This window comes from Leucobacter massiliensis (assembly GCF_002982315.1).
In the GTDB taxonomy this organism is placed as follows: domain Bacteria; phylum Actinomycetota; class Actinomycetes; order Actinomycetales; family Microbacteriaceae; genus Leucobacter; species Leucobacter massiliensis.
Genome location: NZ_MWZD01000012.1, coordinates 1 through 110,799, shown reverse-complemented (window position 1 = coordinate 110,799; position 110,799 = coordinate 1). Strand labels below are relative to the sequence as shown.

At 70.7% G+C, this 110,799-nt stretch carries 111 protein-coding genes and 3 tRNA genes (1 of these 114 only partly in view); 63 read left to right on the top strand and 51 right to left on the bottom strand.

Going from position 1 to position 110,799, the window contains the following annotated elements; genetic code table 11:
* The 3 genes in view from B4915_RS01580 to B4915_RS01570 are tightly spaced (at most 44 nt apart) and all read left to right on the top strand, a layout consistent with a single transcriptional unit that may run on beyond the window.
* Nucleotides 1-74, top strand: the final stretch of a protein-coding gene (locus B4915_RS01580) for an amidase (RefSeq protein ID WP_105804193.1). 1,489 nt of this gene lie to the left of the window's left edge; 74 of the gene's 1,563 nt are visible here — the last part of the coding sequence; its start codon lies beyond the left edge, outside the window; its stop codon occupies nt 72-74.
* A 44-nt stretch (nt 75-118) separates the two neighbouring features.
* Nucleotides 119-517, top strand: coding sequence for a glycerol-3-phosphate cytidylyltransferase (gene tagD / locus B4915_RS01575; RefSeq protein ID WP_105804091.1), 399 nt, complete (start codon nt 119-121; stop codon nt 515-517).
* 43 nt (nt 518-560) lie between these two features.
* Nucleotides 561-1,328, top strand: a complete 768-nt coding sequence (locus tag B4915_RS01570) for an NADPH-dependent oxidoreductase (protein WP_105804090.1) — start codon at nt 561-563, stop codon at nt 1,326-1,328.
* Between the two features lie 92 nt (nt 1,329-1,420).
* Here the strand turns inward: B4915_RS01570 and B4915_RS01565 are convergent, their stop codons facing one another.
* The 3 genes from B4915_RS01565 to B4915_RS01555 are packed head-to-tail and all read right to left on the bottom strand — an operon-like array spanning nt 1,421 to nt 4,210.
* Nucleotides 1,421-2,233, bottom strand: a complete 813-nt coding sequence (locus tag B4915_RS01565; RefSeq protein WP_105804089.1) for an amino acid ABC transporter ATP-binding protein — start codon at nt 2,231-2,233, stop codon at nt 1,421-1,423.
* Entirely contained in the window at nt 2,230-3,297 is a 1,068-nt protein-coding gene (locus B4915_RS01560) for an amino acid ABC transporter permease (protein ID WP_105804088.1), read from the bottom strand. The genes B4915_RS01565 and B4915_RS01560 overlap by 4 nt, the downstream gene beginning before the upstream one ends.
* 10 nt (nt 3,298-3,307) lie before the next feature.
* Complete coding sequence (locus tag B4915_RS01555; RefSeq protein WP_105804087.1) at nt 3,308-4,210, bottom strand: ABC transporter substrate-binding protein; 903 nt, start codon at nt 4,208-4,210, stop codon at nt 3,308-3,310.
* Nucleotides 4,211-4,596: 386 nt separating this feature from the next.
* Here B4915_RS01555 and B4915_RS01550 point away from each other — a divergent pair, with 386 nt between their 5' ends.
* The 3 genes from B4915_RS01550 to B4915_RS01540 are packed head-to-tail and all read left to right on the top strand — an operon-like array spanning nt 4,597 to nt 7,219.
* A complete protein-coding gene (locus B4915_RS01550) occupies nt 4,597-5,541 on the top strand; it encodes a metal ABC transporter substrate-binding protein (protein ID WP_105804086.1) in 945 nt (314 codons plus the stop codon).
* Entirely contained in the window at nt 5,538-6,332 is a 795-nt protein-coding gene (locus B4915_RS01545; protein ID WP_105804085.1) for a metal ABC transporter ATP-binding protein, read from the top strand. The genes B4915_RS01550 and B4915_RS01545 overlap by 4 nt, the downstream gene beginning before the upstream one ends.
* Nucleotides 6,329-7,219 (top strand): metal ABC transporter permease, encoded by an 891-nt coding sequence (locus B4915_RS01540; protein WP_105804084.1) that lies wholly within the window; start codon nt 6,329-6,331, stop codon nt 7,217-7,219. The genes B4915_RS01545 and B4915_RS01540 overlap by 4 nt, the downstream gene beginning before the upstream one ends.
* A 50-nt stretch (nt 7,220-7,269) precedes the next feature.
* Here B4915_RS01540 and B4915_RS01535 read toward each other — a convergent pair whose 3' ends face one another.
* Complete coding sequence (locus B4915_RS01535; protein WP_105804083.1) at nt 7,270-8,646, bottom strand: NAD-dependent succinate-semialdehyde dehydrogenase; 1,377 nt, start codon at nt 8,644-8,646, stop codon at nt 7,270-7,272.
* A gap of 232 nt (nt 8,647-8,878) precedes the next feature.
* Here B4915_RS01535 and B4915_RS01530 point away from each other — a divergent pair, with 232 nt between their 5' ends.
* From B4915_RS01530 to B4915_RS01520, 3 genes are read left to right on the top strand one after another with little or no spacing between them, the layout of a single operon-like run.
* Nucleotides 8,879-9,739: a tryptophan 2,3-dioxygenase gene (locus B4915_RS01530; protein ID WP_105804082.1), complete on the top strand. Its 861-nt coding sequence runs from the start codon at nt 8,879-8,881 to the stop codon at nt 9,737-9,739.
* Nucleotides 9,732-10,703, top strand: a complete 972-nt coding sequence (locus B4915_RS01525; RefSeq protein WP_245907288.1) for an amidohydrolase family protein — start codon at nt 9,732-9,734, stop codon at nt 10,701-10,703. The genes B4915_RS01530 and B4915_RS01525 overlap by 8 nt, the downstream gene beginning before the upstream one ends.
* Entirely contained in the window at nt 10,700-11,593 is an 894-nt protein-coding gene (locus B4915_RS01520) for a PaaX family transcriptional regulator (protein ID WP_219845068.1), read from the top strand. The genes B4915_RS01525 and B4915_RS01520 overlap by 4 nt, the downstream gene beginning before the upstream one ends.
* 7 nt (nt 11,594-11,600) lie before the next feature.
* On the opposite strand, the gene B4915_RS01515 is transcribed toward B4915_RS01520, so the two are convergent.
* Entirely contained in the window at nt 11,601-12,272 is a 672-nt protein-coding gene (locus B4915_RS01515) for a TetR/AcrR family transcriptional regulator (protein ID WP_181158420.1), read from the bottom strand.
* A gap of 152 nt (nt 12,273-12,424) precedes the next feature.
* Between B4915_RS01515 and B4915_RS01510 the strand changes: the two genes are divergently transcribed.
* The 5 genes from B4915_RS01510 (at nt 12,425) to B4915_RS01490 (ending at nt 17,823) form a co-directional block, all read left to right on the top strand.
* Complete coding sequence (locus B4915_RS01510; RefSeq protein WP_219845067.1) at nt 12,425-13,636, top strand: ABC transporter ATP-binding protein; 1,212 nt, start codon at nt 12,425-12,427, stop codon at nt 13,634-13,636.
* Nucleotides 13,633-14,589, top strand: coding sequence for an ABC transporter permease (locus B4915_RS01505; protein WP_105804080.1), 957 nt, complete (start codon nt 13,633-13,635; stop codon nt 14,587-14,589). Before B4915_RS01510 ends, B4915_RS01505 begins: the two co-directional genes overlap by 4 nt.
* Complete coding sequence (locus tag B4915_RS01500; RefSeq protein WP_245907287.1) at nt 14,586-15,476, top strand: ABC transporter permease; 891 nt, start codon at nt 14,586-14,588, stop codon at nt 15,474-15,476. The genes B4915_RS01505 and B4915_RS01500 overlap by 4 nt, the downstream gene beginning before the upstream one ends.
* Nucleotides 15,469-16,584, top strand: coding sequence for an extracellular solute-binding protein (locus B4915_RS01495; protein ID WP_105804079.1), 1,116 nt, complete (start codon nt 15,469-15,471; stop codon nt 16,582-16,584). Before B4915_RS01500 ends, B4915_RS01495 begins: the two co-directional genes overlap by 8 nt.
* Nucleotides 16,585-16,803: 219 nt before the next feature.
* Nucleotides 16,804-17,823 carry a peptidase C39 family protein gene (locus B4915_RS01490; protein WP_105804078.1) on the top strand — a complete coding sequence of 340 codons (1,020 nt, stop codon included), beginning with the start codon at nt 16,804-16,806 and terminating at the stop codon, nt 17,821-17,823.
* 5 nt (nt 17,824-17,828) lie between these two features.
* Here B4915_RS01490 and B4915_RS01485 read toward each other — a convergent pair whose 3' ends face one another.
* Nucleotides 17,829-18,713 carry a LysR family transcriptional regulator gene (locus tag B4915_RS01485; RefSeq protein WP_105804077.1) on the bottom strand — a complete coding sequence of 295 codons (885 nt, stop codon included), beginning with the start codon at nt 18,711-18,713 and terminating at the stop codon, nt 17,829-17,831.
* 92 nt (nt 18,714-18,805) lie between these two features.
* Between B4915_RS01485 and B4915_RS01480 the strand changes: the two genes are divergently transcribed.
* Nucleotides 18,806-19,912, top strand: a complete 1,107-nt coding sequence (locus B4915_RS01480) for a diaminopropionate ammonia-lyase (RefSeq protein ID WP_105804076.1) — start codon at nt 18,806-18,808, stop codon at nt 19,910-19,912.
* A 53-nt stretch (nt 19,913-19,965) separates the two neighbouring features.
* Here B4915_RS01480 and B4915_RS01475 read toward each other — a convergent pair whose 3' ends face one another.
* The 9 genes from B4915_RS01475 to B4915_RS01435 are packed head-to-tail and all read right to left on the bottom strand — an operon-like array spanning nt 19,966 to nt 28,987.
* Nucleotides 19,966-20,652, bottom strand: a complete 687-nt coding sequence (locus B4915_RS01475) for an RraA family protein (RefSeq protein ID WP_105804075.1) — start codon at nt 20,650-20,652, stop codon at nt 19,966-19,968.
* Nucleotides 20,652-21,617: a MurR/RpiR family transcriptional regulator gene (locus B4915_RS01470; RefSeq protein ID WP_105804074.1), complete on the bottom strand. Its 966-nt coding sequence runs from the start codon at nt 21,615-21,617 to the stop codon at nt 20,652-20,654. Before B4915_RS01470 ends, B4915_RS01475 begins: the two co-directional genes overlap by 1 nt.
* The gene (locus B4915_RS01465; RefSeq protein WP_181158419.1) at nt 21,614-22,483 is read right to left on the bottom strand and encodes an alpha/beta hydrolase family protein; all 870 of its coding nucleotides are present in this window, start codon (nt 22,481-22,483) and stop codon (nt 21,614-21,616) included. Before B4915_RS01465 ends, B4915_RS01470 begins: the two co-directional genes overlap by 4 nt.
* A 29-nt stretch (nt 22,484-22,512) precedes the next feature.
* Nucleotides 22,513-23,643, bottom strand: coding sequence for a C45 family autoproteolytic acyltransferase/hydrolase (locus B4915_RS01460; RefSeq protein ID WP_105804073.1), 1,131 nt, complete (start codon nt 23,641-23,643; stop codon nt 22,513-22,515).
* On the bottom strand, nt 23,640-24,545 hold the full coding sequence (locus B4915_RS01455) for an ABC transporter ATP-binding protein (RefSeq protein WP_105804072.1): 906 nt from the start codon (nt 24,543-24,545) through the stop codon (nt 23,640-23,642). Before B4915_RS01455 ends, B4915_RS01460 begins: the two co-directional genes overlap by 4 nt.
* A gap of 3 nt (nt 24,546-24,548) precedes the next feature.
* Entirely contained in the window at nt 24,549-25,406 is an 858-nt protein-coding gene (locus tag B4915_RS01450) for an ABC transporter ATP-binding protein (RefSeq protein WP_105804071.1), read from the bottom strand.
* Nucleotides 25,403-26,308, bottom strand: coding sequence for an ABC transporter permease (locus B4915_RS01445; RefSeq protein ID WP_105804070.1), 906 nt, complete (start codon nt 26,306-26,308; stop codon nt 25,403-25,405). The genes B4915_RS01450 and B4915_RS01445 overlap by 4 nt, the downstream gene beginning before the upstream one ends.
* Entirely contained in the window at nt 26,301-27,269 is a 969-nt protein-coding gene (locus B4915_RS01440; RefSeq protein WP_105804069.1) for an ABC transporter permease, read from the bottom strand. The genes B4915_RS01445 and B4915_RS01440 overlap by 8 nt, the downstream gene beginning before the upstream one ends.
* Before the next feature lie 5 nt (nt 27,270-27,274).
* Nucleotides 27,275-28,987, bottom strand: coding sequence for a peptide ABC transporter substrate-binding protein (locus tag B4915_RS01435; RefSeq protein ID WP_105804068.1), 1,713 nt, complete (start codon nt 28,985-28,987; stop codon nt 27,275-27,277).
* Nucleotides 28,988-29,312: 325 nt separating this feature from the next.
* Here B4915_RS01435 and B4915_RS14820 point away from each other — a divergent pair, with 325 nt between their 5' ends.
* Nucleotides 29,313-30,854 (top strand): nitrilase-related carbon-nitrogen hydrolase, encoded by a 1,542-nt coding sequence (locus B4915_RS14820; protein WP_245907286.1) that lies wholly within the window; start codon nt 29,313-29,315, stop codon nt 30,852-30,854.
* A gap of 62 nt (nt 30,855-30,916) precedes the next feature.
* Nucleotides 30,917-31,432 carry an Lrp/AsnC family transcriptional regulator gene (locus B4915_RS01420; protein ID WP_105804067.1) on the top strand — a complete coding sequence of 172 codons (516 nt, stop codon included), beginning with the start codon at nt 30,917-30,919 and terminating at the stop codon, nt 31,430-31,432.
* On the opposite strand, the gene B4915_RS01415 is transcribed toward B4915_RS01420, so the two are convergent.
* Complete coding sequence (locus tag B4915_RS01415; protein WP_181158418.1) at nt 31,412-31,867, bottom strand: Lrp/AsnC family transcriptional regulator; 456 nt, start codon at nt 31,865-31,867, stop codon at nt 31,412-31,414. The genes B4915_RS01420 and B4915_RS01415 overlap by 21 nt on opposite strands.
* Before the next feature lie 108 nt (nt 31,868-31,975).
* Between B4915_RS01415 and B4915_RS01410 the strand changes: the two genes are divergently transcribed.
* Together B4915_RS01410 and B4915_RS01405 are read left to right on the top strand one after the other, a co-directional pair.
* On the top strand, nt 31,976-33,274 hold the full coding sequence (locus B4915_RS01410; RefSeq protein WP_105804065.1) for an MFS transporter: 1,299 nt from the start codon (nt 31,976-31,978) through the stop codon (nt 33,272-33,274).
* A complete protein-coding gene (locus B4915_RS01405) occupies nt 33,267-34,049 on the top strand; it encodes a MerR family transcriptional regulator (RefSeq protein WP_105804187.1) in 783 nt (260 codons plus the stop codon). Before B4915_RS01410 ends, B4915_RS01405 begins: the two co-directional genes overlap by 8 nt.
* 29 nt (nt 34,050-34,078) lie before the next feature.
* On the opposite strand, the gene B4915_RS01400 is transcribed toward B4915_RS01405, so the two are convergent.
* The 3 genes from B4915_RS01400 to B4915_RS01390 are packed head-to-tail and all read right to left on the bottom strand — an operon-like array spanning nt 34,079 to nt 35,987.
* Entirely contained in the window at nt 34,079-34,744 is a 666-nt protein-coding gene (locus tag B4915_RS01400) for an ABC-2 transporter permease (RefSeq protein WP_105804064.1), read from the bottom strand.
* The gene (locus B4915_RS01395) at nt 34,741-35,595 is read right to left on the bottom strand and encodes an ATP-binding cassette domain-containing protein (RefSeq protein WP_105804063.1); all 855 of its coding nucleotides are present in this window, start codon (nt 35,593-35,595) and stop codon (nt 34,741-34,743) included. The genes B4915_RS01400 and B4915_RS01395 overlap by 4 nt, the downstream gene beginning before the upstream one ends.
* Nucleotides 35,592-35,987: a GntR family transcriptional regulator gene (locus B4915_RS01390; RefSeq protein WP_219845066.1), complete on the bottom strand. Its 396-nt coding sequence runs from the start codon at nt 35,985-35,987 to the stop codon at nt 35,592-35,594. Before B4915_RS01390 ends, B4915_RS01395 begins: the two co-directional genes overlap by 4 nt.
* 264 nt (nt 35,988-36,251) lie before the next feature.
* On the opposite strand from B4915_RS01390, the gene B4915_RS01385 reads away from it, so the two are divergent.
* Entirely contained in the window at nt 36,252-37,007 is a 756-nt protein-coding gene (locus B4915_RS01385; RefSeq protein ID WP_105804061.1) for an SDR family NAD(P)-dependent oxidoreductase, read from the top strand.
* Between the two features lie 160 nt (nt 37,008-37,167).
* Nucleotides 37,168-38,361: a thiolase family protein gene (locus B4915_RS01380; protein ID WP_105804060.1), complete on the top strand. Its 1,194-nt coding sequence runs from the start codon at nt 37,168-37,170 to the stop codon at nt 38,359-38,361.
* Between the two features lie 123 nt (nt 38,362-38,484).
* Here B4915_RS01380 and B4915_RS01375 read toward each other — a convergent pair.
* Nucleotides 38,485-38,568: transfer RNA gene (locus B4915_RS01375), tRNA-Leu, on the bottom strand.
* A 168-nt stretch (nt 38,569-38,736) separates the two neighbouring features.
* Here B4915_RS01375 and B4915_RS01370 point away from each other — a divergent pair.
* From B4915_RS01370 to pknB, 7 genes are all read left to right on the top strand, one after another.
* A complete protein-coding gene (locus tag B4915_RS01370; protein WP_105804059.1) occupies nt 38,737-39,528 on the top strand; it encodes an FHA domain-containing protein in 792 nt (263 codons plus the stop codon).
* Complete coding sequence (locus B4915_RS01365; protein WP_105804058.1) at nt 39,525-40,118, top strand: FHA domain-containing protein FhaB/FipA; 594 nt, start codon at nt 39,525-39,527, stop codon at nt 40,116-40,118. The genes B4915_RS01370 and B4915_RS01365 overlap by 4 nt, the downstream gene beginning before the upstream one ends.
* A 2-nt stretch (nt 40,119-40,120) precedes the next feature.
* Nucleotides 40,121-41,392, top strand: coding sequence for a Stp1/IreP family PP2C-type Ser/Thr phosphatase (locus B4915_RS01360; protein ID WP_105804057.1), 1,272 nt, complete (start codon nt 40,121-40,123; stop codon nt 41,390-41,392).
* The gene (locus tag B4915_RS01355) at nt 41,385-42,776 is read left to right on the top strand and encodes an FtsW/RodA/SpoVE family cell cycle protein (protein ID WP_105804056.1); all 1,392 of its coding nucleotides are present in this window, start codon (nt 41,385-41,387) and stop codon (nt 42,774-42,776) included. The genes B4915_RS01360 and B4915_RS01355 overlap by 8 nt, the downstream gene beginning before the upstream one ends.
* Nucleotides 42,773-44,260: a peptidoglycan D,D-transpeptidase FtsI family protein gene (locus B4915_RS01350; RefSeq protein ID WP_105804055.1), complete on the top strand. Its 1,488-nt coding sequence runs from the start codon at nt 42,773-42,775 to the stop codon at nt 44,258-44,260. Before B4915_RS01355 ends, B4915_RS01350 begins: the two co-directional genes overlap by 4 nt.
* Complete coding sequence (locus B4915_RS01345; protein WP_105804054.1) at nt 44,257-46,089, top strand: protein kinase domain-containing protein; 1,833 nt, start codon at nt 44,257-44,259, stop codon at nt 46,087-46,089. Before B4915_RS01350 ends, B4915_RS01345 begins: the two co-directional genes overlap by 4 nt.
* Before the next feature lie 70 nt (nt 46,090-46,159).
* The gene (pknB, locus tag B4915_RS01340; RefSeq protein WP_181158417.1) at nt 46,160-47,857 is read left to right on the top strand and encodes a Stk1 family PASTA domain-containing Ser/Thr kinase; all 1,698 of its coding nucleotides are present in this window, start codon (nt 46,160-46,162) and stop codon (nt 47,855-47,857) included.
* Between the two features lie 15 nt (nt 47,858-47,872).
* On the opposite strand, the gene B4915_RS01335 is transcribed toward pknB, so the two are convergent.
* The 3 genes from B4915_RS01335 to B4915_RS01330 are packed head-to-tail and all read right to left on the bottom strand — an operon-like array spanning nt 47,873 to nt 49,442.
* Nucleotides 47,873-48,508 (bottom strand): anthranilate synthase component II, encoded by a 636-nt coding sequence (locus tag B4915_RS01335; RefSeq protein ID WP_105804052.1) that lies wholly within the window; start codon nt 48,506-48,508, stop codon nt 47,873-47,875.
* Nucleotides 48,505-48,663: a hypothetical protein gene (locus tag B4915_RS14595; protein WP_181158416.1), complete on the bottom strand. Its 159-nt coding sequence runs from the start codon at nt 48,661-48,663 to the stop codon at nt 48,505-48,507. The genes B4915_RS01335 and B4915_RS14595 overlap by 4 nt, the downstream gene beginning before the upstream one ends.
* Nucleotides 48,663-49,442, bottom strand: coding sequence for a class E sortase (locus B4915_RS01330; protein WP_245907284.1), 780 nt, complete (start codon nt 49,440-49,442; stop codon nt 48,663-48,665). The genes B4915_RS14595 and B4915_RS01330 overlap by 1 nt, the downstream gene beginning before the upstream one ends.
* Nucleotides 49,443-49,618: 176 nt before the next feature.
* On the opposite strand from B4915_RS01330, the gene B4915_RS01325 reads away from it, so the two are divergent.
* Nucleotides 49,619-49,897 carry a cell division protein CrgA gene (locus tag B4915_RS01325; RefSeq protein ID WP_105804050.1) on the top strand — a complete coding sequence of 93 codons (279 nt, stop codon included), beginning with the start codon at nt 49,619-49,621 and terminating at the stop codon, nt 49,895-49,897.
* 169 nt (nt 49,898-50,066) lie between these two features.
* On the opposite strand, the gene B4915_RS01320 is transcribed toward B4915_RS01325, so the two are convergent.
* Nucleotides 50,067-51,005 carry a rhomboid family intramembrane serine protease gene (locus tag B4915_RS01320; RefSeq protein ID WP_105804049.1) on the bottom strand — a complete coding sequence of 313 codons (939 nt, stop codon included), beginning with the start codon at nt 51,003-51,005 and terminating at the stop codon, nt 50,067-50,069.
* A 7-nt stretch (nt 51,006-51,012) separates the two neighbouring features.
* On the bottom strand, nt 51,013-51,522 hold the full coding sequence (locus B4915_RS01315) for a peptidylprolyl isomerase (protein WP_105804048.1): 510 nt from the start codon (nt 51,520-51,522) through the stop codon (nt 51,013-51,015).
* 176 nt (nt 51,523-51,698) lie between these two features.
* On the opposite strand from B4915_RS01315, the gene B4915_RS01310 reads away from it, so the two are divergent.
* Entirely contained in the window at nt 51,699-52,190 is a 492-nt protein-coding gene (locus B4915_RS01310; RefSeq protein WP_105804047.1) for a DNA/RNA helicase, read from the top strand.
* Nucleotides 52,191-52,260: 70 nt separating this feature from the next.
* On the opposite strand, the gene B4915_RS01305 is transcribed toward B4915_RS01310, so the two are convergent.
* From B4915_RS01305 to B4915_RS01285, 5 genes are all read right to left on the bottom strand, one after another.
* Nucleotides 52,261-52,764, bottom strand: a complete 504-nt coding sequence (locus tag B4915_RS01305; RefSeq protein ID WP_105804186.1) for an NUDIX hydrolase — start codon at nt 52,762-52,764, stop codon at nt 52,261-52,263.
* A gap of 95 nt (nt 52,765-52,859) precedes the next feature.
* Nucleotides 52,860-53,894: an alpha/beta hydrolase gene (locus B4915_RS01300; protein WP_105804046.1), complete on the bottom strand. Its 1,035-nt coding sequence runs from the start codon at nt 53,892-53,894 to the stop codon at nt 52,860-52,862.
* Nucleotides 53,895-53,955: 61 nt separating this feature from the next.
* The gene (locus B4915_RS01295; RefSeq protein WP_105804045.1) at nt 53,956-54,852 is read right to left on the bottom strand and encodes a DUF4097 family beta strand repeat-containing protein; all 897 of its coding nucleotides are present in this window, start codon (nt 54,850-54,852) and stop codon (nt 53,956-53,958) included.
* Nucleotides 54,849-55,559: a response regulator transcription factor gene (locus tag B4915_RS01290; RefSeq protein WP_105804044.1), complete on the bottom strand. Its 711-nt coding sequence runs from the start codon at nt 55,557-55,559 to the stop codon at nt 54,849-54,851. The genes B4915_RS01295 and B4915_RS01290 overlap by 4 nt, the downstream gene beginning before the upstream one ends.
* A complete protein-coding gene (locus B4915_RS01285) occupies nt 55,547-56,785 on the bottom strand; it encodes a sensor histidine kinase (protein ID WP_105804185.1) in 1,239 nt (412 codons plus the stop codon). Before B4915_RS01285 ends, B4915_RS01290 begins: the two co-directional genes overlap by 13 nt.
* Before the next feature lie 523 nt (nt 56,786-57,308).
* Between B4915_RS01285 and B4915_RS01275 the strand changes: the two genes are divergently transcribed.
* The gene (locus tag B4915_RS01275; protein ID WP_105804042.1) at nt 57,309-57,863 is read left to right on the top strand and encodes a CGNR zinc finger domain-containing protein; all 555 of its coding nucleotides are present in this window, start codon (nt 57,309-57,311) and stop codon (nt 57,861-57,863) included.
* A 22-nt stretch (nt 57,864-57,885) separates the two neighbouring features.
* Here the strand turns inward: B4915_RS01275 and B4915_RS01270 are convergent, their stop codons facing one another.
* The 13 genes from B4915_RS01270 to dnaA form a co-directional block, all read right to left on the bottom strand.
* Nucleotides 57,886-58,650 (bottom strand): SDR family NAD(P)-dependent oxidoreductase, encoded by a 765-nt coding sequence (locus B4915_RS01270; protein WP_105804041.1) that lies wholly within the window; start codon nt 58,648-58,650, stop codon nt 57,886-57,888.
* Between the two features lie 61 nt (nt 58,651-58,711).
* Nucleotides 58,712-59,002, bottom strand: a complete 291-nt coding sequence (locus tag B4915_RS01265) for a cupin domain-containing protein (RefSeq protein ID WP_105804040.1) — start codon at nt 59,000-59,002, stop codon at nt 58,712-58,714.
* Nucleotides 59,003-59,086: 84 nt separating this feature from the next.
* Entirely contained in the window at nt 59,087-59,683 is a 597-nt protein-coding gene (locus B4915_RS01260; RefSeq protein ID WP_105804039.1) for a GNAT family N-acetyltransferase, read from the bottom strand.
* A gap of 118 nt (nt 59,684-59,801) precedes the next feature.
* Complete coding sequence (locus tag B4915_RS01255; protein ID WP_105804184.1) at nt 59,802-60,683, bottom strand: AraC family transcriptional regulator; 882 nt, start codon at nt 60,681-60,683, stop codon at nt 59,802-59,804.
* A gap of 219 nt (nt 60,684-60,902) precedes the next feature.
* Nucleotides 60,903-60,978: transfer RNA gene (locus B4915_RS01250), tRNA-Ala, on the bottom strand.
* Between the two features lie 26 nt (nt 60,979-61,004).
* A tRNA-Ile gene (locus B4915_RS01245) sits at nt 61,005-61,078 on the bottom strand.
* A gap of 107 nt (nt 61,079-61,185) precedes the next feature.
* A complete protein-coding gene (locus B4915_RS01240; protein WP_105804038.1) occupies nt 61,186-61,593 on the bottom strand; it encodes a DUF3566 domain-containing protein in 408 nt (135 codons plus the stop codon).
* Nucleotides 61,586-64,159 (bottom strand): DNA gyrase subunit A, encoded by a 2,574-nt coding sequence (gyrA, locus tag B4915_RS01235; RefSeq protein WP_245907282.1) that lies wholly within the window; start codon nt 64,157-64,159, stop codon nt 61,586-61,588. The genes B4915_RS01240 and gyrA overlap by 8 nt, the downstream gene beginning before the upstream one ends.
* Complete coding sequence (gene gyrB, locus B4915_RS01230) at nt 64,149-66,146, bottom strand: DNA topoisomerase (ATP-hydrolyzing) subunit B (protein ID WP_105804037.1); 1,998 nt, start codon at nt 66,144-66,146, stop codon at nt 64,149-64,151. Before gyrB ends, gyrA begins: the two co-directional genes overlap by 11 nt.
* Nucleotides 66,147-66,351: 205 nt before the next feature.
* Nucleotides 66,352-66,681, bottom strand: coding sequence for a DciA family protein (locus B4915_RS01225; RefSeq protein WP_245907281.1), 330 nt, complete (start codon nt 66,679-66,681; stop codon nt 66,352-66,354).
* A gap of 161 nt (nt 66,682-66,842) precedes the next feature.
* A complete protein-coding gene (gene recF, locus B4915_RS01220; protein WP_105804036.1) occupies nt 66,843-68,180 on the bottom strand; it encodes a DNA replication/repair protein RecF in 1,338 nt (445 codons plus the stop codon).
* Between the two features lie 12 nt (nt 68,181-68,192).
* Entirely contained in the window at nt 68,193-69,335 is a 1,143-nt protein-coding gene (gene dnaN / locus B4915_RS01215) for a DNA polymerase III subunit beta (RefSeq protein WP_105804035.1), read from the bottom strand.
* A 403-nt stretch (nt 69,336-69,738) separates the two neighbouring features.
* On the bottom strand, nt 69,739-71,217 hold the full coding sequence (gene dnaA, locus B4915_RS01210; RefSeq protein WP_105804034.1) for a chromosomal replication initiator protein DnaA: 1,479 nt from the start codon (nt 71,215-71,217) through the stop codon (nt 69,739-69,741).
* A 403-nt stretch (nt 71,218-71,620) separates the two neighbouring features.
* Between dnaA and rpmH the strand changes: the two genes are divergently transcribed.
* From rpmH to B4915_RS01165, 9 genes are all read left to right on the top strand, one after another.
* On the top strand, nt 71,621-71,758 hold the full coding sequence (rpmH, locus tag B4915_RS01205; RefSeq protein WP_010155609.1) for a 50S ribosomal protein L34: 138 nt from the start codon (nt 71,621-71,623) through the stop codon (nt 71,756-71,758).
* A 23-nt stretch (nt 71,759-71,781) separates the two neighbouring features.
* Complete coding sequence (gene rnpA, locus B4915_RS01200) at nt 71,782-72,144, top strand: ribonuclease P protein component (RefSeq protein ID WP_105804033.1); 363 nt, start codon at nt 71,782-71,784, stop codon at nt 72,142-72,144.
* The gene (yidD, locus tag B4915_RS01195; RefSeq protein WP_105804032.1) at nt 72,141-72,446 is read left to right on the top strand and encodes a membrane protein insertion efficiency factor YidD; all 306 of its coding nucleotides are present in this window, start codon (nt 72,141-72,143) and stop codon (nt 72,444-72,446) included. The genes rnpA and yidD overlap by 4 nt, the downstream gene beginning before the upstream one ends.
* Before the next feature lie 4 nt (nt 72,447-72,450).
* Nucleotides 72,451-73,416 (top strand): membrane protein insertase YidC, encoded by a 966-nt coding sequence (gene yidC, locus B4915_RS01190; RefSeq protein ID WP_105804031.1) that lies wholly within the window; start codon nt 72,451-72,453, stop codon nt 73,414-73,416.
* Nucleotides 73,417-73,423: 7 nt separating this feature from the next.
* On the top strand, nt 73,424-73,927 hold the full coding sequence (locus B4915_RS01185; RefSeq protein ID WP_181158415.1) for a Jag family protein: 504 nt from the start codon (nt 73,424-73,426) through the stop codon (nt 73,925-73,927).
* A 68-nt stretch (nt 73,928-73,995) separates the two neighbouring features.
* Nucleotides 73,996-74,637: a 16S rRNA (guanine(527)-N(7))-methyltransferase RsmG gene (gene rsmG, locus B4915_RS01180; protein WP_105804029.1), complete on the top strand. Its 642-nt coding sequence runs from the start codon at nt 73,996-73,998 to the stop codon at nt 74,635-74,637.
* Nucleotides 74,630-75,547 carry a ParA family protein gene (locus tag B4915_RS01175; RefSeq protein ID WP_105804028.1) on the top strand — a complete coding sequence of 306 codons (918 nt, stop codon included), beginning with the start codon at nt 74,630-74,632 and terminating at the stop codon, nt 75,545-75,547. Before rsmG ends, B4915_RS01175 begins: the two co-directional genes overlap by 8 nt.
* A 3-nt stretch (nt 75,548-75,550) precedes the next feature.
* Nucleotides 75,551-76,546 (top strand): ParB/RepB/Spo0J family partition protein, encoded by a 996-nt coding sequence (locus tag B4915_RS01170; protein ID WP_105804027.1) that lies wholly within the window; start codon nt 75,551-75,553, stop codon nt 76,544-76,546.
* Between the two features lie 54 nt (nt 76,547-76,600).
* Nucleotides 76,601-77,050 (top strand): SRPBCC family protein, encoded by a 450-nt coding sequence (locus tag B4915_RS01165; RefSeq protein WP_245907280.1) that lies wholly within the window; start codon nt 76,601-76,603, stop codon nt 77,048-77,050.
* Nucleotides 77,051-77,127: 77 nt separating this feature from the next.
* Here B4915_RS01165 and trxA read toward each other — a convergent pair whose 3' ends face one another.
* From trxA to B4915_RS01150, 3 genes are all read right to left on the bottom strand, one after another.
* Entirely contained in the window at nt 77,128-77,451 is a 324-nt protein-coding gene (trxA, locus tag B4915_RS01160) for a thioredoxin (protein ID WP_105804025.1), read from the bottom strand.
* A 55-nt stretch (nt 77,452-77,506) separates the two neighbouring features.
* The gene (gene trxB, locus B4915_RS01155) at nt 77,507-78,454 is read right to left on the bottom strand and encodes a thioredoxin-disulfide reductase (protein WP_105804024.1); all 948 of its coding nucleotides are present in this window, start codon (nt 78,452-78,454) and stop codon (nt 77,507-77,509) included.
* A gap of 99 nt (nt 78,455-78,553) precedes the next feature.
* Entirely contained in the window at nt 78,554-80,806 is a 2,253-nt protein-coding gene (locus B4915_RS01150) for a DUF6049 family protein (RefSeq protein WP_146119994.1), read from the bottom strand.
* A gap of 112 nt (nt 80,807-80,918) precedes the next feature.
* On the opposite strand from B4915_RS01150, the gene B4915_RS01145 reads away from it, so the two are divergent.
* The 20 genes from B4915_RS01145 (at nt 80,919) to B4915_RS01055 (ending at nt 102,036) form a co-directional block, all read left to right on the top strand.
* A complete protein-coding gene (locus B4915_RS01145; RefSeq protein WP_105804022.1) occupies nt 80,919-82,367 on the top strand; it encodes a CCA tRNA nucleotidyltransferase in 1,449 nt (482 codons plus the stop codon).
* Complete coding sequence (locus tag B4915_RS01140; protein WP_105804181.1) at nt 82,364-83,155, top strand: PIG-L family deacetylase; 792 nt, start codon at nt 82,364-82,366, stop codon at nt 83,153-83,155. The genes B4915_RS01145 and B4915_RS01140 overlap by 4 nt, the downstream gene beginning before the upstream one ends.
* Before the next feature lie 124 nt (nt 83,156-83,279).
* Nucleotides 83,280-83,642 carry a 30S ribosomal protein S6 gene (gene rpsF, locus B4915_RS01135; protein ID WP_105804021.1) on the top strand — a complete coding sequence of 121 codons (363 nt, stop codon included), beginning with the start codon at nt 83,280-83,282 and terminating at the stop codon, nt 83,640-83,642.
* 3 nt (nt 83,643-83,645) lie between these two features.
* The gene (gene ssb, locus B4915_RS01130; protein ID WP_105804020.1) at nt 83,646-84,173 is read left to right on the top strand and encodes a single-stranded DNA-binding protein; all 528 of its coding nucleotides are present in this window, start codon (nt 83,646-83,648) and stop codon (nt 84,171-84,173) included.
* A 56-nt stretch (nt 84,174-84,229) separates the two neighbouring features.
* Nucleotides 84,230-84,490, top strand: a complete 261-nt coding sequence (gene rpsR, locus B4915_RS01125; RefSeq protein WP_017884085.1) for a 30S ribosomal protein S18 — start codon at nt 84,230-84,232, stop codon at nt 84,488-84,490.
* 13 nt (nt 84,491-84,503) lie between these two features.
* On the top strand, nt 84,504-84,953 hold the full coding sequence (rplI, locus tag B4915_RS01120; RefSeq protein ID WP_105804019.1) for a 50S ribosomal protein L9: 450 nt from the start codon (nt 84,504-84,506) through the stop codon (nt 84,951-84,953).
* A gap of 518 nt (nt 84,954-85,471) precedes the next feature.
* On the top strand, nt 85,472-86,848 hold the full coding sequence (gene dnaB / locus B4915_RS01115; RefSeq protein WP_105804018.1) for a replicative DNA helicase: 1,377 nt from the start codon (nt 85,472-85,474) through the stop codon (nt 86,846-86,848).
* A gap of 148 nt (nt 86,849-86,996) precedes the next feature.
* On the top strand, nt 86,997-87,569 hold the full coding sequence (locus tag B4915_RS01110) for a DUF308 domain-containing protein (RefSeq protein WP_105804017.1): 573 nt from the start codon (nt 86,997-86,999) through the stop codon (nt 87,567-87,569).
* Between the two features lie 20 nt (nt 87,570-87,589).
* On the top strand, nt 87,590-87,877 hold the full coding sequence (locus B4915_RS01105; RefSeq protein WP_105804016.1) for an ABC transporter ATP-binding protein: 288 nt from the start codon (nt 87,590-87,592) through the stop codon (nt 87,875-87,877).
* Nucleotides 87,878-88,108: 231 nt separating this feature from the next.
* A complete protein-coding gene (locus B4915_RS01100) occupies nt 88,109-89,143 on the top strand; it encodes a LacI family DNA-binding transcriptional regulator (RefSeq protein ID WP_105804015.1) in 1,035 nt (344 codons plus the stop codon).
* Nucleotides 89,144-89,314: 171 nt separating this feature from the next.
* Nucleotides 89,315-90,319, top strand: coding sequence for an ABC transporter substrate-binding protein (locus B4915_RS01095; RefSeq protein ID WP_105804014.1), 1,005 nt, complete (start codon nt 89,315-89,317; stop codon nt 90,317-90,319).
* Between the two features lie 72 nt (nt 90,320-90,391).
* Nucleotides 90,392-91,924, top strand: coding sequence for a sugar ABC transporter ATP-binding protein (locus tag B4915_RS01090; RefSeq protein ID WP_105804013.1), 1,533 nt, complete (start codon nt 90,392-90,394; stop codon nt 91,922-91,924).
* Nucleotides 91,921-93,027: an ABC transporter permease gene (locus B4915_RS01085; protein ID WP_105804012.1), complete on the top strand. Its 1,107-nt coding sequence runs from the start codon at nt 91,921-91,923 to the stop codon at nt 93,025-93,027. The genes B4915_RS01090 and B4915_RS01085 overlap by 4 nt, the downstream gene beginning before the upstream one ends.
* Complete coding sequence (locus tag B4915_RS01080) at nt 93,024-94,076, top strand: ABC transporter permease (RefSeq protein WP_105804011.1); 1,053 nt, start codon at nt 93,024-93,026, stop codon at nt 94,074-94,076. The genes B4915_RS01085 and B4915_RS01080 overlap by 4 nt, the downstream gene beginning before the upstream one ends.
* 12 nt (nt 94,077-94,088) lie before the next feature.
* Entirely contained in the window at nt 94,089-94,802 is a 714-nt protein-coding gene (locus B4915_RS01075; protein ID WP_105804010.1) for an L-ribulose-5-phosphate 4-epimerase, read from the top strand.
* Nucleotides 94,799-96,424, top strand: a complete 1,626-nt coding sequence (locus B4915_RS01070) for a xylulokinase (protein WP_105804009.1) — start codon at nt 94,799-94,801, stop codon at nt 96,422-96,424. The genes B4915_RS01075 and B4915_RS01070 overlap by 4 nt, the downstream gene beginning before the upstream one ends.
* Nucleotides 96,425-96,477: 53 nt before the next feature.
* Nucleotides 96,478-97,971 carry an L-arabinose isomerase gene (araA, locus tag B4915_RS01065; RefSeq protein WP_105804180.1) on the top strand — a complete coding sequence of 498 codons (1,494 nt, stop codon included), beginning with the start codon at nt 96,478-96,480 and terminating at the stop codon, nt 97,969-97,971.
* Between the two features lie 32 nt (nt 97,972-98,003).
* The gene (locus tag B4915_RS01060) at nt 98,004-100,937 is read left to right on the top strand and encodes an immunoglobulin-like domain-containing protein (protein ID WP_105804008.1); all 2,934 of its coding nucleotides are present in this window, start codon (nt 98,004-98,006) and stop codon (nt 100,935-100,937) included.
* Nucleotides 100,931-101,086 carry a hypothetical protein gene (locus tag B4915_RS14590; protein ID WP_181158414.1) on the top strand — a complete coding sequence of 52 codons (156 nt, stop codon included), beginning with the start codon at nt 100,931-100,933 and terminating at the stop codon, nt 101,084-101,086. Before B4915_RS01060 ends, B4915_RS14590 begins: the two co-directional genes overlap by 7 nt.
* Nucleotides 101,083-102,036, top strand: a complete 954-nt coding sequence (locus B4915_RS01055) for an aldose 1-epimerase family protein (protein ID WP_181158413.1) — start codon at nt 101,083-101,085, stop codon at nt 102,034-102,036. The genes B4915_RS14590 and B4915_RS01055 overlap by 4 nt, the downstream gene beginning before the upstream one ends.
* Nucleotides 102,037-102,060: 24 nt before the next feature.
* Here B4915_RS01055 and B4915_RS01050 read toward each other — a convergent pair whose 3' ends face one another.
* The 5 genes from B4915_RS01050 to B4915_RS01030 all read right to left on the bottom strand — a co-directional run bounded on the left by B4915_RS01050 (nt 102,061) and on the right by B4915_RS01030 (nt 107,163).
* The gene (locus B4915_RS01050; RefSeq protein ID WP_105804007.1) at nt 102,061-102,924 is read right to left on the bottom strand and encodes a siderophore-interacting protein; all 864 of its coding nucleotides are present in this window, start codon (nt 102,922-102,924) and stop codon (nt 102,061-102,063) included.
* 117 nt (nt 102,925-103,041) lie between these two features.
* Nucleotides 103,042-104,427 (bottom strand): adenylosuccinate lyase, encoded by a 1,386-nt coding sequence (gene purB, locus B4915_RS01045; RefSeq protein ID WP_105804006.1) that lies wholly within the window; start codon nt 104,425-104,427, stop codon nt 103,042-103,044.
* Between the two features lie 71 nt (nt 104,428-104,498).
* Nucleotides 104,499-105,848 (bottom strand): FtsX-like permease family protein, encoded by a 1,350-nt coding sequence (locus tag B4915_RS01040; protein ID WP_105804005.1) that lies wholly within the window; start codon nt 105,846-105,848, stop codon nt 104,499-104,501.
* A complete protein-coding gene (locus tag B4915_RS01035; RefSeq protein WP_105804004.1) occupies nt 105,845-106,615 on the bottom strand; it encodes an ABC transporter ATP-binding protein in 771 nt (256 codons plus the stop codon). Before B4915_RS01035 ends, B4915_RS01040 begins: the two co-directional genes overlap by 4 nt.
* A 140-nt stretch (nt 106,616-106,755) precedes the next feature.
* Nucleotides 106,756-107,163, bottom strand: coding sequence for a phage holin family protein (locus B4915_RS01030; RefSeq protein WP_105804003.1), 408 nt, complete (start codon nt 107,161-107,163; stop codon nt 106,756-106,758).
* A 118-nt stretch (nt 107,164-107,281) separates the two neighbouring features.
* On the opposite strand from B4915_RS01030, the gene B4915_RS01025 reads away from it, so the two are divergent.
* The 3 genes from B4915_RS01025 (at nt 107,282) to B4915_RS01015 (ending at nt 110,708) form a co-directional block, all read left to right on the top strand.
* Nucleotides 107,282-108,385 carry a histidinol-phosphate transaminase gene (locus tag B4915_RS01025; protein WP_105804002.1) on the top strand — a complete coding sequence of 368 codons (1,104 nt, stop codon included), beginning with the start codon at nt 107,282-107,284 and terminating at the stop codon, nt 108,383-108,385.
* 137 nt (nt 108,386-108,522) lie between these two features.
* Nucleotides 108,523-109,710, top strand: a complete 1,188-nt coding sequence (locus tag B4915_RS01020) for a thiamine pyrophosphate-dependent enzyme (RefSeq protein WP_105804001.1) — start codon at nt 108,523-108,525, stop codon at nt 109,708-109,710.
* On the top strand, nt 109,707-110,708 hold the full coding sequence (locus B4915_RS01015; protein WP_105804000.1) for an alpha-ketoacid dehydrogenase subunit beta: 1,002 nt from the start codon (nt 109,707-109,709) through the stop codon (nt 110,706-110,708). The genes B4915_RS01020 and B4915_RS01015 overlap by 4 nt, the downstream gene beginning before the upstream one ends.
* The last annotated feature ends 91 nt before the right edge of the window (nt 110,709-110,799 follow it).

The following is a 110,799-nucleotide window of genomic DNA, read 5'->3' as shown; positions in this document are numbered from 1 at the left end:
TCAGGATCGGCAGCGCCGTGGAGGCACTGACCGAGATGCCGCCCTTCCCGGAGCTCGCGCGGCTGAGGGGCTGAGAGTTCCCGGGGGCCGCGGGCGGCGGTGCTCATACGATAGAGGCATGAAGCGGATCCTCACCTACGGCACCTTCGACCTCCTGCACTGGGGACACATCCGCCTGCTGCGGCGCGCCCGCTCCCTCGGCGACTATCTCGTCGTGGCCGCGTCCACCGAGGAGTTCAACGCCGGGAAGGGCAAGAAGACCTACCACGACTTCGAGACGCGCAAGAACATGCTCGAGGCGGTGCGCTACGTCGACCTGGTGATCCCCGAGGAACGGTGGGACCAGAAGATCGACGACGTGCGGAAGTACGAGATCGACGCCGTGGTGATGGGCGGCGACTGGGAGGGCGACGAGCGATTCGAGATCCTGCGCCCCTACTGCGAGGTCATCTACCTCGACCGCACCGAGGGCGTCTCCACGACGAAGATCAAGCAGGATCTCGGCGAGGGCGCCTGAGCGGCGTCCGCGAGCGCCGTCGAATCCCACCCGGAGGAGCACCGTGACTGATCCGGCCGAGAGCCCCGTCATCCAGCAGCAGCACCGGCACCGCTCGGTGCGGCGATTCCTGCCCGAGCCGGTCGGCGATGCCCAGCTCGAGGCGATCGTGGGCGCCGCCCAGCGCGCCTCGAGCTCCTCGAATCTGCAGGCCTGGTCGGTGGTGGCGGTGCGGGACGCGGATCGCCGCTTGCGGCTCTCGCGGGCGCTCGGCGGGCACCCCTACATCGAGCAGGCACCGGTGTTCCTGGTCTGGCTCGCCGACCTCGCCCGCAACGCGCAGCTGCTCCGCTCGCGCGGGGTCGAGCCGGAGACGCTGCGCTACATCGAGACGACGCTGCTCGGCGCCATCGACGTGGGGATCGCCGCGCAGAACGCCCTCCTCGCCGCGGAGTCGCTGGGCCTCGGCGGCGTGTTCGTCGGCGGGATCCGCAACGACCCCGAGGCGGTGAGCGAGGAGCTCGGGCTGCCGGAGCACACCTTCGCGATCGTCGGCATGGCCCTCGGCGTGCCCGATCCTGCCGAGGGCACGGGGATCAAGCCCCGTCTGCCACTGCACGGCGTGCTGCACCACGAGCGCTACGACCCCGAGGCCTGGCGCGATGCGACCGTCGAGTACGAGACGCGCTATCGCGCCTATTTCGAGACCCAGGGCGCGCCGGATCGCAGCTGGGCGGAGACCACGAGCCGCCGTCTCGGCCCCGTCACGGGCCTGCACGGGCGCGACACCATGCGCGCCTCCCTGCGCACCCAGGGCTTCCCCTCCGAGTAGCCGCGCCCCGTCCCCGCGCCGAGTCCGCACGCTTCCCTCGCACCGCAATGGGTGCTCTCGGCGGAACGGTGCGGACTCGGCGGTGCGCGGGGCTACAGGACCTTGGAGAGGAAGGCCTTGGTGCGTTCCCGCTGGGGGTTCGTCAGGACCTGCACGGGATCCCCGGCCTCGACGACCACGCCGCCGTCCATGAACACCAGCTCGTCGGCCACCTCGCGGGCGAAACCCATCTCGTGGGTGACCACGATCATGGTCATGCCGCTCTCGGCAAGCCCCTGCATGACGTCGAGCACCTCGCCCACGAGCTCGGGATCGAGCGCGCTGGTGGGCTCGTCGAACAGCATCAGCTTGGGTTCCATCGCCAGCGCACGGGCGATCGCGACGCGCTGCTGCTGCCCGCCCGAGAGGTGCGCGGGGTAGTAGTCGTGCCGGTCGGCGAGCCCCACGCGGGCGAGGAGCTCCATGGCGCGCGCCTTCAGCTGCGCCTTTCCGCCCTTGCCCAGCAGGGTCGGTGCGAGCATCACGTTCTCCAGCGCCGTCATGTGCGGGAACAGGTTGAAGCGCTGGAACACCATGCCGATGTCGCGCCGCTGCTTCGCGGCCTCCTTCGGGTGCATCTCGTAGAGCTTGTCGCCCTTCTGGCGATAGCCGACGAGCTGCCCGTCGACCGAGAGGCGTCCCGCGTTCACGGTCTCGAGGTGATTGATGCAGCGCAGGAACGTCGACTTGCCCGAGCCGGAGGGGCCGACGAGGCAGAGCACCTCGCCGCGCTGCACCTCCAGCGAGATCGACTTGAGCACCATGTTCGAGCCGTAGGACTTCGACACGGCCTCGGCCTTCACCATCGGGGTGCTCGGCGGGACGGCCCCGGGAGCTGCGGACTGGGTGTGCGTGTTCGGGTTCATGCTCCGCCTCCGGGTCGCTGATGCGGGGGAACGATCTCATCCTCGCCCCCCGGTTCCCGGTATGTGGGGTGCGCGCCGCGCCGGCTCGCCACGTCGCCGCCCTCGGCGGGTTCCCCCACCACGTCCACGGCAGCGGTCTCCACGCTGGGCTTCATCACGTCGGGCCGCCGGGTGACGCCCTTCGAGAAGTGCCGTTCCAGGTAGTACTGGCCCACCATCAGGATCGAGGTCGCCGCCAGGTACCAGATCGAGGCGACGATCAGCATCGGCACCGGCTGATACGTCACCGCCGAGATGTCCTTCGCCCGCCCGTAGAGATCCAGCGTGAAGGGCACCGCCGTGACCAGCGAGGTGGTCTTCAGCATCGAGATCACCTCGTTGCCCGTGGGCGGGATGATCACGCGCATCGCCTGCGGGAGGATCACCCGGCTCATCGTGTGCCACCATCCGAGCCCGAGCGCGGTGGAGGCCTCGTGCTGGCCCTGGTCGACGGAGAGCAGGCCGGCGCGCACGATCTCCGCCATGTACGCCGCCTCGTTCAGCGCCAGGCCGATCACGGCCAGGGTGAAGTAGCTCAGCAGCTCCTTCGTCGTGAGGCTCAGCACGGCTTCCGTGAACGGAATGCCGAGCTCGATGGACTTGTAGATGACCGGCACGAGGCCCCAGAAGGTCAGCTGCACATAGACCGGGGTGCCTCGGAACAGCCAGAGATACACCCACGCGACCGAGCGCACCACGGGGTTCGGGGACTGCCGCATCACGGCGAGGGCGACGCCGAGCAGGATCGCGATGACCATCGAGTAGACCGTCAGCTGCAGCGTGTACCAGGCGCCGGTCACGATCCGCACGTCGAAGAGGTACTTGCCGACTTCCGGCCAGCCGTAGACGGGCCGGTTGAAGGCGGTGTCGTACAGGAACAGCGCCGCGATGATCACGAGCACCGCGGCGAACACGGTGCGCCAGGGGTGCCGCAGCCGGATCGCCTGGATCTGCTCCGGGGTCGCGTGAGCAGCGGGCCCCGAGGGGGTCTCCCCCGACGGGGCCCGCGATGCCGTATCCGTCATGCCGCAGCGCCTACTCGGTGCCGGCGTTGATGGTGGCCTCGGTCAGCGCACCCGACTCGACTCCGGCGCCGGTGAGGATCTCGAGGTAGGTGCCATCGTCGATGAGCGACTGCAGCGCCGCCTGCACGGCCTGGGTGGTGTCGCTGCCCTTCTGCGTCGCGAAGCCGTACGGTGCCGCGTCGAAGACGTCACCGATGGTCTCGAGCTGGCCCTTCAGCTTGGCGACGGCGTCGCCCGTCACCGGCAGATCGGCGGAGAAGGCGTCGGCGCGGCCGTCGACCACGGCCTGGGTGGCCTCGGGCTGGCCGTCGAAGCGCAGGATCTCGATCGCGGGCTTGCCGGCGTCGGTGCACGCCTTGGACTTCGCGGGGAGCTCCTCGGTGTCCTGCACGGTGGTCGCCTGCACGGCGATGGTGAGGCCGCAGGCGTCGTCGGGGTCGACGTCGCTGCCGACGGGGGCGGCCCACTGCGTGCCCGCGTTGAGGAAGTTGACGAAGTCGACGGACTGCTGGCGCTCGACGGTGTCGGTGAAGGAGGAGGAGCCCATGTCGAGCGCACCCTCCTGGATGCGCGGGATGATGCTGTCGAAGCTCAGGATCTCCCACTCGGGCTCGAGGCCGAGCTTCGCGGAGACCGCCTCGGCGAGCTCGACGCCCCAGCCGGTCGGGTTGCCGTCGGCGTCCTTGTACTCGTTCGGCGGGTACTCGGCGTCGGTGCCGATGCGCAGCACGCCCGAGTCCTTCAGCTCCGCGGGCAGCAGATCGACGGCGGCCTGATCGGGCTGGATGCTCGCCGTCGAGCCGCCCTGCTCACCGCCGGATCCGCCGCCCTCGTTCTCGGCGTTGTTGACGCACCCCGTCAGCGCGAGCACGGCTGCGGCGGCGATTGCGGGGATCGCGTATCGAATCTTCATTGACCCTCCAGGTTGCGAAGTCCGGGTCTCGCCCGGATATGGAATCTCGCCCCCGAGTGTAGTGCGCGGATGTCTCGGATGAATTACGGCATCTCTCCCCCGCTCCATACGGCATCTGGAGCTGGGTCAGGCTCCCGCGGGCGCGATGCGCTGCCCCGGCGGCGGGCGGCGGGCGTCCTCCGTGACACCGCTCGCGCGAGCGGGACCTCGCCCGTGATCGCGCGGAAGCGCGCCTCCGGCGAGCCCGGCCGGGAGGGTCCGATGATCCGGACGCCGATCCGCGCCCGAAACGCAAGCGCCTTGATCCCCATGCGACTTCGGCCGTATAGTACCCAGAGTTCGTCCCGTCGAACTTTTAACTTCATCCTGCCGAGAAGGGACCGTCCATGCGCTTCCGCCCCCGCCCGCTCACCGCCATCGCCACCGCCGCGCTCGCCGCGATCGGGCTCACCGCGTGCGCCGGCGGCGGAGCGCCGGGGGCCGGAGGAGCAGCCACCGGCCAGGGCGGCAAGCCCGTCGTGCTCACCACCTTCACGGTGCTGGCCGACATCGGCCAGCAGGTCGCCGGGGAGCATCTTGAAGTGCAGTCGATCACCAAGGCCGGGGCCGAGGTCCACGGCTACGAACCCACCCCGGGCGACATCGCCCGGGCCTCGAAGGCCGAGCTGATCCTCGACAATGGGCTCGGCCTCGAATCGTGGTTCGCGCAGTTCGTCGAACCGCTCGACGTGCCGCACGTGGTCGTCTCCGAGGGCGTCGAGACGATCGACATCACCGAGGACGCCTACGCCGGCAAGCCCAACCCGCACGCCTGGATGAGCCCGCTGAACGCGCAGATCTACGTCGACAACATGGTCGAGGCGTTCAGCGAGCTCGCCCCCGAGCACGCCGACGACTTCGCGGCGAACGGCGAGGCGTACCGCGCCGAGCTCCAGCAGATCCACGACGAGCTCACGAGCGAGCTCGCCGCCCTGCCCGAGCGGCAGCGCGCGCTGGTCAGCTGCGAGGGCGCCTTCTCGTACCTCGCCCGCGACGCCGGACTCGAGGAGCGCTACATCTGGGCCGTCAACGCCGAGCAGCAGGCCACCCCCCAGCAGATCGCCACGACCATCGAGTTCGTGCGCGAGAACGAGGTGCCGGCCGTGTTCTGCGAGTCGACCGTCTCGGACAAGCCCATGCGGCAGGTCGTCGAGGCGAGCGACGCCGTCTTCGGCGGCACCCTCTACGTCGACTCGCTCTCCGAGCCCGACGGGCCAGTGCCCAGCTACCTCGAGCTGATCCGCCACGACACCGAGGTGATCCTCGCCGGCCTCACCGGGGAGACGCGATGAACGCCCGGGCGGAGCGGGTGGGCGATCCGGGCCCGGACAGCGGGAGCGGTGCCGCGGGAGGCGGGATCTCGGTGCGGAACCTCGCGGTGCGCTACGGCGAGCACCTCGCCCTCGACGGCGTCACCGTCGAGGTGCCCGCCGGACGGGTGACCGGCCTGATCGGGATGAACGGCTCGGGTAAGTCGACGCTGTTCAAGGCGATCATGGGCATGGTGCGACCCGATGCGGGGAGCGTGCGGATCGCCGGAGACGGGCAGGCCGCCGCGCGCAGGGGCGGGCTCGTCGGCTACGTGCCGCAGAGCGAGGACGTGGACTGGGCCTTCCCCGTGTCGGTGCGGGACGTGGTGATGATGGGCCGCTACGGGCACCAGGGCCGGACCCGCCGCCCCCGAGCCGCCGACCACGCCGCCGTCGACGCGGCGCTCGCCCGTGTCGAGCTGAGCGAGCTCGCGGACCGGCAGATCGGGCAGCTCTCGGGCGGGCAGAAGAAGCGGGCCTTCGTGGCGCGCGGGATCGCGCAGGAGGCGCGGATCCTCCTCCTCGACGAGCCCTTCGCCGGCGTCGACAAGCGCAGCGAGGCGACCATCGTGCGCCTGCTGCGCGAGCTCGCCGACGACGGACGCACCGTCCTCGTCTCCACCCACGATCTGCACGCGCTGCCGCAGCTCGCCGACGAGGCCGTGCTGCTCCTGCGCCGCGTGCTCTTCCACGGCACGGTGGCGGAGGCGCTGCGCCCGGAGCGGCTCGCGCTCGCCTTCGGCCTCGACGTGCTCGGGGGTGCGTCCTCGTGAACCCCATCGAGCTGATCCTGGAACCCCTGCAGTACGACTTCATGCTGCGCGCCCTGCTCACCACGGTGATCGCGGCGGTCGTGTGCGCGCTGCTCTCGTGCTGGCTCGTGCTCATCGGCTGGTCGCTGATGGGCGACGCCGTCTCGCACGCCGTGCTGCCCGGCGTGGTGATCGCCTACATCTTCGGGGCGCCCTTCGCGCTCGGTGCGCTCGCCTTCGGCTTCCTGTCGGTCGCGCTGATCGGGGCGATCCGCGGCACGAGCCGCGTGAAGGAGGACGCGGCGATCGGCATCGTCTTCACCACGCTCTTCGCGCTCGGCCTCGTGCTCATCTCGGTGACCCCCAGCCAGACCGATCTCAACCACATCATCTTCGGCAACATCCTCGGGGTCTCGAACGGGGACCTGCTGCAGATCGGCGTGCTGGCGGCGATCGCCTTCGTCGTGCTCGTGGCCAAGCGCCGCGATCTCACGCTCTACGCCTTCGATCCCACGCACGCGCACGCGATCGGCCTGTCACCGCGCTTCCTCGGCGCGCTGCTGCTGGGCCTGCTCGCGCTCACCTCGGTGGTCGCGATCCAGCTCGTCGGCGTGATCCTCGTCGTCGCCATGCTCATCATCCCGGGCGCCACGGCCTACCTGCTGACCGATCGCTTCGGGCGCATGCTCGTGATCGCGCCCGCCGTCTCCGCGCTGTGCTCCGTGCTGGGCATCTACCTGAGCTACTGGCTCGACGCCTCCCCGGGCGGGCTCGTCGTCGTGGTGCAGGGCTGCGCCTTCGCGCTCGTCTACCTGCTCAGCCCGCGCCACGGGCTGCTCGGCAAGCGGCTCGCGGCGCGGCGCCGGGGTGCGCGGCAGGCGGGGGGGCGGGATCGCGCCGCGCGCTGATACCGCACCCCCGCCTCCGGCCGAGAGGCCCGATCACGGGCCCGGCCCGCCTACTTCGCGACGAAGTAGAGCCGCTTGTTGGCGAACTCTCCGATGCCCAGCGGCCCCATCTCGCGGCCGAAGCCGGAGCGCTTCACGCCACCGAAGGGCAGCTCGGCCGCCTCGGCGGCGATCGTGTTGACGTGCGCCATGCCCACCTCGAGCCGCGAGGCCACCCGTGCGGCCCGCGCCTCATCCGTGGAGAACACCGAACCGCCCAGGCCGAGCGCGCAGTCGTTGGCAAGCTCCAGCGCCTCCTCGTCGCTGTGCACCCGGTAGACCGTCGCGACCGGGCCGAAGATCTCCTCGCCGTACGACTTCGAGTCGCGGGGCACGTCGACGAGCACGGCCGGCGAGTAGTAGGCGCCCGGCCCCTCGGAGAGCTCGCCGCCGGCGAGCAGCCTCGCCCCCTCCGCGACGGCCTGCTGCACCTGCGCGTGGACCGTCTCGGCGGCGGCGCGGGTCGACAGCGGCACGTACTCGCCCTCGCCGAGGTTCAGCTGGTCGCCGGGCTTCAGGCCTTCGGCGAGCTGCACCAGCTCGGCGACGAACTCGTCATAGATGTCGTCCATCACGATGAGGCGCTTGTTCGAGTTGCAGACCTGACCGCCGTTGTAGGTGCGGAACTCCCACGCCGCCTTCGCCACCGCCGCGACGTCGTCGCTATCGAGCACGACCATCGGGTCGATGCCGCCGAGTTCGAGCACGCACTTCTTCAGGTGGGTGCCGGCCTGCGCGCCGATGATCGCACCCGCCCGCTCCGAGCCGGTCAGCGAGACGCCCTGGACGCGCGGATCCGCGATCATCGTCGCGATCTGGTCGTGCGAGGTGAAGAGTGCCTGGTAGCCGCCGGCGGGCACCCCCGCCTCCTCCATGATCTCCTGGATCGCGAGGTTCGAGCGCGCGCAGATATCGGCGTGCTTGAGGAGGATCGTGTTGCCGAGCACCAGATTGGGGGCGGCGAAGCGCGCCACCTGGTAGTAGGGGAAGTTCCAGGGCATCACGCCGAGCAGCGCGCCCACCGGCAGCTGCTCGATGATGGCCTTGCCCGGGATCGTGCTCGGGATCTCGGCATCGGTGATGAGGCCGGGCCCGTAGACCGCGTAGTACTCGATGATGTCCGTCGCGAAGTCCACCTCGTCGAGGCTCTCCGCGATCGACTTGCCCATCTCGGTCGCGATGATCCGGGCGAGCTCCTCGCGGCGCTCCGCGAAGAGCTCCGCGACGCGCTTCACGATCGCGGCGCGCTCCTGCACGCTCCGCTCCCGCCACTCGCGATAGGCGGCGTCGGCGGCCGCGAGCTGCTGCTCGACCCGCTCGTCGCTGGCTGATTCGAAGGTCTCGACAATCTCCCCCGTCGCGGGGTTCTGAACTCGATACTTCGCCATGATTTATCATTTCCCGTCGTGATGATCGGCGCGCGTGTGCGCACCGTCTCTATCGTTGCATCTGCCGGATGCTCGGCGCATCCACCCGGGCCCGCCCGCACCCGCCACCGCATGCGCTGCCCGCTCCGAAGCGCGCAATTTCATGATTGAGACGGTCGCCACGTTCTTGATACGCTCGGCGCAGCGGCGGAAGGCGCCGCCGAGCGGCACTGCAGCCGGCGAAGGAGCAGCGATGACGATCCAGGACGGCGTACGCGATCTCGAGGGCGGGATCCAGACCGACTTCAGCAGCGACATGGACTACGGCAGCTACCTCGGCCTCGACACCCTGCTCTCCGCGCAGTCGCCGGTGAGCCGGCCCGAGCACCACGACGAGCTGCTGTTCATCATCCAGCACCAGACCACCGAGCTCTGGCTCAAGCTCGTGCTGCACGAGCTGCGCGCCGTGCGCCGTTTCCTCGACGAGGACCGGCTCACCCGCGCACTGAAGGCCCTCTCCCGCGTCAAGCACATCCAGCGCACCCTCGCCGAGCAGTGGTCGGTGCTCGCCACCCTCACACCCGCCGAGTACGCGGAGTTCCGCAGCGTGCTCGGCCCGTCCAGCGGCTTCCAGTCGTACCAGTACCGCGCGATCGAGTTCCTCCTCGGCAACAAGAACGCCGCCATGCTCGCCGTCTTCGAGGGCAGGCCGCAGCACGCCGAACTCGAAGCCCTGCTGCACGAGCCGACGGTCTACGACTGCTTCCTGCGCCTCCTCGCCCGCCGCGGCTACGCCATCCCCGCATCGGTGCTGCAGCGCGATGTCTCCGAGGCCTGGACGGAGCGCCCCGAGCTGATCCCGGTGCTCAAGGCGATCTACGAGGACGTGGACGGGCACTGGGACGTGTACGAGGCCTGCGAGACGCTCGTCGACATCGAGGACGCGTTCCAGTTCTGGCGCTTCCGCCACATGAGCACCGTGCAGCGCACCATCGGCTTCAAGCGCGGCACCGGCGGGTCGAGCGGCGTCGGCTTCCTGAAGCGGGCGCTCGACCTCACCTTCTTCCCCGAACTCATCTCGGTGCGCACCGAGATCGAGGAGCTGCGTGGCTGAGGCCGTGGCTGGCTCGGGAGCCGGCGCGGGTTCGGGATCGCACGGCGATCCGGGATCCGGGTCGCAAATCGGTCCGGGATCCGACGCCCCGGTGATCGCGCCCGGGGTGGTGGACCGCCACGTGCACCTCGGGCTCGTCGCCGCACCGGAGCTGCGCGGCGGGCCCGTCGTGGAGGTGCACGACCTGGGCTGGGATCCCGTCGCGATCCGGCGCATCGCGACGGAGCTGGGCCGCGGTCCCCGGGCCACGCGCGTGCGCTACGCCGGCCCGTTCCACTCGGCGCCGGGCGGGTACCCGAGCGGGCGGGCGTGGGCGCCCACCGGCGCGGTGCGCGGGATCGCCTCGCCCGCCGACGCCGAGGCCGCGGTGCAGGAGGCCCGGGCATCGGGGTCCTCGGCGATCAAGATCACCCTGCACGCGGACTTCCCCCAGCTCTCCGACGAAGCGCTCGCCGCACTCATCGCCGCGGCGCGCGCGGCCGGGCTGCCTGCGCTCGCCCACGCCGAGGGCGCCGGCCAGGCGCAGCGGGCGATCGCGGCGGGAGTCGACGTGCTCGTTCACGTCCCGTGGACCGAGCGCCTGCCGGACGCACTGCTCGAGGACGCGGCCGAGCGGGGCGTCGAGTGGATCTCGACGCTCGCCATCCACTCGGGCGCCGAGCTCGACCGCGCCCTCGGCAACGCCGCCCGCTACGCGGCGATCGGCGGCCGCATCGCCTACGGCACCGACCTCGGCAACGGGCCGGCACCGCCCGGCGTCAACGAGCGCGAGATCGAGTTGCTGGGCCAGATCGGCCTGGACGGCGCACGCCTCCGCGAGGCGGTGATGCCCGCCACGGCTCCGGCGGGCCTGATCGCGGCTCCCGGCCCCCTGCCGCACACCGCGGCCGAACTCGTCGCGTGGCTCGCCTTCGCCGAGCGCTGCGACGAAGCAGCCGCGGCCCCGCCGGGTGCGCGGCAGTGACCGCCTCGGCCCTTCCCGGCTCGGACCCCGCGCCTCCGGCCGCGGCCGGGACCGCGCCGGAGCTGCTCGACGACCTCGACTCCCGCCCCGGCAGCGCCACCTCGCTCGTGCGCACGATCGCGGGCGAGGTGCTGCGCGAGCACGGCGACTGGCTGCCGAGCACCGTCCTCGTCGAACTGCTGCGCGGCGTGGGCGTGAGCCCGGAACGCGGCCGCACGGCCCTCGCCCGCGTGCGCGCGAAGGGGCTGATCGTCGCCGAACGGCGAGGACCGCGCGCGGGGTACGCGCTGAGCCCCGCCGCGAGCGAACTGCTGGCGCGCGGCGACCGGCGCATTCGCGAGCCGCGCGCCATGCGCGACGGCGACCCGTGGTGCCTCGTGTCGTTCAGCGTGCCCGAGAGCCTGCGGCACCAGCGGCATCAACTACGCCGCAGGCTGTCGTGGATCGGCGCCGGCAACGTCTCCCAGGGCCTGTGGATCCTGCCCGCCGTCCTGCTCGCGGAGGCGGAGGGGATCGTGCGGCGTCTGGGCCTCGCGGATCGGGTGACGCTGTTCGTGAGCCACGAGGTGCGCGGCGCGCTCTCACCGCGCGAGCTCGCCGGGCAGTGGTGGGATCTCGCGGCGATCCGCCTGCTGCACGAGCGCTTCCTCGCCGCGCACGCGACCGCCCTCGACGCCTGGGAGGCGGAGCCCTCGGACGCGCACGCGTTCAGGCTGTGGATCGCCGCGCTCGACGCGTGGCGGCCCATCCCCTACCTGGACCCGGGCCTGCCGCCCGCCATGCTGCCGCCCGACTGGCCCGGCGCCCGCAGCGCGGAGTGCTATCTGCGCCTGCGCCGCACGCTCGCGACCCCCGCCGCCGCCCACGCGGCGGCGCTCGCCCGCGGGTGACGCGAGCTCAGCCGGCGCCCCGCTCCTCCGGCCCGAGGAACATCTCGCCGTAGTGCGAGAGCAGGCTCAGGAATGTCGACTCGGCAACCACGCGCTGCTCCCGCTGCCCGCGCGTGACCTCGGCGAGCAGCGGGAGCCGCCGCCCGGCGATGAGCTCGTGATCGAGCAGGACATCCTCGGCATTCCAGTCGTAGGCGAAGCCGAGGGCGAGGTATTCGAGCCCGATCAGTGCCTCAAAGGCGCTCGCGACCTCCCAGCCGTCACGGACGAGCATGCCGAGGAAGGCCTCGTACATGCGTAGTGTCTCCGCGTTGCGGACCGGCGTCGTGCTGAGCACCTGAATCGCGTTCGGGTGCCGCGAGAACGCGCGGTAGTAGGCGACGCCGAAGCTCTGGATGCCTGCGCGCCACGGGAGACTGAGATCCGCGGCATCCGTGATCTCGCGCACGATCAGTCCCCGCACCAGCTCGATGACGCCGCGCTGCCCGTCCACATGGTGGTAGAGCGAGGGCGCGCGCACCCCCAGGCGCTCGGCGAGGCGCGCCATCGTGCACGCCGCCCAGCCGCGCTCATCGATGATCGCGAGCGCCGCCCGTGCGATGTCCTCCTCGGTGAGCGGGGGCCGCGACGGTCGGCCCGTGCGACGCGGCGCCCGCTGCGGGGCGGCCCTGTGCTCCATCGTTCTTCCCTTCACCCGCGCCGACGCCCGCGGGCCCCGGTTTCGGGGCCGAGTCGGAACGGGAACGCTTCGATAACGGCTCTTGCGCTCTAAATCTAATGACATTAGCTTTATGCGACAACACCGTGCATCGACGCAGGAATGGGGACCGCATGTCGCTGTCGAACACCGCCATGACCGCGGCCGGAACCGCGCACCTCCCGGAGCCGCCCACGAGATCCCTCACCATCTCGGGGGCGCGCAAGACCTTCGTCACGCCGGAGAAGACGCACGTCAACGCGATCGACGAGGTCACCTTCACGATCGCGCAGGGCGAGTTCTTCGTGATGCTCGGCCCCTCAGGCTGCGGCAAGACGACGCTCCTGCGCGCCATCGCGGGACTGGAGAGCCTCGACGCCGGCGAGATCCGGATCGGCGACCGGCGCATCGACCAGCTCGCCCCGCACGCGCGGCCGGTGAACACCGTATTCCAGTCCTACGCGCTGTTCCCGCACCTCACCATCGCCGAGAACATCGCCTTCGGACTCGAGATGGAGCGGCGGCCGAAGCCGCAGATCCGCGAACGCGTCGCCGCGATGCTCGAGCTCGTCCGCCTGGAGGGCATGGCCAAGCGCAAGCCCGCGCAGCTCTCGGGCGGGCAGCAGCAGCGCGTAGCCCTCGCCCGCGCCCTCGCGAAAGAGCCCGAGGTGCTGCTGCTCGACGAGCCCCTCGCCGCGCTCGATCTGAAGCTGCGGCGCAGCATGCAGTCGGAGCTGAAACGCCTGCAGCGCACCACGGGGGTCACCTTCGTGTTCGTCACGCATGATCAGGAGGAGGCGCTGAGCATGGGCGACCGCATCGCCGTCTTCAACCAGGGCAAGATCGAGCAGATCGGCTCCCCTGAGGATCTCTACGAGCGGCCCGTCAGCCGCTTCGTCGCCGACTTCATCGGGGAGACCAACTTCGTCGACGCCCCGGTCGTGCGGCAGCCCGGCGACGGGAGCGACGGGAGCGAGGGAAGCGAACGCCTCGTCGCCGCCCTCCCGGGCGGCGACCCCGTCGTGCTGCCGAAGACGGTCCCCGCCCCCGACGGCACCGTCACCCTCACGATCCGGCCCGAGCGCATCCGCTTCAGTCCCGGCGGCGAGCGCTTCGCGAGCGGGCGCATCGTGAAGCTCGTCTACATGGGGACCGACCTGCGCTGCACGGTGCGGCTGGAGGACGGCACCGAACTCGCGGTCCGGATCCCTCCGCCCTTCGACGCGACGATCCGACCCGATGCGACGGTGTCCCTCTACGCGGAGGCGGAGGCGCTGCGCCCACTCGCCCCCGCCTCCACCGCGCCGCTCCCGATCGACCCCGACGCCGCACCGGAGGCCGCATGAGCACCCGGCTCGACGACCGTACGGGCGTCAACATGGTGCCACTGAGCGGGTCGCACCGACGGCGGCGCGCCCCCGGCCGCTTCCCCTGGCCCTGGGTGACGCCAGCGCTCCTGGTCGCCGCGCTGTTCACGGTCGGCCCGCTCATCGTCATCATCGTGTTCTCCGTGATGTCACGTCCCCCACAGGGCGGCGGAGTCGTGTACGAGTTCACGCTCGCCCCCTACGTAGACTTCCTGTTCCAGACGAACTTCCTCGGCGAGACCAGCTTCGACCCGCGCTATCTCTCCGTGTTCGGAGACTCGCTTCTGCAGGGCGGGATCACGACGCTCGTGTGCCTCGTGCTCGCGTTCCCCATCGCCCTGTGGATCGCCACCCGCGCCGAACGGCTGCAGAACGTGCTCGTGCTGCTCATCACGATCCCCTTCTGGACGAACCTGCTCGTGCGCACCTATGCGTGGATGCTGATCCTCAACGACAACGGCATCATCAACAGCGGCCTCGAACTCGTGGGCCTGCCCCCGCTCGAACTGCTGTACACGCCGCTCGCCTCGCAGCTCGGCCTGATCTACACCTTCCTGCCCTTCATGGTGCTGCCGATATACGCCTCGCTCGCGAGCTTCGACTTCCGACTCGCCGAAGCCGCCTACGACCTCGGCGCGCGGAAGGCGACCGTGATGCGGCGCGTGATCCTCCCCCTGGCGACCCCGGGGATCGTTTCCGGGGTGCTGCTCGTGTTCATGCCGGCCTTCGGCTCCTATGTGCAGCCGGTGCTCCTGGGCGGCGGCAAGGTCCTGCTGATCGGCAATCTCATCGCCTCCCAGTTCGGCGACGCCCGCAACTGGCCGTTCGGGGCCGCGCTGTCCGTCGTCATCCTGATCGTGCTGATGCTCGCGCTGATCGCGATCGCGCTCTACTCCCGGCGCTCCGGGAAGAAGGTGGAGATCTCGCTGTGACCATCGCCCGCTCCCGCCCCGTCCGCGACGCATCGCCGGAGGAGGCCGCAGCCCCGTCGCCCGGCCCGCGCCCCCCGGTCCGCAGGCCCGCGCGCGCTCTCCGGCTCCGCGACTTCCCCGGGGTCGCACCAGTCGCCGTCTTCGGGATCGTGTTCCTGTACCTGCCGATCCTCATCACGACCGTCTACGCCTTCAACGACGGCGACTCGGCGCTCGTGTGGAGGGGCTTCAGCCTTCGCTGGTTCGGTGAGGTCGCCCAGAATGCGAACCTCGTGAACTCCCTCGTGGTCTCCCTGCAGATCGCGATCGTCGCGACCCTCGTGTCGACGGTCTTCGCGATCCTGTTCGCGCTCTCCGTCGACCAGCTCCGCGCCCGCGGCAGCGGGATCGCGACCGCCGTGCTGGCCGCGCCGCTCGTCATCCCCGAGATCGTGCTCGCGGTCGCGACGCTCGGGTTCATCCGCATGATCGGGCTTCAGCCGGGTCTCCTCGCGCTCATGCTCGCGCACACCTCGTTCTGCATCCCCTTCGCACTGATGCCGGTCCGGGCCCGCCTGAAGGGCCTCGGCGGGTCCTACTTCGAGGCCGCCACGGATCTCGGAGCGAGCACCTGGCAGATGTTCCGTCGCATCACGCTGCCGCTGCTGGTACCGGGAATCATCTCGGGGGCGGTGCTCGCCTTCGTCATCTCGCTCGACGACTTCATCATCTCGAACTTCCTCTCGGCCTCGGGCGCGACCCCGCTGCCGGTGTTCCTCTTCAGCCTGATCCGGCGCGGGGCCAGCCCGGCGGTCAACGTCATCGCGACGCTGCTGCTGGTGCTCGCGATCGTCGTCACCACCATCACATTCCTGCAATCACAACGAAGGAGCAGACAGCATGCGTAGAACACGAAGGGCGCGCATCGGCACCGCGCTGGCGCTGACCGCCGCCGGGGCGCTCGCGCTCACCGCCTGCGGCGGCGGCGTCAGCGACAGCGGCGGCGAGGCGGGCGGCGGCGCGGCGGCAGGCGAATACGTCGAGGCGAGCAGCGGCGAGCTCAACCTCTACACCTGGAGCGACTACTACCCCGAGGAACTGGTGAAGAAGTTCACCGAGGACACGGGCATCACCCTCAACGTCGACTACTACGACAGCAACGAGAGCCTGGAGGCGAAACTGCGCGCCTCCGACGGAGCGGGTTACGACGTCGTGGTCCCCACGGACTACATGGTGGAGATCCTGAAGAATGACGGCCTGCTGCTCGAGTTCGATGCGAGCAGCCTGCCCAACGGCGGAAACATCGAGGACGACTTCATGGACGTCTACTTCGATGAGGGGCGCAAGTACTCCACTCCGTACCTGTACGGCACCACCTCCTTCGCCTACGACACCGAGGTCATCGACGAAGAGCTGACGTCCTGGGCCGACTACTTCGACCCGCCCGAGTCCGCCGGCAAGGTCGGCACCATGAACGACCAGAGCGAGGTCGTCAACTCCGCGCTGCGCGTCACCGGCGGGGAGTTCTGCACCACCGACGGCGCAGAGCTCCAGGCGGCGCAGGATCTGCTCGTCGACTTCAAGCCACGCGTCGCGACGATCAACAGCGACGGGATCCTGGAGCGTCTCGCAAACGGCGAGCAGGCCATGGCGATGATCTGGAACGGCGCCGCGCACCGCGCCATGCAGGAGCGCCCGTCACTGCGCTACGTCTACCCGGAGGAGGGGATCGCACTCTGGCAGGACAACTTCACCATCCCGGTGGGCGCGCAGAACGTCGACCAGGCGAAGACCTTCCTGAACTGGATGCTCGATCCCGAGAACATGGCAGTGGCGGTGAACTACCAGGCGTACGCCTCAGGAGTGGAGGGCACGCAAGAGCTCATGGATCCGGAGCTCGCGGACAGCGAGGCGATCGTGATCCCGGAGGACTACGAGCTCGCGAAGCCGGTGCGGCCCTGCAACAACGAGGAGATGACGAACTACACGAAGATCTTCGAGACCTTCAAGGGCTGAGGCCCGGCGCCGGGGTGCGCCTCACGGCGGGGCGGACCCCCGCGGCGGCCCCCCCCCCCGCGGGCCACGCAACCGTGCACCACGATCGCTTGTCGGCCGCCCCGCGCTTCAGATAATCTGGCGAAGAGACGGCCTCTCGACGGCGCCCGAACCGCCGCGAGCGATGAGGGGCACCGTCCCCGGAGGCTGAGCAGCGCTCGGCAGATTGGCAGCACACTGATGAGCCCCGTCCGCACCGCCGCGGTCACCGAGAACCCACGCGAGATCGAAGCCCGGCTCGGCCTGCCAGCCGAGAGCCTCGACGCGCGCTACGCGCCAGAGCTGCACTCCCTGGGTGACGAGCCGGGCGCACCGGGCGCCTGGCTGCTCGAATCGGGTCGCCCCGGCACGCTGAGCCGCAAGTTCTCCCGGGTGGAGGGGGACCCGGAGGGCATTGCCGCACTCATCGCTGACCGCGCGCGGATCTGCTTCGAGAACGGAGCCGTGAGCGTGAAGTGGGAGGACCCGGGGTCTGCCTGGGCCGAGCTTGCGGCGGAACTCGGCTTCGAGCGCATGCCCGCTCCGGCCGTCTCCGGCCCGGGCACCGAAGCACCCGCGACGGCATGGGTGCGCTACGCCGAACCGTGGCCACATACCGCGGCTCCCTACTACCGGCAGACGACGGACTTCAGCTGCGGTCCTGCGTCACTCCTCATGGCCGAGGCCCACCGGCGGGGAGGCCCGTCCATGAACCGCGAACGTGAACGCGCCATCTGGCGTCGGGCCACGCGGTTCACGGGCTGCGGCGTCTGGGCACTCGCGCTGCAGGTCGACCGCGACCGCTTCGCCATGCGCGCCTACGACACCGAGTTCCTGGCGCCGCAGCTGAACCCGATGGAACCCCGCGACGCCCGGGCCTTTGCCAACGAGGAGGACGTCCGTCTCGTCGCGGAGGCAGGGATCGAGATCGAGCAACGGGTGTTCGGGATCGCCGAGATCATCGCCGCCATCGACCGGGGCAGCCGCGTGCTCGTGCTCGTCGACGAGGCGCGCTTCCACGGCGAGCCGGTTCCGCACTGGGTCATGGCGCACGCGCACCGCGATGGCGTCCTGCTCGTCAACGACCCGTGGGCCGAGACGGCGCACGGCGAGAGCTGGGTGGACGCGAGCGACATCCCGATGGCTGCCGCCGAGCTCGACGCGATGGCATGGTGGGGGGATCCGCGATACCGCTCGGTCCTGGTGCTCTCAGAGCCTTGAGCCCCTCATCCGCGCACCACGGATTCGAGCGCTGCGAGCGTCGCGCGCACCGCCGGTCGTTCCGCCGCACTGCGGCGCGTCAGTGCGACGAGCGTCCGGGCGTGGCCGCGTGGCAGAGGCACGCAGTGCACTCCCCCGCGCAATGACTCGGGGGTGAGGGCAGGAATCAGCGCCGCCGCAGCTCCGGAGGCCGCGAGCGCGCACTGCACGACGACGTCGGAGGTCTCGTGCGCAATCCGCGGCGCGAACCCCGCCTCGTGGCAGAGCGACTCCGCCCACGCACGAGCCGGGCTGCCCTGCGGCTCGAACACCCACGGGCGCTCCGAAAGCCCGGCAAGCCCCTCCGATGGCCTCCACGCCTCTGGGGCCGCGAGCAGCATGCCGTCTTCGCCGAGCGGCGTCTCGGCGAGCTCCGGATGCGGCTCCACTGGGCGTCCCGGGTAGCGCTCGACGACGGCGATGTCGATCTCGCGCGCTCGCAGCGCCGGCAACGATCGCTCCGGTTCCGCCTGCACGCAGCCGAGCTCGATCCCCGGCGCCCGCTGGCGCAGCGCGGCGATGAGCGCGGGGAAGAACGCCAGGCATCCCGTCTGGAAGGCGGCCACGGCCACCGTGCCCAGCAGCTCTCCCCGCGTGGCGTCGAGCCGTGCACGCATCAGCTCCCAGTCGCCCAGCAGCCCGGGGGCGAGTTCGGCGAGGACCTCGCCCGCCGGGGTGAGGCGCAGGCCCCGGCCATCGGCTTCGAGCAGCTGCACCCCGAACCCGGCCGCGAGCCGCTCGAGCTGCTGGGACACCGCAGAGGTGCTGTACTGCGAGGCCTCGGCAACGGCCGCCACCGTCCCGAGCCGAACGAACTCGAGGAACGTCTGCAGACGACGGATCTCCGACACGCCCCACCTCCCACTATCATCCGCATTCAGCGGACGGTATCCGCCGATAATATCCGCTGTTGTCGAATGGAGTTCTCCGGCACACTGCAGGCATGGAAACCACCGACACCGTCTATCTCAATCCGCCGGCGCGACAGCACCGGCTCACCGGCCCCGGCGAGCAGGTGCTTGCCTACCACCGCTCACTGCCGGGCTACGCCCCGACGCCGCTGATCGAGCTGCCCGCCATCGCCTCCGCCCTCGGCGTGCGCCGCGTGCTGCTGAAGGACGAATCCTCACGGCTCGGGCTTCCCGCCTTCAAGATCCTCGGCGCCTCCTACGCCATCGCCCGCGCCCTCGCAGCGCGGTGGGGACTCGGTGCCGCAGTGACCGTGGAGCGGCTCCGAGCCGCGGCGGCGGAACACCCTCCCGTGACGCTGATCTGCGCCACCGACGGGAACCACGGCCGCGCGGTGGCACGCACCGCCGCCGCGATCGGCCTCGGCTGCCGCGTGTTCATCCCGGGCACGCTCACCGCGCAGGCGAAGCGGGCGATCGCCGCGGAAGGGGCCGAGGTGCGCGAACTCGACGCCCCCTACGACGATGTCGTCGCCGCCATGCGCGAGCACGCCTCCGAGCAAGCAACGGACGGACTCGTGATCCAGGACACCGCCTGGCCCGGCTACCACGAGATCCCGGGCTGGATCGTCGACGGCTACAGCACCATGCTCGCCGAACTCGAGTGCCAGCTCAGCGAGACGGGCGATGCGCGCGTCGACCTCGCCCTCGCGCCCGCAGGGGTCGGCTCGCTGGCGCAGGCGATCGTCACGCATTTCCGCGGCGTCGAGGAGCCGCCCGTCGTCGCGGTCGTCGAGCCCGTCGCGGCCCCCGCGATCCTGCACGCCCTCACCACCGGGGTGCCCCGGGCCGTGCCCACCGGACGCACGGTGATGCTCGGGCTCAACTGCGGCACCCCGTCCGAACTGGCCTGGCCGGTGCTCCGCGACGGAGTGGACGCGGCGGTGCTCGTCGACGACGATGAGGCGCTGTGCGCCGTGCGCGAGCTGCGTGAGGCAGGGGTCGACAGCGGGCCCTGCGGCGCTGCGACGCTCGCCGGTGCGCGCCGGGTGCTGGACCGCGCCCGTGGACCGCTCGGCCTCGACGGCGACAGCACCGTCGTGCTCTTCAACACGGAGAGCCTCGCGGCGAACCCCGTCTAGCCGGGGACCCGGTTCGGCGGGGCGCCAGCGGGACGCACCGCCGAACCGGGTCCTCAGCGCAGCTCGGAGACGCGGCTCAGCCGCCGCACCAGGGCCGACGCGCCGCTGAGCTCGCCCAGCAGGCCCCCGGCCTCGATCGCCCGCAGCAGTTCGGGCTCCTCCGCATCGTCCTCGCGTGCCGTCCCTGCCACGCCGTCGAGCCTGCCGCGCGAGGCGATGAGCACCCCGTTCTCGTCCGCGAGCACCACATGGCCCGGCTCCACGCTCACCCCGCCGCAGACGAGCGGCCCCCCGATCCCGCCGCCGCCGCTGCCGTGCAGCTTGGTCGTCAGCAGGCTCGTCCCCCGGGCGTAGACGGGCACGCCGATCCGGCGTAGCTCCCGGATATCGGTCACGACGCCGTCGACGACGACCCCAGCCGCACCCCGCACCTTGAGCTGGGTGGCCACGACCTCCCCGAGCGGCGCATGCCTGTGGTCCCCGCCGGTGTCGATGACCATCACCTGACCCGGCAAGATCATGCCGGCCGCGTGGTGCAGGGCCGTCGAGTCGCTCGCCGTCGTGCGCACGGTCATGGCAGTCCCCACCACGGTCGTCTCAGGGCGGACCAGACAGCGGATCGCCGGTTCCACGAATCCGTCTTCCAGGTAGTGGCCGAGGGTGGGCAGGCTCAGGGCGGCGAAGGACTCGGCCTCGGCGCGCGGCAGCGCCGGTGGCACCGGATTGACCACGAGCTCCATCACTTGCGCTCCTCCTGCCCGGAGTCTGCGGCAGCCAGGCCGCCTGACGGGCCGCCCGGCTCGGCCCGCCCGCTTCCGGGCCGGCGCCGCAGCGCGCGGCGCAGCTTGTTCAACCGGCGTGATGTGGCGAGCGCCCCCTCGGGGTCGACGTGCCCGAGCGCGAGCACGAGCGAGTCGACCGCGACCATGGCCGGGAAGTTCTCGCCCGTGAGCCCGCCCGCCGAGCTCGCCGTGCGCAGCACGCAGTCGACGCGGTCGAGGTACGCGTCGCGGTACTTGTCGGTGAACAGCAGCGTCGACACGCCGAGACGCCTCGCCTCTGCGAAGGCGACATCGAGCTCCGTGAACTCCCGGCCGGGGGCGAAGGCGACGAGCAGATCGCCCTCGCGCAGCGCCAGCAGCGCATCTGCGAACGCGAAGCCCATGTTCTTCGCGTGCCTCGCGAGCACGCCCTCCCGCAGCAGCTTCACGGTCAGGTACTCGGCCGAGACCGATGACACGCCGACGCCGAAGACGTGGACGGTCGAGGCCGCGCTGACCATCCGCACCGCCCGCGAGAACTCGCTCGCGTCGAGCGCGGCCCGCGAGGTGGCGAGGCGCTCGCGCGCCTCCTCGAACACGATGTCGAGCAGGCTCGCGTGCGATTCGCGCTTGGTCACCGTGAGCCGCGTCGAGAGGCGCTTAGCCGGGTGCACGGTGAGCGCGAGCTGCGAGCCGAGGGCGCGTCGCAGCTCCGGCCAGCCGGCGTAGCCCAGTGATCGTGCGGTGCGCAGCACGGTCATGTCGCTGGCGCCGAGCGTCTCGCCGATCTGCACGGCGCTCATGAGCAGCGCCTGCTCGGGCTGCTCGGCGATGTACTGCGCGATCCGCGACTCGCCGGCCGTGAGGCGTGGCAGCCGCTCGCGGATGCGCTCGAGCACGTCACCGGGATTGTCGGGCTGCGCCTCGCCGGGCTCATGCTTCATGACTGCACCTGCGTCTCCTGCTCCGTTCCGCGGGCCTCGCGCAGCAGGGTGCGCAGTGCCCGGAAGGTCGGTTTGAGGAGATGGTATCCCTCGTGCGCCACGCCGGGGACGATATCGACAGTAACCGCGTTGCCGTTGCGTCGCAGGGAGTCGGCGAGCGCATCGAGCCGGGTGATGCGCGTCACCCCGGCGGCATTCACCCCGGGGATGTAGGCGGGGCTTCCCGGAGCGACCGAGATCTCCCAGGTCTCCGTGTCCTCGTCGCCGACGACGAGGTTGGTCGGCACGCGGGCGACGGCGTCCGCGTCGAAGGCGCGGCCGAACTCGGATTCGAGGCCGGAGACGCCCGCGGGCCAGGGAAGCTCCGGATCGCAGAGGGTCACCACGCCCGGCGACACGATCGAGACGCCGAACAGCCGCTCCGGGTGGGCGTAGAGGAAGCGGTGCGTGAAGTGCGCTCCGCCGGAGAATCCCGTCAGGAAGAAGGTCTCGAAGCTGAGCCGGTACGTCTCCTCGACCTCCGCCACCATATCGAGCAGTACCAGGTCGTAGCGCACGTCCGGCCCGACCAGGTACTTGTAGGCATTCAGCTCCCCCGGCTCACCGATCCCCGCGGGAAACAGGGGCACGAGCACCACGCACTGCTCGGCTTCGGCGAACTCGATGAACTCGTTGCGCAGCCGTGGCGCGTCGCGCCCCGTGCCGTGGATGGCGACGACCAGCGAGTACCTTCCCGGCCGCTGCTCGTCGTAGCTCTCCGGCACATAGAGGCAGTAGGAGAAGCGCTGGTCCATGCGGCTCGCGAACATCGTCGTCGCACCGAACTGGTAGAAGGAGAGGCGCTCTCCGTGGGTGGTGGGCTTCATCGGTCACTCCAGTGGTCTCGTGCGGCCGCTCAGGCCGCGGTGGGGTCGAGGGCGGTGTCGGCGGCGCGGAGCTCCGCGTCGTCGAAGGCGTAGCGCTGGTAGGCGAAGCGCGACGGGGGGCCGCTCGCGACCCAGATCTGCCCGCGCCCCGGCTCCGCGATCACCGAGGTGACCGTCATGTTCCGGTCCTCGGGGTCGATGTCGCGCCGGTCGTCCTCGGGGTGGATCGAGAGCTCGTCCCCGGCATCGCTCCGGTCGCGCAGCATCGCCGCGATCTCCTCCTCCCCGATCACCGCACCGGCCTCCTCGATCTGCGTGCGCAGCCGACGGTACCGGATCCGCGAGTTCTCGGCCCAGGGATTCGACTCGTTCACGGCGTAGTCCTCGTGCAGGTAGTGATTCGCGTGGACGAGCACGCCGTGCTCGGGGTGCAGCGCGGTCATCGTCTCCGGCGTGTTCTCGAGGTCGACCGAGCGGCCGCCGGAGTCCAGCATGATGATGTTGCGCGAGGAGGCCCGGTGCAGCCCGCGCAGCGCCTCCTCCGCGGCGGCGACCGTGCGCTCCAGCAGGGCGATGCGCGTGTAGAGGTAACGGGGGAAGCCCTCCCGCCAGCGCTGGCAGTGGAGGTAGTTCGCGAAGACGCCGAGCCCGGCGTCGTTGATGCCGATGTAGGAGATCTGCCCGGCGGGGGTGACCATCAGCACCTCCGGCTCACCGTCCACGGCGATGCGGACCACCGTCATCAGATCGTGGTACATGGCCGGCAGATCCGCGTTCTGGCCGACGAATCCGCGCCCCTTGCCGGCACGCTCCGGCAGGATCGCGAAGGTCGTGCACTCCTGCTCTGCGCCGTGGCGGCCGACGAGTTCGACGAAAACCTCGGCGCGCAGCTGCAGCAGGAACGCGGCGCCGAGCGAGATCCCCGCGCCCGCCGAGAGGCCGTTGATCTCCTCGTCGAGGCCGGCCGAGGCGGAACGGATGCCCTCCCGGTAGCCGAGGGCGGCCTGCTCGGCCTGCTCGAGCGTGAAGCCCTGCCGCGCGAAGCGCCGCTCCAGGCGTTCGAGGTGCAGCTGGATCCTCGGCCGCAGCGCCTCCCCGTGCTGACGGCCCACCTCGAAGTGGGAGCCTGCGAAGCGGTGGAATGGGAAGCTGTCGGTCACGGAGCGGTCCTTTCGATGGTGGTGGGGGTGGTGGAGCGTGTGTCCTCCTGCGCGGCGTGTCCCTGGCGTGCGAGGCGCTCCCGCTGCCTGGCGCGAGCCAGCACGGGATCCGCGATGGGCACCGCGTCGATGAGGGCGCGGGTGTAGGCGTCGCGCGGTGCGCGGATCACCGCGTCGGTCGCGCCCTCCTCGACGATGCGCCCGCGGTTGAGCACGATGATCCGGGAGGCGAGCCTGCGCGCCATCGCCAGATCGTGCGTGATGAAGAGCATCGACAGCCCCTCCTCGGCGTTCAGCTCGGCGAAGACCTGGGCGAGCTGCGCCTGGATCGAGACGTCGAGCGAGGCGAGCGCCTCGTCGGCGACGATCAGCTTGGGGCGTGCAGCGAGCGCCCGGGCGATGCCGACGCGTTGCCGCTGCCCGCCCGAGAGCTCAGCGGGCAGGCGCTCGAAGATCTCCGCGTCGAGATGGACACGGCGCAGCAGCGCCTCTGCCTGCTCGCGGCGCGCCGAGGCGTCCAGCTCGCTCGTGATCGCCAGCGCCTCGCTCACCGCGTCGCCGACGCGCATGCGCGGATTGAGCGAGGAGTAGGGGTCCTGGAACACCATCTGGTAGTTGTGGCGGTGGGCACGGCTGGCACGGCGGCCGAGCGCGTGCACGTCCTGGCCCTCGAAGCGGACGCTGCCGCCGTCCGGGCGCAGCATGCCGAGGATGAGCCGCCCGATCGTCGACTTGCCGGAGCCGCTCTCACCCACGAGCGCGACGACCTCGCCGCGCCCGATCGTGAAGCCGACCTCGTCGACGGCGAGCGCGGGCTGCCGCCTGCGGGCGAGCAGCTTGCGGCGCGCGGGGTAGGCGTAGCGGAGGTCTTCCACCTCGACCAGCGTTTCTGCGTCGTTCATGCGCTATGCCTCCGTTCCGGCTTCGACTGGATCCCCGGGCGCGGGCCCCGGCCCGGGGTCGAGCTCCGGATCCGGGTCGAAGAGGGTGGGGGTCGCGGCGAGCAGCTGCCGGGTGTAGGGCTGCGCGGGCCGATAGAAGATCTGCTCCGCCGTGCCCGATTCGACCATGCGCCCGTGACGCAGCACGGCGACCCGGTCCGCCAGGCCGGCCACCACGCCGAGGTCGTGCGTGATCCACAGCACCGTCATGTCGATCTCCTCCCGCAGACGCGCGACGAGGTCGAGGATCTGCTGCTGGATCGTGACGTCGAGCGCGGTGGTCGGCTCATCGGCGATCAGCAGTTCCGGCCCGCAGCTGAGTGCGAGCGCGATCATGACGCGCTGACGCTGGCCGCCCGAGAACTCGTGCGGGTAGCTGCGCAGTCGCGACGCCGCGGAGGGGATCCCGACCTGGTCGAGCAGCTCGATCGTGCGCGCCCGGGCGGCCGAGCCGCCGATGCGCTGGTGCGCGCGGAGCACGAGCTCGAACTGGCTCTGGATGTCGAGGGTCGGGTTCAGCGCGGCCATGGCGTCCTGCGGGATCAGCGCGACCCGGCTGCCGTTCATGCGGCGCCTGGCGCGCGGCGGGAGCGAGAGCAGATCGACCCCGCCGAGCCGGGCGGCGCCGCCGAGCACGCTGATCCCCGGCGGGAGCAGCCCCATGACGGCGAGCATGCTCAGGGTCTTGCCGGATCCGCTCTCGCCCACGAGCGCGGTCGCCGATCCCGCGTCCACTGAGAGCGACACCTCGTCGACGAGCACGCGTCGCGGCTCGGCGAAGCCGACGGTGAGACGGTCGATTTCGAGCAGCGGCGTGTTCATGAGCGGTGCTCCTTCCGGCCGAGGATCGCCTTGTTCAGCCCCTCGCCGATGAAGTTCACGGAGAGGATGACGAGGAAGATCATGACCCCGGGGAAGAAGCCGCGCCACCACTGGCCGCCGCTGATGACCGCCCGCTGGGCCTCTTCGAGCAGGCCGCCCCAGGTCGCCTGCGGGGCTTGGAAGCCGAGCCCGAGGAACGACAGCGCGGACTCGGTGAGCACGGCCGAGGCGATGCCGAGGGTTGCCGCGACGAAGATCGGCGCGAGCGCATTGGGCAGGATGTGCGCGACGATGAGGCGCAGATCGCTCGCGCCGAGCCCCCGGGCGGCCTGCACGAAGTCGGACTTCTTGAGGCTCAGGATGCTCGCCCGCAGCAGCCGCGCGGTGGTCATCCAGCTGAAGGCGGAGATCGCGAGGATGATCGAGGCGAATCCGGGACCGATCAGCGCGACGAGCAGGATCACCACGAACAACGCCGGCATCGAGTAGAAGACGTCCGCGATCCGCATGAGCACGTTGTCGACCCAGCCGCCGAAGTAGCCGGCGATCGCGCCGACGACCACGCCGACCACGATGGCCACCGCCACCGCGATCAGCGCGACGAGGATGGTCAGGCGCCCGCCGTCGAGCACCCGTGCGAGCACGTCGCGTCCGAGCTCGTCGGTGCCCATGAGATGCACGAGCGAGGGGGCCTGCCCCTTCGCCGAGAGGTCGATCTGCTCCGGCGTGAAGGGCACGAAGACCGGCCCGAGGGCGACGAGCAGGAGGATGGCGGCGAAGGTGACGAGGCCGAATCGCGCCGGTCCGCTCGCCCAGTAGAGCGAGAAGAACCCGGGCTGCGCGGCGCGTGCGGGTCGGGCGATCCGCACGACGCGGGTTTTCGGGGCACTGATCCTATTCATAACTGATCCTTGGATCGAGCCGACTGTAGACGAGGTCGGCGAGCAGATTGGCGAGGAGCACGAGCAGGGCCGCGATCATGAGGATCCCCAGCAGCACCGGGTAGTCGCGCAGATCGGCCGACTCCACGAAGAGGCGGCCCATGCCGGGCAGGCCGAAGATGGTCTCGGTGATGACGGCGCCGAGGAACAGCTCGGGCAGCATCAGCACGGCGATCGTGACGACCGGCAGGGAGGCGTTCTTCAGGACGTGCTTGCGGATGACGACGCCCTCCGGCAGCCCGCTCGCGCGAGCGGAGCGGATGTAGTCCTTGTCGAGCACCTCGATGACGGAGGAGCGGACGTGCCGGGCCAGGCCCGCGATCGAGACGAGCAAGAGTGAGAGCACCGGCAGCACGAGGTGGCGGACGAGATCGAGGAACGCCCCGGCGCCGTGGTGCGAGGCGCGCAGATCGCGCAGACCCGAGCTCGGCAGCCAGCCGAGACTGTAGGAGAAGATGAAGATCAGCATGAGCGCCAGCCAGAAACCGGGCACGGCGAGACCGCCGTAGGTGAGGGCCGTGGCGATGTGATCGAACCAGCCGTCCTTGCGGATTCCCGATCGCACGCCGATCAGCAGGGCGAAGACGAGGGAGAGGACGAAGGCGGTCAGGGTCAGCATCAGCGTGGTCGGCACCCGCTCGCCGATCACCTCGAGGACGGGTCTTCCCGTCTGGTACGAACTCCCCCAGTCGCCGGTGACGACGCCCCACAGCCAGTTGAAGTACTGCACGAGGATGGGGTCGTTCAGGCCGTACCGGCCGCGCAACCGTTCGAGTTGCGCGGCCGTGGCGCCGGAGGCTCCGCCCTCGCCCACCGACATCGGCCCGCCCGGCGTCATCTGCATGAGCAGGAAGACGAGCACGCTGATGCCGAAGAGAAGCGGGATCGACTGCAGGAGTCGCCGCAGCAGGTACGAAGCCACGGTGACTACTCGCCCGTTCCCGAGAAGCTCCAGTGCACCGAGCTCGTGGTGTCCCACGGCCCGTTCCAGGAGTCGTCGGTGACGCCCTGCAGCTTCGAGGACCAGGCCCACGCGGTCGGGGAGGCATAGATGGGGATCGCCGGGCGTTCGGCCGCGAAGAGCTCGTTGGCGGCGTGCACCGCCTCTTCGCGCAGCTCCGGATCCAGCTCCGAGGTGACGGTGTCGACGAGGGCGTCGTACTCGGGGTTGCTCCACCAGGCGTAGGAGTAGCCGGGCGCGTCGGGGCCGGCCGGGATGTTCGCCGTCCGGAACTCCATCATCCACTCCGAGGGGTCGGGCAGCTTGCCCGCCCGTGACATCATGAGGTCGAAGTCGCCCGTGGCGAGCAGGCCGCCGTCGGCCGCGTCGCCGAACATGATGTTGGAGGGGACGTTCTCGATGGTGGTCTCGATCCCGATGTCCTTCAGGTTCTGCTGAATGACCTGCTGGTAGAGGGCGCGCACCTCGTCGCCGCTGATCGTCTGGAACTTCAGCGAGGCGCGCACGCCGTCCTTCGTGCGCACGCCGTCGCTGCCGAGGGTCCAGCCGGCCTCGTCGAGCAGCTTCCGCGCAGCCTCGGGGTCGTAAGGCACGGTCTCGGTGAGCTCGCCGCCGAAGCCGGAGTAGACAAGGGAATTGCTGAGCGTGCCGAAGCCGCCGAGCACGTCGTTCAGCACGCCCTCGCGATCGATCCCGCGGTCGATGGCCTCGCGGATCGCGGGATCGCCGAGCACGGGGTGCGGCGTGCCGAGCTGCCCGCTGTCCGAGTTGTTCAGCCACAGCCACTCGACGAAGCCCGTGTTCTCCGGCTTCTCGTGCAGCTCGATGGGGGCGCCCGACTCGACCGCTTCGGCGACCTCGTCGAGATCGCCCGCGGTGAGCCCGAAGACGAGATCGAACTCGCCGCGGGTGAAGCCGCCCACCGCGGTGGTCAGATCGGGGTTGATCTTGACGGTGACGCCGTCGAGCAGCGGCTGCGTGTCCGGTCGCCAGTAGTTGTCGTTGCGGACGAAGGCGATCTCGTCTCCGGAGGTCCACTTCTCGATCTTGAAGGGGCCGGTGCCGGTGGGCTCCCGCAGCTCGGGATGGTCCTCGGCGATGCTCGGGCCGTCGAAGCGGTGCTGGGGCAGCACCTGCGTGAAGAGGTTCAGGTAGTTGGGCTGGGGCGCCGTGAAGGTCACGTCGATCGTCTGCGGGTCCTTCACGGCGTAGGAGGCGATGGAGGCGTATTCCGCGTCGGGGATCGCGAGGGTGCCGGGCTCCTTCGTGACGTCGATCGTGAACGCCAGGTCGTCGGTGGTGAAGGGCTCGCCGTCGGACCAGGTGATCCCCTCGCGCACGGTGTAGGTGACGGTGAGGCCGTCCTCGCTCACCATGCCGTTCTCCTGAGTGGGGATCTCCGCGGCAAGATTTGCGACCCGCTCGCCGGTGTCGAGGGTCGTGAAGAGGGGCTCGACGACGAAGGCGAGGGCGAGGGTCGATCCGCTCTGCGTGCTGAACATCGGGCTGAGCATGCCGGGTTCCTGGGTGAGCGCGACGACCGCGATGCCGCCGGACGCTGGGGCTGCGCCCCCGCCGGGCGAGGCCGAGCAGCCGGCCGCCGCCAGGGCGATCGCCGCACCCGCGGCCACCGCCTGCGCGGCCCGCCGAGCGCGGGACGAGCTGTTGATCTGTTTCAAGGCTCCGTTACCTTTCCTGCTGCGTTCGCGGGCGATGCCCGTGCGTCCGGCGATGAGGCCGCGGACGCCTGAACTGACGATGTTGGGGGCTCCACAAACTCATCAATGTGGAGGTGTTCATCATATGCTCGGCGTTGATCACCGCATATGCCTCGTCTTGGCGAATGTTGGTGGTAATGCGAGCTTCGTGGATTTCCGGGCTCAAGACCACGCAAATCGTAATCCGTCCTGTACCACGGGACACCTCGGAGACAGAATTGAGGCCGCTCCCGCGGGTGCTGTCGGCCCCACAGCACCCGCTCCCACCCCCAGAACGGAGACCCGCTTGAGAATCGCAGCCGCACAGTTCGCGCCGACGACCGACCCCGCGTCGAACCTCTCCACCATCGACGCGCTCGCGGCCGAGGCCGCCGCCGCCGGCGTCTCGATCCTCGTGCTGCCAGAGGAGTCGATGGCGCACACCGGCGACATCGACGGATCGCTCGCCCCCGTCGCCGAGGCTCACTGGGAACGCTTCCGGGACGGCCTCGCTGGCATCGCCGCCGCCCGCCGCATCGCCCTCGTCGCCTCGGGCCTCGAACCGAGCGGGCGGCGGCGTCCCTTCAACACGGTGCTCGCCGTCGACGCCGACGGCCGGATCGCCGGCAGCTACCGCAAACTCCACCTCTACGACGCCTTCGCCTACCAGGAGTCGGCGCGCGTACAAGCCGGCGACGCGATCCCCCCGGTCGTCCAGCTCGCCGGCCGCGCCGTCGGGCTCATCAACTGCTACGACCTGCGCTTCCCCGAGCTCTCTCGCGCCCTCATCGACGCCGGCGCCGAGATCCTCGCGGTCACCGCCGCCTGGATGCGCGGCCGCTGCAAGGAGGACCACTGGAGCACGCTGCTACGCGCCCGAGCCATCGAGAACACGGTGTGGGTGGTCGCGAGCGGCAACGCCTGCGAAGAGTGCGTGGCCGGCAGCAAGGTGGTCGACCCCATGGGCGTCGTCATCGCCGATGCCGGCGAGGTGAACGAGGGCTGGTGCTCGGCCGAACTCCCGAGCGAGCGGGTGGCGAGCGTGCGGCGCTCGCTGCCCGCGCTGGCGAACCGCAGGATCGCCCTGCGCTACACGGTCTCGCGGGCGCTGTTCCTGAAGGCCGCCGTGAACGGCGGCCGTGGGCGCGAGGAGAGCCCGCACGTGCCCCTCACCCCCGAGGAGATCGCGGCCGAGGCCGAGGCCGTCGTGCGCAGCGGCGCGGATGTGGTGCATGCGCACGCGCGCACCCCGGACGGCAGCCAGACGATCGACCCCGAGCACGTCGCCGCGATGGTGCGCGCGGTGCGCGAGCGCGACCCCCGCATCATCGTCGGCACGACCACCGGACTGTGGACGTGTGCGGGACACGCGGACCGCATGGCGAAGATCGCCGGGTGGCCCGAGGAGTGGCTGCCCGATTTCGCCTCGGTCGCGTTCTGCGAGGAGGGGGCCGCAGAGGCGGCGCAGGCGGTGGTCGACCGCGGCATGATGCTGGAAAGCGCGGTCTGGTCGATGGATGACGTGTCGGCGCTGCTCGCCTCACCCACCCTGCACGACAATGTGCGGGTCCTCATCGAGCCGCTCGATGAGGACCCCGAGCGCGCCGTCGCCGACTGCCGCGAAATGGCGGATGCCCTGCGAGCCGGAGGGGTGACCGCACCGCTGCTGTACCACGGGCTCGAGGGCTCGACGTGGGCGGTCGTCCGCGCCGCCATCGAGGACGGGGCGGAGGTCCGCGTCGGGATCGAGGACGTCACGGTGGACGAGCGGGGTGCGCTCGCCTCGAATAGGATGCAGATCGCGGAGGCGCTGCGGATCTCCGACGAGCTGCGCGCCCCCCGCGTCTGATCGCGGGCCGGTCCCTGGCTTGCCGGCCGCGGGGACCGCCGGCCCGGGACAGCGGCGGAGCGATGGAGAAGGGTGACGGCGCGATGGACGAGATCGACACGACGATCCTCGCACTGCTCGGGCGCGACGGCAGGCGTCCCTTCACCTCCATCGCGAGCCAGCTCGGACTGAGCGAGGGCACGGTGCGCAATCGCGTGCAGCGCATGAGCGACAGTGGCATGCTCGTCTTCGTGGCCCTGTGCAACCCGCTCTCGCTCGGGCTCCAGGCGCTGCGCCTGTTCATCTCGGTCGACCGGGCCGCGCACATCGAGGCGGTCTGCCGGGCGCTTGCCGAGCTGCCCCACACCAACCGCGTCTCCGCCGGCACCGGTTCTCGCGACATCTACGTCGAGCTCACCTGCCGTGATCTCACTGAGGCGCAGCGCGCCCTCGATCAGATCCGATCCATCGACGGCATCGCCGACATGCAGACCTCGGTGCTCACCAGCTTCGACAAGGACCACTCCTGGGGAGGCCTGCGGGGCGGGAGCGGCCAGGCGCTCGCGCGCCCCGGCTCCTCAGCCCTGCCAGACGTATGAGTCCTTGACGACCTCTCCGGTGCGCAGGAACTCGACACGACGCACCCCCTCGAGCGCTGGCAGCTCACTCGTGATGAACCGCTGGAACGCCGCGAGGTTGGGGAACACGACGTCGAGCACCAGGTCCGCCGAGCCCACCGCCTCCGCAATGAGCTTCACCTCGGGCCTGCGGCCGAGCTCGGCGGCGACACGCCGGGCTTCGCCGCCGAGGACCTGCACGGAGACATGACCTTCGACGGCGCCCACCGTGTGCAGGTCCGCGAGGCCGACGACCTGCAGGATGCCGAGCGAGGAGAGCCGGGCGTAGCGGGCCCGCACCGTCGACTCGCTCACGCCGAGCTCCGCAGCGATCTTGCGGAACGGCCTCCGCCCGTCGGCGCGGAGCGCGTCGATGATCCGGCGGTCGACCTCGTCCGCGATCCGCACGTCCACCATTCCGTCCGCCCTCCGCGTCGATGCACGATGCCACCGGCGGCACCGCCTCCACCCCATCATTGTCGCAGCGCTTGACCCCGCCCCTGCGTCAGGGTGCTGACTGGGGCTATGAAGTCCATCCCCGCCGTCTATCTCGCATCCTCGTTCCTGTCGCTGCTGGGCAACTCGATCGCCGGCGTCGCGTTGCCGCTGCTGGTCCTCCAGATCACGGGCAGCGCGCTCGGAGCCGGAGCGGTCGCTGCGGCCTCGGCCGTCCCCGCCGTCTTCGCGGGGCTCGTCATGGGCGTCGTCATCGACCGGATCAACCGGCGCACGGCCTCGTGCATCACAGATCTCGTCTCGGGGGCCTCGGTCGCCGCCCTCCCCCTCGTCGACGCCGTCACCGGGCTGAGCATCGGGTGGTTCGTGCTGTTCGGGATCATCGGCTCGCTCGGCGATGTGCCGGGCCTGACCGCGCGCGAGGCGCTGCTCCCGGCGGTCGTCCGCAGCGGCGGGCTCTCCGCGGAGCGGCTGATGGGTCTGCGCGAGGCGCTCAGCGCCGTCGCGCTCCTGCTCGGGCCGGCGGTCGCCGGCACGCTGCTCGTGCTGTGGGACGCATCGGCGGCGCTCTGGGTGACCGCGGCGACCTCGCTGGCGGCCGCCCTCCTCACGCTGCTCATCCCCCGCCGGGTCGGGGAGATCCCGGCCGCGGGGCGCGCGGAGGGGACCGCTCCCCGGGGCGGCTGGCGGATGCTCCGTGACGGGTGGCGGGTGCTGCTCGGCAGCCCGTTCCTCCTGCTCACCACCGCGCTCAGCCTCGTCTCGGCGCTGCTGCTCGCCGCGCTGCAGGCGCTGATCCTTCCCGTCTACTTCACGCAGATCGGGCGCCCCGAGCTGCTCGGCTTCGTCCTCACGGCGCTGGCTGCGGGAATGCTCCTCGGCGGCGGCGGTTACGCGCTGGCCGGTACGCGGCTGAGCCGCCGCGGCTGGCTGCTCGCAGGCGTGCTCGGCAGCGGCGCGGGTTTCGGGGTGATCGCCGCCCTCGCTTCTCCCGGAGCAGTGCTCGCCGGCGCGGCCCTCCTGGGCGCGGCGAGCGGGGTGTTCGGCAGCCTCGTGGGGGTGCTCATGATCGAGCGCATTCCGGAGGCGATGCGCGGGCGCATCATGGGCACGCAGAACGCGCTGCTGACCGCGGCGCCGCCGCTCGGGATCGTCGCGGCGGCGCTACTCACGGAGTTCGCGGGCCTCGGGGCCGCGGCGATCGCGATCGCCGCGATCTGGATCGGGCCGCTGCTGCTGGGGGTGTTCGCGCCTCCGCTCCGTAGTCTTGACCGGGAGGGGGCGGGCGACGACGGAGACCACGGCAACGATCATGACACCGCTGCCGGCGCCGGCCCGGCTCGGAATGGGGAGGCGCACGGTGCATAGCGGAGAACTCGCGCGGCTCGCCGGAGTGACGGTGCGCGCACTGCGCCACTACCACCAGCGGGGCCTCCTCCCCGAGCCGAGGCGCCGCGCGAACGGCTATCGCGAGTACGATGTGCATCACCTCGTGCGGGTGCTGCGGATCCGTCGCCTCGCCTCGATCGGCGTTCCCCTCGATCGCATGCCGCAACTGCTCGACGAGGCCGCGGCGCCCTGCGGCGACGCGGACGGAGACGCCGCCGTGCTGGAGGAGCTCGATGCCGAGCTCGCCGCGCAGATCGAGCGGCTCACCCGCCAGCGCGCGGTCATCGCAACCCTCCGGGAGCACCGGGCCGCGCTCGACGCCCCGCCCGAACTCGCCCCGTTCCTCTCGGTGCTCCGATCGGCCCGGCTGCCGGCCGAGCTCATCGAGATGGACCGCGACCAGTCGGTGCTGCTCGCGCATCTCGCCGGCGAGAGCGGCCTGCCCTGGCTCAGCTCCGTCTACTCGCGTCTCAGCGACGACGCGCACGCGCAGGCCATCGCCGAACTCACCGGCCGCTTCGCTCGCCTCGACGCCGAAACGCCGGCCGGGGAGGTCGCCGAGCTGATCGAGCGCTTCAGTTCCCTGCTCGGTGAAGCGCTGGCGGGGCTCGCCGACGCCGAAGGGGGCCTGGAACTGGGGGCGGCCGGGGAACTGGTCGACGCCTACGTGCGGGACCGCCTGAACCCCGCGCAGCGGCAGATGCTCGCCGAGCTGCGGCGGCGAACCACGGAGCAGGCCGACGACGGCGCGTGACGCTTCGGCCGGCCCGGGCGCGGACGAGCTCAGAGGTCGCGGCGCGCGTACAGCCGCACGGACACCGCCGCCGAGCCCGCGACCGCGACGGCGAGGACCAGGAGCGCGAGCAGCATCAGGATGCCAGCGCTCGCTCCGGCGACCCACTCCAGTGCGGCTGCGGCGAGTTCGGGAGACAGCAGGGCTGGGGCGAGGAACGCGGCGACGACGAGTGCGAGGGCGAGGAAGGTGATGGGGCGGGCGCGGGTGAACCCGACCGCGAAGAACACCGGGAGCTGCACGCACATCACCAGCCCGGCGAGGGCGATGCCCCCGACGGCGAGCGGCCCGAGCAGCTCGAGATCGAGCGAGGATCCCAGGATCTCGGCCAGACCCCAGGAGAGGAGCAGGGCGACGGCGGCGAGACCGATCACGAGCAGCAGGCAGCTCGCATACCGGCCCCACACGGTGCGGGCGCGGGGGACGCCGAGCGCCGCGTAAAGGGTGTCGAGGCGGCCACGCTCGTCATTGCTGAAGAGATACTGCGGGCCGATGGCCGCGGCGAGCACGACGGCTGCGAAGACCATGCCGGAGGTGTCGTGCTCCGGTGAGACGAGCACGGGCAGGAAGATGATGACGAGAGCGAACAGGCCCTGCCGTGCGTAGGGGCGCAGGGAGCGCAGATCCAGGCCGATCCGGCGCGCGAGGACGGTCATGACAGCGGTGCTCCTTCCCGGTGCTGTTGATGGTGGACGACGATCTGCTCGATGCTGGGGGCGTCGAGCTGCACTGCGGAGCCGAACGCGGCGGAGTCTCGCGTGCGGATGATCCCGTCGAAGCTTCCCTGCCCGCGGCGCAGGCCCCGGATCAGCGGAGCGTTCTCGGCGGTGAGACCGTCGAGGGTGCCGTGGACGTAGGCGAAGTCGGCCGCGAGCTCGTCGAGCGTGCCCGCGTAGACGAGCTGACCACCGTCGATGAACACGAGGTGATCCGCGAAGTGCTCCAGGTCGCTGGTGATGTGCGTGGAGAACAGCACGGTCGCGTCCTCGCGCTGCATGTGCTCGCGCAGCAGATCGATGAGGTCGGCGCGGGCGGCGGGGTCGAGACCGCTCGTCGGCTCGTCGAGGATCAGCAGCTCGGGGTGGTTGCCCATCGCCAGGGCGATCATGAGCTTGTTGCCCTCGCCGCGCGAGAGATCCTTCACCTTCGCGGCCGGATCGATCCCGAACCGCCGGCACAAGCCCTCGAAGTGCGGCCCGTCCCAGCCGGAGCGGAATGCGGCGTAGGCGGCTGCTGCGTCGCGCACCCGCCAGTCGGGCAGCACGAAGGGCTGGTCGAACACGATCCCCACGCGCTCGAGCGGTGGCATCGACACGGTTCCCGCGTCGGGGCGCATCAGCCCGAGCAGCGTGCGTAGCGTGGTGGTCTTGCCGGAGCCGTTCGCGCCGACCATGCCCGTGACGAAGCCGCGCGGGATCGTCAGATCGAGCGGCCCGAGGGTGAAGGTGCCCCGGTGCTTCGCGAGCCCCTCGGCTCGCACGGCCGCTTCGGTTGCGATGGCGTTCATCTCTCCCACTCCTCCTTCAGCATCCGGGTCAGTTCTTCGAGGCTCACCAGCCCGGTCGGGCGGGCGCGGGCGACGAGCTGCCGCAGTCCGTCGCGTGCGTGATTCAGCGCGCCCTGCCGGGCTCGATCCGGATCGAGCTCAGCGACGAACGATCCGCGGGCGGGGACGTTGACGATCAGCCCCTCGGCGGCGAGCTCGTTGTACGCGCGGGTCGTCGTGATGAGGCTCACCCGCAGCTCGGCGGCGAGCGCGCGCAGTGACGGGAGCGCCGCGCCCGCCTCCAGCTCGCCGGCCAGGATCTGCTGCCGCAGCTGCTCGACGATCTGCTCGTAGAGGGGCACGCCCGAGGTCTGCGAGACGAGCACGCGCAGTTCCATCCGGCCTCCGATCACCAACTATCTATACCCAATATAGACAGTAGTGACGAGCCTCGCAAGCCTCCCGGCTCGCGTCGGCCTCACGCGGCGAACCGGGACGCCGGGACGCCGGGACGCCGGGACCAGGCGCATCAGCCGATGCGGGAGGCGATCCGCACAGCCGGCACGCGAGCTGGCGACTGCCGGCGCCCCTCCATACACTTCTGGTATCGCATTCTCCGCAAGGGCTCACTCAGCGAACGTCACATCATCGGCGAGGACGCCGGACGGGAGGAACGCATGGAACCGGGTCGCAGCTCGGCGATCGTCACGGGGGCGGCATCCGGCCTGGGCGCGGCCTCAGCGGCGGCGCTCGCAGCGCACGGCGCCACGGTGATCGGCCTGGATCTGGCGGACTCCATCGATAAACCGGTTCCGCCACCCGGCGTGCGGCTCGTCTCCGCCGACGTGACCTCCGAGGCGGAGGTGCGTGCAGCGCTCGACACCCTCTCGGACGAGCAACCGCTGCGCATCGCCGTCAACTGCGCCGGGATCGCCCCCGCGCAGCGCATCCTGTCGAGCCGCGGCCCGCACGACCTCGGACTCTTCCGCAGCACCGTCGAGGTGAATCTGGTCGACACCTTCAACGTGCTCCGCCTCGCGGCGGAGCGGATCGCAGCCGCCCCGCCCGACGCGCAGGGCCAGCGCGGGGTCATCGTCAACACCGCCTCGGTGGCCGCCTTCGAGGGCCAGATCGGTCAGGCCGCCTACGCCGCATCCAAGGGCGGCGTCGCGAGCCTCACCATCCAGGCGGCGCGGGATCTCGCCAGAAACGGGATCCGCGTGAACACGATCGCGCCCGGCATCGTCGACACTCCGATGATGGCGTCCCTCAGCGAGGAAGTCCGTCAGGGTCTCGCAGAGAGCGTCGTCTTCCCGCAGCGGCTCGCAGCCCCCGGGGAGTACGCGAAGATGGTGCTCGCCATCATCGACAACGACTACCTCAACGGCGAGACGATCCGCCTCGACGGCGCGATCCGGATGGGGCCGCGATGAGCGGGGAGACGACAGCCCGGCTGGGAGGCGCCGCGATCCGCGCCGTCGGCTCCCGCGCGACGGCACCGGCGGCGCTGGCCCAGCGTGGCCGAGCCGGATCCGCGCACGCTCGAATCCGGCCGTTCGATCCGCCGCCGCCGCGTTGAAAGGTCGTTGAATCATGCCCACCGCCGTCATCGTCGACGCCGTCCGCTCCGCCTTCGGCCGGGGCAAGCCCGGCGGAGCCCTCTCGGGCGTGCACCCCGTTGACCTCGCCGCCCACGTGCTGCGCTCCCTGCTCGAACGCAACGCGCTCGACTCCGCGCAGGTGGACGACGTGATCATGGGCACCTTCGGGCAGGTCGGCGAGCAGAGCTGGAACGTGGGGCGGCACGCGCTGCTCTCCGCCGGCTTCGCCGAGACCGTGCCCGCGACCACGGTGGACCGGCAGTGCGGCTCAAGCCAGCAGGCCGCCCACTTCGCCGCGCAGGGCGTGATCGCCGGTGCCTACGACATCGTCATCGCCGCCGGCGTGGAGTCCATGAGCCGGGTGCCGCTCGGCACGTCCGACGCCGCAGGCGATCCGCACTCCCCCGGCATCCGCGCCCGCTACCCGGAGGGGCTCGTGCACCAGGGCATCTCCGCGGAGCTGATCGCCGCGAAGTGGGGGTTCAGCCGCGACACGCTCGACGCCTTCGCCGCCGAGAGCCATCGCCGCGCGGCAGCAGCAGGCGCCGAGGGGCGCTTCGCCGGGACGATCGTGCCGATCGAGGTCACCGGAGCCGATGGCGGGGCCCGCCTGCACTCCTCCGACGAGACCGTGCGGCCGGGCACCACCGTCGAGGCGCTTGCGGGCCTGAAGCCCGCCTACTACAGCGAGGCGATGGCGGCACGGTTTCCGCAGATCGCGTGGAACATCACCGCGGGCAACGCCTCCCCGCTCACCGACGGGGCGAGCGCGCTCCTCATCATGAGCGAGGAGAAGGCCGGCGAACTCGGTCTCACCCCCCGGGCCCGCTTCCACGCCTTCGCCGTGGTCGGCGACGATCCGCTCTTCATGCTGACCGGCCCGATCCCCGCAACCCGCAAGATCCTCCAGCGCACCGGCCTCACCATCGAAGACATGGACGCCTACGAGGTGAACGAGGCCTTCGCCTCCGTGCCGCTGGCGTGGGCGACAGAGGTGGGCGCTGACCCCGCGAAGCTCAACCCGTGGGGAGGGGCGATCGCGATCGGGCACCCGCTGGGCGCCTCCGGTGCCAGGCTGATGGGCAACCTCCTCGCATACCTCGAAGCCACTGGCGGGCGCTACGGCCTGCAGGCGGTCTGCGAGGGTGGCGGCATGGCGAACGCGACCATCATCGAACGCCTCTGAGCCACCGCGAACGACGGCGCGGAGTCGTGACCGCCGCGTCCCAGGGCGGGGGCTCAAGTCCTCCCGCGCGCACGCACACACGAAAAAGAGGCAGGATCTGCGATCCTGCCTCTTATACTCTCGTGCGCGAGGGGGGACTTGAACCCCCACGCCCTTGCGGGCACTGGCACCTGAAGCCAGCGCGTCTGCCAATTCCGCCACTCGCGCGAGTCGCCGTCCGGCACCGGAGCGCTGGACAACTCCCCTAGCCTATCAGGACCGGGGCCCTCACACCAAAGCGGGCTACACTGCTGGCTAAACTAGGGCCATACCGGCGTGCCGACACGTGCGCCGAGCAGGACCGATCGACATCGAGCAGGCGGGAGGGAGCGGCGCGTGGGCATTCTGGACAGCGTCGAGCGCGGCCTCGAACGCGCCGTCAACGGCGCCTTCGCGCGTACCTTCCGCTCCGGCGTGCAGCCCGTCGAGATCGCCTCGGCGCTGAAGCGGGAGCTCGACATCGGCGCGGTCGTCGTCGACCGCGACCGGGTCCTCGCGCCGAACCGTTTCACGGTGCGCGTCGCCCCGAAGGACGCCGAGCGGCTCCGCGGCCTGGGCAGCACCCTGGAGCAGGAGCTGCGAGGCGTGGTCCTGAAGCACGCGAAGCGGCAGAGCTATCAGCTGATGGGCGACGCCGACGTCGAGCTCCGCCCCGACCCGTCGCTGACCCCTGGCGTGCTCGAGATCGACGCCTCCCGCGTGGAGGGCGACGTCGACTGGGTCGCGGTGATCGAGGTCGACGGCGCTCGGCACGAGCTGGCGCGCGGCGTGACGACGGTGGGCCGCGGCAGCGACTGCGGGATCCGGATCACCGACAGCGCGGCCTCCCGCAAGCACCTCGAGATCGTGTGGGACGGCAAGGCCGGGATCGCCCGAGACCTGGGGTCGACGAACGGCTCCAAGATCGACGGGCAGCGCTTCCGCGAGGCGGCGCTCGCCCCCGGCATCGTCATCACCATCGGGCAGACGGCGCTGCGCTTCCAGCTCGCGCCGTCCCGCTCGACGCAGCCTCGCGGCGGCGGGCGCGCTGCCTCCGCGCCTCCTGCCGCACCGCACACCGCCCCCGCGCGGTCCGCGGCACCCGGGGAGGCACCGGGCATCGACCAGGACTTCTGGAGGGGCCTGTGAGCGAACTCACTCTGCTCGTGCTGCGCATCGGCTTCCTGCTGCTGCTCTGGTTCTTCATCTTCGGAATCGTGTACGCGCTGCGCAGCGACCTCTTCGGGGCGCCCGTCCGCCGGCTGAAGAGCGGCGACGGGCCGGGAAGCGGCTCTGGCGCGGCCCAGGTCTCCGCGGTCGTCGCGGCCGCCCCGCAGGCGCCGCCGGCCCCGCAGCCGCCGCCGACCCCGCTTCGCGACTCCGGCATCGCGCCGGGCGACGCGCTCCCCTCGGCCGGCGGGGCTCTCCCCTCGGCCGCCGGTGCCGGCCCCGCCCGGCACCTCGTGATCACCTCCGGCGTGGCCGACGGCACCTCCATCGCCCTCGACGAGGATCTCATCACGATCGGCCGCAGCAGCGACTCCACCCTCGTCATCGTCGACGACTACACCTCGACCTACCACGCACGCCTCTCGCGCAGCGGCGATCAGTGGATCCTCACCGACCTCGACTCCACGAACGGCACCCGCCTCGACGGCGAGCGCATCACGAAGCCCGTCGTCGTCCCGCCGTTCACGCCCGTCACCATCGGCACCACGACCTTCGAGCTGAGGCCCTGAGCGTGCGAGTGCGGTACGACAGCGCCATCGGCTCCCACGTGGGCATGGTGCGATCGAACAACCAGGACTCGGGCTTCGCCGGGGACCACCTCTATCTCGTCGCCGACGGCATGGGCGGCCACGCCGGAGGCGACGTCGCCTCCGCGGTCGCCGCGAAGTCGATGGCGGCGCTCGACGTCCCCCCCTCCTCCAGCCCGGAGGCGACGACGAACTCGCTGCGCACCGCGATCCTCGAAACCAACACGAAGCTTCGCAACGTGGTCAAGGACCGCCCGGAGCTCGCGGGCCTCGGCACCACCTTCACGGGTTTCATCACGGTCGGCGATCGCCTCGCCCTCGCGCACATCGGCGACTCGCGCCTCTACCTGCTGCGCGACAACCAGCTGCGCCAGATCACGAAGGATCACACCTTCGTGCAGCGGCTCGTCGACAGCGGCAAGATCACCGAGGAGGAGGCGAAGACGCACCCGCGGCGCTCCGTGCTGATGCGCGTGCTCGGCGACGTCGACGCCTCCCCGCAGATCGACACCGATGTGCTCGACACGCGCCCCGGCGACGTCTGGCTACTGTGTTCCGACGGCCTCTGCGGCTACGTCGAAGACCACGACATCGAGAAGATCCTGCGCCGCCGCAGCTCCCTGCAGGGCGCGGTCGACGCCCTCATCGACAAGAGCCTCGCGCACGGCGCACCCGACAATGTGACGGTGGTGCTCGTGGAGACCGAGGCCGCCGAGGAGGCCGACCCGCACGTCACCGCCGAGCTCCCCGAGCCCAACCGCCGTTTCGCGGGCTCCGCGGCGACCACCCCGGACCTGCGCGACGGCGACACCTCGACCGCGCGCACGCGCCTGATGGTGCGCCGCCGCCTGGTGCGCCGCGCGCCCGTGATCGCGGAGAGCCAGTTCGAGCCCCGCGTCGACGAATACCTCGCGGAGCTCATCGCCGAGACCCGCCGCCGCAACCGCAGGCGCCGGCTGCTCTGGGCGCTCGGCGTCGCCGGGGTGCTGATCGCGCTGGCCGGTGCGCTGCTCTTCGGCTACCAGTGGACGCAGAGCCGCTACTTCGTCGGCACCGACGGCGAGACCGTGATCATCTACCGCGGCGTGCAGCAGAACATCGGCTCCCTGTCACTGCACTCGGTGGCGGAGAACACCGAGATCCCGCTCTCCGAGCTCGACGGCCTGGAGCAGCGGCAGGTGAAGCGCACCCTCGGCGCCGGTTCCCTGGAGGAGGCGCGCGAGATCGTGCTGCGGCTGGGGGTGAGCGATGAGTGACGCCAGGGGTGGCGACGCCCGCACCTTCCAGAAGACCCGCACGAGCGAGACGGTGCTGCAGCGCATCACCGCGCTGCGCGCCCCCCGCAAGCTCCTCGGCCTGGAACTCTTCCTGCTACTCTTCGCGATCGCGGTCGGGATCGCGGCGGTCGTCATCATCGATCTGACGGTGAAGGGCGCCCCCACGACCACGCTGCTGCCGATGGGCATCCCCTACGTGCTCGCGCTCTTCGCGCTGCACATCACCATCCGCCGGGTCACGCCCGACGCGGACCCGCTGATCATGCCGATCGCGGCGCTGCTCAACTCGATCGGCGTGGCGATGATCTACCGGATCTCCTTCGCCGACGACGATGCGGATCCGTCCCGGCAGCTGCTGTGGTCGACGATCGCGATCGTCGCCGCGATCGTGCTGCTCGTGGTGATCCGCAACCACATGGTGCTGTTCCGCTACACCTACCTGATGGGGCTCGGCGCGGTGATCCTGCTGCTGCTGCCGATGCTGCCCGGCATCGGCCGCACCATCAACGGCGCGCGCGTGTGGATCGGCATCGGCGGCTTCTCGTTCCAGCCGGGTGAGATCGCGAAGATCCTCCTCGCGATCTTCTTCGCCGGCTACCTGGTGCGCAACCGCGACTCGCTCGCGATGGTGGGCAAGAAGGTGCTCGGGATCCGCTTCCCGCGGGCGCGGGATCTCGGACCGCTGCTCGTGTTCTGGCTGGCGGCGATGTCGGTGCTCGTGTTCCAGCGCGACCTCGGCACCTCACTGCTCTACTTCGGCCTGTTCCTCACGATGCTGTACCTGGCGACCGGGCGTATCGGGTGGATCATCCTCGGGGTGGGCCTGTTCCTCGTCGGGGGGCTCGCGGCGAGCCAGACCCTCGCCTATGTGAACAGCCGCTTCGTGAACTGGCTCGACCCCTTCGCGGACCCGCGCGGCGCGAGCTATCAGATGGTGCAGGGCCTCTTCGGCCTCGCGAACGGCGGCATGACCGGCACCGGCCTCGGGCAGGGGTACCCGGCCGACACGCCGCTCTCGTTCAGCGACTACATCATCCCGAGCCTCGGCGAGGAGCTGGGGCTGATCGGCCTGTTCGTGATCCTCGCCGCCTACCTCCTGCTCGTCGGCCGCGGCCTGCGCATCGGCTTCGCCGGCCAGGACGACTTCGGCAAGCTCCTCGCCGCCGGCCTCGCCTTCACGATCGCGCTGCAGGTGTTCATCGTGGTCGGCGGCGTGACGCGGGTGATCCCCCTGACCGGTCTCACGGCGCCGTTCCTCGCGGCCGGCGGCTCCTCGCTGGTGTCGAACTGGATCATCATCGCGCTGCTGATCCTGCTCTCCAATTCGGTGCGCAACCGACCGAAACTGGTGATCCGCACATGAACAAGCAGCTCAAGTTCCTCACACGCACCGTGTTCGCGATGTTCCTGGTGCTGTTCTTCTCGGTGACCATGGTGCAGTTCGTGCAGGCCGACGAGCTGCGCGCGAACGAGCTCAACGGCCGCACCGTGAAGAACGGGTACAAGGTGGAGCGGGGATCGATCCTCGTGGACGGCGACCCGGTCGCGTACTCCACGCCGACCGGCGACTCCTTCCGCTTCGTGCGCCAGTACGCCGACGGCCCGCTCTATGCCCCGGTCACGGGCTACTTCACGCACACCCAGGGCCGCACCGGTCTCGAGTCCGCGATGAACCAGGACCTCTCGGGCATCGGCAACGCGCAGTTCTTCACGCGGATCATGAACACCCTCAACGGCGTCGCCCCGCAGGGCAGCTCCGTGCAGACCACCATCGACCCCGCCGCGCAGACCGCCGCCGCAGAGGCGATGGCGGAGGGCGGCTTCGAGGGCGCCGTCGTGGCGCTCGAACCGAAGACGGGACGGATCCTGGCGCTCGTCTCCTCGCCGAGCTTCGACGCGAACCTGTTCGCGACGAACAGCGACGCGGAGATCATCGCGAACTACCGCAAGCTCGAGGAGGACCCGACGAAGCCGCTCGTCAACCGGGCCATCGCCGGCGACCTCTACCACCCGGGTTCGGTGTACAAGCTCGTCTCGGCGGCCGCGGCGATCGAGGCGGGCAAGGCGACGCCCTCGACCGAGTTCCCCAATCCCGCGCAGCTCAAGCTGCCGCAGTCCAGCCACGAGATGCAGAACGCCTCGCGCACCTCCTGCGGACCCGGCGAGAAGGCGACGCTGCAGCAGGCGATCGTCATGTCGTGCAACATCCCCATCGCCGAGATGGCGATGGGCATGGACCGCGACACGATCCCCGACATGGCGCGGGGCTTCGGCTTCGATCAGGAGCTGTCCGTGCCGCTCAAGGTGACGCCCAGCACCTCGCCGGTGCCGGAGGACCAGGCGCAGACGGCGCTCGCCTCCATCGGCCAGCTGGACGTGCGAGTGACCCCGCTGCAGGTCGCGATGGTGTCGGCGGGGATCGCCAACGGGGGCGTCGTGATGAAGCCCTCCCTCGTGGACCAGGTCATCACCCCCGATCTGCGGGTCGAGAAGGAGTACACTCCGGAGGAGCTCTCGCGGCCCATCTCGGAGCGAACGGCGAATGCGGTGGCTGGCATGATGGAAGCCGGCGTCTCCAGCCCCGAGGGACTCGCGAAGAACGCGGGCATCGACGGGGTGCGGGTGGCCGGGAAGACCGGCACCGCCGAGAACGGAACGGCCGAGGACGGAAGCGATCTGCCGTTCACCCTGTGGTTCACCGGTTTCGCGCCGGTGGACGACCCGCAGGTCGCGGTGGCAGTGGTGATCGAGGACGGCGGCGGCGAGGCCTTCGGATTTCAGGGCGGCTCGTACGAGCTGCCCACGGCAGTCGGAAAACGAGTAATGGAAGCGGTGTTGAGCGAATGAGGCCAGCGGCAGGGATCACATTCGGCGGACGCTACGAGCTGAGCTCGAGGATCGCCGTCGGAGGCATGGGCGAGGTGTGGAAGGCGACCGACAGCATCATCGGCCGCACCGTCGCCATCAAGATCCTCAAAGACGAGTACATGGGCGATCCGGGCTTCCTCGAACGCTTCCGCGCCGAAGCACGCCACGCCGCGCTGGTCAATCACGAGGGCATCGCGAACGTCTTCGACTACGGCGAGGAGCAGGGCTCCGCATACATCGTCATGGAGCTGGTGCCCGGCGAGCCGCTGTCGGCGATCATCGAGCGCGAGGGGCGGTTGCCGGCGAACCGCGTACTCGGGATCGTGGCTCAGACGGCCACCTCGCTGCAGGCCGCCCACGACGCGGGTCTCGTACACCGCGACATCAAGCCGGGGAACCTGCTCATCACCCCCGAGGGACGCGTGAAGATCACCGACTTCGGGATCGCCCGGATCGCCGATCAGGTGCCGCTGACCGCCACCGGCCAGGTGATGGGCACCGTGCAGTACCTGGCGCCGGAGCAGGCGAGCGGCCACACCGCCACCGCGGCGACCGACATCTACTCCCTCGGTGTCGTGGCCTACGAGTGCCTCGCGGGGAAGCGTCCCTTCACCGGCGAGTCGCAGGTGGCCATCGCGATGGCGCAGATCAACGACACCCCGCCGGATCTGCCGGCGGACGTCCCCGAGCCCGTCCGCAACCTCGTGATGGCGTGCCTCGCGAAGGATGCCGCCGGACGGCCGGCGACCGCCGCGAAGCTCGCCCAGGCGGCGACGGCGCTCCACCGGGGCGATGTGCAGCTCGCCGCGAGCTATGTGCCGCAGGTGCTCGGCGACGCCGAGCCAGCAACCGCGGTGATGCCGCAGCAGACCCGCGTGATGGACGCCGCGACGACGGCGCTGCCGCAGACCACCGTCATGCCCGGCACGGCCGCGCAGCCCGCTGCGGCGGATGCGGGCGAGGCGGAGACCGAGGCCGAGGAGCCCGGCAAGAAGAAGCGCAGCCGCTGGACGTGGCCGCTGATCACGCTGCTCGCCCTGCTCCTCATCATCGGTGCGGGCACCGCGTACGCGCTGTGGGGCAACCGCGGCGGCGAGCCTGCCGCGACGACCACGCCGCCCCCGACGAAGACCACGACCACGACGACGACCACGCCGCCCCCCGCCACGACCGGCGAGATCGACCCGGGGGCGATCGTCGGCATGAACGTCGACGAGGCCGTGGGGTACCTGCAGGGCCTCGGCTTCACGAACATCACCCCGCAGGCGGGCAACCCGGCGCCGGACGACCAGGAGAACCTGGTCACGGCCGTCAACCCGACCGGTGCGAAGGTTCCGCTCGATCAGCCCATCACGCTCACCTACGCCGTCCGCTACCCGGATGCGAGCCAGCCCGGAGCGCCGACCGGTCGCAGCGAGGTGAACTCGGGCCAGGCGTTCACCGTGCAGCTGGCGGAGGCGGGCAGCTTCTGCCCGACCGGTTTCACGGTGAGCAACTACGCCGTGAACGTCGAGGGCGACGGTTCGCTCTCGGGCGTCTCCGGCGCGACCGCGAATCTGCAGGCGAACTCGCTGCGCGCGGGCGACCCGAACGGCACGATCACCATCAGCTACTCGGCGAGCTGCCAGAACAGCGCGGGCGTCACGCGCGAGGCTCCTGCCTCGCCGGCGCTCACGGTGACCGTGAAGGCGCCCTCGTCCTCGGACGGCGCCAGCGACAACGGCGGGAGCGGCGGAAACGGCGGAAACGGCAGCGGGGGCAACGGCTCGAACCCCGGTGGCGGCCCGAGCGGCGGCAGCGGCAACTGAGCCGTGTGAGATCGCGGGACGGCGATCCCGATAAACTTGGAGACAGTCCTTGGGTGCGGAAGAGGTGATCATGCCCGAAACGAGCGATGCGAACGGTGAGCAGCGTATTCTCGCCGGCCGCTACGCCATCGGCGAATTCGTCGGGCAGGGTGGGATGGCCACCGTGTATCGCGGCACCGACACGAAGCTGGGACGCCAGGTCGCGATCAAGGTGATGAAGGCGGATCTCGCCGGCGACGAGCAGTTCCGCTCCCGCTTCCGGCAGGAGGCGCAGTCGGCCTCGCGGATGGCGCATCCGACGGTCGTGCGCGTCTTCGACGCCGGCGACGACCTCATCCAGACGGCGGACGGCCCGAAGCGCCTCCCGTTCATCGTGATGGAGTACGTGGAGGGCACGAACCTCCGGCAGCTGCTCGCGGAGGGCGGTCTCTCGCAGAGCGAGGCCTGCCGCGTCGTCGACTCCGTGCTCACGGCCCTTGAGTACTCGCACCGCGCGGGTATCGTGCATCGCGACATCAAGCCCGCGAACATCATGATCACCAAGAGCGGCCAGGTCAAGGTGATGGACTTCGGGATCGCGCGCGCGGTCTCCGAGACCTCGTCCACCCTGCAGCAGACGACCGCGATCCTCGGCACCGCCGCCTACTTCTCCCCCGAGCAGGCCAAGGGCGAGTCGATCGACGCGCGCACCGATCTCTATTCCACCGCCGTGCTGCTCTACGAGCTGCTCGCGGGCGACGTCCCCTTCCGGGGCGACACCGCGGTGGCGGTGGCCTACCAGCACGTGAGCGAGCGGCCGACGCCGCCGAGCGACCGGAACCCCGAAGTGCCGCCCGAGCTCGACCGGGTGGTGCTCTACGGTCTCGCGAAGGACCGCTCGAAGCGCTTCCAGTCCGCTTCGGAGTTCCGCGACGCGCTGCGCGTTGCGGCCAGCGGCCAGATGCCCCGTCTTGCGCTGCAGCAGCAGGACACCGTCCTGTTCACCGGGGGGGAGGAGATCTCCGAGTCGGATCTCGCGCTCCGGCAGCTCTCGGAGAGCGGCGGCGCGGCGCGCACGCAGAGCCGCCCGCCCGTCATGTGGACGTGGGCGGCGATCCTCACCGTCGGCGCCGTGATCGTGGCGGTCGTGTTCTGGCTGGTCACCCTCGCGCCGCAGCAGTTCGTTCCGGACAACTCGCGCGAGGTGTCGGCCGAGCTCGTCGGCATGGACCGCGCGGAGGCGATGGAACTGCTGCAGAAGCAGGGTCTGCTCCCGCTGACGATCGACGAGACGAGTGACGAGGTGCCCGCCGGGCACGTCGTCTCGACCGACCCGGAACCCGGCACCGTGCTCACGGTCGGGGACACGATCACCCTGCACATCTCGACCGGTCCCGAGACCGCGAAGGTGCCCGAGCCCGACAGCCTCTCGATCGAGGACTACAAGAAGGAGCTCTCGGACCTGGGCCTCACCGTGGGCGTGGAGACGAGCGTGGACGATCCCGTGGCGCCCGCTGGCCGCGTGCTGGACGTGACCCCCGCCCCCGGCACGGACCTGGCCTCCGGGGAGAGCGTCTCGGTCCGGGTCGCCAGCGGCAAGGTGAAGGTGCCCGATGTGGTGGGGCATCCTCTGGAGGGCGCCCGAGCGCTCCTCAGCGGCAACGGGCTCAGCGTCACCTACACGGCGGATCCCTGCCCCGCCGCGGACGGCTTCCCCGTCACCTGGCAGTCGATCGTCGGTGAGCAGCCGCAGGGCGCGGTGCTCGAGATCAAGTACTGCGGCTCCTGATCCGCCGCCTCCCGCTCAGCGTGAGAGCAGGGGGGAGAGCGTCGCCGCGACGCGGGCGGCGTTCGGCAGTCCCGCGAGACTCAGCCAGTTGCCGAGCTGCTGGTACCCGCCCTCGGTGAGCACCGACTCGGGATGGTACTGGACGCCGTAGATCGGCAGTTCGCGGTGACGCAGCGCCATCACGATCCCGCTCGCCGTCTCCGCCGTGACCTCCAGGACCTCGGGCACCGTGTCGCGGACGACGGCGAGGGAGTGGTAGCGCGTCGCGTCGAACTCCGCCGCCACGCCATCGAAGAAGGGGTCGCCGGAGTGGCGGACGCGGGAGATCTTGCCGTGCATGAGCTCCTCGGCGTGGGTGACGGTGGCTCCCATCGCCTCGGCGATCGCCTGGTGCCCGAGGCAGACCCCCAGGAGCGGCACTCCGGTGCGGAGGGCGAGGCCGACCATCGCGATGGAGACGCCGGCGTCGCCCGGCGAGCCGGGGCCCGGGGAGATCAGCACGCCGTCGTACTCGGTGACCAGCTGCTCGAGCTCGCCGGTGCTCACCTCGTCATTGCGGATCACCCGGGTCGAGGCCCCGAGTTGCTGCAGGTATCCGTTCAGCGTGTACACGAAGCTGTCGTAGTTGTCGATGATGAGTATCTGCGTCATGGTCCGACCGTCGCCTCGTCAGTTTGGAAGAACAGGGCCGCCCACGGGTAGACGTAGGCGATGAGCACGTAGACGAGGGCGGCGGCCGCGGCGAGCAGCACGATCACCCGCAGCCACGCGGGGCCGGGGAAGAATCTCCACAGCAGTGAGAACATCAGGCCTCCTGATCCCCTCTCGGCGCCTGCGTGGCGCCCATGGTGGGGTTGAGTTTCAGCAGCTCCGCCGGAGGACCGGCGCTGCGCGGCTGGAACCCCTCGAACACGGAGTAGGCGATGGCGCGCTCGTCGCTGCCCGCCCACTTGGGGTGGCAGGTGGTGAGGGTGAGGATCTGGTCCTCGCCCGGGGATCCTTCGAGGCGCGGGAACGTGTTCGTCACGTCGACCTCGGTGGGGAGCACGTACTCGATCGAGCGGAAGCGGTAGGTGTACCAGCCGTCCTGCGTCTCGACGAAGAGCGGATCGCCGACGCGCAGGTTCATGACCTCGCGGAAGGAGTTGATGAGCGGCCCGGAGCGGTGGCCGGCGAGCACGAAGTTGCCGGGCTCGCCCGGCAGTTGGGTGTTCTCGTAGTGCCCGATCCCCTTCTCGTCGAGGTTGAGCACCGTCCACCAGTCGGTGGTCTCGGCGACGACGTTCGCGTAGGTGGTGCCGAAGGAGGGCACGTGCAGCACCGCGAAGTCCTCGGCCGGATCCGGCTTCGCCGTGACCGGGACGCCGTCCGTCTGCTGGGGCCGCTCCTGCGCATCCCACTGTGCGGAGCGCTCCGCCGAGAGGGCCTCCTGTTTCGAGGTCACCGCGAGGCCCGTGTGCCACGGCTGCCACACGATGTACCCGAGCACTCCGAGGCCCCCGAGCAGCAGAAGCTCACCGATCACCGTGAGCGGACTCAGTCGTGCCCGCCGGCGCCGGCCACCTGCGTTGCGGGACTCGGTCACGTTCGTCATCTTACGCCGCCGGGGCTGAGTGGCAGCTTGGGGATTCCGGTGCCGGGCGACGTCCGGGGCGTTCCGGGGTGTCCCGGGGTGCCGGGACCGGCGGGGCTCCAGGCCACCGGGGCTCGTTCGAGCAGGCGCACACCTCGGATTGCGGGATTCCCGGTAGACTCAGGAGCATGGCAGCAGCTGGGAAGAACGTACGCAAGCGCAAGTCCGCGGAGCTGACGCAGGATCGCGCCGCGACCTCGTCGGCCAGGAACGACGCGCCGAACCCGGTGTGGTTCAAGCCGCTCATGTTCGGCTTCATGCTGCTCGGCCTCATCTGGATCGTGCTCTACTACATCACGAGTTCGACGGCGCTGCCGCTGCCCGTTCCGGCGCTCGGCCAGGCGAACCTCTTCGTCGGCTTCGGGCTCGTGCTGGTGGGCTTCCTGATGACGCCCTGGTGGAAGTAGCACCGTGAGCCTCGCGCGGCGGTGCGGCCGCTGACCAGAATTACACCGGTGTGATTCCTCCCCAGCTGGGGAAAGACCTGTGGATAAACGGCTGCGGCCCCGGCAACACCGGGGCCGCAGCCGTTTCCCCTTCCGGCGCTGCCAGGCGCGGGAGGGCGCGGGGCTGGTCCTAGAAGACCGCGGGCAACGCCACGAAGTACGCGAAGCCGAGCGCCACGAGCACCACGCCCATGCCCGTCAATGCGAGCACCCGGAGCGCACGACGGCGCGGTCCGCGCGTCGCGAGGAGCACGCCCATCACCGCCGCCCCGAGGATCGCGCCGCCGAGGTGCGCCTGCCACGAGATGTTCGCGCCCGGCAGGAGCCCGATCCCGAAGTTGATCGCGATGAGCACCGCCAGCGACGCGATGCTCACCTTCGCCGCACGGTACGCGACGAGCGTGGCGGTCAGCAGGCCGAAGATCGCCCCCGACGCTCCCACGGTCGGCACGAGCAGGGTCGCCGGCTCGGCGTACACCCAGAACATCACGAACAGCGAGCCGCCCAGACCCGAGAAGAGGTACAGCGTCAGGAACGCCGCGCGCCCGATCATCTGCTCGAGATTGCGCCCGAACAGCCACAGCGCGTACATGTTGAAGAGGATGTGGAGCAGGAAGCCCGTCGAGTGCGTGAACATCGCCGTGAGCATGCGCCACGGCTCGAAACCGACTCCCGCGGTCGCGTCCATCGGCGGCAGCGAGTAGAGCGGTGCGTACCACAGCGCCCTCGTCACCTCGTCGGCGCCGAAATAGCGCGTCAGGAGCTGAGCGACGAACACCAGCACGCACAGCAGCATGATGCCGTACGTCACCGGCGCATCGAGCGCCGCGATGCGCCGGCTCGTCACCCTGGCCGAGCGTCCCGCCCGCCGCGCAGTGCCCGGCTGGGCCTGCTTGACGCACTCCGGGCAGAGCACGCCCACGGCCGACACCACCTGGCACTCGGGGCAGATGGTGCGGCCGCAGCGCTGGCAGAGCGTGAAGCTGTGCACCCGGGGATGGCGATAGCAGACGTCGTCGGGTCCGTAGGCGACGCGCTCGCCGTACGTCGGGCCCTGTCCGTTCGCCATCGGCTGCCTAGGCCTTGACGACGTCGACGCCGCTGATCACGACGTCCTCGACCGGCCGGTCCATCGCGCCCGTCTGCACCGCCGAGATCGCATCGACCACGGCCTTCGAGTCGTCGTCCGCGACGACGCCGAAGATGGTGTGCTTGCCGTTGAGCCAGTCCGGCGCGGTCGTCGTGATGAAGAACTGCGAGCCGTTCGTGCCGGCGAGCCGCCCCGTCATGTCGGGGCGCTTGCCGGCGTTGGCCATGGCCAGCTGGTACGGCTGATCGAAGACGAGCTCGGGGTGAATCTCGTCGTCGAAGGTGTAGCCGGGGCCGCCGGTGCCGGTGCCCGTGGGGTCGCCGCCCTGGATCATGAAGCCCGGGATGATGCGGTGGAAGATCACCCCGTCGTAGAAGCCCTTCTCGGCGAGGTCGACGAAGTTCTTCACCGTCTTCGGCGCGTGATCGCCGAAGAGGTTGAGGACGATGTCGCCGTGATTGGTGTGGATGGTCGCTACCGCGGTGTGAATGGTCATGCGCTCTAGTGTATGGCGGCTGCCCGGCTCGCGCGCTGAGCGGGAGGATGGTACCAGCCTGAGAATGACGCGCAAGCGCTGCGGCGCGTCCGGCCGGCGCGGCCCCGTTCGGTGTAGCGTTGAGGCAAGAGCGATGTCGCTCTGAAGCATCGCATCGCCGAGCAAGGAGGACAGGTATGAAACTCTCACGCAAGCGCCGCCGCGAACTCCGCCGACTGCGGAACGACGCCCAGGAGCTGCTCGAGCAGCAGCGCGTCGTGCTCGGGCACGCCGGCGAGGTGCTGCAGAAGGCGGGCCGTCAGGCGAAGCACCTGAGCGACGAGCATCTCGCCCCGCGCGTCGACGAGACGCTGGAGGCGGTGCGCCCCACCGTGGATCGCGGAGTCGCCTCCGCCCGCCGCGCGGCAGACAACGTGCGCCGCTTCACGGCGCCCTTCGTCGCCAGCGCCCTCGCGCGCACGATCAGCACCCTGGACGAGCTCGACAACCCGAAGGCGGCCAAGCAGGTGCGCAGCTTCGGCGAGCGCTCGGGCTACCTCAAGAAGAAGCGCAGCGCCGGGGGGATCGTCGCCATCGGCCTCGGCGTCGTCGCCGCCGCGGGCGTGGGCTACGCCCTCTGGCAGGCCTTCCGCACCGACGACGAGCTCTGGGTCTCGCCCGAGAGCTGAGCGGCCTTCGCGTCGAGGGGCGCCGCGGCAGGGACGCGCCGCCCCTCGCGAGTGACCCCCTCGGGGGACGCTAGGGCTTGCCGGTCTTGCCGCCCGCTTTGCCGCCCTGACGGCCCGAGGACCGCCCGCCCTGCCGGCTCTGCGGCCGCCGGCCACCGCCGATACCCGCCATCCGCAGGCCGGTCTGCACGAGCGAGAGCGTGCGCAGCGCGCGGATGTCACGAATGGGGACCCAGCGAGCCTCATCCGAGGAGCCGCCCACCTCATTGCGCAGCGGCCCGTCCTTCACGGTCGCCCGGTACACGATCCTGATCGTGTGCAGTTCGGGATCCCGTCCCTCGCACACCTCTTCGCGCACCATCACGCGGGAGTCGACGCCGAGGAGCTTCCCGACCTTCGCCTCCAGACCCGTCTCCTCCAGCACCTCGCGCACCACCGCGTCGCGAGGGTCCTCTCCGGCCTCGAGGCCACCGCCCGGCAGCGTCCACCCGTGCAGGTGCCCACGGCGCCAGTGGGTCAGGAGAATCTGCCCGCGACGCTCCACGACGGCGTATGCGGCCACTCTCAGGTCCATGCGCTCACCGTCCCCGCCCGCCGCGCGCGGCCTCGCAGGGCGGCCGGCGGCGTCCCCGCCGCGCACCCGAGAGCCCTGAGATCCATGATGAGAGCCTATCCGGTCTCAGCCGGCTGCGCCGCTGCACGGCCGGCCGCCTGCCAGCCGATGAGCCAGCGCTCCATCCGCGCATACGCCTCCCGGCGCACCGCCTCGCGTGAGAGGAAGACGTCGTGCAGCGCACCGTCGAGCCGCTCGACCGTGACGCTCGACCCCAGCCTGAGGGACGATCTGGCGACGGCCTCGACGTCGAGCACGGAGTCCGCGCGGGTCATCTCCTCCCCCCACCGAGCCGGGAGGGCAGAGCGGGCCGAGAGCATCACCTGCACGGGGGCGTCGATGGCGAGACCCCGGCTCACCCGCGCGTGCCCCTCGAGGACCGCCCGCAGCCAGCCGTTGAGCACCGCGTGCGTGCGCTCCGGCCGCCACCGCTCATCGACGAGCGCGAGATCCTCCGCCGGCCCCACCTCGCGCTGCGCGCGCGAGTAGAAGCCGTAGTCGAGCTGGGGCGCGACCTCGCGCGAGTTGAAGCGGACCCCCAGGTTGATGATGGGCATGAGCATCTGCCGGACCGCCCCGGAGAGCTGGAACTCGAGCCAGGGACTGTTGAGGATCAGCGCCTCCGCGCACCCCGGGTGCGCAGCGGCCCAGAGGCTCAGCACGAGCCCGCCGGTTGAGTGCCCGAGGAGCACGAGCCGTCGTGCCGGGCCCTCGACGTCCCCCGCGATCACCTGGAGACCGAGCTCGATCTCGGCGTGGTAGTCGTCCAGGTTCTCGATGTAGCCCGCCGTCTGACCCTCCCGGAGACTGCGGCCGTACTTGCGCAGATCGAGCGCGAAGAAGCGGGCGCCGCGGCTCGTCCAGAAGCGGGCGAGCTCCCGCTGGAAGAAGTAGTCGGACCAGCCGTGCACGTAGAGCACGTCGACGTCCTCGAGCGGGCGACTCCGCCCGAGGAGGCGCGCGGCGAGGGGGCGCCGGGCTGGCAGCGAACGCACCAGCGTGGCCACCAGCGGACCCTCCTCGTCCTCGCCGAGGTCCAGGTCGAGGCACTCGAAGCCGGGCCCGAGCACGTCCTCCCGCCACTGCCGCATGCGGCCAGTCTAGAGCGACGCGGGGCGCGGCGCGGGAGCCCGCTCCCGGCGCCGCGCGCGCTCAGCGCAGCGTGATCTCGGCCGCCGTGCCGCGCACCCGGACCACCTGGGACGACTTCGGGTCCTCGGTGAGCTGGTTGTCGATCGCCCCCAGCGTCCCCGCCTGATCCACGCGGTACCCGCCCTCGGGAAGCTGCAGCGATACCGCGCCCATCTCGGCGTTCAGCTCGACGCTGCGGGGCGCCGTGCCCGTCAGCTTGAGCGTCGCGTCACCGGTCTGCACGTCGATCTCCGCCTCGTCCACGTCGGCGAGCTCGACCCTCGCCTCGCCCACGCTGAGGCCGAGGTCGAGGGTGCGCGCCGATCCGGTGAACTCCAGGCTGCCCGCGTCGACGTCGATCCCGAGCTCGCGGAAGGAGCCCTCACCGCGCAGTTCGCCGCCGGCGAGCGAGATGTCGGCCTCGAGCCTGCCGCTCTCCAGCAGCTCGCGCGGCAGTGTCAGCGTGACCTCTCCCGCGCCGCTGTTCGGGCTGCATCCGAAGAGGCAGCCGCCCGTCACCGCGCCCGCCCCCAGCTCGGGGGCCTCGACCACCAGCTCGTCGCCGTCACGGTACATCGACCACTGGTCCGCGAAGTCGCTGCCCTCGACCGTCAACTCCGCATCCTCCTGGTCACCTGCCTCGATCCTGAACGACGAGACGGCCGCGGAGATCTCGAGCCCCCGGACGCCGTCGACGCTCTCGAAGAACCCGTACTCCGACTGCGCGGGAACGAGGCCGACGCCGATCATGTCCTCGCTCACCACCGCGGGCGCGAAGTGCTGCACGGTCGTGGAGACGCCCACGGCGAGCAGGGCGATGCCGCCCGCGACCGCCGTCGCCGTGACGATCGCGGTCGTCGCCGCGCTGCGTGGCGCGGCGGCGGGGCTCGGGGGCGGGGTCTGCGTCGGTGCCGTCATGATGCGGTTCCCATCTGTGCGTTCGGTTCGGGGGCGCCCGGCGGGGTCGCGGGGATGCTGCCCGTGCTCTCGAGGTGCGCGATCGCGGCGAGCACGCGCCGGTTGCCGCCCTCATCGGGTTCGAGGCCGAGCTTCTGGAAGATCGCGGTGATGTGCTTCTCCACACTCGCCTCGGAGAGGAAGAGCAGGGCCGCGATGGCCTGGTTGGAGCGGCCCTCGGCGAGCGCCGCGAGCACCGTGCGTTCGCGGTCCGTGAGCGCCTGCATGCGGTCGTCGCGGCTGCGGCGCGTGAGCAGCTGCGCCACCACCTCGGGGTCGAGCACGGTGGCGCCGGAGGCGATCCGCTGGATCGACTCGACGAACTCGCTCACGTCGGCGACCCGGTCCTTCAGCAGGTAGCCGAAGGCGGCGCCCTGCGCGGCGATGAGCTCGCTGGCGTAGCGCTCTTCGACGTACTGGGAGAGCACGAGGAGCGGCAGGCCGGGCCGGGTGCGGCGCAGTTCGAGCGCGGCCCGGATTCCCTCGTCGGAGTAGCTCGGCGGCAGGCGCACGTCGAGGATGCAGAGCTCGGGATCGGTCTCGGCCACGCGCGCGGGGAGCTCTTCGGCGTCGGGCAGCGCGGCGACCACCTCGTGGCCGCCGTGCTCCAGCAGGCGGACGAGGCCCTCGCGCAGCAGCACGGAGTCTTCGCAGATCAGGATGCGCACGGGACGCTCACCTCCAGCGAGGTCGGCCCGCCCTGGGGGCTGTCGAGCCGGGTGGTGCCGCCGGCGGCGAGCACGCGGTTCATCACGCCGTCGAGTCCGCCACCGGGGGCGACGGTGGCGCCGCCGATGCCGTTGTCCTCCACGCGCGCCCAGAGTGCGCCGTCCTCGCGCAGCCGCACCACCACGCGGCACTCGCTCGCGCGGGAGTGCTTCGCCGCGTTCGTCAGCGACTCCGCGATCGTGAAGTAGACGGCCGCCTCGGCGTCGCGCGAGCAGCGGCGCGGCAGTCGCACGTCGAGCTGCACGGGGATGTGCGAGCGGGCGGCGAGCGCGGAGAGCGCGGCATCGAGGCCGCGGTCGTCGAGCACGGAGGCGTAGATCCCGCGAGCGAGCTGCCGCAGCTCCGTGATCGCGGCCTTCGTGGAGGTGTGCGCCTCGGAGACGAGCTCCTTCGCGGCGGCGGGATCGGTGTCGATCTTCTGCTGGGCGAGACCGAGGGTCATCGCGACCGAGACGAGCCGGGGCTGCACGCCGTCGTGCAGATCCCGTTCGATGCGCGTACGCTCCACATCGGCGGCCCGCACCGCGCCCTCGCGCTGCCGTGCGGACACCTGCGCCTGCTCGACGAGCTCCGTGTGCTGCGCCTCGGAGCCGATGATCGCCACGGACACCAGTCGGTGCAGCAGGGCAAGGCCGACGATGCCTGCGGCGCTGAGGAGCACGCCGACGAAGCCCGGCTGCCACCAGATGCTGACCGTGTCGAAGATCGACACGAGAGACCCGACGAACCACTGGGCAAGCCCGAGCAGCGCCGTGCCCATCACGCTCGCGATGCCGAAGTTGGCGAGCGCGCGCCACATGCGGCCGTCGACCGACTGCCGGCCGAGCGAACGCAGCCAGCCCTTGAAACCGGGCTCGCTGCGCGGCTGCCAGCGCAGCGGGATGACGCCGAGTCGGTAGAGTCCGCCGACCCGCACCGTCTCGAACCAGGCGATCCCGAAGAGCGCGTAGGCGAGACCGACGAGCACGAGCAGGCCGACGCCGAGCAGGAAGAGCATCCCGATGCCGGCCGCAAGAGCGCCGAAGAGCAGGCCGATGGTGGCGAGGCCCACCAGGCCGTAGGCGGCGAGGTGGAGGATCGTGAGGAGGAGGCGGAACGGCGGGCGTCGGCGCTGGGTCGTCTGCGGGGCGGGCTGCGGGCCCGGCTGCCTGGCCGTCGTCGGCATCGTGTCCGGCAGCGGGAGGGTCGGCTGGGCGCCGGCCGCCGCGATGCCTCCGGCGGGGCCCGGCGGAAGCGGCACGGTCGCCGCGGTCGCGGCGGGGGGCTCGGTGCCCGGTGTGGCGTCGTCCTCCCGCGGGGAGGCGGCGCTCTCGACTGGTGTCTGCATGCTTCTACGCTAGGTGCTGCGCCGTTCCCCCGGCACCGAGGCAGCCCGATTCACCGGTTCCGGTTTTCCCGAAGCGTGGGGGCTGGGCTCCGGGGCCCGGTCGCGCCATCCGGTATCCCGACCGAGCATCCCCCGGCTGGTGACTTCCCGTCCGAGCGCACGGGGGACGCCACCGGGCCGATCGCAGATGTCGACGCGGCGTGCCCCGCACCCGGCGCAGCGCACGTAGACGACGGTGCCGGCGGAGCTCGGGTGCCGCGATTCGGTGCACCAGCCGTGCTCATGGCTCGGCGAGGCGGTGTTCGCGGGGGTGATGGCTGCGGTGCTGGATGACATGCTTCCACTGTGGTGTAATGGCCTTATGCATCTCAACCCTTACGGAGAGTACGCGGTGGTCCTCGCCGGATCCCTTGTCAACGACTGGCCGGAAGATCGCGAGGGGATCGTGTCGCGGGCACGGGAGGTGGGGATGACGGTCGACTTCCCGGAGGAACCCCGCGATCACGAACGGGTGCGACGCTTTCTCGACCGCTGGCTGACGGTCGTCGACGCCACCGAACCGCAGCATCGGGCGCGCCTGCTCAATGCGCTGATGGCCGAGGCCTCCGCCTACCCGCGCCTCACCGACCACCACGACGAGGGCTGGCACCTCCACTACCGCGACGACGACGCGAGCTCGCTCCCCGATGTGCTCGCCGCCGTCATCAGCGTGGGCACCGCCCTGCACCTCACGACCCGCGGCATGCACCGGCTCGCCCGCTGCGCCGCGGGCATCGAGGACGAGGCGGATCCCTGCACCGCGGTCGTCGTCGACGTGACCCGCAATGGACGCCAGCGCTACTGCTCGGTGCGCTGCGCCAACCGTGCTGCGGTCCGCCGGCACCGCGCCCGCGCGGGCTCACCCGGCGGAGCGTAGCTCCCGGCGCGGCTCACCCCGCCTATCTGCCGCGCTCCCCGACGCGGGCGGTGAGTGAGGCGGGCAGGATCCGCGCAAGTCCGGCCAGCAGCTTATAGCGCCGGGAGGGAATCGACACCGCCAGCCCGCGCGCCGCATCGCGGAGCGACTCGGCGACGACCCGCGGCGCATCGAGCCACATCCACCCGGGTATCCCCTCCTCTCCGGGCGGCAGGCCGAGCCGCTCGTGGAAGTTCGTGTGGGTGAAGCCGGGGCAGACCGCGGTGACGGTCACCCCGCGCGGGGCATAGCGGACATTCGCCCAGCGGGAGAACAGCACGAGCCACTGCTTCACCGCCGAGTAGGTACTGCGCGGGATGAACGCCGCCACCGAGGCGACATTGATGATGCGCCCCGCCCCCCGCGCGAGCATGCCCTGCAGGGCGGCGTGGGTGAGCCGCAGCGGCACCTCGTCGTGGATGCGCAGATGCCGGACCTCCGCTTCGACGTCGTTGTTCTCGAAGTCGAGGGCGAGGCCGTAACCGGCGTTGTTGACGAGGATGTCGATCGGGTGCGCGGCATCCTGCAGGCGTGCCACGACCCGCGCGATCCCGTCCTCGCTGAGCAGATCGGCCGCGAGGACCTCGACGCCCGTGCCGCGGGTCTCGCGCAGCCGCGCCGCGAGCGCGTCGAGCGCGTCCTCGTCACGAGCGACGAGTACGAGGTCCCCGCCGCGGGCCGCGAGCTGCCGCGCGTACTCGGCCCCGAGGCCCGAGCTCGCGCCGGTGATGAGTGCTGTGGGTCTCATGCACACAGGCTATCCGCCAGCCGCGGCCCGGTCGATGGCCTGAAGGACCGGCCCCGCGCGCTCAGCTCAGGCGCTCGACCTCGACGAACACGACGGCGTCGGCGCTCCCCCGGTTCTCGATGCGGTGCTCGGCACCGGCCGGGCGGGTGTAGCTCTGGCCGGTGACGAGCTCGGCGTCGAACTCTCCGCCGTCGGCGTTCACCACGCGCATCGTTCCCGTGACCAGCGGAACGACGACGTACTCGGAGTCGTGACGGTGCATGGGGATGTGACCGCCCGGTTCGATGGTCCAGCGGGTGACCCTGAAGAACTCGTTCTCGAGTTGCCGTTCGGCGTGCGCTCCGGTGCTCATGCGGGCAGTGTAGCGAGCGAGCCGCCGTGGTGGAAGCGGTCGTTCGCCTGCGCCGGACCCCCTCGCCGTTCGCCGGCACCCGCCTCAGCCTTCGGCGCGTTCCCGCCACTCCTCGGCGAGCAGCGCGTACAGCACGCCGTCGACCCACCCGAGCTCGCGATGCAGCGAGTCCCGCACGGCATACCCCTCGCGCCGCATCCCCACCCGCTCCATGAGCCGCCAGGACGGCTCGTTCGCTGCGAAGGCGCCCGCCTCCACCCGGCGCAGCCCGAGTTCCTCGAAGCAGAGCCGCAGCAGGGCCTCGACGGCCTCGGTGGCGAAGCCCTGCCCTGCCGCCGAGGGTGCGAAGGCCCAGCCCAGCTCGGCCTGCACCGAGACGGCGCGGTCGGCCGCTTCGCGCTGGGCCCAGCCGTCGACGATCCGCAGCATCAGGTCGCCGATCACGGCGCCATCGCGCTCGACGATGAGGTAGTCGTGCCACTTCTCCGCGTAGAGGCCTTCCCAGTCGGCGCGGTCGGCGGGCCACCAGCCGAGCCACTGCCCCACCTCGGGAAGACGGTAGATCTCCCAGAGGGCGTCCGCGTCGCCCGGCTCGGCCGGACGGATCGCGAGGCGCTCGGTCGTGAGCGGCCAGATGTCGAGGTCACGGGGTCGAGGTCGGTTCTGCGGCTGCTCGGGCATCCCTCCAGGGTAGCGAGGCCGCAACGGAGGAGCTCTCAGGCTCCTGCGGGTCCCGCCCCCTCGGCGGCAGCACCGTGATCCACCGCGATCGTGAAGCCGCCGCCCTCGGCGCGGGGCCCTACGCGTGCTCGATGGGCAGCCACAGCTCGCAGCTCGCGGTGCTGAAGTCGGCGCTGCGGCCGAGGATCGCGACGATCGACGGGCCGGGCGCCAGCCGCCACGGGTTGGATGGGAACCAGTCGCTCGCGGTCGCCGCCCACATCGACTGCAGAGCCTCCGGGTACGGCCCCTCGCAGTGGAACACGCCCCAGGTTCCGGCCGGAACCTCGATCACGTCGAGATCCTCGGGCAGCGGTGCCTCCGTGTCGACGACGACCCCGTGGAGGTAGCTCAGATCGCTTCCCTCTGCGAAGTCGGGGTCCACATCGGCGGTCACCTGGAGCAGCCCTGCCGGCTCCGTGTTGCCGAGTGCTTTGAGCCGCAGGTGCTCTGTCTCGGGCAGGGAGGCGATGTGCGCCTGAATGTGAGGATTGACGCCTCGGTGGATGAGCGGCACGCGCGTGGCATGGCCGGCGAGGCGGAAAGCCGGCCGGTGGATGATGCGGGTGTCCATGGGGGTGCTCCCTTCGACGGTCAGGCGGAACCTGAGCAGTGCTTGCGTGCGAAGGGGGCCGCCGTTGCTGCGCACCTCGGCAGGGCCGGCACCGTGGACCGCGCGGAACGCCCGTCCGAACGCCTCGGCAGAGCCGTAGCCGTACCGCACCGCGATGCCCAGCAGCTCGCCGCCACCGATGATCTCGGCAGCCGCGGCCGTCATGCGGCGCCGCCGGATGTACTCCGACAGCGGCATCCCCGCCAGGGAGGAGAACATCCGCCGAAGGTGGTATTCCGTGGTGCCGAGAGTGCTCGACAGGCGCTCGACATCGATCTCCTCTGCGCCGGGTCCCCCGGCGAGGCGATCCTCGATGTGCTCGACGAGGCGATTGAGATCTGCGATCACGGCCACTCCCTTCGACACCCAGCCTGCCCCTCGATCCCACCACACACCCGACTATCCCGGTCGGATTCGATCGGCCGGCCGGGCTTCCCCCGAGCCGCGCACCCTGCCGCGCACCCCCGACGGCATCGCGCTCGCGGCCTGCGGCGCCCGCGTGGAGCTCAGCGCCGCGCAACCGCCGGCCCCGGAGACGAGAAAAGCCCCGCTCTCGCGGGGCTTTCGTGGTGGATCCTGGGAGAATCGAACTCCCGACATCCTGCTTGCAAAGCAGGCGCTCTACCAACTGAGCTAAGGACCCAGAACGCCGCGTGAAGCGGCATTCGGTGGGGCTACCAGGACTTGAACCTGGGACCTCTTCATTATCAGTGAAGCGCTCTAACCGCCTGAGCTATAGCCCCTTGACCAATCAACGACTCTACCCGATCCGGGGAGGAAACCGAAATCCTCCCCGGAAGCCGGGCGAGTTGCCCGGGCCGCGGCGGGCGCGCCGCAGGCCCGGGGGCGATCAGTTGCTCGTGAAGCCGAGCTGGAACCCGCCGACGACGCGCACCAGCAGGTTGTACACCAGCGAGGCCACGGCACCGAGCGCCGTTCCCACGATCGTGTTGAGGATCCCCACCACGACGGCGAAGCCCAGCACCTGCGGGAAGCCGATGATCTTCATCAGGCTGTTGTCGTCTCCGACGATGTCGCGGAACAGCGTGTCGACCTGCGCGAAGACTCCCGTCTGGGTGAGCACCGTGTAGATGAGGATCGTGGAGACCACGCCGACGATCGCCAGGCAGATCGACACGAGGAAGGAGAACTTCACCGACGACCAGAAGTCGATGTATACGAGCTTCAGCCGGACCTGCTTCGCGGGTGCCTTCTTGCGGGTCTTCTTTGCCAGCTTGTCGGCGACAGTGTTACTCATTCACGTCTTCCTTGTTGTCTGCGTTCTCGGGCCCCCGGGCCTCGGACTCCTCGTCGTCGAGCCCGCGCTCCGAATTTCGCGCGATGCCAATGATACGGTCCTGCTCTGGGAATCGCGCGAACACGACCCCCATCGTGTTGCGTCCCTTTGCGGGAACCTCGGCCACGTTCGACCGGACGACCTTCCCGCTCGCGAGCACCGCGAGCACCTCGTCGCTCTCCCCCACGATGAGCGCGCCGACCAGATCGCCGCGGTTCTCGTCGAGCTTCGCGACCTTGATGCCGTACCCGCCCCGGTTCTGCACGCGATACTCCTCGACGGCGGTCCGCTTCGCGTAGCCCCCCTCGGTGACCACGAAGACGTAGCCCTCGCTGCCGTCGATCCGCGAAGCGGAGAGCAGCGCATCACCGTCCCGGAAGTTCATGCCGCGAACCCCGCTGGTGGACCGGCCCATCGGGCGAAGCGCCTGATCGGACGCCGTGAAGCGGACGGACATGCCGTGGCGGGAGACCAGCAGCACGTCGTCCCGCGACTCGGCCAGGAGCGCCGAGACGAGTTCGTCGCCCTCACGCAGCTTGATCGCGATGATGCCGCCGGTGCGGTTCGTGTCGTACTCCTGGAGGGCGGTCTTCTTCACGAGGCCGTCGCGGGTCGCGAGCACGAGGTAGACTCCCCCGTCGAAGTCGCGCACGTCGAGGATCTGCGTCACGGTCTCATCGGGAGCCAGCGCGAGGAGGTTCGCGAGGTGCTGGCCCTTCGAGTCACGGCCTCCCTCGGGGATCTCGTAGGTCTTCGCGCGATACACGCGGCCGGTGTTCGTGAAGAACAGCAGCCAGTGGTGCGTCGTCGTCACGAAGAAGTGCTCGACGATGTCGTCGGCGCGCAGCTGCGCCCCCTTGACGCCCTTCCCGCCGCGGTGCTGAGAGCGGTAGTTGTCGATGCGCGTGCGCTTGACGTAGCCGCCGCGCGTCACGGTGACCACCATCTCCTCCTCGGGGATGAGGTCCTCCATCGACATATCGCCGTCGAATCCGTGCAGGATCGTCGTGCGCCGTTCGTCGCCGAACTTGTCGACGATGTCCCCGAGCTCGGCGATGACGATGCTCCGCTGCTGCGCCGGCGACTCGAGGATCCCCTCGTACTCCTTGATCTGCGCCTCCAGCTTCGCGGCGAGATCGAGGATCTTCTGACGCTCCAGCGCGGCGAGCCGGCGCAGCTGCAGGCCGAGGATCGCGTCGGCCTGGATCTGGTCGACGCCGAGGAGGCCCATGAGCCCCTCGCGCGCTTCCTCCACCGTGGGCGAGCGGCGGATCAGGGCGATGACCTCGTCGAGGGCGTCGAGCGCCTTGAGGTAGCCGCGCTGGATGTGCGCCTCGGCCTCGGCCTTCTTCAGGCGGTAGGCGGTGCGGCGGACGATGACCTCGACCTGGTGCTTCGCCCATGCCGTGATGAATCCGTCGAGCGAGAGCGTCCTGGGCACCCCGTCGACGATCGCCAGCATGTTCGCACCGAAGTTCTCCTGCAGCTGCGTGTGCTTGTAGAGGTTGTTGAGCACGACCTTCGCGATGGCGTCCCGCTTGAGGACGATGACGAGCCGCTGGCCGGTGCGCCCGCTAGACTCGTCTCGGATGTCCGCGATCCCCTGGACCTTGCCGTCCTTCACGAGGTCGGCGATCTTGATCGCGAGGTTGTCGGGGTTCACCTGATACGGGAGCTCCGTCACGACGAGGCAGCTGCGCCCCTGGATCTCCTCGATGTTCACCACGGCCCGCATGGTGATGGAGCCGCGTCCGGTGCGGTAGGCCTCTCGGATCCCCTTCGTGCCGAGGATCTGGGCGCCGGTGGGGAAATCGGGGCCGTGCACGCGCTCCATGAGCGCGTCCAGCAGCTCCTCCCGGCTCGCCTCCGGATGCTCGAGGTGCCAGATCGCAGCCTCTGAGACCTCGCGCAGATTGTGCGGCGGGATATTGGTGGCCATGCCGACGGCGATGCCGACCGAGCCGTTCACGAGGAGGTTCGGGAAGCGGCTGGTGAGAACCGTCGGTTCCTGGGTGCGGCCGTCGTAGTTGTCCTGGAAGTCGACCGTGTCCTCGTCGATGTCACGCACCATCTCCATGGCGAGCGGGGACATCTTGGTCTCGGTGTACCGGTGGGCGGCCGCGCCGTCGTTTCCTGGGGAACCGAAGTTCCCCTGGCCGAGAGCGAGCGGATAGCGCAGCGACCACGGCTGCACGAGGCGCACGAGCGAGTCGTAGACCGCTCCGTCGCCGTGGGGGTGGAACTGCCCCATGACGTCGCCGATCACGCGCGTGCACTTCGAGAACGCCTTGTCGGGGCGGTATCCCCCGTCGTACATGGTGTAGATCACGCGCCGGTGAACGGGCTTGAGCCCGTCGCGCACATCGGGAAGCGCGCGTCCCACGATGACGCTCATGGCGTAGTCGAGATACGAGCGCTGCATCTCGAGCTGCAGATCGACCTGGTCGATCTTGCCGTGGTGGGCCTCGCCCGCCCCGATATCCTCGGGGCGCTCGTCGGTGTCGGGGGTCTGGTTCTCAGATGTCAAGGAAGCGCACGTCCTTTGCGTTCTGCTGGATGAAGGTGCGGCGGGCATCGACGTCCTCGCCCATCAGGGTCGCGAAGATCTCGTCGGCCTGCGCCGCGTCGTCGAGGGTGACCTGCCGCAGGGTCCGGCTCTCGGGGTTCATCGTGGTGTCCCACAGCTCCTCGTGGTTCATCTCCCCGAGTCCCTTGTAGCGCTGCACGCCGCTCTCCTTCTGGAGCCGCTTGCCGCTCTCAGCGCCGGCCGCGAGCCGTGCATCGCGTTCCTCGTCGCTGAAGACGTACTCGTGATCCGCGTTCGTCCACTTGATGCGATAGAGGGGAGGCTGCGCGAGGTAGACGTAGCCGAAGTCGATGAGGGGGCGCATGTAGCGGAACAGGAGCGTGAGCAGCAGCGTCGTGATGTGCTGTCCGTCCACGTCGGCGTCGGCCATCAGCACGATCTTGTGGTAGCGCGCCTTCTCCGGGTCGAAGTCCTCGCCGATGCCGGCGCCGAAGGCGGTGATCATCGCCTGCACCTCTGCGTTGCCGAGCGCTCGATCGAGGCGGGCCTTCTCGACGTTCAGGATCTTCCCGCGCAGCGGCAGAATGGCCTGCGTCTCGGGGTTGCGCCCCTGCACGGCGGAGCCTCCCGCCGAGTCGCCCTCGACGATGAAGATCTCGGAGATCGAGGGATCCTTTGAGGAGCAGTCCTTGAGCTTGCCCGGCATGCCACCCGATTCGAGCAGGCCCTTGCGTCGCGCGGTCTCCCGCGCCTTGCGTGCGGCGAGACGTGCCGTCGCCGCCTGGATCGCCTTGCGGATGATGTCTTTCGCCGGCCCCGGATTGCGTTCGAACCAGTCGCCCAGCTGATCGCCCACGACCTTCTGCACGAAGGCCTTGGCCTCGGTATTGCCGAGCTTGGTCTTGGTCTGCCCCTCGAACTGCGGCTCGCCGAGCTTCACCGAGACCACTGCGGTGAGACCCTCGCGCACATCGTCTCCCGAGAGATTGTCGTCCTTCTCGCGGAGGATGTTCTTCTCGCGGGCGTAGCGGTTCACGAGTGTCGTGAGCGCCGCGCGGAAGCCCTCCTCGTGCGTACCGCCCTCGTGCGTGTTGATCGTGTTCGCGTAGGTGTGCACGCTCTCCGTGTACGCCGTCGTCCACTGCATCGCGATCTCAGCGGAGATCCTGCGCTCGCTGTCCTCCTGCTCGAAGGAGATGATGTCCTCGTGCACGAGCTCGGCGCGCTTGCTGGAGTTGAGGTGACGCACGTAGTCTTCGATGCCGCGCTCATAGAGGAACTCGTCGTGCGGCGCGCGCGGCGCCACGAGCTCCCCGGCCTCGTTCTCGACGGGTTCCTGGGCTCGGAGGTCGGTGAGGACGATCTTGAGGCCCTTGTTGAGGAAGGCCATCTGCTGGAAGCGGGTGCGGAGCGTCTGGTAGTCGAACTCGACGGTCTCGAAGATCTCATCGCTGGGCCAGAACGTGATGGTGGTGCCGGTTTCCTCGCTCGGCTCGCCCTGGCGCAGCGGCCCGTCGGGCACGCTTCCGGTGAACGACATGTTCCACGTGAAACCCTGGCGCTTGACCTCGACTTCGAAGCGGCTGGAGAGCGCGTTCACCACGGAGGAGCCGACGCCGTGGAGGCCGCCGGAGACGGCGTAGCCGCCACCGCCGAACTTACCGCCCGCGTGGAGGACGGTGAGCACGACCTCGACGGTCGACTTCGTGGGATCGGAGGAGTGCGGATCGACCGGGATGCCGCGGCCGTTGTCGATGACGCGGACCCCGCCGTCCTCGAGGATCGTGACGTCGATGGTGTCGCAGTAGCCCGCGAGCGCCTCGTCCACCGAGTTGTCGACGATCTCGTACACGAGGTGGTGGAGTCCTCGGGGGCCGGTCGAGCCGATGTACATGCCGGGTCGCTTGCGCACCGCCTCAAGGCCCTCGAGCACCTGGATCGCTCCGGCGCCGTAGTCTTCCGCGGCCGCAGCCTGTTCTGAACTCATGCCTTGAATAATCCTTTTCTGGGCCTCTCAGAGCGTTTCTCCACGCCGGACACGTCCGCACACCAGCTTATCAAGGTTCAGCCGCCGAAAGGCCGATTGCGGGCCGCTCACGCACGATTCCGGCAGGGGGACGCCCCCTCGCGGGATGTCTCCCTGCATACCGGGGCGGCCGAAGGGCCCGCCATGAAGGCTGATCGCGCCGGCGTCATCCGTAGGTGTCTCGCGGTCCCCTCCCCCGCACGGTGCGCGGCCCGTGCCGCCAGCTCGGCGCGCCGGGCGCAAGGAAACGGAGGTCGCGCACCTCGGCATCCGGATACTCCCGCAGCAGCCGGGTGAGCATCTCCGCCCGAAGCCGGCGCAGCTCCGTGGCCCAGCTCGTCGAATCGCACTGCACCTGGAGGATGCCGTTGCTGATGCCCAGGACAGTGGTGTGCTCAGCCGTGGCGCTTCCCGCGAACTGGGGCCACTCGGCGATCACCCTGGCCTGCTCCAGCTCCACGCTCCATCCCATATCGACGGAGACGGCAGTGAGCACGTCGCCGAGCGCACGTGGGTCACGCCCTCCTCCGAATGGCCGCGCACCAGGAAGGTCCGGATCGACGCTGGCCCGGCGCCTGCGACGCAGGGGGGCACCTCTCCACACGGACTTCGCGCGGAGATAGGCCTCGGTGGCGAAACCCTCCTCGGGTCGCACGCTCACCCTGAGCCACCGCCATGCTCGTCCGCTCCCCCGAGCCCGGACCCGTGAGCAGCTTCGCTCTCTCCCGACCGTGGCTCCGCAGAGCTCCGCTCGTCCCGGCTCTGCGCATCGTCATGGTCCGCCTCCGCGGGGACTCCGGACGCCCCCACGCCCGCGCCGATGCCCGGCCTCTCCGCGTCGAGGACCGTCCCGGCCTCGATCCCCACCCGGCGCCAGCGCACGCCACCGCCCGGCACGTCGTCCTCCACGGCCGCCGTCACGATCACCTGCTCGAAATCACTCACCGCCGACATGAGACGTTCTCGGCGACGCTCGTCCAGCTCCGCGAAGACGTCATCGAGGATGATGACGGGATCACCGGCGGCAGACCCTTCTCGGAGGATCGTTGCGAGTGCGATCTTCAGCGAGAGCGCAAAGGACCAGGATTCCCCGTGACTCGCGTAGCCCTTGACGGGGAGCTCGTTCAGCGAGAGCACGAGCTCGTCCCGATGCGGTCCGACCAGTGTCACACCTCGTTCGATCTCTCGGGCACGCACACGCGCAAGCGCGGCACGGAAGTCCTCCGCGAGCGTTTCACGTGAAACAGCCTCCCTCGCGGAGGATTCCATCGGCGTTTCACGTGAAACGGCCGCGTCGAGCGTGGCGCTGACGGATTCAGCCAATCGCAGAGTGGGCCGGTGATCCTGTTCGACCAGACGCGCATAGCTCCGTCGAAGCGGCTCGGCGAGATCGCTGACGAGCGCGCGCCGCGCCAGCATGATCTGCGTGCCGAATTCGACCAGCTGGTCATCCCAGATCTGGAGGGTCGATTCGAGAGCACCGGATCCGTGACGGGCGGATTTCAACAGTGAGGTGCGCTGCCGCAGGACACGCTCGTAATCCCCCAGCGCGCCCGCAGCGACCGGATGACGCGCCACGAGTGCGTCATCGAGGAACCGACGGCGTCCTGAAGGCTCTCCACGAACGATCGCAAGATCCTCCGGGAAGAATCCCACGGCCGTGAACCAGCGCGTCACCTCCCGCGGCCGGACCCCGTGCCGGTTCACCTGAGCCCGGTTCGCCCGCTCGCGATTCAACTGCAGTTCGAGCACGACCTCACGGTCCTGCGAGGCCACCCGCATTCTTGCCACGGCCGCCTCGGCCCCCGCGCGGATCAAGGGGCCGTCGCCCGTCACCCGATGCGAACGGAGAGTCGCAAAGTACCCGATGGCCTCGACGAGGTTGGTCTTCCCCTGGCCGTTGCGGCCGATGAGGAGATTCGGGCCGGCGGCGAGCTCGAGCTCCGCTGTCGCATAGTTGCGGAAATCGGCGAGCGAGAGATGGGCGACCCGCACCGCGTTCTCCCCCTACCGCAGCAGGAGATTCGGCTGCAAGAGGTAGCGGAAGCTCTCCTCGTCGGCCTCATCCTTGCTGCGCTGGCTGGTGATGAGCACCGGACCCGGCTTCCCCGGGTTATCGGTCCGGGTGAAGGCGATGCGGGCGAACTCCGCGTGCGTCGAACGCAGGCCATCGAGCAGGAACTGTGGCTTCAACGACACGACCATGTCGTCCCCCACCAGGTGGGCGTCGACGGTCTCCACAGCGTGCGCCGACTCGGTGCCCGCGGCCTCCAGGGTCACCGAGCCCTCCACGAAGGAGAAACGGAGCGCAGCTTCACGTTCGAGGACGAGACCAACGCGGCCCACCGCCTCGACCAGCTCGCCCGTGTTGACGACGGCGTAGTTGTCGACCCGCTCCGGGAAGAGCCTGCCGACCGGCGGGTAGTTGCCCTTGATCAGCAGCGAGGTCACGGTCTTCGCTCCCCCGGTGAATGCGATCAGCTCGCGCTCCGCGTCCTTGATCACGGACACCTGCACCTGTCCGTCGCCGGAGAAGTTCTTGCCCACCTCGGTGACGATCTTCGAGGGGACGAGCGCCGTGAGATGCGCTTGCTCGCCCGTGCCCTCCCAGTCGATGCTCCGGGTCGCCACGCGGTAGCGGTCCGTCGCGGTGAGCGTGAGCGAGTTCTCGTTGACCTCGAACTGCACGCCCGTGATCACCGGGGTGACGTCGTCCTTCGAAGCGGCGAGAGAGACCTGAGCGATCGCGTCCGCGAAGAGATCGGCGGGAACGGCACCCGAGACCAAGTCCACTCGGGGGATCTGCGGATACTCCTCCACCGGCATCGCGGGAAGGCTGAAGGACGCGGAGCCGCAGCGCACCTCCACACGGCTCTCCAGCAGCGTCACCTCCACATCGGCGTGAGGCAGACGCTGCGCGATCTCGCTGAGCAGCCTCCCCGATACCAGGGCACGGCCGGCCTCGCTGATCACCGCCGACACGCTGGTGCGCGCGGAGACCTCGTAGTCGAAGGAGGAGACCGTGAGCTGCTCGCCCTCGGCTTCGATGAGCGCTCCGCTCAGCAGCGGCTGGGTGGGGCGCTGAGGGAGGAGCTTCACGGCGAACGACACGGCTTCGCTGAACACGTCTCGGTTGACGGTGAATCGCATCTGAGGTCCCTCCCACGCACACCTGCGCGCGCCTGATCTTCGGATCACAATCTTTGCACACTCGCCGGGGCGCAGCATCCGGGGCTGCCGTCGCTCACCGGGCCGCTGCTTTCGGAGTGCGTGATCGAGTGCCCTGAAAACAGATTGAGGTGTTAACAGTGTTAACAGCTGTGGATACTGTGGATAACTCTCATGCGCCCAGTGTTTCCTAAAGAACTACACGCGTGTGAGTTGTTGGCGAGGTCCGCGAAGCCGGGATCCGCGGGATGACGCGGTAATCCGGGCCGCGAGCCGATTCCACAGGCGGGCGTCATCCCTCCACAGAAATGCCCGGGTTCTCCCCATCCATCCACAGGGAGGGCGCGATCTGTGGAAAACCTCCCCCTGAGCGCGGGGCCACGGATCAGCGAGACCCCTGCTTGATCCGGGTGGTGAGCTCCTGCACCTGGTTGTAGATCGAGCGTCGCTCGGCAATGAGCTGCGAGATCTTCTTGTGGGCGTACATCACGGTCGTGTGATCGCGGCCCCCGAAGAGCTGACCGATCTTGGGCAGCGAAAGCGGGGTCAGCTCGCGGCAGAGATACATGGCGATCTGGCGCGCAGTCGCGATCTGCTGGGCACGGGTGGGCCCGTAGAGATCGTCGACGGACAGATCGAAGTACTCCGCGGTGCGACTGATGATGTCGGAGGGCTGCACTTCATTGTCGGCGTCCAGCGTGATGAGATCCTTGAGCACCGTGTGCACGAGGGGCATGTCGATGCGCTGCTGATTGAGGCTCGCGTAGGCGGTCACGCGGATGAGCGTCCCCTCCAGCTCGCGGATGTTCGAGGAGAACTTGCTCGCGATGAACTCGAGGATGCTGTGGTCGATCTCGAGATTCTCACGCTGCGCCTTCTTGCGCAGGATCGCGATGCGTGTCTCGAGATCCGGGGCCTGGATATCGGTGAGCAGCCCCCACTCGAAGCGGGAGAGCATCCGCTCCTCGAAGCCGCGCAGCTGCTTCGGCTGCACATCGCTCGTGATGACCACCTGCTTGTTGTGGTCGTGAAGGGTGTTAAAGGTATGGAAGAAGGCCTCCTGCGTCTCGACCTTGTCCTCCAGGAACTGGATGTCGTCGACGAGCAGGATGTCGACGCTGCGATAGCGAGCGTGGAACGCAGCGCCCTGGTTGTTCGCGATCGAGTTGATGAAGTCGTTGGTGAAGTCCTCGGAGCTCACGTAGCGGACGCGGACCTCGGGGAAGAGCTCGCGCGCGTAGTGGCCGATCGCGTGGAGCAGGTGCGTCTTTCCCAGCCCGGAGTCGCCGTAGATGAACAGCGGGTTATAGGCGCGGGCAGGCGCCTCCGCCACGGCGACCGCTGCGGCGTGGGCGAAGCGGTTGGACTGTCCGATGACGAAACTGTCGAAGCGGTACTTGTCGTTCAGCCTGCTGTCGACCGGGGCGTCGGCACCGTGGCGCCGGCGCGGCTCATCCACCGGACGCGGCGTGTCGGACCGCGCCATGTGAGCGGATCCCGCGGAGTGCGCCCCACCCGATCCCGAGGGCATCCCCTCGGAGGCGTGCGCGCCGGAGTCCCGCTCATCCGCGACCGGGTCGGCGTCGAGAGAGGGGTGAGCCTCTTCGTCGACGATGACCACGAAGTTCTCGATCTCCTCCGCCTCGGGGATCGCCGAGATGGCGGCCATGATGGCCGGCCGCAGGCGGCTCTCCAGGAGCTTCAGCGTGAACTCGTAGGGGACCGCGAGATACAGGGTGCCCGCCGCGATCCCCCGGGGCATCGCGAGAGCCACCTGCGCGCCGTTCGCCGGGCCCACCGAGGGGTCCGCCATCACCGCGCGGGTCACACTGGCCCAGACGTCCAGCAGTTCGTCATCAGTCACGCGTGCACCCGGCTCGGAATCGTAGGTTTCAGGAGGCGGCCGTTATACCCAGAGTTATCCACAGGGAGAATCGGAGAGATCGCTGATATTCCGCGAGAGGCGCGGAACCGGCAGACGGCCTGCGCCCACGTTAGTCACAGTTTTCTCCACAGGCAAGTCCCGGCGTCTGGAGCGCCGCGCTCCTGGGTGAATGCTCGACGACCGAGGCTTCGCTTTGACGGAGCAGTTCTCCTCGCGTAGAGTAAGTACCTTGTATGGGCGGCCCGTGCGAACAGTGCGTCGTGCTTGCGCGTGCGGCGCGGAGGGCTTCGCTCCTCCGGCGGCCGCGCCCGCTCGCCCAGAATCCGACTTCCTCGAAGCGATCGAAGCCCGGGGATCTATTCCATAAGTCACGGAGTCTGTCATGAGCAAGCGTACGTTCCAGCCCAACAACCGCCGCCGCGCGAAGGTCCACGGCTTCCGCGCCCGGATGCGCACCCGCGCCGGCCGCGCCATCGTCGCGGCCCGCCGTGGCAAGGGCCGCTCCAAGCTGACTGCGTAGTCGCCAGTCCCCGGAACCCGGTCATGCCTGCACGGCAGCATCGTGTCATCCGGGGTGAGGACTACCGGCGCGTCGTGCGCGCCGGCCGGCGCGTGGGTGGTGCCTTCTGCATCACCCACGCGCTCGTGCGTTCGGAAGGCGAAGCGGCGCGCTTCGGCTTCATCGTGTCGAAGGCAGTGGGCAACGCCGTCACTCGCAATCTGATCCGTCGCAGGATGAAGACCGTCGCGGAGCGCCGGCTGAGCGACGGATTCACCGGGATCGACGTCGTGTTCCGGGCCCTCCCCGCGGCGGCGACCGCCAGTTTCCGGGAGCTCGAGCGCGAGATGGATCGGGCGATCGACCGCGTGCAGCGCGAGCTGGCCCCTGGAGTGCAGGGATCATGAGCGTGCTGCTCGAGTGCTGGCTCCTCCCCCGCAACGCGGCGATCGCCGTGATGCTCCTGTACCGGCGCCTGATCTCACCGCTCTACGGCCAGGTGTGCAGGTATCATCCATCGTGTTCCCGGTACGCTGTGGAGGCGTACCAGCTGCGCGGCTTCGTCGTGGGCACCGTCCTCACCGCCTGGAGACTGCTCCGGTGCAATCCCTTCACCCCCGGTGGGATCGACGATGTGCCGGCGCCGCGTCATCAGAACTTCGAGACCAATCCCCGCGGCTTCGTCCGCCCCACTGAGCGAAAGGCCTAACCCGGTGGACTTCTTCGAAACCATACTCTGGCCGCTGCGCTGGCTCGTCGAGCTCGTGCTGTGGGCCTGGCACTGGCTCTTCACCGCCATCGGCATGGATCCCGCATCCGGCGTGACCTGGGTGCTGTCGATCATCGGCCTGGTCGTCGTCGTCCGATCCGCGCTGATCCCGGTGACGTTGCGCCAGATCAAGTCGCAGCGCCGCATGATGGATCTCGCCCCCGAGATGAAGAAGATCCAGGACAAGTACAAGGGCAAGAAGGATCAGTTCTCGCGTGAGGCCATGAGCCGCGAGACCATGGCCCTGTACAAGAAGCACGGCACCAACCCCTTCGCCTCGTGCCTCCCGATCCTCATCCAGATGCCGATCTTCTTCTCGCTGTTCTACGTGCTGCGGCACGCCGCCGAGAACCGCACCGGCATCGGTTTCATGGACGACGAGATGACGCAGAGCTTCAACGCCGCGAGCATCTTCGGAGCGCCGCTGAAGATGACCTTCACCCAGGGGTGGGAGAACGGCAACTGGATGGTCGTGGCACTGCTCGGAGCGATCATGGTCCTCATGATCGCCTCGCAGTTCTTCACCCAGCTGCAGATCATGTCGAAGAACGTCTCGGACGAGACGAAGGCCTCCCCGATGTACCGTCAGCAGCGCATCCTGCTCTACATCATCCCCTTCGCCTTCCTCTTCTCGGGCGTCGCCTTCCCGCTCGCGCTGAACATCTACTGGTTCAGCTCGAACCTCTGGACCATGGGGCAGCAGGGCATCGTGATCCGGAACATGCCCACGCCCGGAAGCCAGGCCTGGCGTCAGCGCCAGGAGCGCCTGAAGGCCAAGGGTAAGATGACCGACGACGAGAAGCGCGCCAAGGCGCTGGGCCAGGACCCGTCGGCGCGGCAGCCCGCGGCGCCGCAGGGGCAGCGTCAGCAGCCGATCGGCAAGAAGCGCGCCAAGAAGAAGGGCAAGTGAGGGCATCGTGAGCACTGACAGCGTCGAAGCGCACGCCCAGGACGCCGAACCCGATCTCGAGGTGCTCGAGGCCGAGGGCGATCTGGCCGCCGACTACATCGAAGGGCTGCTCGACATCGCGGATCTGGACGGCGACATCGACATCGACGTCGCCAACGGCCGCGCCTATGTCTCGGTGACCGGAGGCGGTGCCGAGCTGGACCGTATCGCGAGCCCCGATGCCGTGCAGGCCCTGCAGGATCTCACCCGACTCGCCGTCCAGGCGAAGACCGGGCACTTCACGCGGCTCATCGTCGATGTCGCCGGCTCGCGAAGCGCGCGTGCGCTCGAGCTCAAGGGCATGGTCGACGCCGCCGTCGCGCAGATCGCCGCCGGACGCGAAGCGGTGGAGCTCGAGCCGATGTCCTCCTACGAGCGCAAGCTCGTGCACGACGAGGTCGCCGAGCGCGGATACCACTCGGAGTCCCGCGGCGAGGGCAGGGACCGGCGCCTCGTCATCAGCCGCGGCTGATCCCGTCGTTTCACGTGAAACCCGCACTGGCCGGGGACTCGGGCGAGCCGGGAGAAGTTGAGGAGACCATGACTACTGCAATCGAAGCGGAACCTCCGAGCGCCGCGGAGATCGCGGGAGACAGGATCTCCGTGCTCCGTCGTTTCGCCCGCGATCTGGGCGAGCGCGGCGAGGAGCTCGGACTCATCGGCCCTCTCGAAGCCCCCCGGCTGTGGACCAGGCACCTGCTCAACAGCGCCGTGCTGGCGCCGCTCATCGACTCGGGGGCGCGGGTCGCCGACATCGGCACCGGCGGCGGCATGCCCGGACTGGTGCTCGCGATCGTCAGGCCCGACGCGAGCTTCCGGCTGATCGAGCCGATGGAACGTCGTTGCAGCTGGCTGCGCGAGCAAGCCGAGCAGCTCGGGCTGGAGAACGTCGAAGTGCTGCGCGGCCGGGCCGAGGAGTACCACGGGGCGTTCGAGGTGGATCAGGTGACGGCGCGCGCGGTGACCGCGTTGCGCAAGCTCGTGCCGATCGCCGCTCCCCTGCTCGCGGACGGCGGTGAGCTCCTCCTGCTCAAGGGAAGCTCGGTGCAGAGCGAGATCGACGCCGCCCGGAAGCAGCTGCGGCACTCCGGCGTGAAGGACTTCACGATCGAGGAGCTGGGTGCCGGCCTCCTGAGCGAGACGACCCGCGTCTTTCGGGCTAAAATCGATAGACATGGCTGAAGCGGAGAAGTCGCTCGTCGGCGACCACCTCGTCGATAAGATCCGGCGACGCCGCAAACTCGCCGAGACCGTCTCGCCCCTCCCCGATCGACCGCGCGTCATCACGGTGTCGAATCAGAAGGGCGGGGTCGGCAAGACGACCACCACGGTCAATCTCGCCTCCGCGCTGGCCCGCCGCGGTGCCAACGTCCTCGTCATCGATCTCGACCCCCAGGGCAATGCCTCGACAGCCCTCGGCGTGCCCCACCGGCCCGAGGTGACGAGCGTGTACGACGTGCTGCTCGGAGACACCGGCCTGGGCGAGGCGCTGCAGCCCACCACCGATCACGAGAATCTCGCCTGCGTGCCGTCCACGATCAACCTGGCCGGCGCCGAGATCGAGCTCGTCTCCCTCGTGGCACGCGAGCAGCGACTGCGCACCGCACTGCAGGCGTTCCTCGCGGAATCGGAGCGCGAATACCACTACGTCTTCATCGACTGCCCGCCCTCACTGGGGCTGCTGACCGTCAACGCCTTCGTGGCCGCCGACGAGGTGCTCATCCCGATCCAGTGCGAGTACTACGCGCTCGAGGGCTTGAGCCAGCTGCTGGGCAACATCCAGCTCATCCAGAAGCACCTCAACCCCGGCCTGCGCATCTCCACGATCCTGCTGACGATGTACGACGCGCGCACCAATCTCGCGCAGGAGGTGGCCGGAGAGGTGCGGGCCCACTTCCCGGATCAGGTGCTGGCGGCGGTCATCCCGCGCTCCGTGCGCATCTCGGAGGCTCCGAGCTACGGACAGACGGTGCACGCCTACGACGGTGCCTCGATCGGGGCGCTCGCCTATCTGGAGGCGGCGGCGGAGATGGCGGAGCGCGGCCCCGGCGTGGGGAACGGCACAGTCGGCACGGAACAGGGAAAGGCGTAGCGCATGGCGACGAAGAAGCGAGGCGGGCTCGGTCGCGGGATCGGTGCGCTCATCCCTCAGCCCCCGACGGGCGGTGAGCGCCCCGTGGACGTGTTCTTCCCCGAGGGCGGTTCCGTCGCATCGGACGCTCCGGCTGCCGTGAGGGATGAAGCGGACACCGCGGGCTCGGAACTGCAGGAGGTCCCCGGCGCGCAGCTCACGCGGCTGCGGGTCGAGGAGATCGTCCCCAACCGCGCACAGCCCCGGACCGAGTTCGACGAGGACGCCCTCGAGGAGCTCACGCACAGCGTCCGAGAGTTCGGGGTGTTCCAGCCGATCGTCGTGCGCGCCATCGAGCCGACGCCCCAGGAGGGCGAGCCGCGCTACGAGCTGATCATGGGCGAGCGGCGTCTGCGCGCCTCCAAGCGCGCCGGACTCGAGACGATCCCCGCGATCGTGCGCAGCACGGCCGACGAGCACATGCTCCGAGACGCGCTCCTCGAGAACCTGCACCGCGCTCAGCTCAACCCGCTCGAGGAGGCGTCTGCCTACCAGCAGCTCCTCGCGGACTTCGGCATCACGCAGGAGCAGCTCGCCGAGCGGATCGGACGATCGCGACCCCAGGTGTCCAACACGATCCGCCTGCTGCGCCTGCCGGAACCGGTGCAGGCCCGGGTGGCCGCCGGCGTGCTGACGGCCGGGCACGCGCGCGCGATCCTGTCGCTCGACGGTGACGGTGAGGCCATGCAGCGCCTCGCCGACAAGATCGTCAACGAGGGGCTCTCAGTGCGGGCCGCCGAAGCGGCCGCCGCCGAAGAGCCGAAGCGCCGGCTCCCCAAGCCGCGCGCCGGAGGGGTGCAAGCCCAGCTCGGCGAGATCGCCGAGCGGCTCGGCGATCGCTTCGACACGCGGGTCGCGGTGAAGCTCGGCGCGAAGAAGGGGCAGATCATCATCGACTTCGCGACGATCGCCGACCTCAAGCGGATCCTCTCGGAACTCGACGACCCGGGCTTCGGGTAACGTCGTCGCCGGCCTCCGCTGTCGCGGAGCCGCGGGATGTGCTTGACTGAATCCGTGACCCAGGAACAGCGCATCGTCAGCGTCGAGCGTCTCGTGCAGGCCGAGGCGGCGTCCATCTTCGAGCTCATCGCCGACCCGGCGCAGCAGCCGAGCTGGGACGGCAACGACAACCTCGCCTCGGCGGAGCCGGGGCAGCGGGTGCGGCGCGCCGGTGACGTCTTCGTCATGCACAACACGGGCGGGCACATCCGCGAGAACCGCGTCGTCGAGTTCGAGGAGGGACTGCGCATCGCGTGGAAGCCCTCCCCCGTCGGCGGGCCGGCTCCCGGCCACCTGTGGCGATGGGAGCTCGAGCCCCGGCCCGAGGGCGGCACGCTCGTGCGGCACAGCTACGACTGGACCGAGCTCGACGACCCCTCCCGCTTCCCGCGTGCGCGCTCCTTCGACGCCGCAGCGCTTCGCGCCTCGCTCGACCGGCTCGCGGCGCTCGCCGAGTCCCGCTGAGCGGGCGGCGAGCCGGACACGAAAGGGCGGAACGGAGCCGATGCTCCGTCCCGCCCCTGCGAGCCTGGCGCCCGGGCTCAGATGATCCCGTTCAGCTGCTCCTCGATCATCGGCTTCGGCATGGCGCCGATGATCTCCCGCACCTCCTCGCCCCCCTTGAAGACCTTCATCGCGGGAATCGAGGTGATGCGGTACTGCGCCGCGAGATTGGGGTTCTCGTCGACGTTGAGCTTGGCGATGACGAGCTTGCCGTCCTGCTCGGAGGCGATCTCGTCGAGCACCGGAGCCACGGCGCGACAGGGGCCGCACCAGGCCGCCCAGAAGTCGACGAGGACGGGGACCTCGCTCTGCAGGACGAGCTGCTCGAAGTTCTGCTCGTCCACGGTGATGGCTGCGCTCATGGTGTTCCCCTTTCGGTGGGCGGTCGTGCGGGCCGCTCGGCGAGCGACCGGTGGTTCAGAGGGCGGCGGCCGGCTCCTCGGCAGGCAGCGCGGCCAGGAAGTGCTCGGCGTCCAGCGCGGCGACCGTGCCGGAGGCGGCGGCGGTGATGGCCTGGCGATAGCTCGGATCGATCACGTCGCCCGCGGCGAAGACGCCGGGGGCGGAGGTGCGTGAACTGCGTCCCTCGACGGCGATCGTGCCCTCCGGAGTGAGCTCGAGCTTGCCGTGGACGAGGTGCGTGCGCGGATCGTTGCCGATGGCGATGAAGAGGCCCTCCACCGGGAGCTCGCGCTCGGTGCCGTCGACGGTGTCGCGCAGGGTGATGCCGGAAACCTGAGCCTCGCCGTGGATCGCGGTGACCTCTGCGTTCCAGACGAACTCGATCTTCTCGTTGTCGAAGGCGCGCTGCTGCATGATCTTCGAGGCCTTCAGCTCCTCGCGGCGGTGGATCACGTACACCTTGTCCGCGAAGCGCGTGAGGAAGGTGGCCTCCTCCATCGCCGAGTCGCCGCCGCCGACCACGGCGATCGTCTTCTCCCGGAAGAAGAACCCGTCGCAGGTGGCGCACCACGAGACGCCGTGACCGGAGAGGCGATCCTCATCGGGCAGGCCGAGCTTCCGGTAGGCCGAGCCGGTCGCGTACACGACGGTGCGCGCCTCGTGGACGGCGCCGTCTCCCGTCGTCACGCGCTTCACCTCGCCCGAGAAGTCGACGTCGACGACGTCCTCGTACGCCACCTGGGTGCCGAAGCGCTCGGCCTGCTCCTGCATCTTCTGCATGAGCTCCGGTCCCTGCACGCCCTCCGGGAAGCCGGGGAAGTTCTCGACGTCCGTCGTGTTCATCAGCTCCCCGCCGATCGCGACCGAGCTCGCGAAGAGCAGGGGCTTCAGGCCGGCGCGCGCGGCGTAGATCGCCGCGGTGAAGCCGGCCGGTCCGGAACCGATGATGATGATCTGGTGCATGAGGCTCCTCGCTCGATGCGGTACGGGGCGGACGGGCCTCCCCGAGCGGGATGGTGCACGGCGGACCGCGCTGAGAGTACAACCCATCCTAGGGCCGGGCTATTCCGCGCCCCCGGGGCCGGCGGCGCGGCGGCGGACGCTCCGCCACGTTCCGAAGCCGAGCAGCAGCGCGGCGAGCACGCCCAGCACCCACAGCGCGATCGTCTCGAAGCTGCTGCGGATCGTCACGGGGAGGGTGCTCGTGAAGACCGTCGGATCGCCGGAGGCCGCGGACACCGTCACGACGATCCCCGACTCCCCCGAGGACACGCGGCTGCGCACGGGGACGAGCAGGCGGTCGTTCGACTCGGCCGCCACTGCGACGTCGGCGAAGCGACGCTCCTCGACCGCGAGCGCGGCAGAGGACGGAGCCACCTCCACCGTGACGAGCGCATCGAAGGGGAGGGCGTTGCGCAGCTGCACCGGAAGGCGGGTCGAGCTGCCCACCAGCTGGGTGTGTTCTGTGCTGATGACGCGGACGCCGCCGAGGAGCTCGGAGTCACGCTCGCGGAACTGCGCCGCCACCGTCTCGAACTCCGCCTCCGCGTCGGCGTAGCGCGTCGCGAAGAGGTCGAGCAGGCGCGCGCGCTGATATCCGCTCAGGTACTCGGGATGGACGAGGACCGCGCCGAGCTCCGTGATCGAGGACTCGCGCGCGGCGGCGGCGCGCAGCAGCTCGAGCCGTGACTCGTCGGTGCCGCCCGCGCGCAACTCGATATCGCCCTCCGGCAGCGCCGACACCGGAGCCGGGGAGAGCCAGTCGAGGGACGCGAGCAGATCGAGGACGGCAGCCGGCTCGGAGGCGTCGGCGACGGCTCCGCGATCGAGGCCGAGCAGCACCGGATCGGAGCCGCCGCTCGCTGCGAGCGCGAGTCGGGAGCTGAGCTCGGCGGCGCCGGCGGCGCGTTCGGGCTCCGTCGCGCCGGCGAGCGCAGCGCGCGCCGCCGCTCCGAGCGCGTCATCGGTGACGAGGGCCTCGGAGCGCTCGATCCGGCCGCGGCTCGCAGATCCTTCGACATTGCCCGAGCCGAGCACCACGGTGGACAGCCCCGAGTCGCGCAGCAGCGCCAGGGTCTCACTGTCGACGGCGCCGTTCGCCGGCCACGCCGCGGCCAGGCCCTGCGGCCAGCTGAGCAGCTCGTCGAGGCTCGGGAGCTGCGGCCGCGACGGAGTGCCGTCCTGAGCGTCGTCGTCGCCCTTCTCGCCCTCCTCGCCCGGCGTGGCGTCGGTGCTTCCGCTTCCCTCCTGCGCGCCGGATGCGGCGTCGTCGCTCGCAGAGGAGCCGCCCGCGGCCTCGGAGCCGTTCGCGTCCTCCGGCTTCGGGGTGCCCGAGCGCGGGGTGGGCGAGGGCGTGCTGGGCTCGAAGTCGCCGAAGCGGGAGACGAAGTCGAGGCTGCTCGGCGCGAGCAGCGAGGTGTATCCGAGCGCTGCCTGGGCGGCCGGGTCGGCGTCGGCGAACTGCAGTAGGAAGCTGGGGAGGGTGCTCTGCTCCAGACGTGTCAGGAAACGGGAGGCGCTCTCGGGGACATCGGCGCCGTAGGCACGGATTCCCGCGATCACCCGCGGGTCGATGGCGAGCGTCGCCTCCTGTGCCCGTGCGCGGGTGAGCAGCTCGTCCCAGGCGGGGACGATCTCCTCGAGCTGGCGGCGCGTCGGCAGGGTGCGGATCTCGGAGGGCAGCACGATCGGGACGATCACGGCGAGGCGGAGGCCGGGCGAGGCCGCGGATGCCCCCTCTCCCGATCCGGCTGTGCCGCCGGCCGCGGCCCCGGGACTCCGCCACACGAGCGAGGTCGTGCCGCTCAGCGAGACCTCCTTCCCGGCGTCCCCGGCGTCGCTCACGAAGGAGCCCTCCACCACGTAGACGCCGGCATCGCTCAGCGGAGGCAGTTCGGCCTGGGGCACCGAGACGGTCGCGAGCTGCTCCCCTTCGGCGGCGGTCTCTCCGAGCGTCGACTCGGCGAGACGCAGCGTGGCCGAGGGGGGCGCTGCGTCGAGCGCGGCGGCGTCCCGCAGCGGGGCCGCCGAGATCCGCAGCTCCAGCCGTCCGCCCGGAACGGGATCTTCGCCCGGATTGCGCAGCAGCACCTCGAAGGCGAGATCGGTGTTCTCCCGGATCACCGACTCACGGGGAGCGAGCACGAGAACGGGTCCGGAGCCGTCCGTCCCTTCCTCCTGAGCCGGAGCGGGAGCGGGCGCGGGAACCGCGGCGGCGGGGCGTGCGAGTGCGGGACTCGCGGAGGTGCCGATGATGCCGAGCGCCAGCAGAGCCGCGAGGGCTGCCCGCACATGGCGCCGTCGAGCTGGAGACATGTGGCTCAGTCTAAGAGGTCGCCCCGGGAGCTCAGGTCTCCTGCGGTGCGCCGGGCGCCGCCCGGGGCGCCCGCGGCCTCTGCCGCCCCGGGCGCCCCGGTACGCTTGAGGGATGCCCACCCTCGCCGAATCCATGCAGGCGCTGCGGACCATCGCGGCCTCCGAGCCGGTCGCCACCCTCGCCGCCGCCTTCGCAGCACGCGGCCACGAGTTCGCCCTGGTCGGGGGGCCGGTGCGCGACGCCCTGCTGGGCCGCCCCGTCACCGACCTCGACTTCACGACCTCGGCCCGTCCCGAGGAGACGCGCGAGATCCTCGACTCCCTGACCCGGAGCGTCTGGGACGTCGGCCGCGACTTCGGCACCATCGCCGCACGGCTCGGGGGCGAGGACGTCGAGATCACCACCTACCGCGCGGAGAGCTACCGCGAGGACTCGCGCAAGCCCGAGGTCCGTTACGGCGACACCATCGAGGCGGATCTGGTGCGACGCGACTTCACGATCAACGCCCTCGCGCTCATGCTCCCCGATCTCCGCCTCGTCGATGTCGGTGCCTCCTCGGAGAGCGGCGCCGGCGGCGTCGAGGACCTGCTGGCCGGGGTGATCCGCACGCCCGGCCCGCCGGAGGACTCATTCACCGACGATCCGCTCCGCATGCTGCGCGCCGCACGCTTCGCCTCCCAGCTGGGCTTCACGGTCGCTGCCGAGACGCAGGAGGCGATGGCGGAGTTCGCCGAGCGGCTCGACATCGTGTCGGCGGAGCGCGTGCGGGACGAGTTCGTGAAGCTGCTGCGCACCGCCGACCCGGATCCCGGCCTCCGGCTGCTCGTCGACACGGGGCTCGCCGAGCGCTTCCTCCCCGAGTTCACCGCGCTGCGCGCCACGCAGGACGATCACGGACGGCACAAGGACGTGTACGAGCACAGCCTCACGGTGCTGCGTCAGGCCATCGAGCTCGAGCACTCCCGCGCCCACGAGCCCTCCCCCGACGTCGTGCTCCGCATCGCGGCGCTGCTCCACGACATCGGCAAGCCGGCCACGCGCCGCTTCGAGCGCGGCGGCGTCACCTTCCACCACCACGACGTGGTCGGCGCCAAGCTCGCCCGCAAGCGCCTGCGGGAGCTGCGCTTCGACAACGACACGGTGAAGCGCGTGTCGCGGCTGGTGGAGCTGCACCTGCGCTTCTTCGGCTACAGCGACCAGCAGTGGACCGACTCGGCGGTGCGCCGCTACGTGCGTGATGCCGGGGAGGAGCTGGAGCGCCTGCACATCCTCACGCGCGCGGATGTGACGACCCGAAACCGGCGCAAGGCGGAGCGCCTGGAGCACGCCTACGACGACATCGAGCGGCGGATCGGCGAGCTCGCGGAGGCCGAGGAGCTGGCCGCCGTGCGGCCCGAGCTCGACGGCGAGCGGATCATGGCGATCCTGGGGGTGCCCCCGGGACCGATGGTGGGCCGGGCCTACAAGTTCCTGCTCGAGCTGCGCCTCGACGAGGGTCCGATCGGCGAGGCGGCGGCCGAGGAGCGACTGCGGCAGTGGTGGGCGGAGCAGGGGGCATGACGGTGCAGGATCCGGCGGAGTGGTTCAACGGGCGGCCGCGCATCATGTTCGTGCACGCGCACCCCGACGACGAGTCCATCACGACCGGCGGCACGCTGGCGGCGCTCGCCGCGGCGGGCCGGGAGCCGCTGCTCGTCACGCTGACGCGCGGCGAGCGGGGCGAGGTCGTGCCGGGGCCGCTCCAGGCGCTCGCGGGCACGCACGGCCTCGCGATCGTGCGCCAGAACGAGCTGCGCACCGCCCTCGACATGCTGGGGGTGGTCCGCCACGCCTTTCTCGGCGTGGAGCCCGCGCGTGCAGCGGGCCTCTCCCCCGTCATCTACGAGGACTCGGGGATGGCGTGGGGGGCGGATGGCCGTGCCACGGCCGCGCCGTCGTCGGGAGCCGAGGCGCTGACGAGCGTCCCCGCGGTCGAGGCACTGAACGATCTGCTCGCCGCCGCCTCCCGCGCCGGCGCGCAGGGCATCGTCAGCTATGACGACGGGGGCGGATACGGCCATCCCGACCACGTCCTCGCCCACCGCCTCTCCCGGGCGGTCGCCCAGGGGCTCGGGATCCCGTTCTGGGAGATCGTCACGGCCGGGACCGGGAGCGCGGGCGAGGAGGCCTCGCCCGCGTGCGAGTCCCACGACGTGACTGCCTGGCTCGAGCGGAAGCGGGCGGCGCTGCGCGCCCACGGCACCCAGCTGACCGTCGACGGTGATGACATCGTGCACGTGGGCGGGCAGCGCGAGCCGATCGGCCGCATCGAGACCTTCCGCAGGATTCCGGGAGCCGATCCGGCCTGAAAGTGGTAGGCTGTTCAAGTTGTCTGCGCGCGGAACGATCCGTTCGGCTCGCGGGCACGATGCACAAGCACCCTCCTGCCGCAGAAAGCCTGCGGCCGTGAAGTCCGAAGGAGGTGGGTCAGTAATGCATCCGTACGAACTCATGGTGATCCTCGATCCCGGTATCGACGAGCGCACCGTGGCCCCCAGTCTGGAGAAGTTCCTCGGCGTCATCCGCACTGCGGGCGGCGAGATCGAGAACGTCGACATCTGGGGCAAGCGCCGTCTGGCCTACGAGATCAAGAAGCAGTCCGAGGGCATCTACGCCGTCGTGAACTTCACCGCGAGCCCCGAGGCGACCGCCGAGCTCGACCGTCAGCTGGGTCTCTCCGAGGCCGTGCTGCGCACGAAGGTGCTGCGTGCGGACGAGCTCATCGCCCAGCGCGCCGCCCAGGCCAAGCACGATCAGGCCAAGGCCGCTCGCGCAGCCGCGAAGGCGGGCGCGTAGCTCATGGCCGGCGAGCCGCTGATCACCGTGGTCGGCAACCTGGTTGCCGATCCCGAGCCTCGCGTGAGCCAGGCGGGCAAGTCGTGGGTGACCTTCCGGATCGCCTCGACGCCGCGCGTGCGCGACCGTCAGTCCGGCGAGTGGTCGGACGGCGAACCGCTGTGGCTGGGGTGCCGCGCGTACGGTGAGTACGCCGACAACATCGCAGCCTCGCTCACGAAGGGCATGCGCGTCATCGTGCAGGGCCGCCTCACCCAGCGCAGCTACACCGACAACCAGGGGCAGCAGCGCACCTCGCTCGACCTCGAGGTCGAAGAGGTCGGGCCGTCGCTCCGCTTCGCCACCGCTCAGGTGACCCGCGGGCAGGCTCGCGGTCAGGTCGGAGGCTTCGGCGGCGGACAGCCGCAGGGCCAGAGCAGCTGGGGCAAGCCCGCCGGGCAGCAGCAGGACAACCCCTGGACCAACTCGGGCCAGGGCGGTGCCGGCGGCGGCGACTTCGGTGGCGGGTTCGACGACGAGCAGCCCTTCTAAGGCAGAACACTTCTTGATCCGGCAGCCCCGGATCGCATCACGAAAAGAGACCACATATGGCAGGCAAGTCCAGCGGCGCAGGCCGCAAGCCGGGTCGCGGCAAGAACGCCAAGACCCTCGCACCCGCGAAGAAGCAGACCGTCGGCGTCATCGACTACAAGGATGTCGCGACGCTGCGCAAGTTCATCTCTGAGCGCGGCAAGATCCGCGCCCGCCGCATCACCGGCGTGTCCGTGCAGGAGCAGCGTCTGATCGCGAAGGCCGTGAAGAACGCCCGCGAGATGGCTCTCCTCCCCTACGCCGGCTCCGGCCGCTAAGGAGTAGACCATCATGGCGAAGGTAATTCTCACGAACGAGGTCCAGGGCCTCGGTTCCGCCGGTGACGTCGTCGACGTCAAGAACGGCTACGCCCGCAACTACCTCGTGCCCCAGGGCTACGCGGTGCACTGGACCCGCGGTGGCGAGGCCCAGGTCGCTCAGCTGCGTGCGGCGCGCGAGGCCCGCGCGCTCGCCTCGGTCGAGGACGCGCAGGCGCTGAAGGCGAAGCTGCAGGAGGGCAAGATCCGCCTGCAGGCCAAGACCGGCACCGGTGGCCGTCTCTTCGGCTCCGTCAAGCCGGCTGCGGTCGCCGCGGCCGTGTCCGAGGCGGGCCTGGGCGAGATCGACAAGCGCAAGATCACGGTTCCGTCGATCAAGACGACCGGCGAGTACCGCGCGATCGTGCACCTGCACGACGGCGTCGACGCCGAGGTGACCCTGCAGGTCATCGCGCAGCGCTGAACGCCCTCCGCGAAGGCGGGGCGGGGAGCTCTCGGGCACCCCGCCCCGCCTTCGCGTGTCCGCGCTCGGAGCGGGCGCCTGAGGGGGTGCTGCGGCCGGCGGAACCGGCTCGCACCGAATGCGCTGCGGAACCGAACCGCCGGTGAACATCGCGAAACGCCCGGCCGCGGGTGCGTCTTGACAAACAGCCTCTGCCCACCGATTTCTCCACACCCCGCGCCCTCCCCCAAGCCTCAAGTTCTACCTGAAACTTGAATAACTTTTCGGCTGTGGATTTTGAAAACACCTGATCAAGGCCGAATATCTCACTATCCTCCACAAGCCATCCACAGTTTGTCCCCAAGCGTGTGGACAAGCCGCGGCGCGAAGGGGTGAGTTGTCCACGAAGTTATCCACAGGATCGATCCCCCGCTTCCGGCGGACATTTGAACCCCGCGCGCAGCGGCCCTACGGTGAATGTCCGGGGTCCGGTGTCTGATGGTTCGGTAACCACCCCGACGACGTGAAGGAGTGAGCGAGTGTCCATCGCACACCTGGGGATCAGCGATCCCTTCGCGGAGGAAGAGGCCCGCGGCCACGAACGCACGCCGCCCTACGACCTCCTCGCAGAGCAGAGCGCGCTCGGCGGCATGCTGCTCTCGAAAGACGCCGTCGCCGACGTCACCGGCCTCCTCAAAGGGCCCGACTTCTATGTGCCCAAGCACGAGGTCATCTACGAGGCGGTGCTCGCGCTCTACTCCCGGGGCGAGCCCACCGACGTCATCACCGTCACCGACGAGCTCACCAAGAGCGGGGAGTTGCAGCGCGCCGGAGGCGCCGAGTACCTCCACACGCTCACCAGCATCGTCCCCACCGCCGCGAACGCGAGCTTCTACGCCGAGATCGTCGCCGAGAAAGCGCTCCTCAGGCGGCTCGTCGAAGCAGGTACCCGCATCGTCCAGATGGGCTACGCGGGCGAGGGCGAGGCCATCGACCTCGTCAACGTCGCCCAGTCCGAGATCTACGGGGTCACCGGCGAGAGTCAGGGCGAGGACTACGTCCCCCTCTCGCTCGCCGTCGACGCGGCCCTCGAAGAGATCAACAAGGCGAACGCCGCCGCCGACGGCATGCTCGGCGTGCCCACCGGCTTCAGCGAACTCGACGCCATGACGAACGGCTTCGCCGGCGGGCAGATGATCATCATCGCCGCCCGTCCCGCCATGGGAAAATCGACCCTCGCCCTCGACGTGGCACGCAACGCCTCCGTCCACGCCGATGCCCCCACCGTCTTCTTCTCCCTCGAAATGGGCCGCGCCGAGATCGCCATGCGGCTCCTCGCCGCCGAAGCCACCATCCCCATGCAGACCCTCCGCAAGGGCGCCCTCGACAACCGGGACTTCCAGAAGCTCGCCGCCACGCAGGCCCGCATCGCGGAGAAGCCGCTCTTCATCGACGACAGCCCCAACCTCACCCTCGTCGAGATCCGCGCCAAATGCCGGCGTCTCAAGCAGCAGCACGGGCTGCGCATGGTCGTCATCGACTACCTCCAGCTGCTCTCCAGCGGCAAGAAAGCCGAAAGCCGCCAGCAGGAAGTCAGCGAGTTCTCCCGCGCCCTCAAGCTCCTCTCCAAAGAGCTCGACGTGCCCGTCATCGCGCTCTCCCAGCTCAACCGAGCCTCCGAGCAGCGCGCGGACAAAATGCCCGCCATCAGCGACCTCCGCGAATCCGGCTCACTCGAGCAGGACGCCGACATGGTCATCCTCCTCCACCGCGAAGCCGTCGGCGACCGGGACAGCCCACGAGCCGGCGAAGCCGACTTCATCCTCGCCAAGCAGCGCAACGGTCCCACCGGCACCGTCACCGTCGCCTTCCAGGGCCACTACTCCCGCTTCCAGGACATGCCGCAGGGCGTATGAGCCCTGACGCATCCGCGAGCGGAGATGCGCGCCAGGAAGGCAGCGCGGATCGAGAGCCGGGGGCGGGGACCGACCCTGCGGGGCGGGGATCGGCGGTCAGGATGCGCCGGTGCGGCCGGGGTAGACTGAAGGCGAAGAAAGGGGAGTGATGGCCGCCGCAGCGACGAGCACCGGACCGTCGACGACCCCGGAAACTCCGGTGCCCCGCACCGTCCGGCTGGTGCGGGTGGGCGCGCTGCTCGCCTCCGGCATGGCCATCGCATTCACCGCCCCGCTGCACGAGCAGCTCGGCTTCGACCGAGGCGTGTCCGCCATCGCCCTCGGCGCACTCGGGATCGCCCACCTCATCGAGTGGCGTGCGCGCCGCGGAGTGCCGGCGTATCCGGTACCGCTGCTGCTCGGCCTCGCCGCCGTGCTCGCGGCCCTCGCCCTCCCCTTCGCCGGAACCCCGATCCTGTTCGCGTGCGTCATCGCGGCGTGGGGGCTCGTGAGCGGGCTGCTCGAACTCGTGGGCAACGCGCTCATGCGCACCGACGGCCGCTCCGACCGGGTGCTGCTCGGGGCCTCCGGGATCCTGCTCGCCCTCCTGTGCCTGCTGGTCAGGGAGGATCCCGTCGCGGTACTCGGCTTCTTCGGCGCCTACGCCATCGTCGCCGGCGTCTTCCTGGGCATCTCCGCCTTCGACGTCCGGCGCCCGGAGCCCGCGCGCGACGACCACTGACACCGACAGGAAAGCAGACGATGAGCATGCCGCCCGAGCCCGCAGAGCAGAGCCCCGTGACCCCGTCGCGACGGGACCGCCTGCGGCCCCTCGAACTCGTCGGCTTCGCCGGGGTGCTCGGAGTGTTCGCGGGGCTCGTCGTCCTCATGGCGACGCGCGACTGGCTGCTCGCACTCGTCTTCCTCGGCCTCGGCTTCATCGTTTCCGTCGTGATGGTCGCCCTCGTCGGGCTCGGCGGGAAGCCCAGCCAGGAAGACCTCGACGCGCGCAAGGACCTCCAGCGCCCCGACAGCGACACCTGGCACTGAGCCCCCCTCCCCGCGCCGGGAGCTTACGCTTCTGGCACCACCCTCCCCGAGAGGCCGGCTCCCTCGCCGCGCGGAGCTCCAGGGTCCGGCGCGCCGCCGCCTGGAGAAGAGAGCGGTAACATCGGCGGCGTTGCGCCACCTATAGTGGTCTTCGTGAGGTCGCGGCCTCTGCCGCCCTACGCGGCCGCGCGGACCGTAGCCGCGCCACACGGAGCAGTGAGGGAGGTGCCGATGAGCGACACGCGAAACACGGCGCGCCCCAACATCTACGACGTCGCGAAGCGAGCGGGCGTATCGCATATGACCGTCTCCCGCGTGCTCAACGAGCACCCGAACATCCGCGAGAGCACGCGCGCCAGGGTGCACTCCGCGATCGAGGAGCTCGGGTACCAGCGCAGCGCCACCGCCCGTGCCCTCGCCACACGCCGGGCCATGCGGCTGGGCGCGCTCGTCGACAACCCCGTCGAGTACGGCCCGAACAGCATGCTGCGCGCCTTCGAGACCGCCGCGCACGATGCCGGATACTCCGTGGGATCGTTCACGGCCACCGATGAGGAGGCCCGGGGGGTGGACGCGGCGATCGAGCGCCTGCTCGCCCAGGATCTCGACGGCCTCTGCGTGATCGCGCCGCGCGCCTCGTCGACGCGCAAACTGCAGCGTCGCAAGCTCGCCGTTCCGACGATCCTGCTGATCCCGGAGCGGGTGCCCGGGGCCGCGACGGCCTCCGTGGACCAGTACGGCGGTGCCGGGCTCGCCATGGCCCACCTCGTGGAGCTCGGCCACCGCCGCATCGCACACCTCTCGGGCCCGCTCGACTGGTACGACGCGCGAGAGCGCCGCCGCGCCTGGGAAGACGCGCTCGCCGGACTGCCGGATTCCGCCGCTCCCGAGACGCTTCTCGCGGAGGGCGACTGGACGGCCGACTGCGGCTATCGCTGGGCGCTGGAGCTCGAGCCGGGAGCGTGCACCGCGGTGTTCGCGGCGAACGACCAGATGGCCCTCGGCGTCATCCACGGCCTCACCGAGCGCGGGATCCGCGTCCCCGAGGACGTGAGCGTCGTCGGCTTCGACGACATCCCGGACTCCCGGCACTACCTGCCGCCGCTCACCACCGTGCGGCAGGACTTCTCGTCGCTCGGCGCCCTCGCCCTGCAGCTGCTGCTCGCCACGATGGCCGGGGAGGGAGCCGAGGGACTGACCGTCATCCCTCCCGAGCTGGTCGTGCGCGGGTCGACCGCCGCGCCGGCGTGGCCCCTGGGGAGCTGAACTGTTCGCGGTAACAGTCTCGTAACGAAGCGGAAAGAACCACGAAACCCCACTTGCCACGTCAAGTGTTAGCGCGCACAATTTGGAACAGGATCAATTCGGGGTGATGCCGATCACGGCGCCTGCGACCAGGCGCCGCACACAATCCTGAATCTCGAGGAGGAGAACACCATGACACGCAGCAAGCGCATTCTGGGCGTTGCCGGTCTGCTGGCGTCGAGCGCGCTGGTGCTCGGCCTTGCCGGCTGCTCGACGGGCGACGGCAACGGCGGCGGCGCGGGCGACGGCGGCGCCGAGGACACCGTCAACATCGGCTTCGTCGCGGTCGGTCCCGAGGGCGGCTGGCGCGAGGCCAACGAGAAGAACATCCAGGAGACCTTCTCCGCCGACGAGGGCTACAACCTCAAGTACGCCCCGGCCACGAACCTGGACCAGAAGTCGCAGATCGACGCATTCACCTCCTTCGTCGACGAGGGGGTCGATGTGATCCTGCTCTCCGCCACGGAGGCCACCGGCTGGGAGGAGTCGCTCAAGCGCGCGCAGGAGGCGGAGATCCCCGTCATCCTGCTCGACCGCGGCATCGAGCCCGACGACACCGATCTGTACGTCACCCGCATCGCGCCCGACAACGCCACCGTCGCCGAGGCCGTCGGCGACTGGGCCGTCAAGCAGTTCCCCGACGGCGGGAAGTACGTCGTGCTGGAGGGCCCCGCCGGCGTCGGCGTGGTGAACGAGCGCAACGCCGGCTGGGACAAGGCCGTCGAGGGATCCAAGCTCACCAAGGTCGCCGCGCAGACCGCGAACTGGTCGACTGAGGAGGGCAAGAGCGTCACGGAGACGCTGCTGAAGTCGAACGGCAACGACATCCAGCTCATCTTCGCCCAGAACGACGAGATGGGCCTCGGCGCCGTGCAGGCCGTCGAAGAGGCCGGGCTCACCCCCGGCGAGGACGTGAAGATCGCGACCATCGACGGCACCAAGCCCGCACTCGAAGCCCTCGCCGCCGGCAAGCTGAGCTTCGTGCACGAGTACAACCCGCTGTTCGGCGAGCAGGCCGTCGAAGCCGTCAAGGCCGCGCTCGACGGCGAGCAGATCGACTCCTACGTGCTGGTGCCGAGCCAGGCCTTCGACTCGCCCGAGGCCGCCGAGGCGGCCCTGCCCGACCGCAAGTACTGATCACCGGGGCCCGGGGGCTCGCAGCCGGCGAGTCCCCGGGCCCTTTCCACCCCTCCCGGAGGAGCAGGAGCCATGACACAGCACGTCGCACCCAGCGTGGAGATGCGCGGGATCACCGTGGAGTTTCCCGGAGTGAAGGCGCTCGACGGCGTCGGCCTCCGGCTCTTCCCCGGCGAGGTGCACGCCCTGATGGGCGAGAACGGCGCCGGCAAGTCCACCCTCATCAAGGCGCTCACGGGCGTCTATCGCACGAGCGCCGGCACGATCACGGTCGGCGGCGAGGAGCGCAGCTTCACCGGCACCGCCGACGCGCAGGCGGCCGGCATCGCCACCGTCTACCAAGAGGTCAACCTCGTCACCAACCTCTCCATCGGGGAGAACGTCATGCTCGGCCACGAGCGCCGCGGCCCCTTCGGCGTGAACTGGCGCGCCACGCACCGCGCCGCCGCCGAGGCGCTGGGCCGGCTCGGACTCGGGCACCTCGACACCCGCAAGCAGCTGTCGTCGCTCTCCATCGCGGTCCAGCAGCTCGTCGCCATCTGCCGCGCCATGGTGATCGACGCGCGGGTCCTCATCCTCGACGAGCCCACCTCGAGCCTCGACGCGAATGAGGTGGCCGGACTCTTCACCGTGCTGCGCAAGCTGCGCGACGAGGGCGTGGCGATCCTCTTCGTCTCCCACTTCCTCGACCAGATCTACGAGATCAGCGACCGCATGACGATCCTCCGCAACGGGGAGTTCGTCGGCGAGTACGCGACCGCCGAGCTGGACCGGCACGAGCTGATCGCTCGCATGATCGGCAAGGATCTCGGAGCCCTCTCGGCACTGGGCGGCAACCGTCGCTCCGAGCAGCGCGACCACGCCAGCGAGGCACCGCTCGTCGCAGCGGAGGGCATCGGCCGCCGTGGCGCCCTCGCGCCCACCGACGTCGAGGTATACCCCGGTGAGGTCCTCGGCGTCGCAGGCCTCCTCGGCTCGGGACGCACCGAGCTCGCCCGGCTGCTCGCCGGCGCAGACCGTGCCGAAAGCGGTGAGCTGCGCATGCACGGCGAGCGGATCGAGCTGCGCTCACCGGCGCAGGGGCTCGCGCACCGGATCGCCTACTCCACCGAGAACCGCCGCGACGAGGGGATCGTCGGCGAGCTCACCGTGCGCGAGAACATGATCCTCGGCCTGCAGGCGCAGCGGGGATGGGCCCGCCCGATCCCGCGACGGGAGCAGAACGAGATCGTCTCCCGCTACATGACGGCGCTCGGCGTGCGCCCGGCGGATCCGGAGCGGATGATCAAGAACCTCTCCGGCGGCAACCAGCAGAAGGTGCTGCTGGGGCGCTGGCTCGCCACGCAGCCCGAGCTGCTCATCCTCGACGAGCCCACCCGCGGGATCGACGTGGGCGCGAAGGCGGAGATCCAGGAGGCCGTCGCGGAGCTCGCCGAGAGCGGCGTCTCCGTCGTCTTCATCTCCTCCGAGCTCGAGGAGGTCGTGCGGCTGAGCGAGCGCATCGTCGTGCTCAAAGACCATCGGAAGATCGGCGAGATCGTCAACGGGCCTGAAGTCACGGCCCAGACCATCGTCGACGTGATCGCAGCGGAGGACCAGCGATGAACGGCTCGAAGGGGAGCGGCGGCGCGCTGCGTCGCTGGGTGCAGAGTCCGATCTTCTGGGGGGCGGTCGCGATCCTCGTGCTGCTCGCCCTCAACGTGGCCAAGGACCCGGGCTACCTCGCGATCTCGGTCAACCCGGCGAACGGCAATCTCGTCGGCAATCTCATCGACATCCTCCGTGCCTCGGCGCCGATCCTCATGATCGCACTCGGCATGGCGCTCGTGATCGCGACGGGCGGCATCGACCTCTCGGTGGGCTCGGTGATGGCCGTATCGGGCGCCACCTCCATGGTCTTCCTGAAGGGGGCAGGCGCGGACCCCGGAGCCGCCTTCGCGGCCCTCGGCCTCGCCCTCGGCATCAGCGCGGTGCTCGGCCTCGTGAACGGCGTGCTCGTCGCGTACGTCGGACTGCAGCCCTTCATCAGCACCCTCGTCATGATGCTCGCCGGGCGCGGACTCGCGAAGGTCATCACCGGAGGCCAGAACACGAACGCCGAAAACGGCCTGTTCCGCTGGATCGCGAACGGCTACGTCTTCGGCATTCCCGTGGTCTTCCTGCTCGCCGCCGCGGTCGTCGTCATCGTGGGGCTCGTCGTGCGCCGGAGCGCACTCGGCCTCATGGTCGAGGCCATCGGCATCAACCCCCGCGCCAGCCGCATGGCCGGCGTGAAGCCGCGCGGGCTCCTCCTCGCGGTGTACACGCTCAGCGGGATCCTGGCGGGCGTCGCCGGTGTCTTCGCCGTCTCGACGGTGATGACGGTCGACGTCTCCCGCACCGGCTATCAGATGGAACTCGACGCGATTCTCGCGGTCGTGATCGGCGGGACGGCGCTCACCGGCGGCAAGTTCTCGATCGCGGGCGCCGCCGTCGGGGCGCTGCTCATCGCCACCCTCGACAAGACGGTGCTCTTCCTCGGCGTCTCCTCCTCGGCGACCCCGGCCTTCAAGGCGGTCGTGATCGTGGTGCTGTGCCTCGCCCAGTCCGAGCGGGTGCGCGCCTGGTTCGTGCGGCGCCGGCGAGCGGAGGGAGCCGGCCAGCCGGGCCAGCTGCCGCAGACCGCGCTGTTGAAACTCGCCGGCGAGCGGAAGGAGACCGAGGCATGAGCGACACCCTGACCCCCGCGGAGGTGCGCAATCCCCGTGCGGCCGATGAGCCCGGCGCGCTCGAGCGGTTCCGCCGCGCGGTGACGACGAACCTCGCGATCCTGCCCACGATCGCCTCGCTCGTCATCTTCGTCGCCATGATCGTGTTCGGCGAGATCTCCTACGGCCGCATCGTGCAGATGGGCACCATCTCCAATCTGCTCATCAACAACGCGCACCTGATCGTGCTCGCCATCGGCCTCACCTTCGTGATCCTCACCGGCGGCATCGACCTCTCCGTCGGCGCGATCGTCGCCTTCTCGAGCGTCGCCGGCGTCATGCTCGCGCAGGCGGGATGGCCGCCGCTGCTCGCGATCGTCGCCATGATCGGCATCGGCAGCCTCTTCGGCCTCGTCTCGGGCATCCTCATCCAGTACTTCCATGTGCAGCCCTTCATCGCGACCCTCGCGACCATGTTCCTCGGCCGCGGCCTCGCGTCGCTGCTGAGTACCCAGCCCGAGCGGCTCCCCGACGAGTCCGGCGTGCTGTGGCTCGCGACGAAGTGGAAGATCATCGACGGGCCCAAGGTCAACGACCTCGTGGTCACCCCCGGCCTGCTGCTCGCCGTCGCGATCGTGCTGCTCGCGCTCTTCGTGCTGCATCGCACCCGCACCGGGCGCACCGTCTACGCGATCGGCGGCTCCGAGGCCTCCGCGAAGCTCATGGGGCTTCCCGTCGCACGCACGAAGGTGCTCGTCTACGTGATCAGCGGGACGCTCGCCGGCATCGCCGCGGTGATCTATACGGCGCGACTCGGCACGGCCCAGAACATCACCGGCATCGGCTGGGAGCTGGACGCGATCGCCGCGGCCGTCATCGGCGGCACGCTCCTCACCGGCGGCTTCGGCTACGTCCTCGGATCGGTGGTCGGGGCGCTCGTGCTCGGTCTCATGACCGTGCTCATCACGCGCGACGGCGGCATCCCGCCCGAGATGACGACGATCATCACCGGCGGGATCCTGCTGGTCTTCGTGCTGCTGCAGCGCGTGGTCACCCGGGCGAGACACTAGGAGGGGGAGAGCATGTCAGCATCGCGATTCAGTCCCGAGGTCGAGGCGGCGATCCGTGAGGTGCGCGCGGAGGTGGCGCGGCTCCACGCCGAGCTCGTGCGCTACGGGCTCGTCGTGTGGACGGGAGGCAATGTGTCCGGCCGGGTGCCCGGCGCCGATCTCTTCGTCATCAAGCCCTCGGGCGTCTCCTACGACGAGATCACCCCCGAGAACCTCGTGCTCTGCGAGCTCGACGGCACCGTGGTACCCGGTACGCCCGGAAGCGAGCGCAACCCCTCCTCGGACACCGCCGCGCACGCATACGTCTACCGGCATATGCCAGAGGTGGGCGGGGTCGTCCACACCCACTCGAGCTACGCGGTCGCCTGGGCGGCGCGCGGCGAGGAGATCCCCTGCGTCATCACCGGCATGGCCGACGAATTCGGCGGACCGGTGCCGGTCGGGCCGTTCGCGATCATCGGCGACGACTCGATCGGCCGCGGGATCGTGGAAACGCTCCGGGGGCACCGGTCCCGAGCCGTGCTCATGCAGAACCACGGCCCCTTCACGATCGGCGTCACCGCGAAGGACGCCGTCAAGGCCGCGGTGCTGCTCGAGGACGTCGCGCGCTCCGTGCATCTCGCGCGGGAGGCGGGGCCGCTGATCCCCATCCCGCAGGACGACATCGACCGGCTCTACGCGCGCTACCAGAACGTGTACGGCCAGGCGGAGGACGACCGGCGATGAGCGGCAAGGGGGGAACCGCGCGAGGCGGGGCCGGGACGGCGCCGCTCGGCACCGCGCTCGGGATCGAGCTCGGTTCGACGCGCATCAAGGCCTGCCTCATCGACGACGCGAGCGGCGAGGTGCTCGCCACCGGATCCTTCGCGTGGGAGAACCGATACGTCGACGGCCTCTGGAGCTACGATCTCGACGAGGTGTGGGCCGGCGTGTCGGGAGCCTTCGCCGCGCTCGCCGAGCAGCTGCGGGAGCGCACGGGCGTCCGCCTCGAGCGAGTGGGCGCGATCGGCGTCTCCGCCATGATGCACGGCTACCTCGCCTTCGATGCGCGCGGCGAGCAGCTCGTGCCGTTCCGCAGCTGGCGGAACACGAACACGGGTCCCGCCGCCGAGCGGCTCTCGGCGCTGTTCGGGCGCAACATCCCCCTGCGCTGGTCCATCGCCCACCTCTACCAGGCGATGCTCGACGCGGAGCCCCACCTGCCCGAGCTCGACTTCTGCACCACCCTCGCGGGCTATGTGCACTGGCGGCTGACGGGGGAGCGGGTGCTCGGCGTCGGCGACGCCTCCGGCATGTTCCCGATCGACGGGGCGGGACGCGACTACGACCCCGCGTGCCTCGCCGCCTTCGACGCGCTCGCGGGGGATGCGCTGCCGCCTGCCGCACGCGGTGGCGGGGTGCGCGCGCTCCTGCCGAGCGTGCTCCCGGCAGGAGCGCCGGCCGGCCGGCTCACGGCCGAGGGTGCGCGCCTCCTCGACCCCAGCGGCGTGCTCCAGCCGGGAGCGCCGCTCTGCCCGCCCGAGGGCGACGCGGGCACCGGCATGGTCGCGACGGGCGCCGTCGCGCCCCGCACCGCCAACGTCAGCGTGGGCACCAGCGTCTTCGCCATGGTGGTGCTCGAGCGCCCGCTGCGCGGCGCCCATCCCGAGGTCGACCCGGTGACCACCCCCGCCGGTCACCCCGTCGCGATGGTGCACTGCAACAACGGGGCGAGCGAGCTCGCCGCCTGGGCCGAGGTCTTCGGGCAGTTCGCCGCCGCGCTCGGCCACCCGGCCGGCAGCGACGAGGTGTTCCGCGCGCTGTACGCCGCCGCCGGGACCGGCGCCGCGGACGCCGGCGGGATCCTCACCTACAACCAGATCTCCGGTGAGCCCGTGGCGGGCCTCGCCGAGGGACGGCCCCTGATCGTCCGCACCCCCGGATCCGAGCTGAGCCTCGCGAACCTCATGCGCGCGCAGCTCTACGGCGTCTTCGCGGCGCTGAGCCTCGGCCTGGAAGCGCTGAGCGAGGAGAGCGTCGAGATCGACCGCATGCACGCCCACGGCGGCGTCTTCCGCACCGCCGGCGTCGCCCAGCAGGCGCTCGCCGATGCGCTCGACGCGCCCGTGTCGGTCGCCGAGACCGCATCTGAGGGCGGTGCCTGGGGGATGGCGCTGCTCGCCGCGTACCTCGGCGCCGCGGCGGAACGGCCACTGGGGGAGTACCTGGACCGGATCGTGCGCACGCGCAGCGAGAGCGCGATCCGCGATCCGCATCCCGAGAGCGTCGCCGCCTACCGCCGCTTCCTCGCCCGATACCGCTCCGGGCTCGCGGCGGTCGCCGCCGCCGCCGCCCTCCCCGCGAACTGATGCACGACCCGAACCGCAAAGGACCCCACATGCCCACCACCCCCGCCGGCCCGATGAACCGCCTCGACGGATACGAGGTGTGGTTCGCCACGGGCAGCCAGCTCCTCTACGGCGAGGAGACGCTGCGGCAGGTCGCCGATCAGTCGCGCGAGGTCGCGGCCGGACTCCGCGAGCTGCCGGTCCGCGTCGTGTGGAAGCCCGTCCTGACCGACAGCGAGTCCATCCGGCGCCTCGCGCTGGAGGCCAACGCCGAGGACCGGGTGATCGGCGTGATCGCCTGGATGCACACCTTCAGCCCCGCGAAGATGTGGATCGCGGGACTCGACGCGCTGCGTAAGCCGCTGCTGCACCTGCACACGCAGGCGAACGTCGCGCTGCCGTGGGACGAGATCGACTTCGACTTCATGAACCTGAACCAGGCGGCGCACGGAGACCGGGAGTTCGGCTACATCCAGACCCGGCTCGGCGTTCACCGCAAGACGGTCTCGGGGCACGTCTCCGATCCGCGCGTCCGCGCCGAGGTGGAGCAGTGGCAGCGGGCTGCGGCCGGCGTGGCAACGGCACGCTCGCTGCGCCTCGCACGATTCGGCGACAACATGCGCTACGTCGCCGTGACCGAGGGCGACAAGACCGAGGCGGAGCTCGTCTTCGGAGCGCAGGTGAACACCTGGAGCGTCAACGAGCTCGCCGAGGCGGTCGCGGCGGCGGGGGAGCGGCAGATCGATGCCCTCGTGGAGGAGTACGCGGAGCGCTACGAGGTGGCGCCCGAGCTGCTGCCGGGCGGCGAGCGACACGCCTCCCTGCGCGACGGCGCCGCGATCGAGCTGGGCCTGCGCTCCTTCCTGGAGGAGGGCGGCTTCGGCGCCTTCACCACGAGCTTCGAGGACCTCGGCGCGCTCCGGCAGCTGCCGGGCCTCGCCGTGCAGCGGTTGCAGGCCGAGGGCTACGGCTTCGGCGCCGAGGGCGACTGGAAGACCGCGCTCCTCACCCGCGTCGCCAACGTGATGGGCGCCGGCCTGCCGGGCGGCGTCAGCCTCATGGAGGACTACACCTACGATCTGATCCCGGGTGCGGAGCGGATCCTCGGCGCGCACATGCTCGAGGTGTCGCCGTCGCTCACCACCGCGCGCCCGCGGCTCGAGGTGCACCCGCTCGGCATCGGCGGCAAGGACGATCCGGTTCGCCTGGTCTTCACCGCGGATCCCGGGCCCGCTCTCGTGGTCGCGCTGAGCGATATGCGCGAGCGCTTCCGGCTCGTCGCGAACACCGTCCAGAACGTCGAGGCGCCGGAGCTCCCGAAGCTGCCCGTCGGCCGCGCGGTGTGGCGCCCCGAGCCCGACTTCGCGACCTCGACCGCGTGCTGGCTCGCGGCGGGCGGTGCGCATCACACCGCCATGACCACGCAGATCGGCGTCGAGGTGTTCCGCGACTTCGCCGACATGCTCGGGGTGGAGCTGCTCGAGATCGGAGCGGACACCACCGAGCGGGCCTTCCACCGCGAACTGCAGTGGAACCAGGCGTACTATCGACTCGCGCAGGGCTTCTGAGCCGCGGCGCCCGACCCGAGGAGCACTCGACGATGAGCCAGCATCCCCGTTCGCCCCGTACCGCCCGCCGCCGCGCGCTCGGGCTCGTCCTCGCGGCGGCGCTCGCGGTTCCGCTCGGCGGCTTCGGCATCACGGCCGCGGCCGCCGAAGCGCCGCAGCCGAGCGCCCACTACGACATGTCGCATCGCGGCGGAACCCTGCTCGACGTGTCCGGCAACGAGCGCCACGCCTCGCTCACCGGCTTCGGCGACGGCTCCTTCGTGCGCGCGGGCGAGGACGAGGTGCTGCGCTTCGCCGGTGACGGCTACGCGGCGCTGCCGCAGGGCATCGTGACGGGAAGCGACAACGACTTCACCGTGGAGTACACCGTCACCACGCGCACCGCCGCCAACCACTTCGGCTGGGTGCTCGGCGACGGTGTCGGACCCTGGAACACGAGCGAGCTCGGCAACCACGTCTTCCTCAGCCCGCGCAGTGCGCAGAGCGGCTACGGCGATCAGGTGCTCTCCGCGATCCGCGTGAAGCGCGACGGAGGGAACGGCGAGGTGCGCCTCCCGGCCGGCGGCGGTCTGGGTGCCGGCTTCACCACCCTGACCATGGTGGGCGAGGGGGACCGCCTCACCGTGTATCGCGACGGGGAGCAGATCTCCACGGTGCAGCACCCGTATGAGCTGTCGAGCATCATCCCCTCCGGCGAGGTGCTCGGGTATCTCGGCCGCTCGCTCTACGCGGGGGACCCGCTCTTCGTCGGCGATGTGAGCGATGTGAAGTTCTGGGACGAGGCCCTGAGCGCCGAGCAGCTCGCCGCCGCGCAGCCCACCGCCGCGGAGAAAGCCGCGGCCAGCGAGGGCATCCTGCGCCTCGACCTCGGCGCGATCGTGCTCGGATCGAACCCCTCCTTCGACCGGGTCACGCGGAAGCTCAGCCTGCCGTCCGCGGTCAACGGGGTCGCCCTCGGCTGGGCCTCCTCCGATGAGTCGGTCGTCGCGCTCGACGGGCGCGTGTCGCGCGAGATCGCCGTGGACACCCCGGTGACCCTGACGGCGACGCTCGCCGGCGGGGCGCGGCTCGAGTTCGCGGTGACGGTGCTCGCGCCGTCGATCGAGGCGGACCTCGACGCCATCGTGCTGGCGGAGCGCAGCGGCGAGCACCTGCCGCTCGCGGTCACGGGTGCCGTCGAGGGTTCGCGCATCACCTGGACCTCCTCGGATCCTGCGCTCGTCACGCCGACGGATCCCGCCTATGCGCCGCCCGCGGTGGGCATGGCCGACCCCTTCGCGGGGGGCGGCGTGGTGACCCGGCCCGCCTACGGCGAGGGGGACCGCGAGGTCGTGCTCACCGCGACCGCGCAGCTCGGCGAGCGCAGCGTGTCCCGGGACTACGCCGTGACGATCGCCGAGCGCGGCCGCTCCGCGCCCGACGCGGGATACGCCTCGGCGTACTTCCGCTCGGACGGCGACGAGCGGATCTACGCCGCCGCCACGGAGGGCAACGACTTCTTCTCCTTCTCAGAGGTGAACGACGGGCGGCCGATCGTGGACAACTCCGCCGACACGACCGGGCACCGCGATCCGTACATCCTGCGCTCGCACGGCGGCGACACGTACTACATGATCGCCACCGACCTCTGCATCGGCTGCGGCACGAGCTGGGGCGAGGCCCAGTCGAACGGCAGCCTCAAGGTGAACGTCTGGGAGTCGAGCGACCTCGTCCACTGGAGCCGCACGAACGGCGACGAGAACGGCGGCATCACGATCAACCGGCCCGAGGCCGGAATGACGTGGGCGCCCGAAGCCTACTGGGATGACGAACTGCAGTCGTACGTGGTGTTCTTCGCCTCGCGCATGTACGACGACGAGGCGCACACCTCGGGGCCCGGCCACGCGCGCATGTTCGCGGTGCTGACCCGTGACTTCGTGAGCTTCACCTCGCCGCCCGAGACGTGGCAGGACACCGGCTTCGCGCGCATCGACTCGACCGTGCAGAAGATCGGGGACACGTACTATCGCTTCACGAAGAACGAGGAGGGCGGCGCCGCAGACGGACTGGAGCGCGGCAAGGACATCTTCATGGAGCGCTCCCGGGTGCTCACGGCGCCCACGACCCGCTCCGATTGGGACGCGGATCCCGCGACCGGTTGGCAGCTCGTCGACACCGCCATGACCACCCCGATCACCGGCCACGCCGGCGAGGGCCCGCAGATCATCCGCCTCAACGAGGGCGACCCGGCGAACCAGGACGGCGACGGCTATGTCTTCCTCGTCGACAACTACGGCGACGGCGGCTACCGCGCCTTCGTGACGAGCGGCGCCGCGCTCGCCGCGAGCGAGCGGGGGCAGCGGATCTCGCAGCAGCCGGAGTGGAGCGTGCGCGAGCGCGGCGGGCTGCCGCCGAGCCCGCGCCACGGCGCCTTCGTCAGCGTCACCCGGCAGGTGCTCGATGCGATGCACGCGTGGAGCGAGGTGCGGCCGGCCGAGTCGCGGACGGAGGTCTCCGTGGAGGGCCGTGAGCTCACGGCGCGGGTCTCCGCGCTCGACGGGGGAGAGGTGGCCGGCACCGTGACCTTCGCCGGCGGCTCGTGGCGCGAGACGGTCACCGTGCAGCCGGCGGAGCGCGCCGCACCCGGCTCGGCGGAGGCGGGTGACGCCGATGCCGTGGCGGGTGACGCCGATGCTGCGGCGGCCGTCGCCGCGGTGCGCGTGCCCGCGGGCGTCACCGAGGTGTCGGTGCGCTACGACGGGTATCGCGACGGCCTCGTCGCGCCCTCGGCGGCCGAGCCGGTGAGCCTTCCCGGGGGCGGCACGGCGGATGCCGGCGGCGCGACCGCGGATGCCGGCGGTGGCACGGCAGCTGCTGCCGGCTCCGGTTCGAGCGACGGCTCAGAGGCGGGCGCGAGCGCGGCGGGGGGGGGGGCGCGGCCGGCGGTTTCTTCACCCATCCCGGCTCCGGAGCAAATTAGGTGCTAGAGGGTAGTGGTTGGGTCTTCTCTGATAGGGATCCCGAGCTCGCCGCGACGGGGGCGCCGGGGCGGGGCTCGGTGCTGCTCACGGCGGCGCTGCTGCTCGGGCTCGGTGCCGCGCTCGTGCTCGTGCGTCAACGGCGGGCGCGCTCGTGAAGGGGAGAAGCGGCGAGCCCCGCTCCGGCGAGCAGTGGTCGATCGCGTATGGCGAGCAGCGCGCCGTCATCGCCGGGGTGGGGGCCAGCCTGCGCGGTTACCGCGCGGGCGGGCGCGATCTCGTCGTGCCCTTCGGGGCCGACGAGCTGCGGCCGGCGTTCCGCGGCGTCACGGTGGCGCCCTGGCCCAACCGCGTGGTCGACGGGAGTTTCACGTGGAACGGCGAGCGGTTGCAGCTGCCGCTGACCGAGCCCTCGCGGGGTCACGCGCTGCACGGCTGCACGCCCTGGCTGCGCTTCGCCGGGGAGCGGCAGGGGCCGCACGCGGTGGTGCTGCGCGCCGTGATCGAGCCGCAGGCCGGGTACCCCTGGAGGATCGCCGTCGAGACCCGCTACGCGCTCGGCCCGCTCGGGCTCACGCAGGAGGTCGTCGGGACGAACCTCAGTCCCGAGGCGGCGCCGTACGGCGTGTGCCCGCACCCCTACCTCGTCGCGGGGGCGGGCGGAGTGGACGACTGGACGCTGCGCCTGCCCGCCTCGCGGGTGCTCCTCGTCGACGAGCACCGGCTCGTGCCGGAGAGCCTCGCGGAGGTGAGCGTCGACCCTGAACGCTTCGACTTCCGCGAGCCGCGGCGCATCGGCGAGGCGCGGATCGACCACGCCTTCACGCAGCTGGAGCGCGGGGAGGACGGCCGGGCGCGGGCGGAGCTGCGGGCCCCGGACGGCGGCGGGGTCGCGATGAGCTGGGGACCGGAGTGCGCCTGGCTGCAGATCCACACGGCGGATCTCGCGGACTCCGGGGCGCACGGGCACCGGGCGGGGCTCGCCGTGGAGCCCATGAGCTGCGGGCCCGACGCCTTCAACCACGGGACGGAGCGGAACCTCGTCGAGCTGGCCCCGGGCGAGGCGCACCGTGCGGAGTGGCGGATCGAAGCGCTGGACGCGTCGTGAGTCCCGTTCCGCAGCCGGTCCCGGTCAGTCGTCGGGATCGGCCGGGTCGATGGGCGCGTGGTGATCGAAGGCGGCGTCTCCGCGTCGCCAGTAGCCCGTGATCGCGTACTGCTCGCGGGGCAGGCCGAGTTCGTAGCGCAGCAGACGGCGCAGCGGGATGAGCCGGTTCGCCTCGCCCGCGGCGAACACGTAGGTGCCGGCGTCGATGCCCGCCTCGCGCGCCGCCGTGGCGAGCCCGTCGGGCTCGGCGCGTGCGGCGCTGACAGGCACGTCGCGCCCGCCCTGGGCCGCGAGGTAGGCCCGCACCCAGTTGGGATCGTCGACGTCCGCGATGACCTCGATCCTCGCACCGGACGGCATCTCCGCGATCCAGCGAGCGGTCGCGGGGAGCGCGCTCGCGTCGGCCACGCAGAGCACGCGCGGCGCAGCGGCGGCGACCGAGACGGAACCGCGCGGCCCCACGATCACGAGCTCCTCGCCGGGCGCTGCCCGGGTCGCCCAGGCCGCCGCAGGGCCGGGGTCCGCGTGACGCAGGATGTCGATGTCGAAGGCGCGATGCCCGGAACCGGACACGGTGCGCACATTGAGCGGGGTGAAGTCCCTGCCGAAGGCGGGACCGTCGGGTCTGACGATGCCGCTCTCCTCGGGTCCGAGAGGAGCGGGGGCGATCAGCTCGCCGGTCTCAGGATCGGGGAAGAAGACGCGGGCGTGATCCCCGGGCCCGATGCTCGCCCAGTCCCCGAGCTCCTCGCCGGAGAGCGTGACCCGCGTGAAGTGCTCGATCTCGACGACCGCGGTCACGGTCACCCGCCGCGCGGTGAATCGGTGCATGGTGCGCGGGCGGGCGAAGAGCTCGGCTGGGCTGGGCGCGGCTTCGGTCACGGACATCCTCTCCTCAGATGCCCCCACTCTGACACAGCCGCGCCGTGACCCGCCAGGGGGTCGCTGCCGCTCAGGGGGCAGCTCACGAGGCGGCCGGCAGGCGGAGCGCCGGCGAAGGCGCGGTCAGCGCTGCAGGTAGTCCAGCAGACGCGCTGCGTCTCCGGTATAGCTCGCGGGCGTCAGCGCGAGCAGGCGCTGCTTGGCGGCCTCCCCGATCTCGAGCCCCTGCACGAACTCGGCCAGTTCGGCCTGACCGATCCGGCGCCCGCGCGTGAGCTCCTTGAGGGCCGCATAGGGGTCGCTGATGGTGGAGCGCCCCGCGGTCACCTCGGCACGGATGACGGTCTGGATCGCCTCGCCCAGCACCTCCCAGTTCGCATCGAGGTCGGCGGCGAGCACCTCCGGCGCCGCGTCGATCTGAGCGAGGCCCTTCAGGATGTTGTCGAGGGCGAGCACCGAGTGGCCGAGGCCCACGCCGATATTGCGCTGCGCCGAGGAGTCGGTGAGGTCGCGCTGCCAGCGGCTCGTCACGAGGGTGGCGGCGAGCGAGTCGAGGATCGCGTTCGAGAGTTCGAGATTGGCCTCCGCGTTTTCGAAGCGGATCGGGTTGACCTTGTGCGGCATGGTGGAGGAGCCGGTCGCGCCGGCGACGGGGATCTGCCGGAAGTAGCCGATGGAGATGTAGCTCCAGATGTCGGTCGCGAGATTGTGCAGGATGCGGTTCGCGTGTGCGACGCGGGTGTAGAGCTCCGCCTGCCAGTCATGCGACTCGATCTGGGTGGTGAGCGGGTTCCAGTCGAGCCCGAGTCCCTCGACGAACTCCTGCGAGACGCGCGCCCAGTCGGTCTCCGGGTCGGCGGCGAGGTGCGCCGCGAAGGTGCCGGTGGCACCGGAGAACTTGCCGAGGTACTCGATGTCGTCGATCTGGTTCAGCTGTCGTTCCAGGCGGTGCACGAACACCGCGAGCTCCTTGCCGAGCGTCGTGGGCGTGGCGGGCTGGCCGTGGGTGCGGCTCATCATGGGCAGCTCGCGGTACTGCTCCGCCTGACGGGCGAGCTCGCCGATGACCCGCGCGAAGCGCGGACGCCAGACCTCGGCGATCGCCTGCTTCACGGTGAGCGCGTAGGAGAGGTTGTTGATGTCCTCGCTGGTGCAGCAGACGTGCGTGAGCTCGGCGAGGTGGCCGAGGCCCTGCTGCTCGAGCCGCGCACGCACCAGGTACTCGACCGCCTTCACGTCGTGCTGCGTGGTCTTCTCCGTCTCCGCCAGCTCGTCGATCTCGGCCTGGCCGAAGTTCGCCGCCCACTCGCGCAGGGAGGCGAGCTGCTCGGCTCCCATCGGAGAGCCGCCGAGCAGCGAGTGCTCGGTGAGGTACGCCAGCCACTCCACCTCGACGTGGACGCGCGCCCGGTTCAGCCCCGCCTCGGAGAGCGTGTCGCCGAGCTCGGCGACCTGCGCGCGGTAGCGGCCGTCGAGCGGGCTGATGGGCTGCGGGGGAAGCGGGGTCATGGGTGCCTCTCGGTGTGTCGGGATCCTGGCCGCCCCCATTCTCCCACGCGACGGCAAGCCGCCGGGGCGGCTCAGACCGCCGCCGGGGCGGCGCTCGCCAGGCGAGCGAGCAGCGGTCGAGTGGTGGCGATCCCGAGCCGCACGAGCAGGATCCCCGCGGCGAGCGAGGAGAACACCACGGCGAGCGACACCGGCGCGACGATGAGGGCGATCCCCAGCAGCGGCAGCACCAGTGCGGCTGCCACGCCCGCGGAGCCGAGCGCGGCGAGCAGCAGCGGCAGCATCACCGCACTGCGGCGCGCCTCGTCCTGCGCGGCGAGCGGGGCGCCGAGCATGTCGAGCGAGCGGATCACGTCGCGGCGGTCCAGCAGCGCCGCCGCCTGGCCGACGCCCACGGAGGCGGCGACCGTGAGGAAGGCGCCCACGACCGTGATGAGGATCCCGGTGCGGATGTCCGCGGGCAGGTGGAGCACGGCGGGGTCCGCGTCGGCCGCGGGGGCCGAGGCGTCCATCGCGCCGAGCAGCGCCATGCCCGAGCCGGCGAAGACCGCCATGAAGCTGGCCATCGCCACCCCCGAGACCTGCCGCCACGCCGCTCGCGGGTCCTCGAGGATCATGCGGGCCGAGAGCAGGGCGCGTGGCGTCTGCGCACGGCGGGCGCGCCCCCGTGCGAGCACCCCGATGAGCCAGGGGCCCACGAGGCCGAGCACGGCCAGCACCGCCGCGAACAGGCCCCCGAAGAAGAGGGCCGGTCCCACTGCGCCGAGGAGCGCCGGATTGATGCTGGTGAGCAGGCCGAGGGCCGCGGCGATCACGAGCACCGCGATGAGAGCGCGCAGCCATGAGAGGCGCGGCGCCCCGTGCTTGAGGGCGACGCCCAGCGGGGAGATCACCACGCGCCGCAGGCTGACGACGGCGCTCACCGCCGCGAGGGAGGTGACGCCGGCCACGAGGGCCGCGGCGACCCCGGCGTGCAGCGCCGCACCGGAGGTTCCGAGCGCCTCGCCCCGGAAGTGGATCAGGCCGATCAGCGGCGAGGCCGCGTAGGCGAGTGCGAGCCCGAGGAGCGCCCCGCAGAGGGCGACCGCTGCCGACTCGATCACGGTCATCGCCGAAACCTGCCGGCCCGTCGCCCCCAGCAAGCGGAGCGTGGACAGCCGCTCGTCCCGGCGGCGCACCGACAGGCGCGCAGCCGCACCGGCGAGGGTGACCAACGGCACGACCAGCAGCGCCAGGGCGATCGCCGCGAGCACCCGATAGAGGTCTCCGAGTTCGTCGGTGTACCCCCAGAAGCGCTGCGCACCCCCGAGCACGATGCCGAGGAGGGCCGTCACGGCCGCGTAGGCGATCACGGGGAGGAGCAGTGCGGTGCGGCCCTGGGCCGCTGGGCGCGAGAGCAGCCAGAGCACCCGGGCGATCATCGCTCGCCCCGCAGCCCCTCGGCGCCGGGCCATGATCCGGACGCGTCGCCGGACGGCGCGGCCGGGTACGCCGCCGCCGGGCCCTCGCCCGCGGGGGCGCTGTCGCGCACGACGCGCCCGTCGCGCATCTCGACGGTGCGCTGGCACTGCGCGGCGACCTCGCGGTCGTGGGTGACGACGACGAGCGTGCGGCCCTGCCCCACGGTCGCGGCGAGCAGCGCCTGCATCACCTCCTGCGAGGTCTGCGAGTCGAGGGCGCCCGTCGGCTCGTCCGCGAAGACGATCTGCGCGCCCGTCACCTGCGCCCGTGCGATCGCGACGCGCTGCGCCTGCCCTCCGGACAGCTCGCCGATCCGCCGCTCCTCCAGGCCCTGCAAGCCGAGGGCCGCCAGCCAGCCCGCCGCATACGGCAGCGACTCCCGCTTCGAACGGCCCGTGAGCATGAGGGCGAGCGCCACGTTCTCGATCGCGGTCAGCTCCGGCACGAGCAGGCCCTGCTGGAACACGAAGCCGAAGTGCTCGCGCCGCAGCCGGCTGCGTTCGGCGTCGCCGAGGTGCGAGATGTCGGCGCCGCCGAAGCGCACCTGCCCCATGCCGGGGACGAGGATGCCCGCCAGCGTGTGCAGCAGTGTGGTCTTGCCCGATCCCGAGGCCCCCATGACGGCCGTCGAGGTGCCCGCCGCGAAGGCGAGCGAGACGCCGTCGAGGGCGCGGGTGGGTCCGTAATGCTGGGAGAGGCCCTCGGCCTCGAGCAGTGGTGTGTGCATGCGTCCAGCCTCGCCCGCCGACGCGCCCGCCGCATCGACCCGGAGTGCCGCCCGCGTGGTACCCGGGTCTCACGCCAGCTCGCTGCCGGGTCACTGCCGGCGAGCCCGGCTCAGCGGCCCATGGGCTGGCGGTGCCGGCCTCAGCGGTCCTTGCGCCGGCCGGTGCCCAGGAGGCCGTTCATGATGCCGGCGAGCACGGACATCACGAGGGCCGCGAGCACACCCCACCAGAAGCTCTCGATCCGCAGGCCGAAACCGGCGAGCTCGGAGAGCCAGGCGACGACGGCGAAGAGAAAGCCGTTGACGATCAGCCCGAAGAGGCCCAGCGTGAGAATGTAGAGCGGAATCGACACGAAGCGCACGACGCGGCCCAGGGTCGCGTTGACGAGACCGAAGACGAGCGCGACGAGCAGCAGGGTGATCAGCGGTGCGTAGTCGTCACCGCTGATGGGGACGATCCACACCCCGTGCGGGCCGTTCCCGCCGACGATCAGCGTCGTCAGCCACAGCGCGAAGGCGCCGACGAGAACCCTGATGATGCTGCGCATGCTCCCAGTCTCGCACGTCCGCGGCGGCCGCGCAGCAGGCGCCCGCCACGGTGCGAGGGACGCGGACGACGCGGATGGGCGCCCATCCGCCGGGGCCTGGCGCTCTACACTGGCCTCTATGAGCGACACCCCCGCCCCGCCCGTGCGCCTGCGCGCCGATGTGCTCGCCACCCCCGCCTACCGGCAGGGGGCGACGCCAACGAAGCCCGGCTTCAAGCTGTCGAGCAATGAGAACCCCTTCGAGCCGCTGCCGGGTGTGCTCGCCGCGATCACGGAGCGGGCGGGGCTGAGCCACCGCTACGCCGCGGCGGGGATGCCGGAACTGCGTGCGGCCATCGCCGAGCCCTTCGGCGTGGACGCCGGATCGGTGCACCTCGGCGCGGGATCGGTCACGATCCTCTATCAGCTCGTGCACGCCGCGGCCGGCCCGGGCGACGAGTACCTCTACGCGTGGCCCAGCTTCGAGGCCTACCCGGCGCTCGGGCTCGCGTCGGGGGCGACGCCCGTCGCCGTCCCGCTGAACGCGCGCGCCGAGCATGCACTCGATGCGTTCGCCGCAGCGATCACCGAGCGCACCCGGGTGGTGCTGCTGTGCAGCCCCAACAACCCGACCGGGCCCGCGATCGGACGCGCCGACTTCGACCGCTTCATGGCGCGCGTGCCCGCCGACACCCTCGTGGTCCTCGACGAGGCGTACCGCGAGTTCGTCACCGATCCGCAGGCCGTGCGCGGCGAGGACGTGCTGCGCGAGCACCCGAACCTCGTGGTGCTGCGCACCTTCTCGAAGGCGTACGGGCTGGCGGGGCTGCGCATCGGCTACGGCGTCGGCGACCCCGCGATCCTGGGGGCCGCAGCGAGCGTGGCGGTCCCGCTCTCGGTGACCGGCATCGCGGAGAGCGCCGCGCTGGCCGTGCTCGCACCCGAGGCCCGTGAGGCCGGCGCGGAACGCATCGCGGCGCTCGCCGAGCGGCGCGATGGGCTTGCGGCCTCCCTGCGCGAGCTCGGACTGGACGTGCCCGAGGCGCAGGGCAACTTCGTCTGGATCCGCGAGACGGCTGCGGGCGAAGGGGGCGTGGAGAGCGCGCTCGCGCTCGCGGCCGACTTCGCCGAGGCGGGCACCCTCGTGCGTCCCTTCGCCGGCCACGGCGTGCGCATCTCCGTCGGAGAGGCCGAGAGCGTGCCGGAGGTGCTGCGCGTCGTCGCCGCCCACCTCGGGCGATAGCGCGCGGCTGCGCCGCCGGGGAGACGCGGTTGCCTGGTCCCGCTGAGCACTCTGCCTCCTCCCCGGACACCGGCCCGCGACTTCGCGGCGCGGGTATATCCGGGGATGCGGGCGGGGCCTCATTACACTGGGTCGGGATGAGCGAACAGACCTCCATTGAGCCCCTGCTGAGCGGGGTGGATCCCGAGCCGATCCGCTTCCTCGACGAGCAGGGCCGGTACGCACCCTCGGCCACCGCGGCGGAGTTCGCCGACGAGCTCGCGGCAGTGGGGGCCGACGACTTCGCGCAGTGGTATCGCGACATGGTCTCCACGCGCGCCTTCGACACCGAGTGCACGCATCTGCAGCGCCAGGGCCAGCTCGCGCTGTGGGTGCCGAGCGTCGGCCAGGAGGGGTGCCAGGCGGGCCTCGCCCACGCCACGGAGCCCCAGGACCACATCTTCCCCGCCTACCGCGAGCACACCGTCGCGCGGGTCCGGGGCCTCCCGCTCGTGCAGCTCGCCCGCCTCTTCCGCGGCCTCACCCACGGCGGCTGGGACGTCACCGACCCCGCCAACGGCAACTTCCACCTCTACACGCTCGTGCTCGGCGCGCAGGCGCAGCACGCCACCGGTTACGCCCTCGCCCAGGTGCTCGACGCGAAGCGCCGCGCCGGCGACGGCGCGCTCGACGCGGGGGAGCCGGGCACCGCCACCGGCGAGGCCACCATGGTCTTCTACGGGGACGGCACCAGCAGCCAGGGCGACGCCAACGAGGCCCTCATCTTCGCGGCGAGCTACCAGACCCCCGAGGTGTTCGTCGTGCAGAACAACCAGTGGGCGATCTCCGTGCCCGTCACCCGGCAGTCCCGCACCCCGCTCTACCGCCGCGCCCTCGGCTTCGGCCTGCGCAGCGTGCAGATCGACGGCAACGACCCGCTCGCCGCCTACGCCGTCGGACGCCGTTTCCTCCGCGACGCCCGCGAGGGCCGGGGCCCGGGCTACATCGAGGCGCTCACCTACCGCATCGGCGCGCACACCACGAGCGACGACCCGACCCGCTACCGGGCCGAGGGCGAGCTGGAGGCGTGGCAGCGGCGGGATCCGATCGCGCGGCTCGAGACCCACCTGCGCTCGCTCGGCCTCGGCGACGACTTCTTCGAGGAGGTGCGCGCCACCGCCGACCGGGAGGCGAAGCAGATCCGCGACGAGATCCTCGCCCTGCCGGTGCCGGAGGCGGACAGCATGTTCGCGCACGTCTACTCCGAGCCGCACCCGCGCATTGAGGAGCAGCGCGCCTGGCTCGCGCACTACGAGGCCTCGTTCACCGAAGGGAGCGCCGAATGAGCGCCGTCACCACCCTCGCCGAACGCACCACGCTGCCGCTCGCGAAGGCCATCAACGAGGGCCTGCGCACCGCGATGGCCGCCGATGACCGCGTGCTGCTCATGGGCGAGGACATCGGCCCGCTCGGCGGCGTCTTCCGCGTCACCGACCGCCTGCACGCGGAGTTCGGCTCGGCCCGGGTGCTCGACACCCCGCTCGCCGAGGCCGGCATCGTCGGCGGCGCGATCGGGCTCGCCATGCGCGGCTACCGGCCGGTGATCGAGATCCAGTTCGACGGCTTCATCTCCCCCGCCGTCAACCAGATCGTCACCCAGCTCGCCAAGTTCACCAGCCGGCACGACGGCGCGGTGCCGATGCCCGTCGTGATCCGCGTGCCCTACGGCGGTCACATCGGCGCCGTGGAGCACCACCAGGAGAGCCCCGAGGCCTACTTCGCCCATACGCCGGGCCTGCGCGTCGTCGCGCCCTCCACGCCGAACGACGCCTACTGGATGATCCAGCAGGCGATCGCCTCGCCCGATCCGGTGCTCTTCTTCGAGCCGAAGGCGAAGTACTGGCACAAGGGGGAGGTCGACCCCGTCGACGGCGCCTTCGAGCTGCACCGCAGCCGCGTCGCCCGTCCCGGCACCGACTGCACCGTGGCCGGCTGGGGGGCGATGACCACGACCCTGCTGCAGGCCGCAGAGATCGCGCAGAGCGAGGGCACCAGCCTCGAGGTCGTGGATCTGCGCAGCCTCTCGCCCATCGACTACGGGCCGCTGCTCGACTCGGTGCGGCGGACGGGCCGCCTCGTCGTCGCGCAGGAGGCGCAGGGCAGCGTGAGCCTGGGCAGCGAGATCGCCGCCCACGTCGCCGAGCACGCCTTCTACTCGCTGCAGGCGCCCGTGCTCCGGGTGGCCGGCTACGACGTGCCCTTCCCGCCCGCGCGGCTCGAGGGACTGTACCTGCCCGACGCCGACCGGGTGCTCGAGGCCGTCGACCGCACCATGCACTACTGAGGCGCGGCGCCGCCGTCCGCGGGACGACCGGCGCGCCGGCCCCATCGCCCCGCTGCCGTCCCGCCCGAGACCGACACGCGCAGGATCGCCT

What these genes read in the sequence shown, in the direction of transcription:
- tagD (WP_105804091.1), top strand. Translation starts at nt 119, where the DNA reads ATGAAGCGGATCCTCACCTACGGCACCTTCGACCTCCTGCACTGGGGA.
- B4915_RS01565 (WP_105804089.1), bottom strand. Translation starts at nt 2,233, where the DNA reads ATGAACCCGAACACGCACACCCAGTCCGCAGCTCCCGGGGCCGTCCCG.
- B4915_RS01560 (WP_105804088.1), bottom strand. Translation starts at nt 3,297, where the DNA reads ATGACGGATACGGCATCGCGGGCCCCGTCGGGGGAGACCCCCTCGGGG.
- B4915_RS01555 (WP_105804087.1), bottom strand. Translation starts at nt 4,210, where the DNA reads ATGAAGATTCGATACGCGATCCCCGCAATCGCCGCCGCAGCCGTGCTC.
- B4915_RS01550 (WP_105804086.1), top strand. Translation starts at nt 4,597, where the DNA reads ATGCGCTTCCGCCCCCGCCCGCTCACCGCCATCGCCACCGCCGCGCTC.
- B4915_RS01545 (WP_105804085.1), top strand. Translation starts at nt 5,538, where the DNA reads ATGAACGCCCGGGCGGAGCGGGTGGGCGATCCGGGCCCGGACAGCGGG.
- B4915_RS01535 (WP_105804083.1), bottom strand. Translation starts at nt 8,646, where the DNA reads ATGGCGAAGTATCGAGTTCAGAACCCCGCGACGGGGGAGATTGTCGAG.
- B4915_RS01530 (WP_105804082.1), top strand. Translation starts at nt 8,879, where the DNA reads ATGACGATCCAGGACGGCGTACGCGATCTCGAGGGCGGGATCCAGACC.
- B4915_RS01515 (WP_181158420.1), bottom strand. Translation starts at nt 12,272, where the DNA reads ATGGAGCACAGGGCCGCCCCGCAGCGGGCGCCGCGTCGCACGGGCCGA.
- B4915_RS01510 (WP_219845067.1), top strand. Translation starts at nt 12,425, where the DNA reads ATGTCGCTGTCGAACACCGCCATGACCGCGGCCGGAACCGCGCACCTC.
- B4915_RS01505 (WP_105804080.1), top strand. Translation starts at nt 13,633, where the DNA reads ATGAGCACCCGGCTCGACGACCGTACGGGCGTCAACATGGTGCCACTG.
- B4915_RS01495 (WP_105804079.1), top strand. Translation starts at nt 15,469, where the DNA reads ATGCGTAGAACACGAAGGGCGCGCATCGGCACCGCGCTGGCGCTGACC.
- B4915_RS01490 (WP_105804078.1), top strand. Translation starts at nt 16,804, where the DNA reads ATGAGCCCCGTCCGCACCGCCGCGGTCACCGAGAACCCACGCGAGATC.
- B4915_RS01480 (WP_105804076.1), top strand. Translation starts at nt 18,806, where the DNA reads ATGGAAACCACCGACACCGTCTATCTCAATCCGCCGGCGCGACAGCAC.
- B4915_RS01475 (WP_105804075.1), bottom strand. Translation starts at nt 20,652, where the DNA reads ATGGAGCTCGTGGTCAATCCGGTGCCACCGGCGCTGCCGCGCGCCGAG.
- B4915_RS01470 (WP_105804074.1), bottom strand. Translation starts at nt 21,617, where the DNA reads ATGAAGCATGAGCCCGGCGAGGCGCAGCCCGACAATCCCGGTGACGTG.
- B4915_RS01465 (WP_181158419.1), bottom strand. Translation starts at nt 22,483, where the DNA reads ATGAAGCCCACCACCCACGGAGAGCGCCTCTCCTTCTACCAGTTCGGT.
- B4915_RS01455 (WP_105804072.1), bottom strand. Translation starts at nt 24,545, where the DNA reads ATGAACGACGCAGAAACGCTGGTCGAGGTGGAAGACCTCCGCTACGCC.
- B4915_RS01450 (WP_105804071.1), bottom strand. Translation starts at nt 25,406, where the DNA reads ATGAACACGCCGCTGCTCGAAATCGACCGTCTCACCGTCGGCTTCGCC.
- B4915_RS01445 (WP_105804070.1), bottom strand. Translation starts at nt 26,308, where the DNA reads ATGAATAGGATCAGTGCCCCGAAAACCCGCGTCGTGCGGATCGCCCGA.
- B4915_RS01420 (WP_105804067.1), top strand. Translation starts at nt 30,917, where the DNA reads ATGGAGAAGGGTGACGGCGCGATGGACGAGATCGACACGACGATCCTC.
- B4915_RS01415 (WP_181158418.1), bottom strand. Translation starts at nt 31,867, where the DNA reads ATGGTGGACGTGCGGATCGCGGACGAGGTCGACCGCCGGATCATCGAC.
- B4915_RS01410 (WP_105804065.1), top strand. Translation starts at nt 31,976, where the DNA reads ATGAAGTCCATCCCCGCCGTCTATCTCGCATCCTCGTTCCTGTCGCTG.
- B4915_RS01400 (WP_105804064.1), bottom strand. Translation starts at nt 34,744, where the DNA reads ATGACCGTCCTCGCGCGCCGGATCGGCCTGGATCTGCGCTCCCTGCGC.
- B4915_RS01395 (WP_105804063.1), bottom strand. Translation starts at nt 35,595, where the DNA reads ATGAACGCCATCGCAACCGAAGCGGCCGTGCGAGCCGAGGGGCTCGCG.
- B4915_RS01385 (WP_105804061.1), top strand. Translation starts at nt 36,252, where the DNA reads ATGGAACCGGGTCGCAGCTCGGCGATCGTCACGGGGGCGGCATCCGGC.
- B4915_RS01380 (WP_105804060.1), top strand. Translation starts at nt 37,168, where the DNA reads ATGCCCACCGCCGTCATCGTCGACGCCGTCCGCTCCGCCTTCGGCCGG.
- B4915_RS01355 (WP_105804056.1), top strand. Translation starts at nt 41,385, where the DNA reads ATGAGTGACGCCAGGGGTGGCGACGCCCGCACCTTCCAGAAGACCCGC.
- B4915_RS01350 (WP_105804055.1), top strand. Translation starts at nt 42,773, where the DNA reads ATGAACAAGCAGCTCAAGTTCCTCACACGCACCGTGTTCGCGATGTTC.
- B4915_RS01345 (WP_105804054.1), top strand. Translation starts at nt 44,257, where the DNA reads ATGAGGCCAGCGGCAGGGATCACATTCGGCGGACGCTACGAGCTGAGC.
- pknB (WP_181158417.1), top strand. Translation starts at nt 46,160, where the DNA reads ATGCCCGAAACGAGCGATGCGAACGGTGAGCAGCGTATTCTCGCCGGC.
- B4915_RS01335 (WP_105804052.1), bottom strand. Translation starts at nt 48,508, where the DNA reads ATGACGCAGATACTCATCATCGACAACTACGACAGCTTCGTGTACACG.
- B4915_RS14595 (WP_181158416.1), bottom strand. Translation starts at nt 48,663, where the DNA reads ATGTTCTCACTGCTGTGGAGATTCTTCCCCGGCCCCGCGTGGCTGCGG.
- B4915_RS01325 (WP_105804050.1), top strand. Translation starts at nt 49,619, where the DNA reads ATGGCAGCAGCTGGGAAGAACGTACGCAAGCGCAAGTCCGCGGAGCTG.
- B4915_RS01320 (WP_105804049.1), bottom strand. Translation starts at nt 51,005, where the DNA reads ATGGCGAACGGACAGGGCCCGACGTACGGCGAGCGCGTCGCCTACGGA.
- B4915_RS01315 (WP_105804048.1), bottom strand. Translation starts at nt 51,522, where the DNA reads ATGACCATTCACACCGCGGTAGCGACCATCCACACCAATCACGGCGAC.
- B4915_RS01310 (WP_105804047.1), top strand. Translation starts at nt 51,699, where the DNA reads ATGAAACTCTCACGCAAGCGCCGCCGCGAACTCCGCCGACTGCGGAAC.
- B4915_RS01305 (WP_105804186.1), bottom strand. Translation starts at nt 52,764, where the DNA reads ATGGACCTGAGAGTGGCCGCATACGCCGTCGTGGAGCGTCGCGGGCAG.
- B4915_RS01300 (WP_105804046.1), bottom strand. Translation starts at nt 53,894, where the DNA reads ATGCGGCAGTGGCGGGAGGACGTGCTCGGGCCCGGCTTCGAGTGCCTC.
- B4915_RS01295 (WP_105804045.1), bottom strand. Translation starts at nt 54,852, where the DNA reads ATGACGGCACCGACGCAGACCCCGCCCCCGAGCCCCGCCGCCGCGCCA.
- B4915_RS01285 (WP_105804185.1), bottom strand. Translation starts at nt 56,785, where the DNA reads ATGCCGACGACGGCCAGGCAGCCGGGCCCGCAGCCCGCCCCGCAGACG.
- B4915_RS01275 (WP_105804042.1), top strand. Translation starts at nt 57,309, where the DNA reads ATGCATCTCAACCCTTACGGAGAGTACGCGGTGGTCCTCGCCGGATCC.
- B4915_RS01270 (WP_105804041.1), bottom strand. Translation starts at nt 58,650, where the DNA reads ATGAGACCCACAGCACTCATCACCGGCGCGAGCTCGGGCCTCGGGGCC.
- B4915_RS01265 (WP_105804040.1), bottom strand. Translation starts at nt 59,002, where the DNA reads ATGAGCACCGGAGCGCACGCCGAACGGCAACTCGAGAACGAGTTCTTC.
- B4915_RS01260 (WP_105804039.1), bottom strand. Translation starts at nt 59,683, where the DNA reads ATGCCCGAGCAGCCGCAGAACCGACCTCGACCCCGTGACCTCGACATC.
- B4915_RS01240 (WP_105804038.1), bottom strand. Translation starts at nt 61,593, where the DNA reads ATGAGTAACACTGTCGCCGACAAGCTGGCAAAGAAGACCCGCAAGAAG.
- gyrB (WP_105804037.1), bottom strand. Translation starts at nt 66,146, where the DNA reads ATGAGTTCAGAACAGGCTGCGGCCGCGGAAGACTACGGCGCCGGAGCG.
- dnaN (WP_105804035.1), bottom strand. Translation starts at nt 69,335, where the DNA reads ATGCGATTCACCGTCAACCGAGACGTGTTCAGCGAAGCCGTGTCGTTC.
- rpmH (WP_010155609.1), top strand. Translation starts at nt 71,621, where the DNA reads ATGAGCAAGCGTACGTTCCAGCCCAACAACCGCCGCCGCGCGAAGGTC.
- rnpA (WP_105804033.1), top strand. Translation starts at nt 71,782, where the DNA reads ATGCCTGCACGGCAGCATCGTGTCATCCGGGGTGAGGACTACCGGCGC.
- yidD (WP_105804032.1), top strand. Translation starts at nt 72,141, where the DNA reads ATGAGCGTGCTGCTCGAGTGCTGGCTCCTCCCCCGCAACGCGGCGATC.
- rsmG (WP_105804029.1), top strand. Translation starts at nt 73,996, where the DNA reads ATGACTACTGCAATCGAAGCGGAACCTCCGAGCGCCGCGGAGATCGCG.
- B4915_RS01175 (WP_105804028.1), top strand. Translation starts at nt 74,630, where the DNA reads ATGGCTGAAGCGGAGAAGTCGCTCGTCGGCGACCACCTCGTCGATAAG.
- B4915_RS01170 (WP_105804027.1), top strand. Translation starts at nt 75,551, where the DNA reads ATGGCGACGAAGAAGCGAGGCGGGCTCGGTCGCGGGATCGGTGCGCTC.
- trxA (WP_105804025.1), bottom strand. Translation starts at nt 77,451, where the DNA reads ATGAGCGCAGCCATCACCGTGGACGAGCAGAACTTCGAGCAGCTCGTC.
- trxB (WP_105804024.1), bottom strand. Translation starts at nt 78,454, where the DNA reads ATGCACCAGATCATCATCATCGGTTCCGGACCGGCCGGCTTCACCGCG.
- B4915_RS01150 (WP_146119994.1), bottom strand. Translation starts at nt 80,806, where the DNA reads ATGTCTCCAGCTCGACGGCGCCATGTGCGGGCAGCCCTCGCGGCTCTG.
- B4915_RS01145 (WP_105804022.1), top strand. Translation starts at nt 80,919, where the DNA reads ATGCCCACCCTCGCCGAATCCATGCAGGCGCTGCGGACCATCGCGGCC.
- B4915_RS01140 (WP_105804181.1), top strand. Translation starts at nt 82,364, where the DNA reads ATGACGGTGCAGGATCCGGCGGAGTGGTTCAACGGGCGGCCGCGCATC.
- rpsF (WP_105804021.1), top strand. Translation starts at nt 83,280, where the DNA reads ATGCATCCGTACGAACTCATGGTGATCCTCGATCCCGGTATCGACGAG.
- ssb (WP_105804020.1), top strand. Translation starts at nt 83,646, where the DNA reads ATGGCCGGCGAGCCGCTGATCACCGTGGTCGGCAACCTGGTTGCCGAT.
- rpsR (WP_017884085.1), top strand. Translation starts at nt 84,230, where the DNA reads ATGGCAGGCAAGTCCAGCGGCGCAGGCCGCAAGCCGGGTCGCGGCAAG.
- rplI (WP_105804019.1), top strand. Translation starts at nt 84,504, where the DNA reads ATGGCGAAGGTAATTCTCACGAACGAGGTCCAGGGCCTCGGTTCCGCC.
- B4915_RS01110 (WP_105804017.1), top strand. Translation starts at nt 86,997, where the DNA reads ATGGCCGCCGCAGCGACGAGCACCGGACCGTCGACGACCCCGGAAACT.
- B4915_RS01105 (WP_105804016.1), top strand. Translation starts at nt 87,590, where the DNA reads ATGAGCATGCCGCCCGAGCCCGCAGAGCAGAGCCCCGTGACCCCGTCG.
- B4915_RS01100 (WP_105804015.1), top strand. Translation starts at nt 88,109, where the DNA reads ATGAGCGACACGCGAAACACGGCGCGCCCCAACATCTACGACGTCGCG.
- B4915_RS01095 (WP_105804014.1), top strand. Translation starts at nt 89,315, where the DNA reads ATGACACGCAGCAAGCGCATTCTGGGCGTTGCCGGTCTGCTGGCGTCG.
- B4915_RS01090 (WP_105804013.1), top strand. Translation starts at nt 90,392, where the DNA reads ATGACACAGCACGTCGCACCCAGCGTGGAGATGCGCGGGATCACCGTG.
- B4915_RS01085 (WP_105804012.1), top strand. Translation starts at nt 91,921, where the DNA reads ATGAACGGCTCGAAGGGGAGCGGCGGCGCGCTGCGTCGCTGGGTGCAG.
- B4915_RS01080 (WP_105804011.1), top strand. Translation starts at nt 93,024, where the DNA reads ATGAGCGACACCCTGACCCCCGCGGAGGTGCGCAATCCCCGTGCGGCC.
- B4915_RS01075 (WP_105804010.1), top strand. Translation starts at nt 94,089, where the DNA reads ATGTCAGCATCGCGATTCAGTCCCGAGGTCGAGGCGGCGATCCGTGAG.
- B4915_RS01070 (WP_105804009.1), top strand. Translation starts at nt 94,799, where the DNA reads ATGAGCGGCAAGGGGGGAACCGCGCGAGGCGGGGCCGGGACGGCGCCG.
- araA (WP_105804180.1), top strand. Translation starts at nt 96,478, where the DNA reads ATGAACCGCCTCGACGGATACGAGGTGTGGTTCGCCACGGGCAGCCAG.
- B4915_RS01060 (WP_105804008.1), top strand. Translation starts at nt 98,004, where the DNA reads ATGAGCCAGCATCCCCGTTCGCCCCGTACCGCCCGCCGCCGCGCGCTC.
- B4915_RS01050 (WP_105804007.1), bottom strand. Translation starts at nt 102,924, where the DNA reads ATGTCCGTGACCGAAGCCGCGCCCAGCCCAGCCGAGCTCTTCGCCCGC.
- purB (WP_105804006.1), bottom strand. Translation starts at nt 104,427, where the DNA reads ATGACCCCGCTTCCCCCGCAGCCCATCAGCCCGCTCGACGGCCGCTAC.
- B4915_RS01040 (WP_105804005.1), bottom strand. Translation starts at nt 105,848, where the DNA reads ATGATCGCCCGGGTGCTCTGGCTGCTCTCGCGCCCAGCGGCCCAGGGC.
- B4915_RS01035 (WP_105804004.1), bottom strand. Translation starts at nt 106,615, where the DNA reads ATGCACACACCACTGCTCGAGGCCGAGGGCCTCTCCCAGCATTACGGA.
- B4915_RS01030 (WP_105804003.1), bottom strand. Translation starts at nt 107,163, where the DNA reads ATGCGCAGCATCATCAGGGTTCTCGTCGGCGCCTTCGCGCTGTGGCTG.
- B4915_RS01025 (WP_105804002.1), top strand. Translation starts at nt 107,282, where the DNA reads ATGAGCGACACCCCCGCCCCGCCCGTGCGCCTGCGCGCCGATGTGCTC.
- B4915_RS01020 (WP_105804001.1), top strand. Translation starts at nt 108,523, where the DNA reads ATGAGCGAACAGACCTCCATTGAGCCCCTGCTGAGCGGGGTGGATCCC.
- B4915_RS01015 (WP_105804000.1), top strand. Translation starts at nt 109,707, where the DNA reads ATGAGCGCCGTCACCACCCTCGCCGAACGCACCACGCTGCCGCTCGCG.